Raw genomic sequence first — 111,028 nt, forward strand, 5'->3', positions numbered from 1 at the left:
CATGGCGGCCTCATCATCGCACTGGCTTCACACGCTCCATACAGCAGGTCCGCAAGGTCCCAAATCTCCCGTACACCGCCGAACCCCGTATGCGCGTCCGCCGTATGGGCGTCATCACGTCAACTGCGCGATTGCGCGGGGCCGGTGGTGGCAATACGTATCGGTATGTCGAGTCGTTGCCGGGAGGCGGGGGCATGAGCATCTGGTGGTCCTTCCAACTACGGCGCAATGCCGCGAGCGTGCCGCTCGCCCGGCGCCTCCTCATGGGCACCATGGAGACCGCGGGCGTCGACCCCGACATCTCCTACGACCTGTCGGTCGCGCTCAGCGAGGCGTGTGCGAACGCCGTGGAGCACGGCGGCGCGGCGACGAGCGAGGCGACGGACGCGTTTCGGGTCACCGCGTACCTGGACGGCGAGATGTGCCGCATCGAAGTGGCCGACACCGGACCCGGCTTCACCGCCACGGGTGGCCGCGCGGCGGTGTCCGTCCGCCCGGCGCCCGACTACGCGGAGCACGGCCGCGGCCTGTGTCTGATCCAGGAACTCGCCGACCATGTGCACTTCGTGAACAGACCCGGCAAGGGCGGCGCCGTGGTCAGCTTCGACAAGATCCTCAAGTGGCGGGAGGACGCACCGCTGATGGCGGTGTGAACGCGAAAAGGCGGCGCTTACGTAGCGAAAAGGCCGCGCCTACGTAGGCGCGGCCTTTCCTTCATGTGAGGTGTCAGCCCTTCAGGCGGGCCATCCACGCCTCGACCTCGTCGGCCTTGCGAGGCAGACCGGCCGACAGGTTCTTGTTGCCGTCCTCGGTGACGAGGATGTCGTCCTCGATACGGACGCCGATGCCGCGGTACTCCTCCGGCACGGTCAGGTCGTCGGCCTGGAAGTACAGACCGGGCTCGACCGTGAGCACCATGCCGGGCTCCAGCGTGCCGTTCACGTACGACTCGGTGCGCGCGACCGCGCAGTCGTGGACGTCCATGCCGAGCATGTGACCGGTGCCGTGCAGGGTCCAGCGGCGCTGCAGGCCCAGCTCCAGGACGCGCTCGACCGGGCCCTCGACCAGGCCCCACTCGACGAGCTTCGCGGCGAGCACACGCTGCGCGGCGTCGTGGAAGTCCCGGAACTTGCCGCCCGGCTTGACGGCCGCGATACCGGCCTCCTGGGCCTCGTACACGGCGTCGTAGATCTTGCGCTGGAGCTCGTTGTACGTGCCGTTGATCGGCAGCGTGCGCGTGACGTCGGCGGTGTAGTACGTGTGCGTCTCCACGCCCGCGTCGAGCAGCAGCAGGTCGCCGGAGCGGACCGCGCCGTCGTTGCGGACCCAGTGCAGCGTGCAGGCGTGCGGGCCCGCGGCGCAGATGGAGCCGTAGCCGATGTCGTTGCCCTCCACGCGTGCGCGGAGGAAGAACGTGCCCTCGATGTAGCGCTCGGAGGTGGCCTCGGCCTTGTCGAGCACCTTCACGACGTCCTCGAAGCCGCGCACGGTCGAGTCGACCGCCTTCTGCAGCTCGCCGATCTCGAACGCGTCCTTCACGACGCGCGCCTCGGAGAGGAAGACCTTCAGCTCGTCGTCGCGCTCGGCGGTGACCTTGTCGGTCAGGGCGGCCTCGACGCCGGCGTCGTAGCCGCGCACGACGCGCACCGGGCCGGTGGCCTCGGCCAGCTTGTCGGTCAGCTCGCGCACGTCGGAGGCGGGGATGCCGTAGTGCTTCTCGGCCTCGGTCAGGGAGTGCCGGCGGCCCACCCACAGCTCGCCCTGGCCGTCGAGCCAGAACTCGCCGTTCTCGCGGTCGGAGCGCGGCAGCAGGTAGAGCGTGGCGTCGTACCCACCGGCCTTCGGCTCCATGACGAGGACGCCGTCCTCCGTCTGGTTGCCGGTCAGGTAGGCGTACTCGACCGAGGCGCGAAAGGCGTACTCCGTGTCGTTCGAGCGGGTCTTGAGGTTGCCCGCGGGCACCACGAGGCGCTCGCCCGGGAAGCGGGCGGACAGGGCGGCACGGCGGGCGGCGGTCTCGGCGGCCTGCGCGATCGGCCGCAGGTCGTGCAGCTCGGTGTCGGCCCAGCCGGACTTCATGTTCTCGGCGAGCTCGTCGGACACGCCCGGGTAGAGGCCGTTCTTGCGCTGCTTGATGGGCTCTTCGGCCTCCGGGGCCTCCGGGTTGAGCTCCTCCGACACAGTTCCTCCTCGACACGGCGGCCCGGTGAAATGCCCTGGATACGGCAGTGGACCCCCTCCATCGTACGAGCGTGAGGAAGGGGGTCCAGGGCCGGAGGGCCTGTTACACACAGCGTCTCGGAGGTCACTCGAAGCGCGCCGCGAGCAGCACCACGTCCTCCTCGCTCTCCGCTGTGTCGAGGCCGTCCGGGAGCACCGAGCGCAGCACGTGGTCGGCGATCGCCCCGGGGTCGTCACGGATCGCCTTGGGCACCCCGGCGGCGGCCGCGTGCAGCCGGGCGAACGCGCGGTCCATGGGATCGCCGGTGCGGCGCAGCAGGCCGTCCGTGTAGAGCAGCACGGTCTCGCCCGGCTCCGGCGTGATCTCCACGCTCGGCGCCTCCCAGCAGGCGAGCATCCCGAGCGGCGCGGACAGCGTCGTCTCTGCGTACTCGGTGCGCCGTTCGCCGATCACCAGGGGCGGGCTGTGCCCGGCTCCGGCGAGGACGATCTTGCGCTGCGCGGGCTCGCAGTACGCGAACAGGGCGGTCGCACTGCGCGCCGGCTCGGTCAGGCGCAACAGAAGCTCCAGATCGGACAGGACCGCCACCGGGTCCTCCCCCTCCATGACCGCGTACGCCCGCAGAGAGGCGCGCAGCCGACCCATCGCGGCGACCGCGCTCGCGCCGGAGCCGCTGACCGAGCCGACCGCGAGCCCGAGCGCCCCCTCGGGCAGCGGCAGCGCGTCGTACCAGTCGCCGCCGCCGCGCGGCCCTGTGCGGTGCCGCGCGGCGAGCTGCACACCGGCGACCCGGGGCAGGCGCGGTGGCAGCAGCTCGTCGGCGACGGTGCGTGACCACGCGCGCGTGCGCTCCAGTTCCAGGAGGCGGGCGAGGTGCTCGGTGGCGTAGCGCGTGTAGAGCCCGATGAGGTGGCGCTGGCGCTCGCCGGGCTCGGCCGGCTCGTCGTAGAGCCAGACGGCGGCGCCGAGCCGGCCGGCCGCCTCGGTGGCGAGCGGCATCGCGTAACTCGCGGCGTAGCCAAGGCGCGCGGCGACCTCGCGGTGGCGCGGGTCGAGCCCGTCCTCGGCGAGCAGATCGGCGCGCGCCTCGGGCTCGGCGCACAGCCCGTCGAGGATCCGTCCGTACGAGGTCGCGCCACGCGGCACCGTCTCGATGTGCCCGAGGTCGGGCCTGGACAGGCCGAGGCCGACGGTGGTGTCGGGGCCGCGTCCGTCGCCCGGTTCCAGGACGACAAGTCCGCGCCGGGCACCCACCAGGGCGGCTCCGGCGCGCAGCAGTTCGTGCAGTGCGTCCTCGAGTGCGGCCGTGCGGGCCAGGCGTTCCGTGAGTTCGTGCAGCGTCGTGAGATCGGAGACCCAGCCCGCGAGCCGGTCCTGGATCACGGCTCCGGGTGCCACGGCGGAGGGAGTGATCTGCGACACGGGGGGAGCGGGCGTGACGCCGGGGGTGGGAGGGGGAACCTGTCCAGGAGAGGAATCGATTCCGGCCACTTTCGGCAGGCGTGGGGTCGTCATGGCTTCCGGCTTTCCGGCCGGTGCATATTGCTCTTTAGCATCGCAAACCCCCATGTCATTCTGCGCCGCTAGCAATGCCTCCACATGTACACGGACTCGTAAGGGGATGTCCAGCATTGTCCCGTTGGGATTGTGGGTGTCTGCCGTGGTCAGGTGCCATCCGCACTAAAAACGATCTCGGTTCTCATATGTGATCTCCTCCCGATCCCGAGCCGATCCCGATCGTTCGAAGATGGCCAAAAACCGCCTGGGGGAAGCGCCTATTGCGGTCGACTGGCATTGTTCAGCTGTGGTCGACAGAGCGTCATAGCGGCCGCGATGGGTACGTACTCGGTGAAGACCAGGGGTAGTTGGGATCCGCCCGGAACCTGGTGACGGAACCGGGCGTCATAACCATCGGCGACCGTGTCCCATCCTCCGGTGGCGGAGGCGGCGAGAAATACGCGGGACGGCAAACGCCAGGCGCCGCCACCCCACGCCAGGCTTTTCAAGCACACAGCACGCGCTCGGACTATAGGGGTTCTCCCTGCCTCAGGCCGGCGGATCGGGCTGGGGTGCGGCGCTGCAACACGTACACGCAGTGACTGATCGACACATGGTGTGATGTGGCCCATAGCGTTCTCTTCGGTCTACGGAAAGGAACGAGCGCTCATGCGCGAGATCCTCGGAAGGCGACGCAGGCTCCTGTCCAGGCGTGACAACGGGAAGTCTGACCTGATCAGCGCGGCCCTCACGTTCGCGACAGCGTGGCAGTGGCCGGTCCTGCCGGGCATAGGGCTCGAAGCGGGAGGCCGTCGTGACGGCGTCCGCTGCGCCTGCCCCGACCCTGAGTGCACAGTGCCGGGCGCGCACCCCTTCGACCCGGGGCTGCTCGCCGCGACGACCGATGAGCGCATGGTCCGCTGGTGGTGGACCAACCGTCCCGACGCGCCGATCGTGCTCGCCACTGGTGCCCCGTCCGGGGCCTCCGGGGGGCACGCACCTTGTGCCGTGAGCCTCCCGGCCGACGCGGGCGCCCGCGCGCTTGCCGCGCTCGACCGCAGGGACGTCCGGCTCGGCCCGGTGATCGCGACGCCGGAGCGGCTCGCGATCCTCGTGGCGCCCTACTCGCTGGAGCAGCTCGGCGAACTCCTGTACGCGCAGGACTTCGTGCCCGGTTCGCTGCGGTTCCACGGGGAGGGCGGATATCTCGCCCTGCCGCCGTCGGTCTCGGGCGCGGGGCAGGTGTGTTGGGAGCGCGCGCCGCTGCCCGGCTCGGCGGCCCCGTGGGTGCCGGATGTGGAGGCCGTGGTCGGCACGTTGGTCGACGCCCTCACCCGTACGGGTGTGAGCGCGCCCGAGTTGTAGCGGAATCCGGCGCGCGGCGGGCCGGTGGGCGGCGTGTGCGCCGATATCTTCGGCGCATGCCTGCCGCGCCACGCCTCCCCCAGCTCCCGGACGAGATCGAGCGGGAGCGGCCGCGCGCGCGACTCCGGCTGTTCGGTCTGCTCGCCGTGGTGGTTCTCACAGCGGCGCTGCCCCTGGCGGGTGCGTCCGCGGGTCCTGTGGACGACGGGCCCACGCGACAGACGGCCACCAAGGCCAGCGCCTCCGAGGCCGACGCCACCGAGGCGGACGTTCCCGATGAAGCCGACAAGGCGAACGCCAAGCCGAATGACAAGGCGAGCGACAGCGGGGACGAAAACAGGGGCGAAAACGGGGACGCCAAACCGGCTGAGCGGAACACCGGAAAGCCCTCCCTGCTGACCGGTCTCGGCCTGACCACCGAGGCCCACTGCGGTCCCCAACTGTCCGCCCCCGACGGCATCGAGGCGCAGACCTGCGTGCTCGTCCAGGGGCACGAGACCTGGGCGCGTACCTATTACCGCAACGCGACGGGCTCGGGTCTGGCCGCCGTACTGACCCTGATGGCACCCGGCGGACGCACGGTGCAGCTGCACTGTGCCGTGGGTGTGGAGGACGAGCCGGGGATGTGCGAGACGCCGCGGGGACGTACGCGGGGAGAGCCCGGCCAGTACACGGCGGTGGCGGAGTACGCGAAGGGTGCGGAAGGCCCGCTGCTGTTGCGCTCCGGAAGCAACTCGGCGCCGCCGTACGGGGGTTGAGACCCGGTGGGCGCTGGGCGCACATGGAAGCGCCCGGTTGCTGGCGACGGGGGATGCACCAGCAACCGGGCTACTTGAACGGTAACAAGAGATCGCCGGTTAGCAAATTCGATCTCTTCTATTCGGACATGGATTTACCTGCAACTACCGGGAGTTGTGACCCGGCTCACCTCGCGGTTCGGAGAGGTGTTCACGTCCCGGTGGGCTGACTGGTCGGTCAGCCCCCGAAGCTGTGAATCAGCTGAGCGTCACCTGTCGGTTGGTGAGTCCTCCGCGGGCCCGGCGCTCGTCCGGGGTCAGCGGTGCGTCCGAGGCCAGCGCGGCGGCCAGCCGCTCGGCGAACTCGGTGGCCGGCTTCTCGATGTCCTCCGCCTGCATCGCGCTGGGCAGGTCCCAGACCGGAACGGTCAGGCCGTGCGCCCTGAAGGAGCCCACCAGACGGGTGCCATCGCCGAGCGACGACGTGCCCGCCGCGTGCAGCCGCGCCAGCGCGTCGAGCAGCTTCTCCTCCGCGTGCGGCATGACCCACCGGAGGTGGTTCTTCTCCGGCGTCTCGCACCAGTAGGCGCTGTCCACGCCGGAGAGCTTCACCGTGGGGATCGCCGCGGCGTTGGCCCGCTCCAGGGAGGCGGCGACCTCGCCCGAAGCGTTCTCCGAGTCCGGAACCCAGAATTCGAAACCGGTGTGGACGATGGGCTCGAAAGTGCCCTCTGGGGCGAGCACGTCCTGAAGGCGCGGCCCGTCGGCCGGCGCGCGGCGGGTCTGCACCGGGTTGCCCGGCTCCGCGGCCAGCGCGCGCAGCAGCGTGTCGGCCAGGTCCCGGCTGATGTCCCCGGAAGGCGTCTCGTTCTGCAGGCCGAGCAGGACCGAGCCGTCGTCGCGGCGCAGCGCCGGCCAGGCCATGGGCAGCACGGTGGCGAGCGTGACCGAGGGGACGCCCTCCGGGAGGCCGTCCTTCAGCGTCAGCTCGGCCGTCGCGGCCGGTACCAGCTCGCGCAGCGCGACCCAGTCGCCCTCGCCCGGCAGGCCCTCGAAGGGGCGCTGCACGAGCTCGGTCACGGCGTGCGCGGCGGCCCGGCCGTGGCACGCCTTGTAGCGGCGACCGCTGCCACAGGGGCAGGGTTCGCGGGCACCGACGACCGGGAAGTTCCCGTCAGCGCCTCCGGCGCGGGCACCAGCGGTGACGTGCGGCTTGCCCTTGGTCTGCGGGCGCTTCTTGGCCATCTTGGGTGTCTCCCGGATACGGCGCTCATACGTACGGCGCGAGCCTAGCCGCTCGTACCGACAAGAGGGGGATGCGCCCAACTGGCCGCGCCCGGGCGGCTTTCAGCCCAGCTCGTCGAAAGCGTCCGGGAAGCCCAGGTCGGCCAGGTCCGCGACGGGTGGCGCGGCCACCCGCGAGGCGAAGTCGTCCCGGCGGCCTGCCATGGCCTCCGCGTGGACGTCCTTGTGGACGATCACCCAGACGGTGACCTCGCCGCGCATGCCGTCACGTACGCCCCAGTCGTCGGCGAGCGCCGTGATGATGTTGAGCCCGCGGCCGCCGTGTGCCGTGATCGAGGGTGTGGCCGGAATCGGGCGGGTGGGCCCGCCGCCGTCCGTCACCTCGACCGCGAGGCAGCCACGGTCGTCTACGCGCCATGCGGCGCGTACGTCACCGTCGCCGGCCAGATCGTCGCCGAGCGGCCGGCCGTGCCGGCACGCATTGCTGAGCAGTTCCGAAAGGATGAGAACCGCATCGTCGATGACCGTTTCCGGTACGCCACTCATGCGCAGCTGTTCACGCATACGACGCCTTGCCGCGCCCACGCCCGCAGGGCCATGGGGTACGGCCATGCTCGACGACGCGGGCACCTCCTGTGCCACCACCAACGCCACCCCCGAGACCTCCTTTGCCCCACGCCACGGTGTGAATGCCCCAATGGACTGGACCGGAAACCGGCCATCCCGCTTCCGGTGACGCACTCGTGACGATCGAATACGGTCCGAACGCGCCGGGGCACACCCTGTGACGGCGTGGGGGAAAGGTGGCCGGATTCAATCCCTGCCGCGGCTCGTGCCGACGCCTCTGCTCAGGCCCTGCCGAGTCGGCGCAGCACCGCCGCCGGGCGATTGGTGATGATCGCGTCGACGCCCAGGCTCGCGCAGAGGTCGACGTCCTCGGGTTCGTCCACCGTCCAGACATGAACCTGGTGACCCGCGCGCGCGAGCTTCTCGACGTACCCGGGGTGGCCCCGCACGATCCGGATGCCGGGGGCCGCGATGTGCACGCCCCTGGGGAGGCGCCCTTCGCGGTGGAGGGGTGAGACGAACTGCATCAGGTAGACCGTCGGCAGCGTCGGAGAGGCCTCCTGGACACGCGACAAGGAGCGCGCGGAAAAGCTCATCACGCGCACGCGCGAGGGCTCGTCGGGCGCCGGGGCGTCCAGACCGAACCGCTTGAGCAGGAGCAGCAGGCGCTCCTCCACCTGCCCCGCCCACCGCGTGGGGTGCTTGGTCTCGATCGCCAGCTCCACCCGGCGCCCCGCGTCGGTCACCAGCTCCAGCAGGCGCTCCAGGGTCAGGACGGAGGTGTCGGCCGCGCTGCCCGCCCAGTCGGGGCGCTCCTCGCGGTCCTTCCAGGAGCCGAAGTCGAGGGCGGCGAGGTCCGAGAGCTCCAGCGCGGAGACGGCTCCACGGCCGTTCGACGTACGGTTGATGCGGCGGTCGTGCACGCATACGAGATGACCGTCCGCCGTCAGCCGCACATCGCATTCGAGGCCGTCCGCACCGTCCTCGATCGCCTTCTTGTAGGCGGCCAATGTGTGCTCGGGGGCGTCCTGAGAGGCACCGCGGTGGGCAACGACCTGAATGCGCTGCTGTTGTGCGAGGGTCACCGCGTCATGGTGCCACCGCGCGGCGGTCGACCAGGAAAAGTTCGGCCCAGCGGATGCGTCCGTTTTGCCGGACGTAAAGGATGTCAGGGGACGCACAGGCTCGTCTTACGGTGGCCTGACGTCCCGTGGGAAAGGCTGACGACGTACAACAGCACAAGTGGACCGTGACAGGACCATGCCGGGACGGCGGCGCATGCGACAGCCGGCGTCCCTGAGCATCCAGACAGGACGGACCGGCGACGACAGCCGTGGATCGAGGAGAGAAAGCTGTGAGCACCGAGAACGAGGGCACTGAGGTTCCACCGGCCCCGTCCGCACCTCCTGTGCCGGTGGACGCTCCCGCTGCTCCCGCGCCGGCTCCCCAGGGGGCCGGACCTGACCCTGCGGGCCAGGAGCCGAGGCCCGCCGAGCACCACGGAGCGCCCGCCGCGTCGGCGGCGTCCTCCATGGGCACCGCGCCGGGTGCGGCAGGACCGGCCCACGGCGGCGACTGGCCGCCCCCGCCGCCCGCCGTGCCGGCCTACGCGTCGGACGGTGGCGGCGGAGGCTGGGGCGCCTCGTACCAGCAGCAGCCGGCGCCCAAGCCGGGCGGCCGGCGCGGCGGCCTGGTCGCCGGGATCATCGCGGCGGCACTGGTCGCGGGCGCGGTCGGCGGCGGCGTGGGCTACTGGGCGGCCGAGCGGGGCGACGGGTCGAGCACCGGCTCGACCACCGTCTCCGCCTCCAACCCGGCCGACCTCAAGCGCGACAAGGGCACCGTCGCGGGCATCGCCGCCAAGGCGCTGCCCAGCACGGTCACCATCGAGGCCGAGGGCAACAGCGGCGAGGGCGGCACCGGCACCGGCTTCGTGTACGACACGCAGGGCCACATCCTCACCAACAACCACGTGGTGGCGGAGGCCGCCGACGGCGGCAAGCTGTCGGCGACGTTCTCGAACGGCAAGAAGTACGACGCCGAGGTGATCGGCAAGGCGCAGGGCTACGACGTGGCGGTCATCAAGCTCAAGAACGCGCCGGACGGCCTGAAGCCGCTCACCCTCGGCAATTCCGACCAGGTCGCGGTCGGTGACTCGACCATCGCGATCGGCGCGCCCTTCGGCCTGTCGAACACGGTGACCACGGGCATCGTCTCCGCGAAGGACCGCCCGGTGGCCTCCAGCGACGGCTCCGGCACCAGCAAGGCCTCCTACATGAGCGCCCTGCAGACCGACGCCTCGATCAACCCGGGCAACTCCGGCGGCCCGCTGCTCGACGGCAACGGGAACGTGATCGGCATCAACTCCGCCATCCAGTCCGCCTCCAGCGGCGGCATGGGCGGCGGTTCGGGCCAGTCCGGCTCGATCGGTCTCGGCTTCGCCATCCCGATCAACCAGGCGAAGATGGTCGCCCAGCAGCTCATCAAGACCGGGCAGCCGGTCTACCCGGTGATCGGTGCCTCCGTCTCCCTGGAAGAGGGCACCGGCGGCGCGAAGATCACCGAGCAGGGCGCGGGCGGCTCCGCGGCCGTCACGGCGAACGGTCCTGCGGACAAGGCGGGCCTCAAGCCCGGCGACGTCATCACGAAGCTCGACGACCAGCCCATCGACTCGGGACCGACCCTGATCGGCCAGATCTGGACGCACAAGCCGGGCGACTCCGTGAAGCTCACCTACACGCGCGACGGCAAGGAGCACACGGTCGACGTGACCCTGGGCGAGCGCAAGGGCGACAGCTGATCGGGTCCGCGACCCGACCCGCTACCCTGGTCCCGCGCCTCGACGGTTTTCAAGACCGCTGCGGCGCGGGGTGGGTTGCCCGAGCGGCCTAAGGGAACGGTCTTGAAAACCGTCGTGGCGAGAGTCACCGTGGGTTCAAATCCCACACCCACCGCGTAGTTGAGCGAGCCCCCGACCCGGGATCAGGGTCGGGGGCTCGCTCGCGTTCGGGGCTGCCGCGGTTCGGCCCGATCGGCCTCGCTACGGACCCGCCGTCAGGCGCTCCGCGGAGGCGATCGTGGAGCGGGCCTCGCGCTCCGTCAGACCGGTGCGCACCGCAGCGTCCGTCAGGGCGTCCGAGAGGGTCTCACCGACGCCGTTCTCGTACGCGCGGCAGGCCGCCCAGAAGAGGCGCGTGTTGCGCTGGCCCTCGTGGGCGCTGAGGACGAACTGGACGAGGCCCAGACCGTGTTGACCGGGGCGGCCGGTCATGGGGTGGTGCGCGCGCGGCGGGGGCGTGAGCAGGCGGAGAAGCGCCGGTGGGCAGGGTGCGGGCGGCAGATGCCCGGTGCCCGGCACCGTGCCGTAGACGCCGTGTTCGGTGCGCGAGCCGGGCCCCACGAGGTAGCCGCCGGCGCCCCGGATGTCGATGCTGGGCGCGAGGCGGCCCGCGGAATTGGGCACCACGGCGTCCGGCGGCCCGGAGAGCCACAGGTGCCGGCCGCCGCTCGGTGTGGCCACGACCACCGTGTCGGGGATCGTGAAGAGATGCCGTAAGGCCAGCTCACGCAGGGAAGCGGAGGCATCCGTACCGGATTTGGTGTCCAGATCGACGCCGATCAGGTGGTGCGGGGCCAGGCCGCACGCGATGCCGTAGCCGGTCGCCCGGGGCGCGGCCGCGAAGAGCGCGCGGATGCGGCGCGGATCGGTCGAGGCGTCGTACACGCCGTGCCCCGGAAGGCCGCATTCGCCGTGGCAGCGCGGGGCCGATGGCGGGTCGCTGCGGTGCGGCGAGGGCAGCGCGGGGAGCTTGGTCCTGGCCAGGGGGATGACGGCGAGCCCGCGTTCGGCGGCGGACAGGGCGTGCGCGAGGGCCAGGGTCGCGAGAGACGGGTGGGGTGGGCAGTGGGGCGGGTGCCGGTCCATGGTGGCCATGCCCCTATTTTCGTACGCATGTTCGAAGAAGGGAAGTGGGGCCGGTCATCCGAGGGAAGCATTTACCAAAAATGTGCTGAAACGCTTCGTCGTTTGTGGCGCTTGGGGCGAGCTGGTCCCGAGGTGGCCCACTCCGACCTGAGCTGGGGTTTTGTGGGCGTGAAGAGGGTTTATCGACATGTCCTCACGCTTGCGAGCGAATAGCGGCTTCCGGGGTGGTTCGCCGGGGATTCGGTGGGCAATTCTGATCTCGCGACGTCGTGAACATCGCCGAGGCGGTCGGCCAACTGCCTTGGTACATCCCGTACTTAACGGGTGGCCGGACCCCGTCCGAGCGCCCGGAGCGTACTTCCTGTTCCTGGAGGAATAGACATGGCTTCCATCCGTACCGCCCGCGCCATCGCCGCCGTCGCCGCTCTGCCCCTCGCGGCAGCACTCTTCTCCGGAGTGGCCATGGCCGACAACGGCTCCTTCGCGGACAGCGGATCGAACGCGGGGGTGGCGACGGTCAGCGGCAGTGGTGTCGGCGACGACAACTTCGGCAACTCGTCCACCACGCAGCAGCAGGCGGTCGGCAACGGCGCCTCCAACCAGAACAACGAGGCTCAGGTGAACGGCTCCGGCTTCACGGCGATCGACCAGTCGAACGTGAACGTGAACTTCACCGAGCTCTGGTAATCCGCCGGCTCCTGCGCGGCGGGGGTCTTCCGTGGGGTGCGTGACAGTCTGCGCGGCGGTGCTTCGGCGCCGCCGCGCAGGCGTGTGTGGCGGGCGGCGGTGGTGTGTGGCAGGCGGTGGTGTGTGGGCCAGGGCGGTGGCGTGCCGATCTCTTGACAGCCGTCGGTATCTGACGGACAGTCAGAAACCCTTGTCGGTACGAGGCCAGTCCTGGAGGGCAGCCGCCGTGCACCTCGCCCCCACCGAGCGCCAGCGCGAGCTGCGCGTTCAACTGCGTGAGAGATTCCGTACGTTGATGCCCGGCGGGCCGCCGGCGGCCGACGATCCGAGCGGTCAGCGCCGGCTGCTGCGCCGCATCGGTGACGAGGGCCTCCTGGGCCTCGGCTGGCCCGTCGAGTACGGCGGTCAGGGGCGCGGCGCGGACGAGCAGTTCGTGTTCTTCGACGAGGCGTACCGGGCAGGCGCACCGGTCTCCATGGTCACGCTCAACACGGTCGGCCCCACGCTCATGAAGTACGGGACCGAGGAGCAGAAGGCCTACTTCCTGCCCCGGATCCTCAAGGGCGACCTGGTCTTCGCGATCGGCTACAGCGAGCCGTCGGCGGGCACGGACCTCGCGTCCCTGCGCACGCGCGCGGTGCGCGACGAAGCGAGCGGCGACTGGGTGATCGACGGGCAGAAGGTGTTCACGTCGAACGCGCAGAACGCCGACTGGATCTGGCTCGCCTGCCGGACCGACCCCGAGGCGCCCAAGCACAAGGGCATCTCGATCATCCTCGTGCCGACCGACGCACCCGGTTTCTCGTGGACCCCGATCGACACCGTCGGCGGCCTGACCACGACGGCCACGTACTACGACGGGATCCGGGTCCCCGGTTCGAACCTCGTCGGCGAGGAGAACGCGGGCTGGGGCCTGATCACCAACCAGCTCAATCACGAGCGGGTCGCCCTCGCCGCGATCGGGATGCAGGCCGAGGACTTCTACGAGCGGGTGGCCGACGCCGCCCGTACCCCCGATCCAGTGACCGGTGAGCGCCGCGTTGACACGCCTTGGGTCCGATCTCAACTGGCCGAAGCGCATGCCCGGCTGGCGGCAACGCGCCTGCTCAACTGGCGTTTGGTGGGGGATGTCGGAGCGGGTCGACTGGCCCCCGGAGACGCCAGCGGCGTGAAGTTCGCGGGAACGGAATCCGCGGTCGAGACGTATCGAATATGTCAGCAGATCGCGGGCGACGCCGGGTGGGTGAGGGCCGGTTCACCCGGCGCGTTCGGCGATACGGGGGGCGGTGCGGCGGGTGTGGGTGAGGGCGAGTTGGAGCGGATGAACCGCGCGGCGCAGATCAACACCTTCGGCGGCGGGGTGAGTGAGGTGCAGCGCGAGATCGTGGCGACGATGCGGCTCGGGATGCGGAGGGGGAAGCGGTGAGCGCGGGTGTTGCGGGTCAGGAGTTCATGGGGCACGAGCCCTTGGCGTACGAGAAGTTGAAGACCTTCGAGGGGCGGGTCGCGGCCACCGAGGCCGAGGGTCTCGACCCGGTGAACGCGCCGATGATCCGGCACTGGTGCGAGGCCATGGGCGATACGAACCCCGCCTACGAGGGGCCGGACGCGATCGCGCCGCCGACCATGCTGCAGGCCTGGACGATGGCGGGTCTGACCAGTTACGAGGGGCGCTCGCCGGCCCACGACGAGCTGTTCGCGCTGCTCGAAGGCGCGGGGTACACCTCGGTGGTCGCCACCGACTGCGAGCAGGAGTATCTGCGGCCGCTGCGGCCCGGTGACGTGATCACCTACGACTCGGTGATCGAGTCGGTCTCGCCGCTGAAGACGACGAAGCTGGGCACGGGGCACTTCATCACGACGCGGATGAACGTCCGGGTGGGCGGGGAGATCGCCGGGACGCATCTGTTCAGGATCTTGAAGTACACGCCCGCCAGGCGGAGTTCAGGCGGCCCGGCAGCGAAGAAGGACAAGCCACAGCGGCCGCGCCCCGTCATCAACCGGGACAACGCCGGCTTCTGGGAGGGCGTCGCCGAGCACCGGCTGCTCATCCAGCGCTGCCGCGCGTGCGAGACGCTGCGCTTCCCCTGGCTTCCGGGGTGCAACACGTGCGGCGGGCAGGAGTGGGACACCGTCGAGGCGAGCGGCGAGGGCACCGTCTACAGCTATGTGGTCATGCACCACCCGCCCTTCCCGGCCTTCACTGTGTCTGATCATGGTGCTGACGCACCGGGGCCCTACGCGGTGGTGCTCATCGAGCTGGCCGAGGGCGTGCGCATGGTGAGCAACGTCGTGGGGGTGTCGAGCGACAAGGTACGGATCGGGATGCCCGTACGTCTCGAATACCTCGCTGTGGACGACGAGTTGGAGCTGCCCGTCTTCCGTGTGGTCGACGAGGCCGAGGGTGGTGAGGTCTGACATGGACTTCACCCCTACCCCCGAGCAGGAGGCGGCGCGGGAGCTCGCCGCGCGGATCTTCGGGGATCTGTCCACGCCGGAGCGGCTCGCGGGCCTCGGCGGCGGCACGGACGGCGAGCTCTGGAAGGAGCTGGGCGCGGCGGGCCTCGTGGGCGCGGTGGAGGAGACCGGGCTGCTCGGGCTCGTCCTGATGCTGGAGGAACAGGGCAGGACGACGGCGCAGGTGCCGTTCGCCGCGAGCTGTGTGTACGGCCTGCTTGCGGTGGCGGCGCACGGCACGGACGAGCAGCGGGAGCGGCTGCTGCCGGGGCTCCGGGACGGTTCGGCCGTGGCGGCGGGGGCGTTTCCCGCGCGTGGTGGGATCGTGGTGGACACCCTGCCGGACGGGCGGGCGCGGCTGAGCGGGGCCGTGCCGTGGGTGCCGTGGCTGCGGGACGCGACGCACGTACTGGTGGCGGTGCGGGGCGAAACCGAAAAAGATGTCCACAGCCTGTGGATGGCGCGGGCGCGGGACGCCGGGTGCGAGCCGGTCGAGCTGACCGCACCCTGGTCCGCGGGGCGGCTCGTGCTCGACGGAGTGGAGGCCGAGCGGATCGGCGGCCCCGAGGCGTACGGGGACGTGCTCGCGGCCGCCCGGACCGCCTTCGCCGGGCTGCAGGCCGGGGTCTGCGCGGGATCGCTGGACCGGGCCGTGGAGTACACGAACGAGCGGGAGCAGTTCGGCAGGCCGCTCGCCGCCAAGCAGGGCGTCCAACTCCGCGCCGCGGAGGCGTACATGGACATCGAGGCGATCCGGGTGACCGCGTACGAGGCGGCCTGGCGGCGTGACGCCGGGCTCGACCACGAGAGCCATGCGTTGACCGCGGCCTGGTGGGCCTCGGAGGCGGGCAAGCGGGTCGTGCACACGGGCCAGCATCTGCACGGCGGCATGGGCGCCGACCTGGACCACCCGGTGCACCGGCACTTCCTGTGGGGTCGGCAGCTGGACGGATATCTGGGGTGCGGCGCCGAACTCCTGGAGGAGCTGGGCGAAGTGATCGCGTCGGGAGCGGGCGCGGCCGACGGAGGGGAGGCCGCATGAAGGCCGGAGCACGGTTCGGGACGAAGGCCGGAGCGCGGTTCGAGATGAAGGCGGGGGACGAGCTCGAACCCCTGACGATCCCGATCACCCGGACGCTGATCGTCTCCGGGGCGATCGCGTCCCGCGACTACCAAGATGTGCACCACGACGCGGAGTTGGCGCACCAGAAGGGCTCCCCCGACATCTTCATGAACATCCTCACGACGAACGGCCTGGTGGGGCGCTACATCACCGACCACTTCGGGCCCGACGCCGTCCTTCGTAAGGTCGCGATACGGCTCGGGGCGCCCAACTATCCGGGCGACACCATGGTGTTGAGCGGCACGATCGCCGAGGTGGAAGGCGACACGGCGCAGGTGAAGGTCGTCGGCAGGAACGGCATCGGCAGCCACGTCACCGGCACGGTCACGGTCACCGTCTCCGAGGGGAGCGCGGCATGAGCGTGCGCGGCAAGGACCAACTCGGCGGGAAGGCCGCGATCGTCGGCATCGGCGCCACGGAATTCTCCAAGGACTCCGGACGCAGCGAGCTGAAGCTCGCGGTGGAGGCGGTGCACACGGCGCTCGACGACGCGGGCCTGTCCCCGTCCGATGTCGACGGCCTGGTCACCTTCACCATGGACACCAACCCGGAGATCACCGTGGCGCAGGCCGCGGGCATGGGGGAGCTCTCCTTCTTCTCGCGGGTGCACTACGGAGGCGGCGCGGCCTGCGGCACCGTGCAGCAGGCCGCTCTCGCGGTGGCGAGCGGCGTGGCCGACGTGGTGGTCTGCTACCGGGCCTTCAACGAGCGTTCGGGCCGGCGCTTCGGCTCGGGCGTGCAGCACAGGGAGCCGTCGGCGGAGGGCGCGGCGCTCGGCTGGAACCTGCCGTTCGGGCTGCTCACCCCGGCGTCCTGGGTGGCGATGGCGGCGCAGCGCTATCTGCACACGTACGGGCTGACCCCCGAGGCCTTCGGCCATGTCGCGGTCACCGACCGCAAGTACGCGGCGACGAACCCGGCGGCGTACTTCTACGAGAAGCCGATCACGCTCGCCGACCACGCGGAGTCCCGCTGGATCGTCGACCCGCTGCGGCTGCTCGACTGCTGCCAGGAGACGGACGGCGGGCAGGCGATCGTCGTCACCAGCGTGGAGCGGGCGCGCGATCTGCCGAACCCGCCCGCGGTGATCCGGGCTGCGGCGCAGGGCGCGGGCCGCGCGCAGGAGCAGATGACGAGCTTCTACCGGGACGAGCTGACGGGCCTCCCCGAGATGAGCGTCGTGGCGCGGCAGTTGTGGCGCACGGCCGGGCTCGGCCCCGACGGGATCGACGTGGGGATCCTCTACGACCACTTCACGCCGTTCGTGCTGATGCAGCTGGAGGAATTCGGTTTCTGCGCGCCGGGCGAGGCGACCGGTTTCGTGGCGGAGGAGAGGCTGCCGCTCAACACCCATGGCGGGCAGCTGGGCGAGGCGTATCTGCACGGTATGAACGGGATAGCGGAGGGCGTGCGCCAGGTGCGCGGCACGGCCGTGAACCAGATATCCGGCGCGGCCACCGCGCTGGTCACGGCGGGCACCGGGGTTCCCACGTCGGGTCTTATCCTGGGGGCGGACGGCTGAACGGGGTGCGTGCACCGGCTTCCGCCCGCGAGAACCGGGCCCGTCCGCGCGAAGGGGAGTCAGGGCCGTCCCCCAGGGGACCCCGCCCCCGACTCCACCTTCAGGAGGTGGGGCCAGCACCCCTCGTACAACCTGAGGCGGACGCAGCTTCGGGACCTCCGGCCGATCCCCGGAAGTAGGGGGCGCTCATAGCGTGTAGCCATGACCGCAACTCTGGCGCCTGTCCGCACCAGCGCAGCCGAGGCCGCGCCGCGCACCCACTCCGTGACGCGTCCGGCACCCGCGTCCGTGAAGCGCACCCACTCCGTGACGCGTCCGGCACCCGCGATGTACCCGTCGTTCGCGTCGTACGTCCGGGCGCGTCAGCCGGTGCTCCTGCGCACCGCCCGGTCGTTGACGTCGAACCCGTGCGACGCCGAGGACCTGCTGCAGACCGCGCTCGCGAAGACATACGTCGCATGGGACCGGATCGAGGACCACCGGGCGCTCGACGGCTATGTGCGCAGGGCCCTGTTGAACACCCGGACCTCGCAGTGGCGCAAGCGCAAGGTCGACGAGTTCGTCTGCGACGAGCTGCCGGAGCACCGGGAGACCCCGGCCGGGGACCCCGCCGAACAGCAGGCGCTGCACGACGCGATGTGGCGGGCCATCACCAAACTGCCCGCGCGGCAGCGGGCGATGGTCGTCCTGCGCTATTACGAGGACCTGAGCGAGGCCCAGACGGCCCAGGTGCTCGGCGTCTCCATCGGCACCGTGAAGAGCGCGGTGTCGCGGGCGCTCGGCAAGCTCCGGGAGGACCCGGAACTGCGGCACACGGCGTGACCAGCGGTGAGTCCTGGGTGATTCGGTGATCGATCATCCCGGGAAGTAGTGACATACCGCCTGGTATGCAGTGAGAATCAGCGGACCCTTACTGCTCCGTAGCGCCCACCGGGAGGACGCCGTGCTGAGCACGATGCAGGACGTACCGCTGACCGTGACCCGCATTCTTCAACACGGCGCGCGGGTGCACGGTTCGTCCCAGATCACCACGTGGACCGGCGAGGCGGAGCCGCACCGCCGCAGCTTCCGCGAGGCCGCCGAGCGCGCGAACCAGCTCGCGAACGCGCTGCGCGACGAGCTCGGCGTGCGCGAGGACGACCGGGTCGCCACGCTGATGTGGAACAACGCGGAGCACGTCGAGGCGTACTTCGCCGTGCCGTGCATGGGCGCGATCCTGCACACGCTCAACCTGCGGCTGCCCGCCGAGCAGTTGGCGTGGATCGTGAACCACGCCGCCGACAAGGTCGTCCTCGTCAACGGCTCGCTGCTCCCGATGATCGCCCCGCTGCTCTCGAAGCTGCCGACGGTCGAGCACATCGTGGTGTCCGGGCCCGGCGACCGCTCCGTACTCGACGGTGCCTCCGCGCAGGTGCACGAGTACGAGGAGCTGATCGCGGACCGGCCGACCACGTACGACTGGCCCGAGCTGGACGAACGCCGGGCCGCGGCCATGTGCTACACCTCCGGCACCACGGGCGACCCGAAGGGCGTCGTCTACTCCCACCGCTCCATCTACCTGCACTCCATGCAGGTCAACATGACGCAGTCGATGGGCCTCACGGACGCCGACACCTCGCTCGTCGTCGTCCCCCAGTTCCACGTCAACGCCTGGGGACTGCCGCACGCCACGTTCATGACCGGCGTGAACATGCTGATGCCGGACCGCTTCCTGCAGCCCGCGCCGCTCGCCGAGATGATCGAGTCCGAGCGCCCCACGCACGCCGCGGCCGTCCCCACCATCTGGCAGGGCCTGCTCGCCGAACTCACCGCCAAGCCGCGCGACGTCTCCACGCTCACGCAGGTCACCATCGGCGGAGCGGCTTGTCCGCCCTCGCTGATGAAGGCGTTCGACGACCTGGGCATGCGGGTCTGCCACGCCTGGGGCATGACGGAGACGTCCCCGCTCGGCACGGTCGCCCGTCCCCCGGCGAGCGCCGAGCCGGGCAGCGAGGAGGAGTTCGCGTACCGGCTCACGCAGGGCCGCTTCCCGGCCGGCGTCGAGGGTCGGCTCACCGGCCCCGGCGGCGAGCAGCTGCCCTGGGACGGCGAGTCCGCGGGCGAGCTGGAGGTGCGCGGCCCCTGGATCGCGGGCTCCTACTACGGCGGCTACGGCAATGAACTGCTGCGCCCCGAGGACAAGTTCAGCGAGGACGGCTGGCTGAAGACCGGCGACGTCGGCACCATCAGCCCCGACGGCTTCCTCACGCTCACCGACCGCGCCAAGGACGTCATCAAGTCCGGCGGTGAGTGGATCTCCAGCGTCGACCTGGAGAACGCGCTGATGTCCCACCCGGACGTCGCCGAGGCCGCGGTCGTCGCCGTGCCCGACGACAAGTGGGGCGAACGACCGCTCGCCACGGTGGTGTTGAAGGAGGGAGCGAGCGCCGACTTCGAGACGCTGCGTTCGTTCCTCGCCGAGAAGGTCGCCAAGTGGCAGCTGCCGGAGCGCTGGACGATCGTCCCCGCGGTCCCGAAGACCAGCGTCGGCAAGTTCGACAAGAAGGTGCTGCGCAAGCAGTACGCGGAGGGGGACCTGGACGTCACCAGGCTGTGACGGCCTGTTTCACGTGAAACGGGGGCGGCCCGAAAGGGCCGCCCCCGTACGTGTGTTGAGACTCAGTTCGTACCGATCTTCGCCAGTACGTCCACGATCCGGCCCTGCACCTCGGTGCTCGTCGACCGCTCCGCCAGGAACAGCACCGACTCCCCCGCCGCGAGCCGCGGCAGGTCGGCGGGTTCCACGGCGGCCGTGTAGACGACCAGCGGAGTGCGGTTCAACTGCCCGTTCGCGCGCAGCCAGTCGATGATGCCGGCCTGCCGACGACGTACCTGCAGCAGATCCATGACCACGAGGTTCGGCCGCAGCTCGGACGCGATGGCCACCGCGTCCGCGTCGTTCGCGGCCCGCTCGACCTGCATCCCGCGCCGCTCCAGGGTCGCGGTCAGGGCGAGCGCGATCTCCTCGTGCTCCTCGATCAGCAGCACCCGCGGCGGGTGCTGCTCGCTGTCCCGAGGGGCGAGCGCCTTGAGCAGCACGGCGGGGTCGGCGCCGTACGCGGCCTCGCGCGTCGCCTGTCCGAGGCCCGCGGTCACCAGGACCGGCACCTCGGCCGCGACGGCCGCCTGGCGCAGCGACTGCAGCGCGGTCCGTGTGATCGGCCCGGTCAGCGGGTCCACGAACAGCGCGGCGGGGAACGCCGCGATCTGCGCGTCGACCTCCTCACGGGAGTGCACGGTCACCGGGCGGTAGCCGCGGTCGCTCAGCGCCTGCTGCGTCGCCACGTCCGGCGCGGGCCAGACGAGGAGCCGGCGCGGGTTGTCGAGCGGCTCGGGCGGCAACTCGTCGTCCATCGGCATCGGCTGCGGCCGGTTCGCGACCTCCACGGCACCGCCGGGGCCGTCCAGCGGCTCCGGGCCCTCGACGCCGTCCTGGTCGGGCGCGCCGATCGCGTACGCGCGGCCACCGCCCTCGGAGTCGTTCGGCGAGAGGAGCGGGGGCTGCGGGTGCGGCCTGGCCTGCGTGCCCTGTGGGGGCGTGCCTTGAGCGGTGCCCTGGGCAGGGGTGTTCGGCGGAGTGTTCTGCGCCGGGGGCTGCGTGGTGCTGCCGGTGTCCGGCTGCTCCTTGCGGGCGTCCTGGCGGTTCTCCTGGCGGTTGGACAGCTTGCGCCGTCGTCCGGAACCGCCGAGTGTGCCGGAACCGCCGAGCGTCCCCGAACCGGCCTGCGTCTGGCCCTGCGTCTGCCCCTGCGCAGGGCTCTGCTGCGGCGCGGTGCTCGGTCGCGGCGGGGCCTGCGGCGGAAGCGGCTGGGGAGCCGGCGGCTGCGGACGACGCTGCTGCGAGGCGACCTGGCGCCCGAACGGCACGCCCTGCCCGAGCGTGCGCACGCTGAAGGCGCGCCCCTGCGTCGAGTTCGTGTCACCGGACGGGGCCTGGTCCTGAGCCTGGGGCTTCGGGGCCTCGGCGGGCAGCGGCTGGGCTCCGGCGGGGGCCGGGGCGCTCTCGGCCGGGGCCGTCGGGGCGCTCTCCGGTTCGTCGGCCGGGGCACTCTGCGGCTCCGGCTGCGGCTGCGGCTCCGGCTGGGCCCCCGGCTGTGTCGCCGATTCGGGCTTCGGCTGGGGGGCCGGTTGGGGTTCCGGCTGCGTGGCCGGCTGGGGGGTTGCCTGGTTCGAGGCTTGGCCCTGGGCTTGGGCCTGGCCCTGCGCTTGGGCCTGAGCCCGTCCCTGTCCCCGGCTCTGCCCTTGCTCCTGATCCGCCGCCAGTTCCTCCGGCTGGCTGCTCGGCTGGCTGCTCGGCTTGTTCTCCGGCGGCAGCGCGCCGCCCGTGCCACCCGCCGTGGGCGTGCCCAGGGCAGGAGTGGGCTGCGCCGGGTGCGGCTGCGGCGGCGTGTGGTCCTGGGCGGGGTGCGCCTCGGCGGTGTCGTGCTGGTGCGCCTCGTCCGGCAACGGAAGGGGCTGCGGCTGCGCGCCACTCTCCTGCGGGGCGTCCGGCGCGTCCTGCGGTACGTCACCGGGGGCGGCCTGCACATCGGCCTGCGCACCGGCCTGCATCTCGGGCTGCGCCTCAGCCCGCACTTCGGCATTGGCCTCGGCATTGGCCTCGGCATTGGCCTCGGCCTCAACCCGGGCCTCCGGCGTGCGGTCTGCCGCGGCGGGCGGCAGCGCGAACACCTCGCGCGGACCCGTCTGCTGTGTCCTCGCCTGCTGCCCACGCGCGGGAGCGCCCTGTGCGTTCTGCGGAGCCTGCGCGTTCTGCGCGGCCTGCGCGTCCTGTGCGTTCTGATCGGGCTGCGCGCTGCCGAGCGCACGCCGCCCCCGCCGACCGGACGGCTGCCCGGCGCCGGCCCCGGCCAACTCCAGCTCGCCCTGAGCCGGTTCGGCCCTCTGCTCACCATCGGGCGTGGAACCGGACGGCAGCGCAGGCAGGGCGGCCTGCTCCTGACGTCCGGCGCGTCGGGCCCTGCGCCCGGTCGGCGCGGGCACGCCCTGCGGCGGCACCGTCTCGCCCAACGCCGGGGAAGCCGCCTCGTGTTCGGTCGAGGTCACCACGGAGCCCTGGGCGGCCGCTTCCTCCGGTGCGGGTCGTCCGCGCCTGCGGCCCGTACCGCTGGAGGGGGTCGCTGCCGGCTGCCCGCCGCCCGACACGCTGCTCTCAAGGAACGCGTCCGTCGAGGGACCGGCGGCCCGCCGCGCCCTGCGGCGCCTGCTGCCTCCACCGGTGGCCTGCGCGGGAAGGTTCGCGTTCGCCTCGGAGGAGGTCTCCTGGGTCTCAGTGGCCTCGGAGCCCTCGACGGAGACATTGGCGGGCACGCCGTCGGGAGCCGCGGCGGGCCCCGCGTCCTGGTCGGGAACACCGCCGGCACCGGGAACGTCGGGGACGACTCCGGCCTCGGGAACGGCCCCGCCCGCCGGAACAACCCCGGCCCCCGTGCCGATCGGCACTTCGAGGACGTACGCGCTGCCGCTCATCCCCGGCATCTCGTGCGTCTGCAGCACACCGCCGTGCGCCCGCACGATGCCGTGCACGATCGGCCCGTGCACCGGGTCACCGCCCGAGTAGGGGCCGCGTACCTCGATACGTACATTCGCGCCCCGCTGCGCGGCGGCCACGACGACGGTCGAGTCGACGTATCCGGGGGCGGCGGGAGTCCGGGCGTTGCCGGTCGCGTCGATTCCGGCGACGTCGGCGATCAGGTGCGCGAGCGCGGTCGCGAGCCGTCCCGCGTCCACCTCGGCCTCGATCGGCGGCGCGTGCACGGCGAACTGCACCCGGCCGGGCCCGATCAGCTCGACGGCCCCGTCGACACCGGCGGCCACGACGGCGTCGAACATGACGTTCGTACGGGAGAGCAGGGAACCGCCCTCGTCCAAGGTCTGATAGGCCAGCACGTTGTCGACGAGCGTCGTCATCCGCGAGTACCCGGCGGCCAGATGGTGCAGCACCTGGTTGGCCTCGGGCCACAGCTGTCCCGCGTCGTCGGCGGCGAGCTGGCTCAGCTCGTGCCGCAGCTCGTCCAACGGCCCGCGCAACGACTGCCCGAGCACGGCGAGCAGCTGCGTGTGCCGTGCCGCCAGGGCCTCGTAACGGTCCTTCTCGCGCTCCGCGAGCGCGGCGCCCCGCTCCTTCTCGGCGGACAGCTCCTCGGCGTGCTGCTCGCGGACTGCGGCGAGTTCGCCGGTCAGCTCCTCGCGTACGGAGGTGAGCTCCGAGCCCAGCTCCTCGCGCACCTGCGCCAACTCGGCGGTGCTCTCCTCAGTGACCCGCTGCAGCTCGGCAGCGCTCTCTTCAGTAACCCGCTGCAGCTCGGCGGCGCGCTCCTCGCGCTCCCGCTCGGCGGCCTCGTCGCGCCGGGCGATCTCCTCGGCGTGCTCGACGGACAGCTTCTCGACGGAGCGGCGGTCGGCGAAGGTCAGGACGGCGCCGACCAGTTGGTCCCCGTCGCGCACCGGCGCCGTCGTCATGTCGACGGGCACCTTGGAGCCGTTCTTCGCCCACAGCACCTGGCCGCGCACCCGATGCTTGCGCCCGGAGCGCAGCGTGTCGGCGAGCGGGGACTCCTCGTACGGGAACGGTTCGCCGTCCGGACGCGAGTGCAGGATGAGCGGGTGCAGCTCCTGCCCGCCCAGATCGCTGGCCCGGAAGCCGAGGATCTGCGCGGCGGCGGGATTGACGAGCACGATGCGTCCATCGGTGTCGGTCCCGACGACACCCTCGGAAGCGGCACGCAGAATCATCTCGGTCTGCCGCTGCGAACGGGCCAGTTCGGCCTCGGTGTCGACGGCGCCCGACAGGTCCCGCACGACGAGCATGAGCAGCTCGGAGCCGCTGTAGTTCTGGCCGCCGCTGGAGCCGTACGGATCCACCGCGTCCCGTGCGCCGTCCGCGAGATTCGCGGAGGTCACCTCGACGGGGAACTCGACAGCGTCGGTGCGCCGCGCGGTCATCCGCGTCGGCTTGGTGCGCCCGCGTTCGTCGGTCACGGTGTCGGGCCGGCGCATGGAGCCGGGGATCAGCCGTGAGTCGAACTCGGGCAGCAGGTCGAGCAGGCCGCGCCCCACAAGTGCCGTGCCCGGAGCCTCGAAGGACTCCAGGGCGATGGAGTTGGCGTTGACCACGGTTCCGTTGGTGTTGACGAGCAACAGCCCGTCCGGAAGCGCGTCAAGTATGGCTGCGAGGCGAGCAGCGCCTCGGGATGGCCTGCTGCTCACGACGACGGTTCCTCCCTGATTACTGCGACTTGCCGACCGCGCGGACCATCCTGCCTCGTGGTCCGCGGCGTATCACGGGAGGGAGTCTACGGGCAGAGGTTGGACTGGAGGCGCCGGATGCGACGGAGCCCACGTAGAGGATGTGGGGATCCCGAGCGGGCAGAGTCACGACCCTGTGACCATTGGACCGAGGGTCACGGCCCGGTCGCAGGCAGCACGGGCTCGATCTGCTGCCACCGAGAGATCTCGCACCCGTTGCTCAATGTGTAGGAGGAGTCGACGACGCGGCCGTGCCAGGTCCCCGTGACGCGGGCGGTGGCCGGGCCCCCGTACTGCATGGTGCAGCGCGCGTCGCCTGCGACGGGAGCGAACGGGTCCACGCCCTGCGCCTCCAGCTCGTCGAGCCGCCCGCAGGCCGCGCCGGGATCCGAGTGCGTCCCGCCCGCGGGCGAACACTCCAGCTCGTACGTCCCGTCGCTGCCGTTGTCCGAGTCGGCGACGGTGATGGTCAGGTGGTCGAGCCCGGGCCCGACGCCCGCGTGCGCGGCGACGGGGGTGGCGGCGAGGAGGGCGAGCGGACCGACGACGGTCGCGACGGAGCCGATGAGCCGATGAGAAACGCGCATGAACATGCCGTGTTCAACGCCCGTACCCACCCCGACGTTGCGGCCCGACACCCCAGGCTTTGCCCTGTGGCCTGCCCTCCTAGTACCGTGGGGGGCGATTGGTGAGGCGGCGTTCAGCTGTGTCATCATCTGCACGCACCCACTCGCGCATCCGCGAGAGGGAGCTGCGCTGGAGGCGTCGCCTAGTCCGGTCTATGGCGCCGCACTGCTAATGCGGTTTGGGGTTTACCCCCCATCGAGGGTTCAAATCCCTCCGCCTCCGCACCCATGGCCAGGGAGCTCGTGTCTGATGACGCGGGCTCCCTGAGTCGTTTCCGAAGCGAATTCCGAGTCCGGACGGCACGGAGCTGGCACAGTCGTCGCCATGACGTTGGATGACCTGCCGGGTTGGCTGGTCGGTGGGCGAGACGTCGTGGTGAAGGCGCGGGAGGACGACGGCCGGGCCGCTTCGTGTCTCGCCGCACAGACCTGGCTGGCGGACCGGGGATTTCCGTGCGCCCGGCCGCTCACGCCCGCGGTCGACGTCGGTGCGCTGGCTGTGCACGCCGAGGAGTCCCGGTCGGGCGGTGAACTGCTGGGCGGAGACTCGCCGGACGTCGCCGTGCGGTACGCGGCGGTGTTCGCCCGGCTGATGGCCGAACTTGCCGACGTGACCGTGGCGCCGCCGCTGCCGAATCCGCGCTGGGTGCGTTGGGACCACACGGATTCAGGGACGTGGCCGGCCATCGACTTCCTCGACGAGCAGGACCAGAGCGCTGTGCCCGCGCACGTCGCCGAGACGGCCGAGCGGGCCCGGACCCGGATGCTGGCCACCGACCTGCCGTGCGTGCTGGGCCACGCCGACTTCGAAGCGCAGAATCTCCGCTGGCAAGACAGTGAGGTGTGGGCCGTGCACGACTGGGACAGCCTGGCGTGGCAGCCGGAGGCGGCACTGGTGGGTGCGGCGTGCGGGGCGTTCGCCAGCGTCTCGCCGCCGACCTTGGCTCCGGTCGAGAGTTCTTCCGCGTTCCTGGCCGCTTATCAGGAAGCCCGGGGCCGCCGCTTCACAGTGGAGGAGCAGGAGATCGCGTGGGCCGCCAGTCTGTGGCCGGCGGCGCACAATGCCCGCTGGGAGGCACTGCACGGCGACTCCCCGAAGTCCGGTGACGCCGTCCGCGCACAGGCGGCCGAGCGTCTCCGCCGAGCGAACGCGTAGTGCTCCTCAGGAGAGAACGCCGGGTCGGTCGGACAGCGACGCAGACCTACTTCGTCACTGCTCTGCGGCACCCGTACGGTCGCAACGTTCACGGCCCGTCGGCTACCAGTTCATGTGGCTGGGCATGCCGCACTTCCCGGCGGCATCTGTCGTGGGGCAGTCGCCCGCGCCGACCCAGGCGAGCCCCGCGGCCAGCACGAGCGCGACGAGCATGACCACGAGACCGGTACGGGTGGGAAGGAACCGGCTGAGACGGGTGCCGGAGCTGCCGAGCTGCTTGTCGCGGGGCACCGTGGCCCGGCGCAGGTTCCAGGCCCCGAAGACGGCGACGGTGACGGCACCGAAGGCCGCCGACACCCAGCCGTCGTGGAACAGGTCCTGGGCGACGTAGGCGACCATACCGCCGAAGATCAGCGCGTACATGATCCGGACGAGCACCTTATTGATCATCGCCGCCGTCCTCGTCTTCGTACTCGGGCTGGGCGGTGCGGCCGTTCCACCACTGGTACAGCAGGGTGCCCCCACCGGCGCCGACCCCTCCGCCGATCGCACTGTCCCAGTCGCCGGTGATGAGCCCATAGCCGCCGAAGACGACGGCAAACACGATGACGTCCGCCACGGCCTGCCGGAGGGTGAGCTTCTTCGGCGGCTCCGCGGTGCGCCACCGTTCCCAACGCGACTTCATCGGCGCTTCACCTCGTCGCGCAGGAGGCGGTCTAGGCGCGTCAGCAGGGCCTGGCGCCGGGCGAGGCGCTTGCAGCGCTTCTCGTGGAGCTTCCAGGACAGGCTGCCGATGAGGAAGACGCCGACGGCCAGCCGCCACACGCGGCTCCAGGCCGAGTAGCTCGGATCCGTCACCGCGGTGACGGTGACGACGAGCGCCGAGCCCCAAGCAAGGGCGTCCACCCACTTGCCCAAGCGTGGCATCACTTGGGCCACCTCCCGCGGCGGTAGTCGCGCAGGGTCATGGCGATACCGGCGACGCCGCACGTCACACTGATGATGGCCACCGTGAGCTTCCAGGCCGGAAACTCGCGGTCCGTCAGGAGGTTCCCGATACTCAGGGCCATGCTCAGGGATACCGAGGCCACGAACACCGTGATCCGTGTACGCGGCTTCACTTGCGCCTCCGGAACATGTGGATGACGACGCCGACCGCGATGGCGGTCCCCATGATCAGGACCACGAGCCCTTGGTCGTGCGTTAGGTCGGGCGGGATGTACCCGCTCGGGATGGACCCGCTCACTTGCGCCGCTCCCAGAAGTGGAGAAACGCGGCTGGACCGAAACAGATCCCTATGAACGTCAGATCGATCCACAAGGGGACGCCGTCGAGGTGCCCCCGCGCCAGGGGGATCACTTGCCCTGCCAGTAGCGGTAGCCGAGGTAGGCGGCGAACACGACGATGATCGTGAGCAGCACCCAGCCGGGCAGCGGGTCACCGCCGTAGGAGTGGCCTCGGGCCAAGATCCGGGGGGTCACTGTCTTGCTCCGCTCGATTAGCCCCCCGGCTGTCGGTGTGCCCGGGGGACGCTAGGCGGCGGGCCGAGCGCGATGGAAATCGATCATGGGGTTCGTTGCGGGTCTCACACGCCGGGCCAACGTGCCTCCTGATGGCACGGAGATGGCACCAACTGGCACAGCCGCCCTTGGCCGCGAGCCGTCGAGGGTCTTGATCCCTCCGCCTCCGCAGCAAGGTCCGAAGCCCCGGTCCACCAGGGCCGGGCTTCGGTGCTTCCCGGGTGTGGCCGGCGACTGCCCCGCAGGGTGTTTTCGCAGGTCACGCGGGGTGGGGCAATCGGATTTCACATGGCGGCGGCAGTCATGTAATGTTCTTCTTGTCGCCGGGACGGGCCGAAAGGCCGGGAACGGAGACAACAAAAAAAGAAAAAACAAGCACTCGTAGCTTAACGGATAGAGCATCTGACTACGGATCAGAAGGTTGCAGGTTCGAATCCTGCCGAGTGCACACAGCTCAAAGGCCCCCTGGAGATTCTCCAGGGGGCCTTTGACATCAGCGGGTGACATCAACGCGGCCGGAAAGCCGCTCCTAGTCGCCCTTCTCCTCCCCCTCCGGCTCCTCCTCGGGGTCGTCGAGATTGAGCGCGTCGTCCATGCGCTCCGCTGCGGCCCGCAGCGTCGTGTCCATCACGTGCGCGTAGGTGTCGAGCGTCATCGTGATCGTGCTGTGCCCGAGCGTCTCCATGATCGTGCGGGCATCGACCCCCTGCGCGAGCAGGAGCGAGGCGCAGGTGTGGCGCAGGTCGTGCACGCGCACGCGCCGCAGCTTCGCGTCCCGGCACAGGATGGTGAGCATGCGGTTCATGCTCCGCGGGTCGGTCACACGTCCCGTGACCGTGGTGAAGATCAGGCCGTCCGGCTGACCCGGCGCAGGCTGCCACTTCTTCCCTGCGACCTTGCGTTCCCGATCCTGTTGGTCGCGGTGCTGGGTGAGCGCCCGCACGAGATGCCGGGGCATCGGCACCGTACGGATGGACCGAGTGGTCTTGGGCGTCCCGAAGAGCAGTTCCCGCCGGATGCGCTGCACGTTGCGCCGCACCCGGAGTTGGCCGTTCGCGAGGTCGACGTCCGACCAGGTGAGCGCGAGAGCCTCGCCGCGGCGCAGGCCCGTGGAGACGAGCAGGAGCCACAGGGCGTACAGACGGTGGGGCCGCGCGGTCTTGAGCAGAAGCCGTACTTCGGCGGGGTCCAACGGACGTACCTCCTTGGGCGTGACGGTGGGCGTTTCGACGATGCGGGCGACGTTGCGCGCGATCAGCTCCTCGCGCATTGCCTGTTGCAGTGCGGACCGCAGGACCGCGTGGATGTACTGCACGGTTCGCGCGGAGGGAAGACGCTTGCAGCAGCGACCAACGGCGCAGCACGCGCGCTTCTCCTTGGGGCGCTCGCGGTCCGCGCCGCGCAGGCAGCACAGGCAGGAGTTCTTGAACGTCGCGAGGAAGCGGCGGATGTCCGCTGGCGACAGCCGGTTCAGCCGCTTCTTGTCGAGTGCCGGCCGGATGTAGAGGCGGGTCAACCCCTCGTAGCTGTTCAGAGTCGAGGGCTTGAGCCGCTCCGGAGCGATGGTGGCGAGCCAGTACGTCAGGTAGTCGCCAAAGGCCATCGTCGACGACGCAGCAGGGATGCCCTGACGGGTCTTCTCCTGCAACTCCGTGAGCTTGTCGGCCACATCCTCGCGAGTCTTGCCGTAGACGAACTTCCGTGTCCGCGTCCCGTCGGGTCGGTAGACGTAGGCGGCGGCTTGGAAGCGTCCGTCCTTGCGTTTCGTGATGGTTCCTTCGCCGTTGGCGCGTCGCTTGGCCATCAGGCAACTTCCTCCAATCGGCCGCGCATGTACGCGCGGACGCTGTCGACCGGGATGCGGCGGGACCGCCCGATCGTGATGCTGGGGAGTTCGTTCGAGCGGATGAGGTCGTAGACCTTGAAGCGGCTGAGGCGCAGGGCCTTCATGACCTCAGGGACGGTCAAGGCCTCGGGAGTTGTGTCTTCGACGATGAGCACGTGGCTGCCTCCAGGAGTGGCAGAGCCTGCGAGTGAGGGTGGTTCGCGGAGCTAGAGCCCGTGTGTGTCCGAGGTGGGGATTTCTGCGTCATCGCGTCACCTGCGTCACTGTCGGGTTCTGACCTGCGGTTTTGGGGTGACGCAGACGTTTGGGGGCGCGTCATCGGTGACGCAAGAGCTTCTGTCGCCGGTGATGCGGGGTGACGCGGGTGACGAACGGTGACGCAGGATTTGCGGTCTGCGTCACCGCTGTTGTGGCAGGTCAGGGGTCGTTTTCCGTCCCGTGGTGACGCAGGTGACGCAGCGTCTCTCTACTTAGGAAAAGAGAGGGAGGGGTGTCTGTTGGTAGTGCGCGGCTCTCGCGCGCGAAAGCGAAGGGCGAAGAAGGAGCCGCTTCGCGGCACGACCTTTGGGCGGCGGCGAGCCGCCGAACTGCAAGAAGAGCACTACCGGCGCGGCGTGCTCTTCTTGCTCGTGAGGGCCGGCCGCTGCTGCCGCAAGTCAGAACACCTGCTCCTGCTCGGGCATGAGTGATGCCGGCGGGCGGCTCAGCTCGATGTAGCGGGCGGTCTTGGTGCGGCCCCAGTCGATGAACACGCCGCGGGCGGCGAGGGTGGGCTGAAGCCGCTTGAGACGGTCGGAGAGCACCTTGCCCGTGGTCGGCCAGCCCTTGGGCAGGGGACGGCAGTCCTCCCCGACGTAGAGACGGGTGAGGCCGTACAGCCACTCGGCCGAGGTCATGCGTTCCTCGGTGCCCGGCGCGATGCCGGCGGCGTGCTGAAGGACGGTCTGCGCCAGCAGGTCGCCCTCAATCACATCGTCGTTCAGTTCGTCGAGGCTGGCCCGGTACGCGCGGAGCGTTCCGAACCCGGTGGCCGCATCGAGCTGCGCGCACAGGTGCGCGAAGTCCGCCATGCGCAGGTCGGTGGGGATCTCCGCATCGGCCGCGCGGACCTTCACGGTGAGGTCGAGGAGCGAGCCGAGGACGACGGGCAGGATCTCCTCGTACTCCGCCCACAGTTCCGCCTCGGTCCTGCGCACCTTGGGCCGCTCCAGACGGAGCGGCAGGAGCCGTTCGGCGAGGTCGGGGCGGATGACGCCCACGTCGATGCCGGTCATGAGCAGGGGGCGCCGGTAGCCGGTGCGGAAGACGTCCCCGTCGGTGAACAGGGCACGCTTGACGTCCTCGGCGCCGGTGACGATGCAGCACATCGCATCCGCCAGGTCCGGCGTCAGGTGGGAAAGGTTGTCCAGGGCGGTGACCCACCCCGCGGCCACGGCCGCGATCAGATTCGCCTCGTCCTTGGGGGCGCGGCGCAGGTCGCCGCTCATGCCCTCGATGATCCGCACGAGCATGCGCCCGCCGGTGGACTTTCCCGCGCCCTGTGGCCCGGTGAGGAACGGTGCGGGCACGGGAACGGACGGTCCGAGGCAGCCGATGAGCCAGGCGAGGGCCAGGCATTCGGTCTCTGCGCCGGCGAAGTTGCACAGGCGCATCAGCAGGTCGATGCCCTTGCCGGCGGTGTCCTTGGCGGGCATCGGGAGTTCGCCGGTGAGTTGGGTGCGTCGCCAGCAGACCTCGCGGGGGTCGGGCACGGTGATGTCCCAGCCGGTGGCGTGGATGCGGACCGACTGCCCGTCGTCGCGTCCCAGGTCCAACCAGGTCGCGCCGTCGAATCCGGGGGCGACCCGGATGTGCACAGCCTGCGTGTCCTCGGTCAGTGCGAGGGCTTCGATCAGGTCCAACGCCTCTTTGAGCGCGGTGCCGTTGAAGACGCCGCATCCGTCTCGGAACAGTCCGACCATGAGTTCTTGGCGGTGGCTTCCCGTGGTGCCCTGGGAGCGGATCGGGCGGGCGACGGGGTGGCCCTTCTTCTGGGCGTAGACGGTGCCGTCGGGGGTGCGGAAGTAGCGGAAGTGGTCTTGGGCGTAGTCGGCGATGATCTCGCGGGCCGGGGTCTTGTCGTCGTCGGACATGGTCACAGTCCCAACCTGGTACGGGCGTTGGTCCACGCCTCCGTGCAGTGCCGTGCCGTTTCGCCCTTGGCCTGCGCAACCGTGAACAGCCGCGTGACATGGGTGTCGGTGAGGCAGCCGCACCGGCCGTGCGTGGACAGCACGGCGAGGAACGTGGCGTAGACGGTCGCGTGCACGCCGCTGATGGCGTCGCTGATCTGCTGCTCAGCCATGGCGATACCGCGCTCCAGGAACGCCGGTGTGCGGTGCCGGCACTGCCCGATCCCGGCCGCGGAGGGCACGGTGACGGCCTGAGGTGCGGGTCGGATCGTGGCGGGTCCCTTCACGACCAGCTCCCGTACGGCATCGGGCAGGGGCGTCATGATGCCAGTGCCGAAGCCGAGCCAACGGGCGTAGGACATCGTGGACTTGATGTCCACGCCGGGCCGTACAGCGTTGGCGGACTGCATGCGCCCGAGGTAGAGCCAGTGCTCCCCGCGGGTGGTCGGCACGGTGCAGGTGGCCGGCAGGTTCTCGCGAGCCCACGTCACCGCGTCGGCGTCGTCGAGGTCGACGACGGTCAGCCCCGCCCCTCCGGGGTGGTAGGCGACCGCGCTCGCGCGACGCCATACATGGCGCCATGCAAGGGACTTGATGACGTCCGGGTCGGTGGTCGCGGCGGCCCATGCGTGGCAGGGGCCGGGGCAGACGCACGGACCGGGGTTCTTCATGTTCGGCCGGCCGCCGCACACGTTGCCCGCGCAGCGGCGGCAGTTGCCGAACGGCACCTTCCCAGCCCGCAACGGCAGGACCGGAACGCCGGATGCGGCGAGGTCCAAGGCAGTGCGCCGGTGCTCGTTCAGGCCGTCACCGCGGGCAGGCTCTCGCCGGATGTCGGCAGGTTGCGTCATGCTGGATTCCTCCAGTTCGTTAACGGCGTGCTGGATCACAAGGGCGGCCCCGCGACTTTGGCGAGACGTAGGGGGCCGCCCTTGGCGTAGCTAGCCGCAGGTGCAGTCGGGGCGTTCGCTGGAGCCGTCGGCGCCGCATCCGCAGCAGTGCGGGTAGACCTCGCCGCTGTCCTGCTCCGCCTCGCAGGTGGGGCAGTCGTCGGCCTCCTCGTACGGTTCGTCGTCGAGGCCGTAGCCCTGCGCGCCGATGGGGCTCAGCGCGCCGTGGGCCTGTTCGAGGGCGGCATACAGCGCGTCCGCGGCGATGACCGCGGCGTCCGTGGCGCTGCGCAGCATGGCGATGCGGGTTTCCAGGGAGTCGGTGCCCTGGTCGCTGTACAGGGCGCCCTGCTCGTGCTGTCGGTCGATGAATCCCGTGATCTGGCGCAGCGCCTGAGGAAGCCGCATCGCCAGCATGGAGAGGTTGCCGACGGTGCTGTACGCGTCACCGGGGAAGGCCAGTCCGCTGGCCCACGGGAGGGTGGCGTAGTTGAGGTCGCGGACCGTTTCAGCGGCCCGGTCCGCCAGCTCGACCGGGGTCGGGTGCGTGGTCATGAAGGTCCCTTCTCAGCTGTGGAAGTGGTTGCGCTTGATGACGGCCTTGCGGATGTTGACGACCGTGCCGCTGCCTCCACCGCGGGATGGGCCGAAGACCATGGCGGCGATGGAGCCGCCGAAGATGACCGCGGCCAGAATCATCAGTTGGTGGATGAGGGCGGCGAGCGCGGCGATGAAGGTGGCGGCGAGCGCGAGCCCGCCGCACACGCCGGCGAACCCGACGCCGGTGAGCGCTATGTTCACCGCCGTACGCGACACCGGCCGCGCCGTCGGCGCCGCGGGCGCCGGGGCGGGGGCGAGGCTGTAGCCGGTGATGACGCGGCCGTCGGGCAGGACGACCGACTGCACGGCGGACGCCGCCGGCTGTACGGCCGGCGCGGGGGCCGGGTGTGTGGGCGCGAGGGGGATCGGGTGGTGGATTTCGAGGGCGGCGGTGGGCCGCTCGGGGTGCTCCATGCGGGCTCCCGGTTCCGGGCGCGCGGGCCCGCACCCACGAGGGTGTGAGCGTGCGCGCGTGTGGGTGTCAGGCAGGCGTCAGGCGCTGTCAGCGGGTGGCGTCACGCGTTACTGACAGCGCCTGTGCCTAGGGGTTTTGGTGTCAGACCGCCGTGACGGTGTCAGGCGGTGTCAGGTGTCAGGCGGCCGCCAGGGTCGGCTCGGGGTGAGGCACGATCCGCCACCGGCCGGTGGTGTTCGTCGCCTCCAACCGGCCTTCCATGGCAGCCTCCTTCAGGCGAGCGGAGACCCACGGACGAGACAGCCGGTTGCGATCGCACCAGTCCATGAAGTCGACCGGACCCACGATCATCTGCCCCTGGCCCTCGAACTCCGCGAGCGCCGCGGCGAACAGCCGGCGGGCCTCCTCCGGCCCGGGCTTGCGCCCGGTCTCGGCGCCGAACATGGGCTGCTCGTCGCCCGGTTCGGCGTCGGCCAGTTCGGCCTCGGGGTCGATGTCGGCGTCCTCGGGGTCGACGAGCAGCTCGTAGGCCTCCATGTCGTCCTCCTCCACCTCGTACGGGGCCGCGTGGCGACCCTGCCCGCCCGCGGGTGCCGTGGTGTCCTCATCGGCGTCCGGGCGGCCGGTGTAGTGCACGCCGGCCACCGCGGTGGCGGCTTTGGCCGTGTGCGCATCGGCGCTCGCGCCGTTGGCCTGCGCCCACGTGGCGAGCTGTTCCATGAGAGGGACGGCGCGCACGGTGAACTGTTGGGTGCGGCCCGGCGAGGGGTAGCGGCCCTCGTCGATGCCCGGCGAGACGACGTAGCAGTAGCCGGGGCGGCGGTTGCCCCAGGCGCCGGGGTGGGCGCCCTGGTCGATGACCGCATCCGGCAGCGAGAACCCCTCGTCGCGCGGGTCGCAGCCCAGCGCGACGACCGAGGGCAGCGAAGCCCGCGTGCTCGTCGACATCTGGTCGTACGAGGGACGCTGCAGCGAGACCACCAGCGAGATACCTGCGGAACGGGCCTCCTGCGCGATCCCGGTGAACGCGTCATCGCCCAGCGCGCGCAGCGTGTTGGCGGCCTCTTCCATCCATGTGACGAGGAACGGCATGCCGGGGCAGCCGCACGCCCGACCATCGTCGCGGCAGCTGTGGGCGGGGTCGTTCTGCACGTCGGCGGCGGCCTGTGACCACTGTCGATAGCCGTGCTGGCCCAGCCACTTGGTGCGCATCGGGATCGCGGTTTCCACGGCCTTGACCATGATTTCGGTGCCGGTGCCGCCCTCGACAGACCAGTCGAGGGCGGGCCGCAGCGCGCCGAAGTCCTGGAACATCTTCGGGTCCGACATCCACACGACGACGTCCCGCCGCGAGACGATCTCGGTCAGCAGGTTCAGCGCAGCATCGCCCTTGCCGGAACCGGACTGCCCGGCCACGAGCACGTGTGTGCTGTTGCGCCCCGCCTCCGGGTCGCCCGGCAGCCACACCATGAGCGGGGCGCCGTCGTCGTAGCGGCCGATGACCAGCGGGTCGGCAATCGAGCCGCCCAACGACGACGGGCCGACCCACTGGACGGTCTCGGCGAGCATGTCCTCGGGGACGATGACCAGCTCCCCGCGGCGCGCGGAGTCCGGACTGGGGACGTAGCGCGTCGCGCTGGTGGGCAGGTCGAGCGCGGAGGCGAGGCGACCGAGCGCCTTGGTGACGTCCTCGTTGGTCTGCTCACCAGGGGACAGTGCGAGCGGGGCGGAGACCCGGTTGGCCTCCACCTTCGCCGCACCGATCTTCGCCCGGGCGAGTCCGATCTTCTCCAGCAGTCCGGCGTCCGAGCCGTCGCCGTTGCCGTCGGGGTTGTGGCGCATGAACTGGCGCACGTTCCACGATACGGCGACCGCCGGACCGCCCATCAGATACAGGTCGTCCAACGGCCCGGCGGACGGTCCGGCGAGGCAGGCGGCGGTCAGCCATCCGGCGCCGAGCGCGGTCGTGATGGCGGAGTGGATGCGCCGCTGCTTGCTGGTCGTCTTCCCGATCACGTACGCGCCGGCCGTGACCGCCACCGACGTCAGGGTGAGGCCGGTGGCGGCGGGCACGCTGTCGGCCCACTTGAGGTGACCGAGCAGCCCGGCCAGACCGATCCCGCCCATGCCCAGCCACGGCGGAAGGTGGGGCTTGGCCCGGTGGAGTAGGTACTTGCCGACCCCGCCGGTGTCGGAGCCGCCTTGCAGGCGGGCTTCCAGCAGCTCGGCGAGTTGCTGCTGCGCGTCGCGCTCGACCATGGTGTCTTGCCTCCTCTACTGCTGGGCCCAGTCCATGCGCGGCCCCTGCGGGCGGCGGGCACGGTGGCGCACTCGGTTGATCTCTTCCTCGTACTGCTGCTGGAACAGGGCGTAGGTGGCGGCGGCGTTCTTCGCCGCATCGCGGGCGGCGTCCGCGGAGCGCTTGAGCTTGCGCGAGACCCGCATCGCGCGGATGCGCGAGCCGCCCATCCGGCCCTCGGGGTCGGGCACGGTGGAGAGCACGCCCTTGAGGATCTCGGCGCCCATGGCGACCTCGATGGACAGCGACACGCACACCGCCCGCAGGTGGTTGCAGTAGTTGCGTACCTGCGCCGGGGAGGTGAACTCCGGGGAGGGCAGCAGCGCCTGCGAGTGCGGACGACCGCCACCCTGCCCGCGACTCCCGCCGGCGTTGTTGGTGGTCTTGCTGACGTTGATGTTGATGGGCGGGGCGAACGAACCGCCCATCGCACCGACGAAACCGCCCGCGGCGGCCCCGGCATTGGCGAACTTGTTGGACTTGGCCGACCCGTTGGCGGCGGCCGGACGACGCGGCGACGTACGCGGAGGGGTGCTCATGACGATTGCTCCTCAGGTCAGCGGTTGTGGCGGACGATCAGCCACGTGGTCTGCGCGGCGGCCGTGATGAGCAGCCACAGCAACGACAGCGGCCCCGCCAACGGCCCAAACGCGGCGGCGAGCGACGCCCACGCGACCGCGGTCGTGCCGAGCAGGGCGAACCCGATCCGCCAGCCGAGCACCGCGCGTGCGGAGGCCGGGCGGCGGCGCTGCATGACGAGCAGCCACACCAGCGGGGCCGCCGCGGCGGGGGCGAGCAGCAGCCCGGACCACCAGGCCAGCGCGTGCAGGATCGCGGTGAACGGGAACGCGGCCAGCGCGAGCACGGTGGGGGCGAGTGCGCGGCGGTGGTCCCACAGCGCCAGGAAGAGCCACTCGGTCAACCTGCGGGTGAGCGAGGGGTGTTCGGGCACGACCACGACGAACGGCTGAGCGCGGCGGCCGGAACGGCGTTGGCGCGGCATCTTGATGACGGTGGCCCCGGCGGGCACCTTCGCGGCGCGCGCACGGGAGGAGGTACGGGAAGTCACAGCGAAACTCCCAGCTCAGGTAGGGGATTTCAGGCGACGCGCTGTTCTTCGGGGGTGTCGTGGCACAGCAGGCACATGCCGAGCGAGGTCGGCAGGCAGTAGCTGTAGGTCACGGAGCAGACGGGGCAGGTGCGGCGGGCGAGCATCGCCAACGCGAGCGCGCCCCACTTCCGCGAGGTCATCGGCCGCACCGGCTTCGCCCGGTCCTCGCGGTAGAGGTAGGCGACCATCGCGCCGGACTTCCGGCCGCGGTGCCGCATCATCAACTGCGCGCACACCTCCTGGCCGCCCGGCCGCAGCCCCTTCGCACGGAGCTGTCGGCGGGTGGCCAGTCCGGCCGGCGCGTACTTCCACGGGTAGGTCGGTATCCCGTACCGGCGCCCGGTGGGGTCGTAGCACTTGCTGTAGGCGGTCGGCATCAGCCGCTCGCAATCGCCAGCTGGCCGGCGTCGGGCCCGCGGTGTTCGCCGTAGCGGTGGGAAACCCACCCCACCGACCAGCCGCACAGCTCCGCGGCTTGGCGCACGGACAGCCCGCTCTCGCACGCGGTGGCCACGATCCGGCGCGCCTCGTCCTCGGGCAGCTTGCCCGCGGCCGGGCCACGATCCAGCAGTGCGGAGCGTTCACGGGCCGCCTGCTCGTCGCGTTCACGGCGTTCACGCTCAACCGCCGCACGGCGCTCGCGCTGCTCCGCTTCGGCCCGCTCGCGAGCCTGGCGTTCACGCGTCAGCCGCTCGTGTTCACGCTGTTCACGCTCGCGTTCACGGCGTTCACGAACCTCGCGCTCGGCAGCCTCGGCCCGCTCGCGGGCTTCGCGCTCCTCGCGCCGCCGACGCTCCTCCCGCTCGGCCTGTTCACGCACCAAGCTCGCTTCGTGCTCGCGCTGTTCACGCGCCAGCGTGGCGGCGTGCTCGCGCTCCTCGCGGGCCTCGGCACGGGCCCGCTCGGCACGCTCGCGGGCCGCCTCCTCGCGCTCTTCCCGCTCGGCTTTCCGCTGAGCGTCCAGTGCGGCGACGGCCTTGGCGATGGCGCGCCGGTAGGCCAGTCCGGTCTCCGCCGTGACGATGAGCAGCAGCGGGGAGACGGAGTGGACAGCCATGCCGACCAGGTCGTTCTTCAGCGCTGAGTCGGCGGTGTTGAGCGCCAGCGTCATCAGCCCGGTCATCCAGCGCAGCACGATGGGCCAGCGTCCGCCGTGCCCTCCGAGGCGGGCCAGCACGTCATCGAGCTTGACCACGATGACGACCGCGGCGTCGACGACGAGCGGCAGAATCGGCGCGGTCCACGCCCACTCGGGAGCGGTGTGCTTGGCCATCAGCGGCGTGACCGTGAGCACGGAGTAGAGCATCGCCCCGGACACGATCAGCCACGTTCCGACGGACAGTGCTTTCTCTGCTGAACGGAGATGAACAGCGTTCATGCCGCCTCCCCGAGTGACCGCGGAACGGGTACGAACTCACCGCGGAACGCGTTCGATCCGGCGTCGTACGTGAACGGCGACAGCCGCCACTCGGACTCGGAGGGAAGTTGTTCACCAGCACGCACCCACACCCGGTTCGCGGGCACGCCGTGGGTGGCGGTGTCGGCGTAGGCGTCCTCCTGCGAGCTGTAGATCATCCAGGGGTCGCCGTAGTGCCGCAGCAGGTACAGGTAGCGGCCCGGTTCGCGCGCTTCGGCAAGTTCCTCGCCAAGGCGCCGCAGCTCGATGCGCTGCAACAGCAGCTCTTCCTGCGCGGCGCTCAGTTCGGCCACGGCGCCGGCGAACATCTCGCCGACCGCTTCCTTACTCTCTTCGGCGCGCTCCGCGCGGCCGTTGGCGGCGGCCAGCACCTCCATGTGCCGGGTGGCCGCCGTGTTCGCGGCCTCCGTCGCCTGCCGGGCCCGCTCGAACGCGGCGTGAGTGTCGGCTTCGAGCCGGGCGAGCCGCTTGGCGGTGACGATGCGGATCATGCGGCGTCACGCTCCCCATCGGCGGTGCCGTGGTTGGCGACCTCGACGTGCGCGGCCAGCACCTTGCGGCGGGCGCGGCGCAGCCGGCGCGAGTCCACCTCGTTGACGGGGCGGTCCAGCAGCTCGATCTGTACGTCCAACAGTTCCAGCTCCGCGTCGATCAGCGGGGCCTCACGCTCGATGGCGTCCAGCTCCGCGTCCGTGGGCTCCAGATCCGAAGCGAACGCGGTAACAACGTCCTGAACAGTGACGATGTGTTCCATGGGTCGTGGTCTCCCTAGCAGGTCACAACGGCCCGAACAGAGCCCCCGGAGTTGCTGCTCCGGGGGCTCGCGCCGTTGAAGTCGGTAGTTCCGACTCCCCGCACCGCCGCTCGTACGAGACGAGCGGCGGAGGCAGTCGGCCGCCGCATCGGAACGCGGCGGAGGTTGAGCAGTGCGCGATATGGATCTGTGCCTCAGTCCCGCTCCTCCGAGGAATCGCGTCTCGGTCTCTTCGCGCGGCGTAAGTGCCCTTCGGGCAGATCCGTTCTTTTGAGTCGGCACGTGTCCCTGACGGGAGATGACCGACTGGTCTCCACTCGCCTCAGCCGGTGCGGTCACGGCCGTCCTGTCTGCGGTGGATCACGCTCTTGAGTTGGAGGTCATGCGGTGGTGCATACGCCAGCACCTGCACTCATGTACTCCTGTGCAGGAGTGACAAGTAAGAGAGTGCCCAACTCCTGTACATGAGTCAACCCACCGCGCGAATTTGCTGCGGTGGGTTGGTGGTCAGGAGGTAGGTGCTTCAGTCGCCCGCAGGGATGCGGTACTCCAAAACGAACTGGTCAGCGGCCATGAACGTGTCGCAGACCTCGATGACTCGGCCTGCCTCAGATTCTGCGTTTCGGGTCAGATGGATGATGGGCGAACCGGGGCTCAGGCTCAGCGCGCCGATCTCCTGCTTGGTCGCGAGGCGGACGCGGACTGTCTCTGACAGCTCCTTCAGCATGTGCCCGTGCTCCTCAAGGCGGGCGTAGATCCCGCCGCCGCCGGGGTTCTCCTCGAACAGCTCGGGGATGTCCTTGGCGATGTCCCACGGGAGGTAGGAAGTGGCTTCCTCGGTGGGGATGCCGTCGCTGAAGTACAGGCGCCGCCGCGCCAGCACCTTCTCGCCGGCCGGTACAGACAACCGTCCCGCGATCTCGTCCGGGGCCTCGGTCGGCCCGACGTAGAGAACGCTCACGCTGGGCTTGCTGCCCGCCTGCTCTGCCTCTGCCAGGTAGGCCGCCTTGCCCGCTGTGCGGTGCGACCTGCGGAAGCGGTCCGAGGACTTTCGCCGCACAGGAGGGCGCCGCTTTACGTACGAACCCTTGCCGTGGAAGGTCTCGACCAGCCCAGAGGCACGCAGCTCGGCCGCCGCTCGGCGAGCCGTTCCCTGAGCCGCGCCGTACTTCTCCATGAGGTCGGATTCACTCGGGACCTTTTGGCCCGGCGCGATGATGCCCGCCTCGATCTGCTGTACCAGGTCGTCCGCGATCTGCAGGTACCTGGGCTTTCCTGAGTCTCTGGAAGACGTGGGCATGTCCTACTGTTCCTCCTAGGCTCCTGTACATAAGCAACGCTACCCGGAGGGCGCGTCAATGCCGCTTCACTCGGTCTCGGTCGCTGGCGTAGTAGTGCGCGACGATGGCCGCGTCCTGGTCATCCGGCGCGCGGACAACGGCACCTGGGAACCGCCCGGCGGTGTCCTCGAACTGGACGAGCGCCCCGAGGACGGCGCGGTGCGTGAGGTGCTTGAAGAGACGGGCATCCAGGTCTCTGTCGAGAGGCTGACCGGGGTCTACAAGAACATGAGCCGTGGTGTCGTCGCTCTCGTCTTCCTGTGCCGTCCAGTCGCCGGCGCTGAGCGAACGTCGAGCGAGTCGACCGCTGTGCGATGGCTCACCCCGGAGGAAGTCGAGGAGGCGATGGGGGAGGTCTACGCGGTCCGCGTGCTCGATGCCTTGGACGCTGCAACCGCTCCTCACGTCCGCTCACACGATGGCCGCCGCCTGCTCGAATCCGCCTGAGCTGACATCAATCCCTGACATCAACACAGGCGTACAACGACGCACAGCAGCAGACTCGGGGGTTGGTCCCGCCGATCGGTTCGCGCAGCCCACTCATCGCTCTTGAGTGATCCGTAGGGACGCCGCACCCGCCTACGGATCAGAAGGTTGCAGGTTCGAATCCTGCCGAGTGCACACAGGTAAGAGGCCCCGGAGCAATCCGGGGCCTCTTGCGTTTTGCGGGTGTTGTCAGTGCCGTGCGTCATCCTGGCTCGTATGACGTGGTGGTGCACCGGGATGCGGTGGCGTGGGGGCGGGCCGGTCTTCGGGTGGGTGGGGGACGGCGGGGGCGAGCGCGAGAGTGGGGTGCGGTTCGGGGAGGGCGTCGCGTTCCGGGTCGGTGGGGAGCGGCGGTGTCTCGGGGTGTGGCGGGGAGGACGGTGGACCGTCTGTTCGGGGCGGGATGCCGTGCCGGTGCGGGGGACGCGGGCGCAGTGCGCGGAGTGTGCCGCGATCGACCGGGCGCGGTCCGTGGCCGCGGACACCATCGCCGATGACCCGCGGCCGTACCACGTGTATTTGGCGTGGTTCGGGGACGGGCTCGTGAAGGTGGGGATCACGGGTGTGGCGCGGGGCGGTGCGCGGCTGTTGGAGCAGGGGGCCGTCGCCTTTACGTGGCTGGGGCAGGGGCCCTTGATGGCGGCGCGGCGGGCCGAGGAGCTGCTGCGGGTGGCGCTCGGGGTGCCGGACCGGATTCCGTACGAGAGGAAGCGGGCCGTGCGGGGCGGGCTGCCGGGGGTCGGTGAGCGGGGCGCCGAGTTGGTGCGGGCGCATGGCGTCGCGGCGGGGCTCGATGGGTGGCCCGAGTCGCTGGAGCGGCTGCCGTGCCAGGTGGTGGATCACGGGGAGGCTTTTGGGCTGGCGGGGATCGACCGGGTTGATGGTGTTGTGAGTGGGCTCGGTGTGGGGGATGTCGTCGCGGGGCGGGTGGTGGCTGCTGCTGGGCCTGATCTGCATCTCGTGGAGGCTGGCGGTGAGCGGCGGCTTGTTGTTGATATGAGGGTGCTTGCCGGGTGGCCGTTGGAGAGGGTGCCGGAGGGGGCGAGTGGGGCGAGGCTCGCGGTGCGCGAGGTGCCGGGGGTGCAGGGTGGGCTCTTCTAGTCGGGCTCCGGTCGAGTACCGGCCGATCGGCCGATTCCCTTTCCCCGCGCCCGGGAACGGGGGATCGTATGGACATGAGTGATCACGTCGATGCGGCTGACGGGCCGGCGGTCCGGCCGGTGCCCGCCTTCGAACCGCCCTATTACGTCGTGGTGTTCAGCTCCGTGCGGACCCCGGGGGACCGTGGCTACGGGGAGGCATCGGACCGGATGGACGAGCTGGTCAAGGAGATACCGGGGTACCTGGGGCACGAGTCCGCGCGCAATCCCGGTGGACTCGGGATCACCGTCTCGTACTTCCGCGACTCCGACGCCATCGAGCAGTGGCAGTCCGCCGGCGAGCACCGCGCCGTACAGAAGCAGGGCCGCGCCGAGTGGTACGAGCGGTACACCGTGCACGTCGCCAAGGTCGAGCGCAGTCAGGAGTTCCAGCGTGACTGAGCCCGACATCGGGGCCGAGGCCCAGCAGGTCGCCGCGTTCCTCGACCGGTACCGGCTGCCCGGCCTCGTCGACGTGCACACCCACTTCATGCCCGAGCGTGTGCTGCGCAAGGTGTGGGCGTACTTCGACTCCGCAGGGCCGCTCGTCGGGACCGAGTGGCCGATCACGTACCGCGAGGAAGAGGGGCAACGACTCGCCAGGCTAAGGGAGTTCAAGGTCGAGGCCTTCACCTCGATGCTGTATCCGCACAAGGCGGGGATGGCGCCGTGGCTGAACGAGTGGGCCGCCGACTTCGCCGCCCGTACGCCCGACTGTCTGCACACCGCCACCTTCTTCCCCGAGCCGGGCGTCGAGGCGTATGTGCGTCAGGCCCTGGAGGCGGGGGCGCGGGTGTTCAAGGCGCATGTGCAGGTGGGGGCCTACGAGCCGAACGATCCGCTGCTCGACCCCGTGTGGGGGCTGCTCGCCGAGGCCGGGGTCCCGATCGTGACGCACTGCGGGTCCGGGCCCGCGCCCGGCAAGCACACCGGGCCCGAGCCGATCGCGCGGTTGCTCGCCCGGCATCCGCGGCTGCCGCTGGTGGTCGCGCACATGGGGATGCCCGAGTACACCGACTTCCTGGCGCTCACCGAGCGGTATGCGCAGGTGCGGCTCGATACGACCATGGCGTTCACCGACTTCGTCGAGCGGCACACCCCGTTCCCCAGGGACGAGCTGGGGCGGCTCGCCGATCTCGGGGACCGGGTGCTGCTCGGCAGCGACTTCCCGAACATCCCGTATCCGTACATTCACCAGCTGGAGGCCATCGAGCGGCTCGGTCTCGGGGACGACTGGGTGCGGGCCGTCTGCCGGGAGAACGCGGTCGCGCTGTTCGGGCTCGGCTGAGCAGCCGTTCGGGCTCGGCTGAGCAGCCGTTCGGACTCGGCTGACCCCCGCACGCGCGTGACCCCCGCCCACGCGGAGGCGTGTTTCCTGAGTGCCGCCTGTGGCTTTCTCAGGGTTTTCACAGGTTCGGGAAAGGGAGCTCTCAGAGGCGCGTCGCATGGTTGCACCATGACCGCGACCTCGCCCCAGGGGCGTACCGAACTGCTGAGGCCGGACGGGAGTCCCGTCCGGGTTCTTGTCGTGGACGACGAGCAGTCCATCACCGAGCTGTTGTCCATGGCCCTGCGCTACGAGGGCTGGCAGATCCGCACCGCGAGCGACGGCGCAGGAGCCGTGCAGACCGCGCGTGAGTTCCGGCCCGACGCCGTCGTGCTCGACATGATGCTGCCGGACATGGACGGGCTCAGCGTGCTCGGGCGGATGCGCCGCGAGCTGCCGGAAGTGCCCGTGCTCTTCCTGACCGCCAAGGACGCCGTGGAGGACCGGATCGCCGGCCTGACGGCGGGCGGCGACGACTATGTGACCAAGCCGTTCAGCTTGGAGGAAGTCGTCGCGCGGCTGCGTGGGCTGATCCGCAGGACCGGCGCCGCCGACCGGCGCAGCGAGTCCGTGCTCGTCGTCGGCGACCTGATGCTCGACGAGGACAGCCACGAGGTGTCGCGGGGCGGGGACAACATCCACCTCACCGCCACCGAGTTCGAGCTGCTCCGCTTCCTCATGCGCAATCCGCGCCGCGTGCTCAGCAAGGCGCAGATTCTCGACCGTGTCTGGTCCTACGACTTCGGCGGGCAGGCCAACGTCGTCGAGCTCTACATCTCGTACCTGCGGCGGAAGATCGACGCCGGGCGTGAGCCGATGATCCACACCCGGCGCGGCGCCGGCTACCTGATCAAGCCGGCCATGGCCGCCTCCACCTCGTCGTGAAGCGCAGGGGACGGGCCGCCCCACGCGCCCCGCGGCCCCAGAAGCTACGTACCCGGCTCGTCGTCACGGCCGTCGCGCTGATGGCCGTGGTGGCGTCCGTGATCGGTGTCGTGTCGACCGTCTCGCTGCACTCGTACCTGTACAGCCAGCTCGACGAGCAGGTGACGGGCATAGCGATGCGGGCGTCCGGCGGCCCGGGTGACCAGCCGCATCCCGGTGGCAGCGGCCCCGCCGCAGCGGTGGGCGACCTGGCCTTCGTCACCCTGGGCTCCCCCGCCGGCACCATCGGCGCGGAGGTCTCGGCGGACGGCCGGATCACGTCGGGCAAGATCAGCGTCGACGAGCAGACCACCGACGGCCGCACGCAGACCCGGGCCAAGACCCTGTCCGCCGAGGCCCTCGAGGTCCTGAACTCCGTCTCGAAGGACGGCGACACCACGGCCGGCGGCGACGACAAGGACATCGACGCGTACACGGTCGACCTGCCCGGCTACGGTTCCTACCGGGTCGAGTACGTCACCGGCGCCAAGGGCGACTTCTACGTGGGCCGCCCCACCGCCGAGGTCGACTCCACCGTCAACAAGCTCATCGTCACCGAGCTGCTCGTCGCCGCCGCGGCCCTCGTCGCGGCGGGCGCGGCCGGAGCGATCATGGTCGGCGTGAATCTGCGGCCGCTGCGCCGCGTCGCCGCGACCGCGTCCCGTGTCTCCGAACTCCCGCTGCACAGCGGCGAGGTGATGCTCCACGAGCGCGTCCCCGAGTCCGAGGCCGACCCCAGAACCGAGGTCGGGCAGGTCGGCGCCGCGCTCAACCGCATGCTCGACCATGTGCACGGCGCCCTCGAATCGCGCCAGCAGAGCGAGATGCGGGTGCGCCAGTTCGTCGCGGACGCCAGCCATGAGCTGCGTACGCCGCTGGCCTCCATCCGCGGCTACGCCGAGCTGACCAGGCGCGGCCGCGAGGAGACAGGCCCCGACACCCGGCACGCGCTCGGCCGCATCGAGTCCGAGGCGGACCGGATGACCGGGCTCGTCGAGGACCTGCTGCTGCTCGCCCGGCTCGACGCGGGTCGGCCGCTCTCGTACGAGCCGACCGACCTGTCCCCCCTGGTCGTCGACGCGCTCAGCGATGCCCGCGCCGCCGACCAGGACCACGCGTGGCGCCTGGAACTCCCCGACGAACCGGCCACCGTGCTCGCCGACTCCCCGCGCCTGCACCAGGTCCTCGTCAACCTGCTCGCCAACGCCCGTACGCACACACCACCAGGCACCACCGTCACCGCCCGCGTGCACCGGTACGGCCACTGGGTCTGCCTCGACGTCCAGGACGACGGCCCCGGCATCCCGCCCGAGCTGCTTCCGCACGTCTTCGAACGGTTCGCGCGCGGCGACTCCTCGCGGTCCAGGAAGGCGGGCTCGACCGGCCTCGGCCTCGCCATCGTGCAGGCCGTCGCGGCCGCGCACGGTGGGTCGGTGACGGTCGAGAGCGTGGCCGGCCGCACCGTCTTTACCGTGCATCTGCCGGCCTACGCGGCCGTGGCGCCACCCGTGCCGACGTCGCGGGGCTCTGCCCCGGCCCCCGCGCCTCAATCGCCGGCGGGGCTTGATGCGGCCGCCCCGCACTCACAGGTAGGGCAAAGCTTCACCACACAGCCCTAACAGGGCAGTTGGCGAATGTCGGTGTCATGCGAACCGACTCTTCTCCGGGCATCGACCCCACCTCTGTCTCCGCGAGGTTCGGGGCGCTGCCGGCGCGGGAGCACCTCCCGGTCGGCAGCGGCGATGTGCCGGTCCTGGACGTTGTCATCCCCGTCTACAACGAGGAGAAGGACCTCGGTGAGTGCGTGCGCAACCTGCACGCCCACCTGGTCCGCACCTTCCCCTACCGCTTCCGCATCACCGTTGCGGACAACGCCTCAACCGACAGCACGCCCCAGGTGGCGTACGACCTGACGAACGAGTTCCGCGAGGTCGAGCACTTCCGGCTCGAGCAGAAGGGGCGCGGACGCGCCCTGAACGCCGTGTGGTCGGCATCCGACGCACCGGTCCTCGCGTACATGGACGTGGACCTGTCCACCGACCTGAACGCGCTTCTTCCGCTGGTGGCGCCCCTGATCTCCGGGCACTCCGACCTCGCGATCGGCTCGCGGCTCGCCCGCAGCTCGCGGGTGGTGCGCGGCTCGAAGCGCGAGTTCATCTCGCGCACGTACAACCTGATCCTGCGCGGCTCCCTGCAGGCCCGCTTCTCCGACGCCCAGTGCGGGTTCAAGGCGATCCGGCGCGATGTCGCGCAGGTGCTGCTCCCGCTGGTCGAGGACACCGGCTGGTTCTTCGACACGGAGATGCTGGTGCTCGCTGAGCGGGCCGGGCTCCGGATCCACGAAGTGCCCGTCGACTGGGTCGACGACCCGAACTCGACCGTCCACATCGTCAAGACGGCGACCGAGGACCTCAAGGGCGTCTGGCGCGTGGGCAAGGCGCTCGCGACCGGCTCGCTCTCCCTCGACCGGCTCGCGCGCCCCTTCGGCGACGACCCGCGAGACCGTCAACTCACCGACGTACCCAAGGGCCTGGCCCGCCAGCTGCTCGGCTTCTGCGTCGTCGGCGCCATGTCGACGCTGCTGTATCTCCTGCTGTACTCCGGGTTCCGTACGTTCTCGGGGGCGCAGATCGCCAACGCGGCCGCCCTGTTCCTCTCGGCGCTCGTCAACACGGCCGTCAACCGGCGCCTCACCTTCGGGGTGCGCGGCCGGGACAACGCCGTGCGCCACCAGGCCCAGGGCATCGTCGTCTTCGGCATCGGGTGGGCCCTGACCAGTGGCTCGCTCGCCGCCCTCAACACGGCCTCCGGCAACCCGGCACACTCCACCGAGCTGATCGTCCTGATCGCGGCCAACCTCGCGGCGACGATCCTGCGCTTCCTGCTCTTCAGGGCGTGGGTCTTCAACGACCGAAGCGACCGAAGCGACCGAAGCGACCGAATCGACCGGGGCACCCCTGGCCCGGACTCCATCCCGACCCCCGTAACGAATCCTCAGGTTCCGCAGGCCTGGGGCGACGCGACCGTGCGGATGCACGCCGTCGGCGCGCACCACCACGACGACACCGACCCCAGGATCCAGCGATGACCACAGACATCCGACCGTACGACGCCGCCTCGGCGGCGCCCGACGAGTCACCTCCCAGTACCGCGGGACACGGCCGCCCCAAGGCCTCGTTCCTCACCCGCGTGTGGCGCGGCAGGCCCGAGGACCCGCGCTGGGCCCGCCCGGCCTTCCTCGGCATGCTGCTCGTGATCGCGGCCGCCTACTTCTGGAACCTGTCCGCGTCCGGCTACGCCAACTCCTTCTACTCGGCGGCCGCCCAGGCGGGCAGCGAGAGCTGGAAGGCGTTCTTCTTCGGCTCGTCCGACGCGGCGAACGCCATCACCGTCGACAAGCCGCCGGCCGCGCTGTGGCCGATGGGCCTGTCGGTGCGGCTCTTCGGCCTCAACTCGTGGGCGATCCTCGCCCCGCAGGTCCTGATGGCCCTGGCCACGGCGGGTGTGCTGTACGGGGCGGTACGCCGCCGGTTCAGCGCCGCCGCGGGCCTGATCGCCATGGTGGTCCTCGCGACGACGCCGGTCGCCGCGCTGATGTTCCGCTTCAACAACCCGGACGCGCTGCTCGCGCTCCTGATGACCGTCACGGTCTACTGCGTCGTGCGCGCCATGGAGCACGGCCGGACCAAGTGGCTGATCTGGGCGGGCGTCGCCGTCGGCCTCGCCTTCCTCACCAAGACGCTCCAGGCCTTCCTGATCCTGCCGCCGCTCGCGATCCTCTACGCGGTGTTCGCGCCGGTGCGGGTGCGCAAGCGGTTCGGTCAACTGGCCCTGTCCGCCGTCGCGATGATCGTCGCGGGCGGCTGGTGGGTGGCCGTCGTCGAACTGTGGCCCGCGTCCTCGCGCCCGTACATCGGCGGCTCCCAGAACAACTCGTTCCTTGAACTGACCTTCGGCTACAACGGACTCGGCCGCATCAACGGCGAGGAGGCCGGCTCGGTCGGCGGCGGCGGGGGAGCCGGCGGCACCGGGCAGTGGGGCGAGACCGGCCTCACGCGGATGTTCAACTCCGAGATCGGCAGCCAGATCTCGTGGCTGATCCCGGCGGCGCTGATCCTCTTCATCGCGGGCGTCGTCCTGACCTGGAAGGCCAAGCGCACCGACACGGCGCGCGCCGCGTTCCTCGCGTGGGGCGGCTCCCTGCTGATGACCGGCCTGGTCTTCAGCTTCATGGCGGGCATCTTCCACCAGTACTACACGGTGGCCCTGGCCCCGTACATCGCGGCCGTCATCGGCATGGGCGCCACCGTCCTGTGGGAGGAGCGGTCCCGGATCACGGCGTCGGCGACGCTGGGCGTGTCCGTGGCCGCGACGGCGGTGTGGGGGTACGTGCTGCTCGGCCGGACCTCGGACTACCTGCCGTGGCTGCGGTGGGCCGTGCTCATCGGCGGACTCGTGGCGGGCCTCGGCCTCGCCTTCGCGGGCCGGATCAACCGTCGACTGGCGCTCGGTGCGGCCGGGTTGGGCCTCGTGGCCTCGCTGGCGGCGCCGACCGCGTACACCATCTCGACGCTGAACACCGGGCACACCGGGTCGATCGTGACGGCGGGTCCTTCCGGGGCCAGCATGATGGGCGGCCCCGGTGGCGGCGGCAAGGGCGGAGGTCCGGGCGGTGGCAAGGGCGGCTTCCCGGGCGGCGGCATGCCGGGCCAGAACGGCAAGACCGGCGCCCAGAACGGCCGGATGGGCCAGCCCCCGACCGGTGGCGGCATGCCCGGCCAGAACCAGGGCACCGGCAAGAGCACGCAGGGCACCGGCAACCAGGGCACCGGCAAGAACAGCAAGCAGGGCGGCATGCCCGGCGGCACGCGCGGTGGCAAGGCCGGCGGCGGAGGCGGCGGCATGGGCGGCCTCCTCAACGGCGCCCAGGTCAGCACCAAGGCCAAGAAGCTGCTCCAGAAGAACGCCGATGACTACACCTGGGCCGCGGCCACGATCGGCTCGCAGAACCAGTCGAGCTACCAGTTGGCCACCGGCGACCCGGTGATGGCGATCGGCGGCTTCAACGGCACCGACCCGTCCCCGACGCTCGCCCAGTTCAAGCAGTACGTCGAGGACGGCAAGATCCACTACTTCATCGGCAGCGGTTCGACCGGCGGCATGGGCAGCTCCAGCTCCGGCTCGGCGTCGAAGATCACGAAGTGGGTGGAGGCCAACTTCAAGAAGGTGACGGTCGGCAGCAGCACGTTCTACGACCTGACGCAGTCCAAGTAGGTCCGACCCAGCCGACCCACCCCCGAGTGAACAAACCACTTGTACGGCGTACAACACACCCTCTACGGTGTACGGGAAGCATCAGTCCCGTACACCGTAGAGGAGTGTCCATGGCCCCCACGGCCGACCCGGCCACCCAGGCACCCCCGGTCACCGCAGGTCACCCCCAGCGCTGGCTGATCCTCGGCGTCATCTGCCTCGCCCAGCTGACCGTGCTGCTCGACAACACCGTCCTGAACGTCGCGATCCCCTCCCTCACCCGCGAGCTGGACGCCTCGACGTCCGACATCCAGTGGATGATCAGCGCCTACTCGCTCGTCCAGTCCGGCCTGCTGCTCACCGCGGGCAGCGCATCCGACCGCTACGGCCGCAAGAAGATGCTCGCTTCGGGTCTCGCGATCTTCGGCGTCGGCTCGCTGACCGCCGCGTTCGCGGGCTCCACCGGGCAGTTGATCGCCGCCCGCGCCGGCATGGGCGTCGGCGGCGCGCTCATGATGACCTCGACGCTCGCGGTGGTCGTGCAGATCTTCAGCGAGACCGAGCGCGTCAAGGCGATCGCCCTGTGGTCCACCGTCAGCACGCTCGGCTTCGCCGTCGGCCCGCTGGTCGGCGGCGTGCTGCTCGACCACTTCTGGTGGGGCTCGATCTTCCTCATCAACATCCCCGTCGCGCTCATCGGCCTTGTCGCCGTGATCGTCCTGGTCCCCGAGTCGAAGAACCCGCAGGGCGACCGCCCCGACCTGCTCGGCGCGCTGCTCTCCACGATCGGCATGACCGGCATCGTCTACGCGATCATCTCCGGCCCCGACGACGGCTGGACGTCCACGACCACGCTCACCTCGGCCGCGATCGGCGTCCTCGTCCTGGCCGCCTTCGTGACGTGGGAGCTGCGGATCCCGTACCCGATGCTCGACATGCACTTCTTCCGCAACCAGAAGTTCACGGGCGCGGTGGCGGGAGCGATCCTCGTCGCCTTCGGCATGGGCGGCTCGCTGTTCCTGCTCACCCAGCACCTCCAATTCCTGCTCGGATACGGCCCGTTGGAGGCGGGCCTGCGCACCGCGCCGATGGCCCTCACCGTCGTCGCGCTCAACCTCACCGGCGTCGGCGCCCGGCTGCTGCCCAAGATGGGCACGCCGCTGACCATCGCGTCCGGCATGACGTGCATGGCGGCGGGGCTCGCCGCGATCGCGCTGCTCGGCGGGGACGGGTACGGGGGCATGCTGCTCGGCCTGATGGTCATGGGCGCGGGCATCGCCCTCGCCATGCCGGCCATGGCCAACGCCATCATGAGCGCCATCCCGCGGGAGAAGGCGGGCGTGGGCGCCGGGGTCAACGGCACCCTCGCGGAGTTCGGCAACGGTCTGGGCGTCGCCGTCCTCGGCGCGGTCCTGAACGCCCGTTTCGCCGCCCTCGTGACGGTCTCCGCGACCTCGTTCCCGGCGGCGCTCGCGGCGGCGGACTCGGCCGGGGAGAAGGCCCGTATCAGCGAAGCCTTCTCCTCCGGTCTCGAGACCAGTCAACTGGTCGGCGCGGTCGCCGTGCTGGCGGGCGGCCTGCTCGCGGCGGTGTTGCTGCGCAGGGCCGAACGGACAGAATCCGCAGCGGTGACTTCCGCTTAGCATCGGAGCGGGCGGGGAGCGGTCCTGTGCGCAGGCCCGACCCGCCCGCGTACGAGGAACCCCTGGGAAGGAACGCCATGGCGAAGGCAGCGCGGATGAGCGTCTGGCTCGACGACACGGATGGCGCCGCGGAGCCCAAGGTCAGAGCGTCGCGCGGCCGGCGGGCCGAGCAGCCCAGCGGACTCGACCGGGAGCGGATCACCGAGGCGACGGTGCGGCTGCTGGACGCGGAGGGCCTCGCGAAGTTCTCCATGCGGCGCCTCGCGGGTGAGCTCGGGGTCACCGCGATGTCCGTCTACTGGTACGTCGACACCAAGGACGACCTCCTCGAACTCGCCCTGGACCAGGTCTACGGGGCGCTGGAGATCCCGGACACGGAGGCCACGGAAGGTACGGACTGGCAGACGCAGTTGCGTGAACTGGCAGCCATGTACCGGGAGTTGCTCGTACGTCACCCGTGGATCTCGCCGCTGGTCGGCAACTACCTCAACGTCGGCCCGAACTCGCTGCTGTTCTCGCGCGCGGTGCAGCAGGTCATCGCCCGCACCGGCCTCTCGCTGCCCCGCCAGCGCGGCGCCGTCCAGTCCGTCTTCCAGTTCGTGTACGGATACGGCACCGTCGAGGGCCACTTCCGGCAGCGCTGCGCCGAGGTGGGCCTCACCCAGGACGAGTACTTCCACAAGGCGATGGCGGCGTTCTCCGTCCCGGAGCAGATGGCGGAGGACTTCTCGCACGCCGAGCGGATGGTGGAGGCGGTGGAGGAGGGCGGCACGGTGGATGCGATGCGCGACATGGACTTCCAGGTGGCGCTGGATCTCCAGATCGCGGGCATCGAATCCTTGGTGGCCCAATCAAGCCCCGCCGGCGATTGAGGCGCGGGGTCCGGGGCAGAGCCCCGCGGCCGCAACGCCGTTACGGGTTCACGCCAAACGCGCCGGGAACCCACCCGTGGCCACGGGACCCCACTTTTCCGGTGTGACGCGGATGATCGACTTGCCCTGCTTGACCATCGCCTCGCGATACTCGTCCCAGTCCGGGTGCTCACCCGAAATGCACCGGAAGTACTCGACGAGCGCCTCGACGGAGTCGGGCGAGTCGATGACCTCCGCCGACCCGTCGACCTGCACCCACGGCCCGTTCCACTCGTCGCTGAGCACGACGAGGCTGACCCGCGGATCCCGCTTCGCGTTCCGCGTCTTGGCCCGCTCCGGGTACGTGGAAACAACAATCCGCCCGTCGCCGTCGACCCCGCAGGTCAGAGGTGAGGCCTGCGGGGTGCCGTCGGCGCGGGCGGTGATGAGGAGGGCGCGGTGCCGGGGTCGTACGAAGTCGAGCAACTCGTCCAGTGAGACACGGGTGTTGGTCGCGATGTTCGGAGCCATGCCCCGCACCCTAACCCCGGCCCCCGACACCTCGCGGTGTCACATCTGCGGCAGCGCGTCGCCCTGTACGGCCTGGATGTCGAGCTCGACCTTCAGCGTCGCGCCGATCGCGGCGATGCCGGCCTGCACGACCTGGTTGTAGTTCATCGCGAAGTCCTCGCGCTTCAGTTCGGCCGTCGCCTTGAACGCGGCACGGGTGCCGCCCCACGGGTCGGCGCCGGTGCCGAGGTAGCTGAGGTCGAGGTCGACCTCGCGTGCCACGCCGTGCAGGCTCAGCTGGCCGTGCACGGTCCAGCGGTCGGTGCCCGCGGGCTCGATGCCGGTCGACTGGTAGGTGATCTCCGGGTACGTCTCGACGTCCAGGAAGTCCGGGGACTTCAGGTGGCCGTCGCGCATGCCGTTGCCGGTGTCGATGGACGCCGACCTGATGACGGCCTCGACCCGCGACTTCTCGACGTCCTGCGCTATGTCGATGCGCGCCGTGAAATCGGTGAACCGCCCGTGCACGGACGTGATCCCGAGGTGCTGCGCCGTCGCGGCGACCGAGGAGTGCGCCGGGTCGACCATCCACGGCCCGGGCGGCGGCAGCTCGGCCCCGCCCTGCCGGTGCAGCACGATGCTGCCCACGTCGGCCCGACCGCTCGCCGTCACCATCGCGGTGGAGGCGGCGGGGGCGTAGCCGACGGCGGTCACGATCACCGTGTAGGGACCGGGCGCGAGCGCGGCCGGGTCGTGCACGCCGCCCTCGTCATCGGCCTCGGCCCGCAGCACCTGCGATCCCGTCATGTCGGTCACCGTGACGACGGCGTGCGGCAGGGCCCACCCGTCCCGCGTGCGGATCCGCGCGCTCAGTCCCATGCTTTTGCTCTCCTAGCTCAAGTTCTTACGTACGCAGGGGGTTGGTCGTGCTCCCCCTGCGTGGACGGGCCCCGGTCGGCGTGCGTCACGGCCGTCCCCTGCCGTTGGCGACGCCACCGGGTCCGGGGCCCATTCTCACAACCGGGCCTGTGTGGTCCGCGTCCGCTCAAAGCGCGAACCACACATTCAGGTGGCCCGGGGTCACATACCCGCCGGTATGGGCGAGTTCGATCACTCGCCGGTATGGGCGGGTTCGATCACTCGCCGGGGTGGGCGAGCTCGATGTCGTGGCCGTCGATGCCGCTGCCGTTCACGCTGAGGCCCGTGGCCACCGGCGGGTAGCCGGTCGCGATCACGGTGTACTCGCCGCCGTCCAGGTCGGTGAAGGCGTACGCGCCGTCCTCACCGGTGGTGGCGGTGGCGACCACGTTGCCCGCGGCGTCCACCAGCGTGACCCGCGCGTCGTTCAGCGCGCGGCCCGCGGCCCGGACGGTGCCCTGGACCTGGGAGCCGGAGTGCAGGTCGATCTCGATGCGGGTGACACCGGAGCCGGTGACCTCGACCGGGAGCGCGGTGGGCCGGTGGCCCGGTGCGTTCACGGCCACGGTGACCGGGCCCGGGATCAGCTCGGCGAAGGTGAACTCGCCGGCCGGGCCGGACTGACCGGTGGCGAGCACATCGCCGCGGACGTCGGTGACGATGACCATCGCCCCGGCGACCGGCGCCTTGGTCTCGCTGGCCCGCACCACACCGGTGAGGCCGCTGGTGCCGCTGAGCAGGATGTCGTACGTGACCGACTCCTCGCCCACCAGCACGGTGGAGGCCTGCGGCTGGTAGCCGTCGGCCGAGGCGATCAGGACGTAACTGCCGGCGCCGGGGGCGTCGACGCTGTACGAGCCGTCGCCCTGGGCCACGGCGCGGCCCAGCTGGCGGCCGCCGAGGGAGATCAGGGTGACCGCGGCGCGGGGCACCGGGGCGGACTCGGCGCCGCGGACGAAGCCGCGGACCGGGGTGCCGCCGACGGTCTGCGCCGGAGCGGAACCGTTGGAGGCGGATGCGACGGCCGCGAGGCGCTGGGTCTGGGTGTCGGCGGCGGGCTGACCCGCGCCGACCAGGCTCGGCACCCGCTCCTGCGCCGGGGCGGGAGCGGCAGCGGCGGCCGGGGTCTGGTTGGTGGGCGCCGCGCTCTGAGCGGCCTGCTCGTTGGCACCGGACGTACGCAGGGGAACCTCCTTGATGAAGATGGTGACGAGGAACGCCAGGAAGGCGATCGGGGCGACGTACAGGAAGATGTCGGCGATGCCGTGCCCGTACGCGCTCTCCAGCCAATTGCGGACCGGGGCGGGCAGCGCGCTCATGACCGGCAGGTCGCTGCCGCCCATCGACTTCGCGGCCGCGGCCTGCGACTGCGGATCGAGGTTACCGATCGTGTCCTTGGCGTAGTGGCTGATACGGGTGGTCATCACGGAGCCGAGCGCCGAGACACCGACCGCGCCGCCGAGGGACCGGAAGAAGGTCACCATCGAGGAGGCGGAGCCGAGGTCCGAGGGGGCGACCTGGTTCTGCGTGCTGAGCACCAGGTTCTGCATCATCATGCCGATGCCGAGGCCCATCAGCGCCATGAAGATCGCCAGGCGCCAGTACGGGGTGTCGTAGCGCATCGTGCCGAGCAGACCCAGACCGGCGGTCAGGAACACGCCGCCGGCGACCAGCCAGGCCTTCCACTTGCCGGTCCGGGTGATGACCTGGCCGGAGACGGTGGAGGAGACGAACAGACCACCGATCATCGGGATCGTCATGACACCCGACATCGTGGGCGTCTTGCCGCGCGCCAGCTGGAAGTACTGCGAGAAGTACACGGTGCCCGCGAACATCGCGACACCGACGAACAGCGAGGCGAGCGAGGCCAGCGTGATGGTGCGGTTCTTGAAGAGGCGCAGCGGGATGATCGGCTCGCTCGCCTTGGACTCGACGAGCACGAAGATCAGGGCGAGCACGATCGCGCCGCCGACCATCGTGTACGTCTGCCACGACATCCACTCGTACTTGTCGTCGGCGAAGGTGACCCACAGGAGCAGCAGGCAGACCGCGGCGGTGATGAAGAAGGCGCCGGCCCAGTCGACCTTCGCCTTCCGCTTGACCACGGGCAGGTGCAGGGTCTTCTGCAGGACGACGAGCGCGATGAGCGCGAAGGGCACACCGACGAACAGGCAGTAGCGCCAGCCGAGCCAGTCGGTGTCGGTGATGACACCGCCGACCAGCGGGCCGCCGACGGTCGCGACGGCGAACGTCGCGCCCAGGTAGCCGGAGTAACGGCCCCGCTCACGCGGGGCGATCATCGCGGCCATGATGATCTGCGCCAGGGCGGAGAGACCACCGGCACCGATGCCCTGGACGGCACGGGCGGTGATCAGCATCCCGGGGTTCTGCGCGAAGCCGGCCAGCGCCGAGCCGATTATGTAGACGACCAGGGCTATCTGGACCAGGGCCTTCTTGCTGAACAGGTCCGCCATCTTGCCCCACAGGGGCGTGGTCGCCGTCATGGCGAGCAGGGCTGCCGTGACCACCCAGGTGTACGCCGACTGACCGCCGCCCAGGTCGCCGATGATCTTCGGCAGGGCGTTGGAGACGATCGTCGACGAGATGATGGCGGCGAACATGCCGAGCAGCAGACCGGACAGCGCCTCCATGACCTGCCGGTGCGACATGGGGGCACCCGCTTCGGGGGCGGCCCCTGAATGCTTGGGATGGCTGCCCCGCACACCGGGCGGTGTGGTTGTTGCCATGGGAATCCTCTTCTTACGTGTTACGCGGGTGTACGGGTGATGGTCTGAGCGGTCGGCTCAGTGGCGGCCTGCGGAACCGTCGCGCGGGACCCCGTGGTTCGGCAGTCGCCGAAGCTCTCGCGCAGTCGCGTCATGAGGGCGATCAACTGATCGACCTCGTCGTCGGACCAGTCGCTCAGCCGGTCGGCGAGCAGTTGGGTGCTCCGTTCATTGAGCACGTCCATCTGCTTCGAGCCTTTTTCCGTGAGGCTGAGGATGCGCGAGCGTTTGTCAGCGGGGTCGGGATGGCGCTCGATCCAACCGCGGTCCGCGACGTGTGCCACGTGCCGGCTGGCCACGGACACGTCCACGGCGAGCAGCTCGGCCATGCGGCTCATCCGCATGTCGCCGTAGCGCTTGAGCAGCGTGAGAACCGCGGCCGAACCGGTCGGGCAGTCGTGCGGAAGGATCCGCGCCATGTCCCTCTTGACGGCTCCGAAGGCGCTCATCTGTCGCGCCAGCTCGTCGTAGTGACGTTGTGCGGCCACGGCACCTCCTGACCAAAAGATCTTTATTTGTTGCTTAGGGCAACCATAGAAGCAGTTGGTTGCCACAGGCAAACGAAAGTGGGGGCTCGCGGATAAAATCGCGGCAAAGATCAAGTGCAAATCAGTAAAGTCGCAGATCAGATGGTGCGTGCTCGGACTGTGGCGCCCTTCGCGGCAATTCGCTAGGGTCCTGCCCCATGGCTAACAACCCCCAAGGCCCCGGCCCCCAGGGCAATCCCGACCCCGCGGGCAACACCCAGATGTTCCGCGCCTTCGTCGACGAGCAGCCTCCCGCCCGTCAGCAGGCGGCCGCCGCGAAGTCCGGCCCCAGTGCCGGTCTGATCATCGGCATCGTGCTGGCGATCGTCGTGGTGGCGGGCGTGGCTTGGCTGGCGCTCAGCTAAGGCCGCATCCGCCAAGGCTTCATCCGCCGGCCAGGTCCGTATCCGCGGAGCTCACTTCCAGTCGACGTCGACGTCCTTCGTCTCCAGGCGCATCCCGAGCGGGACGCGCCATTCGTCGACGCACACGGTCCACGTCTTCCGCTTCTTCTCCCCGGCCCCGATGGGCACGGGGAGCTTCTTCTTGACGTTGACGGTCGCCCAGTCGATGCCGAGCGCGCCGATGACGTGCGTCTCGAAGGTCGCGGTGCCCGAACGCACCGCGCTGCCACCGGAGTTGTGCAGCGTCAGCGTCACGTCCTGACACCAGCGCTTGTCCGCCTTCTTGAGCTCCGGGTCGCCTGCGACCTTGAGCTCGGCGGGGCCCGATGGGGCCGAAGAGGAGGGGGCCGCGTCGCTGTCGGGGGCGGTGTTCCCGGAGGGCTTGTCGGCGGCGGACGGAGTGCCGCTCTCGCCGGGGGTCCCGCCGGCCGGTGGGGCGCCGCCCGCGTCGGGGACGTCCGCCCCGGGTTCCTGCCCGCCGGCCGTGTCTCCGCCGGCGTTGTCGCCACCGGCGCTGTCTGCACCTGCTCTGCCCGCCGCGTCCTTCTCCGACGGGCCCGGGGCGCCAGGGGTCTTTGCCGCCGGTGAGTCCAGCGGTACGAGTTCCACCTTGCCGGTGGGGGCGACCCGGTCGCCCGGGCTCGTGGGCGCCGCTCCTGCCGCACCCACGGCCACGTATCCATCGCGCCCGTCGCCACCGTCGAGTGCGACGACGGCGCCTGCGCTCACGCACACCACGGCGACCGAAGCGGCCCCCACGGCGGCCTTCCTGTGACCGAGCAACCAAGTCCGCAGCATCGCGCCAGTGTGTCTGACGCTCCGTCAATTCGGAAGCCCCCCTGGCTCTTTGGGAACAGGGGGCACTTCACTCCCGGTCGAACGGCGACCGGATCAGTCGGCGATGAGGCCCTCGCGCAGCTGCGACAGCGTCCGCGTGAGCAGCCGGGACACGTGCATCTGCGAGATGCCGACCTCCTCGCCGATCTGCGACTGCGTCATGTTCGCGAAGAACCGGAGCATGATGATCTGGCGCTCCCGCGGCGGCAGCTTGGCGAGCAGGGGCTTGAGCGACTCGCGGTACTCGACGCCCTCCAGGGCCGTGTCCTCGTAGCCGAGGCGGTCCGCGAGGGAGCCCTCGCCGCCGTCGTCCTCGGGCGCGGGTGAGTCGAGGGAGGACGCGGTGTACGCGTTGCCCACAGCCAGCCCGTCGACCACATCCTCCTCGGAGACGCCGAGCACCACGGCGAGCTCCGGGACGGTCGGCGAGCGGTCCAGCTTCTGCGCGAGCTCGTCGCTGGCCTTGGTCAGCGCGAGCCGCAGCTCCTGGAGGCGGCGCGGCACGCGCACCGACCACGAGGTGTCGCGGAAGAAGCGCTTGATCTCACCGACGACCGTGGGCATCGCGAACGTCGGGAATTCCACGCCGCGTTCGCAGTCGAAACGGTCGATCGCCTTGATCAGACCGATCGTTCCGACCTGGACGATGTCCTCCATCGGCTCGTTGCGACTGCGGAACCGGGCGGCCGCGTAGCGCACCAGCGGCAGGTTCAGCTCGATCAGGGTGTCGCGGACGTACGGCCGCTCCGGGCTGTGCTCGTCGAGCGTGGCAAGACGCAGGAACAGGGAACGGGACAGAGTGCGGGTGTCGATGGCCCCGCTCGGCGGAGGTGTCACGGACACCTCGGGGCTCTCGGCGGCCTGGGCCGGAACCGAAGCGGGAACAGGAGCGTCGATCAGCGCGGCAGGCGTCTGCTCGCTCATGTCATCGGTCGCGGCGGGCGCGCCGGGCGTGAGCGTGAGCACCTTCGAGCTGCCCTGGTCTGCGGACATGCCACCCCCTTGAGGTCGCGGACGGTCGCGGCGGACGCTCCCGTCAGGTAAGAGCGCAGCCTCCACCTGAATACCGGACGAGGGACTGCGCCAAACGCCGTTCCAGCAGAATGTCACATGTCGGCAACACGCTGTAGTGACATGTCGACATGTATGGGATGGAACGGTGCAGGAAGCAAGGGGTGTGACGGGAGTTGGCGCGGATTCCGGCGGGAAAAGCGCCGCGCGCCTTGTCTACCCGTTCGAGCTAGGCGTCGATCCTGTTTGCGGACCGAAGTCGAGCGAAGCTGCGGGCGAGGAGTCTTGACACGTGCATCTGTGAGACACCCAGTTCCGCGCTGATCTGAGATTGCGTCAGATTGCTGTAGTAGCGGAGCAAAAGGATTCGTTGCTCCCGCTCGGGCAGCTGTACGAGGAGGTGCCGTACGAGATCGCGGTGCTCGACGCCGTCCAGCTCCGGGTCCTCGTAGCCGAGCCGGTCGAGCAGGCCCGGCATCCCGTCGCCCTCCTGCGCCGCCTCCAGGGAGGTCGCGTGGTACGAGCGGCCCGCCTCGATGCAGGCGAGCACCTCGTCCTCGCCGATCCGCAGCCGCTCGGCGATCTCGGAGGTGGTCGGGGAGCGCCCGAAGGCGGTCGTCAGGTCCTCGGTGGCGCCGTTGACCTGCACCCACAGCTCGTGGAGGCGGCGCGGCACGTGCACGGTGCGGACGTTGTCCCGGAAGTACCGCTTGATCTCGCCGACGACCGTGGGCATCGCGAAGGTCGGGAACTGGACGCCGCGGTCCGGGTCGAAGCGGTCGATGGCGTTGATCAGGCCGATGGTGCCGACCTGGACGACGTCCTCCATCGGCTCGTTGCGGCTGCGGAAGCGGGCCGCGGCGTAGCGCACGAGCGGCAGGTTCGCCTCGATCAGGGCGCCGCGTACCCGGGAGTGCTCGGGGCTGCCCGGCGGGAGCTCCTTGATCTGCGCGAAGAGGACCTGGGTCAGCGCGCGGGCGTCGGCGCCGCGGCTCTTCGCGGGCGCGGGCGGCGCCTCGGGCGGTACCTCGGGCGGTGCTTCTTGAGGCGCAGTACTGGCCGGCACGGTCAACTCCACCTCTGTTTCCGTCAACTCATCGGTCAAAAGCGGTCATAGCATCACAAGACATGTGCACTGTGTGCAAGCACCGCATAACTCCGTGTTGAAGCCCGAGTTGGGGCACGGCGAGGGGTTCAGGACGCACGAAAGCCCCTCACCGTTCAGGTGAGAGGCTTCTCGAACGTGTGACGGTCCCGAGAGTGTGCTCAGAACTCGTAGTCCGCGATCACCCACGTGGCGAACTCGCGCCACATCGCGACGCCCTCCTGGTGCGCGGGGTGCTCGATGTACCGCTTCAGGGCGTCGGTGTCCTCGACGGCCGAGTTGATCGCGAAGTCATAGGCGATCGGGCGGTCGGTGATGTTCCAGTCGCACTCCCAGAACGTCAGCTCGGGGATCTTCGCGCCCAGCGCGCGGAAGGCCTCGACGCCCTCGGCCACGCGCGGTTCGTCACGGCTCACGCCGTCGTTGAGCTTGAAAAGGACCAGATGGCGGATCACGGGGTGCTCCCTGCGGTGCTGACGGCCGGCTTGCCGCTACTTCCCGCCGTTGACGACCCAGGTCATGAAGTCGCCTATGGACTGGGCGGCGGACGATACGCCTTCGAACCCTATCTGGACGTAATCGGCGGCCTTGGAGGGGTCGGTGATGATCACGTAGAGCACGAAGACCACCCCGACGAAGAGCGCGACTTTCTTCGACTGCACCACGTTGCCTCCCCGTACCCGTGTCCTGGCCCCGTCCGACCCCTGTCGAACGGCGGCGAGTCTAACGCGGACGATCACCGACGCGACCTTTAAGGACCAACGGCCTCCGGTTATGGGTCCTTTGCCGACCTCCCGCATCGCCACAAAGGGGCAGTATTGGTGATGAGCCCGGAGGGTCTGGCAGGAATCCGATGGGCAGGGACGTGACCCCGACTGCGGGGTCCGCGCCGCACTTCCCCCCGAAGCGGCGCGGACTACGGGAGTCCGTCCTCATCGGGGGGAGTGGTTTGTCCCCCCGATACCACTCCCCCCGACCCGAACGGGACGTGAAGGCCCCGACACCTCTGGGCAGGTGTCGGGGCTTTTCCGTGTCCATGGCTTCACGCGACGCTTCCCGGGAGCACCATGGGTTCGCCCACAGGACGCGTACAAGGAGGGACTTCCCATGGCCAACCAGACCCAGACCCTCGGAAGGGGAAGCACCACGGGCGCGGAGAGCTTCTGGTACATCCTCGGGTGCATCTCGTTCGGGGCCGCCTACTTCGCAAAGGTCCCCACGAAGAAGGCCCTCAGTGAGTACGGGCTCTGCGAGATGACCAGCGCCGAGAAGTTCTGGTACGTGGTGCAGAACATCTGCTTTGGATCCGGCTACCTGGCCAAGGTCCCCGTGAAGAAGGCGCTGTCCGAGGTCCGGTTCGGGGCCGAACAGCCCCCGCAGGCCCAGCAGCCCTGGCCGCCCGCGGCGGGTCCGCAGGCCGGCTGAGCGCGGCCGGGCAAAAGCGAAAGGGCGGATCCTGTCGGATCCGCCCTTTCGGCCGGCGGTAGCGGAGGGATTTGAACCCTCGGAGAGTTTCCCCTCACTCGCTTTCGAGGCGAGCTCCTTCGGCCGCTCGGACACGCTACCGAGAGGAACTCTAGCCCATGGTGGGCCGTGGTCCGAAATCCGTTTCTCTGAAGAAACGGGTGAGCTGTGTCGCACACTCCTCGGCGAGTACGCCGGAGATCACTTCGGGCCTGTGGTTGAGCCGCCGGTCGCGGATCACGTCCCACAGCGAACCGGCCGCCCCCGCCTTTTCGTCGCGGGCCCCGTAGACGACCCGGTCGACGCGGGACTGCACGAGCGCGCCCGCGCACATGGTGCACGGCTCCAGGGTGACGACGAGCGTGCACCCCGTGAGCCGCCACTCTCCTACTTCTTGCGCCGCCCTGCGCAGCGCCAGCACCTCGGCGTGCGCGGTCGGGTCCCCGGTCAGCTCACGCTCGTTGTGCGCCCGCGCGAGCACGGTGGTCCCGTCCGGCGCCAGCACGACGGCGCCGACGGGAACGTCACCGCCCGCCGCGGCGAGCCCGGCCTCGGCCAGGGCCTGCCGCATCGGCGGCTTCCAGGGGTCTCGTACGGGATCGGGGTCGGAAACGGTGTCGGAGGGTGTCACGGCGAGGAATCTATCCCCGCCGCGGTCAGCGCACCGTCTCGAGGACCTCCGATGCGCCCAGGGCGTCGGCGATCTCGCCCAGCGCGTCCGTCCCGTCGAGAGTGAGCAGATCCTTCTCGGCGACGCCCAGGTCGGCCAGGACCCCGCTGTCGCCGAGCGGGCCCGGCGGCACCACCTCGGCTCCGGCGTCCTCGTCGTCGTCGGACGCGCTCTCGCCGTCCGGCTCGCCGTCCTCCGTGCCGTCCAGGTCCAGGGCGTCCAGATCGTCGACGACGTCCGAACCGTCCGGAGCCTTGCCGAGCAGTTCGTCGGTGAGCAGGATCTCGCCGTAGCTGCTGCGGGCAGCCGCGGCCGCGTCGGAGACGTAGATGCGAGGGTCCTCCTCGCCGTCGATGCGGACGACGCCGAACCAGGCGTCCTCTTGTTCGATGAAGACGAGGATCGTGTCGTCCTCGGCGCCGGCCTCGGCCGCCGCCTCGCGGGCCAGGTCGGACAGATCCGACAGGGTCTCCACGTCGTCGAGCTCTGTATCGCTCGCTTCCCACCCGTCTTCGGTGCGCGCGAGCAGTGCGGCGAAGTACACCGTGACTCTCCCACTGGTCTTAAGGGTGCCGGTCGGGAATCCCCCCGGCGGGGCCTGGGAGGCGGGGATTGCAGTTCAAGCCCCGCCCACTCGGAATCGTGGCAGAAAGTCCGGCTCCAAGAGAGGTCTTCCGCGCGCTGTGTTCGTGGCGCGTCCTCCGCGAAGTCCCGCGGGACGGGGATCCGGGGCGGACCGGCCGGGCCCGTCACCAGCGAAACGTGCGCATGCGCATCTGCTGTCGCATCCGTGCCGCCCGGGCGCGGCGTGGCTGGACCCTGGCGCGCAGCTCCCGCGCCTCGGTCAGTTCCCGCAGGAACAGGGCCCGCCTGCGCCTGCGCTCGGCGTCCGTCTCCGTCTCCGTGTCCGGCTCGGGCCCGGCTCCGGTCCCCGTACCGGCACCGCCCGACTCCCGCTCGGGCCGCTCCCGACGTTTCTCGTCCGCCATCGGCCACACCACCCCAGTCCGCCCAGTCGGCGCCAGTCGGAGCCAGTCGGCGAGTCCCTTCCACCTTCCCTCCGTACCGGCCGTTGATGCCACCGCGCGGGGGAGCCGCGGCCCTGTGGCCCGGTTACTGTTGGGGACATGCGGATCCACGTCGTCGACCACCCTTTGGTGGCGCACAAGCTCACCACGCTGCGCGACCAGCGCACCGACTCCCCGACCTTCCGGCGCCTGGCCGACGAGCTGGTCACCCTGCTCGCCTATGAGGCGACCCGGGACGTGCGCACCGAGCAGGTCGACATCGACACCCCCGTCTCGCGGACGACCGGCGTCAAGCTGTCGTACCCGCGCCCCCTGGTGGTGCCGATCCTGCGCGCGGGCCTCGGCATGCTCGACGGCATGGTGCGCCTCCTGCCGACCGCCGAGGTGGGCTTCCTCGGCATGGTGCGCAACGAGGAGACGCTGCAGCCCGCGACGTACGCGACGCGGATGCCGGACGACCTCTCCGGGCGCCAGGTGTACGTCCTCGACCCGATGCTGGCCACGGGCGGCACGCTCGTCGCGGCGATCCAGGAACTGATCAAGCGCGGCGCCGACGACGTCACGGCCGTGGTGCTGCTCGCCGCCCCCGAGGGCGTCGAGATCATGGAGCGCGAGCTGGCAGGCACGCCGGTCACCGTCGTGACGGCCTCCGTCGACGAGCGGCTCAACGAGCACGGGTACATCGTTCCGGGCCTCGGCGACGCCGGGGACCGTATGTACGGGGTCGCCGAGTAACCGACGCCGTACGGGAACGGGAACGGAAAAGCCGCGGACGAACCGTCCGCGGCTTTTCGCTGTACGGGTCCCGTCAGCAGCCCGCGCCGGACGCCGAGGGCTGCGGCTTCGGGTGGCTCAGCGCCGTCAGCGCCTTGTCCGCGGCCGGCTTCTTGGCGAGCTTCTTGAAGTCGGAGCCGATGATCAGGTCGACCTCGGTCGGCTTCGAGCGCTTGTCCGCCTTCAGCTCGGCGCCGGTCAGCTGCGTACCGAGGACCGGGAGCGCCGCGTCGGTGGCCGCGGAGGCGCCGAGCAGTATGCCGGGGCCCTTGACCTTCTTGTCGTACGCCTTCGTGGCGTTGCCCACGTCGCCGATCTTGAAGCCGCGCTTCTTCAGCTCGTCCGCGGTGTCCTTGGCCAGGCCGCCGCGGGCCGTGGCGTTCAGGACGTTCACCGTGATCTGGGAGGGCTTCGGCAGCTTCTGGGCCGCCGCCTTGCCCGGGGAGGCCGACGCGCTCGGCTTCCGCTCGCAGGCGCCGGACTTCGCCCCCGCGGCGCTGGCCTTGTCACCGCCCGAGAAGACGTCGACCAGCTGGAACGATCCCCAGCCGATCAGCCCGATCGCGGCGACGGACGCGACGACCGCGAGCACGATCCTGCTGTGCGGACGCCCGCGCCGCATGCGGGGGTACTTGTCCCCTGTGATGCGGTACTTGCCGCCCATGCCGGGTGGAGTGAGCATGCTCATGAGCGCAGCGTAATCCTGTGCGGCGACGATGCCTATTAAATGATCACGGTCAGTCGCTCAGTCCAACCCAAAAGGGCCAATGCGGACTTGAGGCGGCGTCAGTGGGACGGGTGTGCGAGCCGTGTCAGCCGAGCTCGAGCACGCGCGCGTGCAGCACCTGGCGCTGCTGGAGCGCGGCGCGCACGGCGCGGTGCAGGCCGTCCTCCAGGTAGAGATCGCCCTGCCACTTCACGACATGCGCGAAGAGGTCGCCGTAGAACGTCGAGTCCTCGGCGAGCAGGGTCTCCAGATCGAGCTGGCCCTTGGTCGTCACCAGCTGATCGAGGCGGACCGGGCGCGGCGCGACGTCCGCCCACTGCCGGGTGCTTTCCCGGCCGTGGTCGGGGTACGGCCGGCCGTTTCCGATGCGCTTGAAGATCACACGGAAAGCCTACCGGGCAAGGCTCTCCGGGCGCAGCCATGGGGACGCGGTACACAGCCGGTAAATACCGTCCTTAACCGGCTCCAACCGGGTCCAGTCGAGCGACGCACAGGGGCCTGAAATGAGTGGCGCCGTGGGTGAGTTGGTGGAGAGCAGGCGTGTTCGTGGCTCTTCCGGGGTAGTGGCGCGCGCTTCGTTGACGGGTGGTTCCCCGCGTCCCGTGCGGGGGCGCGGGGAACCGTCTTCAGCGGTCGTTCTTCTTGCCCGGCGTCCGCCGGTCGCGCGAGCTGGGCGGGGTCGTCTTCTGCGTAGCGGAGCGTTCGCCGCGTGCGGCCTCCGCGCGCATCAGGGCGCGCAGGAGCGCGTAGGGGTCCTTGGGCATGAGGGTGCTGCCGTCCTTTTCGAAGTCGTGCGTGCGTGCTGACGGGTCCGGGGGACGGGTCCCGTCAGCAGCGCAGGACGACGGTGCGCAGGGCGCGGTGGGGCGGCGGCGCGGGCTGCGCCGTGGTGTCGGGGCGCGCGGCGACGAGGGGGCGTGGCGGGGCGCACGGGGGCGGGGTCGTGAGAAGCCGGACGGGATGGCCCGTCGACAGCCGGAGGGCCTCTTCGGAGGCGTCCCGGGTCCCCTCGCCCGGCTCGCAGGAGGAGGCGGCGGCGGGCGGCGGCGCGGAGGCCCCGGCGGGGGCGGCGGCGAGCGGCGCGAACAGCAGGGCGAGCAGCACCACGACCACACGCACCAGGCCCGGGACACGGTGGCCCGGGCAGGCGGCGGACGCGGCGGCGCTCATGCCCCGTCATCTGCCCACCACCGACCGCGACGTGATCCATGCAGCGGCAGATCCGCCCTCACGGGTGACCGACCCGGCACCCGGCTGACAGCAACCAAGCCCTGCCGGCGATTGAGGCAAATAGAGCCCCGCCGGCGATTGAGGCGCGGGGTCCGGGGCAGAGCCCCGAGACGTCCACCACGGCTCCGCCGAGGCACGCCCACCCTGCCCGCTACTTGGCGGCCTTCGCCGCCTTCGCGGCGGCCTTCATCTCCTGCTTGTGCGCCCGCACCTTCGTGAGGGACTCCGGGCCGGTGATGTCGGCGACCGAGCGGTACGCCTTCGGTTCGCCGTACGCGCCCGCCGCCTCGCGCCAGCCCGTGGGCCGCACGCCGAGCTGCTTGCCGAGCAGGGCCAGGAAGATCTGGGCCTTCTGCTTGCCGAAGCCGGGCAGCTCGTTGAGGCGCCGCAGCACCTCCTTGCCGGTGTCGACGCCCTCCCACACGGCGGCCGCGTCCCCCTCGTAGTGGTCGACGAGGTACTGGCACAGCTGCTGCACCCGCTTGGCCATGGAGCCGGGATAGCGGTGCACGGCCGGCTTCTCGGAGAGCAGCGCGGCGAAGGCCTCGGGGTCCTGGGCGGCGATCTCGTACGCGTCGAGGTCGTCGACGTTCAGGCGCGTGGCGATGGTGCGCGGGCCCGCGAACGCCCACTCCATGGGCACCTGCTGGTCGAGCAGCATCCCGACGAGCGCGGCGAGCGGACTGCGGCCGAGGAGTTCGTCGGCGGCGGGCTCCTGGGCGAGGTGGAGGGTGACGTCCATACGGCTCATACGTCGATGATCGCGCCGGGCCGCCGGCGTCGCCACGTCGGGGTCGCCACGCCGGGGTGCCGCCGGCGGCGTGGCCCCGCGCGGCCACGATAGGGGGCCACCGCGTCGCATAGGCGCGCCGTCCGCGGTAACCCTGACGTCATGACTTCCACGACGCCCGCCCCGTACGATCTCGTGGCCCTCGCCGACGATCATCTGGCCGCGGCCCGCAAGGCCGAGCACGGCCGCAGCGCGGAACTCCTCATCAAAGAGGACCCCCTGCTGCGGCAGAGCGTCATCGCGCTGACCGAGGGCAGCAACCTGGAGGAGCACAACGCCCCGCCCGCGGCCACCCTCCAGGTGCTGCGCGGCCGCGTCCGTCTCACCGCGGTCTCCGGCGACGTCACCCTCACGCAGGGCCAGCTGCACCCGATCCCGCAGGAACGGCACGGACTCGTCGCGCTGACGGATGCGGCGGTGCTGTTGACGGCGGTCACCGCCTGACCTGATCGTGTTCCCGTCGCTACGGGATCCATCGGGCCCGCAGGTCGGGTTCTGCGCAAAGGAGTGCGGGCATGCCGTCGTACGAGGAAGTCTTCCGAGCGAGCACCGAGGACCCGGAGGCCTTCTGGCTCACGGCGGCCCGCGCGATCGACTGGGACGTGCCCCCGACCCGGGCCCTGGACTCCTCGCGGGCCCCCTTCCACCGCTGGTTCCCCGACGGAGAGCTGAACGTCTGCCACAACGCGCTCGACCGTCATGTCGCGGCGGGCCGCGGTGCTCAGCCGGCACTCGTGTACGACTCCCCGGTGACGGACACCAAACGCACGTACACCTACGAGGAGTTGACCGACCAGGTCGCCACCTTCGCGGGCGTGCTGACCGGTCTCGGAGTGACCCGCGGCGACCGGGTCGTCCTCTATATGCCGATGGTCCCGGAGGCCGTCGTCGCGATGCTCGCCTGCGCGCGGATCGGGGCGGTGCACTCGGTCGTCTTCGGCGGTTTCGCGGCGAACGAGCTGGCGGTGCGGATCGACGACGCGGCACCGAAGGTCGTCGTGTCGGCGTCCTGCGGGATCGAGGGGGCGCGGGTCGTCCCGTACAAGCCGCTTCTCGACCAAGCCGTAGACCTGTCGCAGCACAAGCCGGACGCCTGCGTGATCCTCCAACGCCCCGAGGGGCCGGGTGAGTTGACGCCGGGCCGGGACGTGGACTGGGCGGAGGCGATGCGCGACGCGCGCCCCGCGGCCTGCGTCCCGATGGCGGCGACGGACCCCCTGTACATCCTCTACACCTCCGGAACGACCGGAAAGCCCAAGGGAGTTGTCCGCGACTGCGGCGGCTACGCGGTCGCGCTGCGCTGGTCCATGGAGGCCGTGTACGACGTGGGGCCCGGCGAGGTGATGTTCACCGCGTCCGACGTGGGCTGGGTCGTCGGCCACTCGTACATCGTGTACGCCCCGCTGCTGGCCGGCGCCACGACCGTCCTCTACGAGGGGAAGCCGGTCGGCACCCCGGACGCGGGCCAGTTCTGGCGGGTGGCGGCGGAGTACGGGGTGAAGACGCTGTTCACGGCGCCGACGGCGTTCCGGGCGATCAAGAAGGTCGACCCGGAGGGCGAGTTGACGCGTGGATACGACCTGAGTGCGCTGAAGTATCTGTTCCTCGCCGGGGAGCGGCTCGACCCGGAGACGTACCACTGGGCGAGCGAGCTGCTCGGCATCCCGGTGATCGACCACTGGTGGCAGACCGAGACGGGCTGGCCGATCGTCGCGAACCCGGTGGGCATCGAGGCCGCGCCGGTCAAGGCGGGCTCCCCCACGTTCCCGCTGCCGGGCTGGGACGTACGGGTCGTGGACGGGGACGGCAAACCGGTACCGCCCGGCGAGGACGGCGCCATCGTCGTACGCCTCCCGATGCCGCCCGGCTCCCTGCCCACCCTCTGGAACGACGACGAGCGCTTCGTCTCCTCGTACCTCTCGGCGTTCGACGGCTACTACCTGACCGGCGACGGCGGGCACGTGGACGAGGACGGCTATGTGTTCGTGATGGGGCGGACGGACGACGTCATCAACGTCGCGGGGCACCGCCTGTCCACGGGCGGGATGGAGGAGGTGCTCGCCTCCCACCCGGATGTCGCCGAATGCGCCGTGATCGGTGTCGCGGACTCGCTCAAGGGCCAAGTGCCGCGCGGACTGGTCGTGTTGAAGGCGGGCGTCGCGTCGGACCCCGCGGTGGTCGAGGCGGAACTCGTCCAGCTCGTACGGGACCGGATCGGCGCCGTCGCGTCCCTGAAGGAGGTCGCCGTGGTGGCGGCCCTGCCCAAGACCCGCTCCGGGAAGATCCTGCGCAGGACGATGCGCGGAATCGCCGACGGCCTGGACGAGCCAGTGCCGTCGACGGTCGATGATGTATCGGTCCTGGACGCGCTGCGGCCGGTCCTCACGCGGGGGTCAGCGGGTGGCGCCCAGCAGTGAGCGGATCGCGACGCGGTCGAGGTTCGTCAGGCCGCGCACCAGCTGCGGCGTCAGGAACACAAGCACGAACCCGATGGCCGAGACCGCGGCGATCTGCGCGGGCGACTCCACGTAGTACGCGTGGTGCGCGCCGGCGTCGGTCGTGAAGTCGTAGAGCCGGTAGCCGGGCCAGTCCAGGTAGCGGTGGAAGACCCAGGAGTAGGTGGGGAAGAGGGCGACGACCCACCCGGTGACCAGGAACGTCACGGACAGGGCGAAGGTCAGCACCCGCCACGGGAACATCACCGTGTGGAAGAGCAGCGCCTTCCACCCCGCGGCGTCGGTGACCCGGCCGCGCAGTCCGGGACCGGCAGGCGCGGGCGCCGCCACGTCCAGACCGAGCAGGGAGCGCGCCCGGCCCCGCTCCGCCGCGCCGAGACCGCGCGCGCCGCCCAGCGCCGCCGCGAGCACCGGCAGCCCGATCCACACGACGAGCGTGCTCACACCCAGGGCGAACATCGTCACGGCGAAGACGAACCCGGCGATCGCGACGGGGAGCGACGTGAGCGTGTGGCCGATCTCGCGGTAGGTGGCACCGGCGAACGGAGCGCGCCAGAACCCGGGCCGCGTGTGCAAGTGGCCCGAGGCCCGGGGTGTGGTCGAGGTGGTGCTCGCGTACGGCAGCGTGGTCGAGGTCATGCCACCAGCCTCGCGAATCGGCGGCGCGGGGAACATGGGGCTGCGGGGTGTCTTGGAGGTGGGGTTTTCCCCAGGACGCCGGCCGGGGGCGCCCCCGGGATCACTTCCCGGTGGTCCGCTCGATCCAGTCCCGGTGGGCGGTCAGGTCGGTGTAGATGCCAGGCCCTGTGGCGCACTTCGGGTCGGCGTCGCCGTCGCGGCTGGTCGCGCCGATCAGTTCCCAGCGCCCTGGACGGCCCTTGATCTGCGGGCCGCCGGAGTCGAGGATGCACGCCTGCGCGTTCTTGGTGGGACTGTCGGTGCACAGCTCGTTGGCCGCGTCGTAGTTCTCGCTGCACCGTTCGTCGGCGACGAGCTCGGTGTCCAACTCCTGCAAGGTGACCGGCGGGTGCGGGCACTCGCTGCCGTCCTCGCAGGTCATCCCCCAGCCGAGGATCCGGGTGTCGGTACCTGCCGGACCGGCGTCGGCGGCCACCTCGACGGGCTTCGCGTCCACGGGGTGGTCCAGCTTCATGACGGCCACGTCGTCGCGGAACGGCTCGTAGGAGAAGCCCGGGTGCGCGACGACCTTGGTGACCTTCGCCGCGGCCCCCTTCGTGCGGTCGTGATCGCCGACCCGGACGGAGAGCTGCTCCGGCTCGACGTTCACCGTGCAGTGCCCGGCGGTCACGATCCAGTCCCGCTTGATCAGGGAGCCGCCGCAGTAGTGCTTGCCGTCCTTCTGCACGCTCACCATGAACGGGTACGGGGAGGTGGCGTCGTGTCCCCCGATGATCGCCGATGCCGACGGTGCCACCGACATGGAGAGCGCGATCGCCCCCACCGCTGCCGCGCCCGCGCACAGTGCCGCCCTGCCGCGCTTGATCATCTGTCCTCCTGCGTCTCGTCCGGACCTGACGCCGTCGATGCTGTCGCGGTCGGCACCCGTGCCACATCGCCCTGACCTCCTGGACGGAGTTGCCCGAAAGTCTTACGGCGCGACGGCCGGATCATGCTGCGGGACCACCGCGAGGGGACGGCCGGCGGCGGCTACCGTGAGCGGGCGATGGCTCCCGTACGCGGATGAGGTGGTGGCGTGAGTGACCGTCAAGGTCGTCCTGCTCGATGACGAGGAACTGGTGCGCCGGGGCATCCGGATGATCCTGAACGCCCAGCCGGACATCGAGGTGGTCGCCGAGGGCGGCGACGGCTCGGTGGCCCTGGCCCTGGTGGCCGAGCACCGCCCGGACGTGGTGCTCACCGACATTCAGATGCCGCGCGTCGACGGCCTGGAGGTCGCCCGGCGGCTCGCCGCGCTGCCCGCCCCGCCCGCCGTCGCGGTGCTCACCACCTTCGACGTCGACGAATACGTGCACGCCGCACTCCAGCACGGCGCGACGGGCTTCCTGCTCAAGGACACCTCTCCACGCGAACTGGCCGACGCCGTACGGGTTCTCGCGCACGGCGACGCGATGCTCTCGCCGAGCATCACCACCAAGCTGCTGGCCGCCTTCGCCACGGGCTCGGCGGCCCCGCGGGCGCAAGCGCGGTCACGGCTGGCCGAGTTGACCGCCCGTGAGCGCGAGGTCGCCGTGGCGGTGGCCCGGGGCCGCAGCAACGCCGAGATCGCCGCCGACCTGTCCGTGAGCCGGTCCACGGTCAAGGTCCACCTCAGCCGGATCATGGCCAAGCTCGGCGCCGCCAACCGCACCCAGGTCGCGCTCGTCACCCACGACGCCGGGCTCAGCTGATCCCTAGGTCCTGTGTGGGCAGCGCCGCGTCGATCCGGAAGCCGCCGTCGCCGGTGGGCCCGGACTCGAAGGTGCCGCCGGCCAGGCGGACCCGCTCCGTCAGACCGATCAGCCCGTGTCCGCCGCTGGGCAGCAGGGGGTCCCCGTCGGCGGTCGGCCCGGCGGGCCCGTCGGCCGGACCGTTGACGACCCGTACGCGCACGGTCCTCGGGTCGAACGTGAGGTGAACCCGCGTCGTGGCGCCGGGAGCGTGCTTGTGCACGTTGGTCAGGGCCTCCTGCACGACGCGGTGCGCGGCCCGCTCGACCGGCTCCGCCAGCGGCTGAGGAGCGCCCTCGACGTGCACGGTGACGGGCAGCCCCGCGGCCCGGGAGCCGTCGGCCGGCTCGGTGATCCTGTCGACGGCCGCGCCCGGGACGGGGCGTTGCCCGGCAGGGTCGTGCGCAGGGTTCGCGGCCCCGGTGTCCGCCCGGTCGGCCGGACCGTTCCTCAGCACCCCCAACATCTCGCGGAGTTCGGTGAGCGCGCGCCGACCCGCCGTCTGGATGATCTGCGCGGTCTCGCCCGTCACCTCCGGATCGTGGGTGACGGCGCTGAGCGCGTTGGCGTGCACGACGATCAGGCTCACCTGGTGGGAGACCACGTCGTGCATCTCACCGGCGATGCGCCGCCGCTCCTGCTCCCGCGCGGCCTCGGCGACGAGCCGCTGCTCCCGCTCGGCCCGCTCCGCCCGTTCGACGAGACCGGCGACGACGGCCCGCCGCTGACCCACGTAGAGCCCCAGCAGCAGCGGCACCAGGCAGGAGAAGACGAAGTTGACCGAGAACCAGAGCGCCACCGTCCGCACGCTGGACCAGCCCGCCGCTTCCCAGGGCGCGACAACCACGAGGCCGAGGACGGCCGAGGCCCAGACGGCCCGGCGGCTGTGCGGGCCGCGATAGGCGCCTACCGCGTAGTAGGCGACGGGCGTCGCGTAGGCGGAGACCTGGAGGACCTTGGCGAGCAGGGCGACCGCGAGCACCAGTTCGGGGGCCCGGCGCCGTACGAGCAGGGGCAGCGCGCTCGCGGCGGCGATCAGCAGATTCGCCCAGGGAGCGGCCGGACCCATGTAGGGGTTCTGGTAGCTGTTCAGCACCGCGAGCCCCAGCGCGACGACCGTCAGCACCACGTCCGAGGCGCGCGCGGGCAGACGGGGCGGGCGGGGAACGGGCGGCGCCGCGAGGCCCGGCCCCGCGTCCCCGTCGCCGGAGGGCAGGAGAGCCCAGCTGCGCAGCGTGTTTCCGAGCGTGCGGGTGCGACTGGCGGTACTCACCCGCCGAGGATAGAAGGCGCCGCGAAACGACGAAGGGCCCCACCGCCGAAACGGTGGGGCCCTTCATCTGCCCTGATGGGCGGGTGCGGAGGATACGAGATTCGAACTCGTGAGGGGTTGCCCCCAACACGCTTTCCAACTGTGCGTATGGCGGTCCGGGGGCGTCCGTAGCCGTTCACGCGACTGGTCAGACAGGGGGTGCGTACGGCTGTGGACAACGACGGTCGAAGGTGAACTGGACAATGACCAGGACAACGGGACGCCCTCTGAGGAGGGGTTTTGACTCGGACCTACAGCACAGCGTTCACGGGGCACCGTGGGAGTCTTGGCAGTGAGCTACGGAGCGATGTGAGAGGAGCCGAAGTGTCGGAGGCCAGTCCGCGCGGAACCTATCTGGTCATCTCGGAGGCGCTGCGGAAGGGGATCGAGGAGGGGGAGACCGCCGACACGTTGCCGTCGGAGGCCGATCTCATGCGCTCGCACGGCGTCTCCCGAAACACCATCCGTCGCGCTCTGAAGGTTCTTGAGGGGGAAGGTGTCCTGGAGTCTGCGCCAGGAGTCGGGTGGCGTGTGGCCCGGGGCGGTGACCGCAGAACCCTTGTAGAGCAGATGACGGATGTGATCACGGAAGACTCGCTAGCTGTCGGCGACTCGTACCCGTCGGAGGCGAAGCTCTGTGAGCGCTTCGGTTTCTCCCGCACGGCCGTGCGTCGTGCGCTTGCCCAGATGGAGGGAACCGGCTTGCTCGCCACTGTTCATGGCAAGGGGCGCACAGTGCGCGCTCTCCCGTCACCCGCTGCTCGGTCGTAACCTTGGCAGCCATGGGACTGACTGAGTGGGCGTACTCGCTCTCCGAATCACTGCTCTCCGATCCGCTTCCGCGTCGGTGGGAGCACTCTCTTGGGGTCGCCAAGCGCGCCCGCTCGTTGCGCCCGATCCTGGGTGATGACGCGGAGCTGCTGGAAGCGGCCGCAGTGCTGCACGACATCGGGTACTCGCCGGCCATCGCTACTACCGGCTTCCACCCGCTCGATGGCGCGCGATTTCTGCGAGCCCAGGAAGGTGCGGACGAACGGGTCGTTCGCCTCGTGGCCCATCACTCCTGTGCGCTGCTGGAAGCCAAGGAGCGCGGGCTAGAGGCGGAGCTTGGGAGTGAGTTCGACCTGGAGCGCGCGGACCTGGTTGACGCCTTGCTCTACTGCGACATGACGACGACGCCCGACGGGACGCAGACGACGCCGGCCGAACGGCTGGATGAAATCGTGCAGCGATACGGGCCAGACACGATCGTCGGTCGGTTCATCCAGCGCGCCGCCCCCGAGATCCATGCGGCTTCGGGACGCATCGAGGGCCGGTTGGCGAAAGTCTCCGGCAGCGATCAACCGATGTAGGGCTCTCGTCGCGAGTCATCGAGACCGTGCCGGATGCGCAGCATCATCGACGGGTGGATATCCAGTCCGTCAAGGTCCGCTGGGTCAACCCAGCGGACCTCTTTCGACTCGCTACTCGTACGCAGAGAGCCGCCGACGGGGTGGGCTCGGAAGCAGATAGAGAACTGCTGCCTGACCTCCCCATCGTCGTACGCAAGCACGTGCTCAGGGTCTGTGTAGAGCCCGACGATGCTGTCTACTTCAACGTCAATGCCGGTCTCTTCCAAGACCTCACGAACGGCTGTGTCGGCGACGCGTTCGCCGATGTCGTGGCCGCCTCCAGGCAGTGCCCACAGGTCGTTGTCGGTCTTGTGGATGAGGAGCAACAGCCCCGCGTCGTCGCGGACGATCGCGGTTACCGAGGGAACCACAGAGTTGGCCTTGGGGGCGTTCGGGTCGCGGAAGTAGTCGATACGGCTCATCAGCGTGTGCCTTCCCAGTCAGCGGGTGAAGCGATCGGACGGGCCGACTCCCACACCCTCTCCACGCTCTCAGCGTAGGCATCAAAGAGTTCCCCGCCGGGCACGCGCTGCAGGTGCAACACGGGAGCCATGTAGGCGCCGACACCGTAGAGGTGCCCGTTCGCCAGCATCTCGTTATCGGCTCGGTAGATCGAGTTGTAGAGGGTCGTGCTGTGGAGCCGGAACTCCACTCCTGGGAGGCCGAAGAGCGGTCCGTAGTTGATGAGGGCGTTCCGGATCTTGCCCGCCATCGTGTCGCCGATCCCCTCGTCCTCGCCGCGCACCGCCACGGCTGGCGACGTGGGATCTCCCAGCATGAACCGGATGGGCACCCCATCGGCCGACTTCTCTTTCACGATCCGGTGGAACGTCGCATCTTCCGTGAGCCAGAACCCGGAGTACACCAGCACGTCGAACTGACGGGTCGCTGTGGAGTAGAGGTTCGTCCAAAGGGTCTGCATCACTACGGAGCGGTGCGGATAGAGCCTGACCAACTCCGCGTTGCCTGATGCCGTGACCTCGGACGATGTGCGCTCATCCGGCCACAGGTAAGACACCTCGCACTTTAGAAGCGAAGCCGTCGCGTACTGGAAGCGACGGTATGGCTTGCGCGCGGGTTCGTTGATCCAGCGCTCAACGGTCTTGGGCGCGATCCCGAGCCTCTCGGCGACCTCATCGAGCGTCAGCCCCAAGTCGACGATCGCGCCGCGCAGTCGTTCGTTGGCCACGTTCAACCTCCCTTCGTCTGGGACGACTTGGTACGACTTCACCGTAGCCAAGAACGACCCGAGTCGTACATGTGCGGAGTCGATCGTCGTGGGTGCCGAGGCCAGGCTGTAGGTACATCGAGCACGAGGGGCTCGCGGAACTCAAAAAGTCGAAGGACTTGACGGAGCGAACTCCCCTCTGCATGATGAGGAACACGTAATACATGTTCCTCTCGTTCGGTTCGCTTTGCGGAACGAACGAGCGCACGACAAAGGGGCCCGGGGCAGATCGGGCCGAGGGTCCCGGATCCCTGGTCAACCGGAGGGCTTAGGCCGAAAGGCCACTCCATACGCCTGCAACGGGAGCTCGTGTTCCCGAAGGAGACAACGCACCACCCCAACCCTTTCCGCAGCTCATCGGCTGCGGCGGTTGCCTCCGCTGCTCGTCTCGTACGAGCGGCGCAGAGGGGAGCCGGATCTACCGACTTCAACGGCGCGCGGCCCCGGTGCTCGAACACCGGGGCCGCTGTTCGGGCCGTTGCTACCTGCTAGGGAGACCACGACCCATGGAACACATCGTCACTGTTCAGGACGCTGTTACCGCATTCGCTCCGTTCATGGAGCCCACGGACGCTGAGCTGGACGCCATCGAAGCCGAGATGCCCGCCATCCGCGCAGAGATGGAGCTGCTCGACGCGCAGATCGTCACTATCGACCGCACGCCGACCGAGGTCGACGAGCGGCGCATCCGTCGGGCTCGCCGGCGCGTGCTCGCCGCGCACCGCGACCAGCTCAACCGCATCACCGAGCAGGCGGGCGGTGCCGCATGAGCGCCGTCGTACGGGACCTGTCCGCCGCCCACGCTGAGGTGAAGGCGGAGATCACGCGGACCGACAGCAAGGCCAGTCTCCTACTCGCCTTCATCGGTGCTGCGCTGGCCGGCGTATGGAGCGCGAGCAAGGATCTGACGCTCACCGTCTACACGCTCGCCCCCGGCCTGGCCGGTGTCGCGGTGCTGCTGGGCGCCGCCGCGCTGCTGCTGTCCTCGGTGCGACCGAACCTGTCCGGTCGGCACGGCTTTCCGCTGTGGGCCACGCTCACGCCGGAGCAGATCCGGGACGCGGTGGCCACCGACATCGCCACCGACATCGCGGGACTGTCGCGCATCGCCGTCACCAAGTTCACCGCGCTGCGGCGCGCGATCGACCTGACCCGTATCGGCGGGGCGCTGCTCATCGTCGCCACCGTCGTGACGCTCGGGGGTGCGGCATGACGACCGCCACCGTCCCCGCGCCCGCGGCGTTCTTCGACCACACCGGCACTATGAAGCCGGTCTTCGACATGCCGCTCGACCTTGAGCAGACCCGCTTGGGGATCGCCTTTCACGAGGCCGGACACGCGGTCCTCGCGATGGCCTACGGCATGACCGTGCACACCAGCGAGGTCATCGCCTGGACGCGCGAGAACGGCACTCAGGCAGTCACCGGCAACACCGCCTCGAAGGGGAACAACACCCCGCCGTGGCGCTTCGCCGCGATGGCCGCCGCCGGAGAGGTCGCGCACGTCAACTACCTGATGACCTACGGCCTGTGGACCCCGGAACGCGCCTACGCGTGCAACTCCGACCACGACCGCGAACAGACCATCGACATCCTCGCCCAGTACGGCTACCGGATCGGCCGCGACCACGCCCCCGAGGGCGGCAAGTCGTGGTCGATGGTGCGCGGGATGGCCCGCCGCAAGGTCGCCTACCTGTGGCGCGAGATCCGCACCGTGGCCCACGCCATGAACGAGCGCACGGTCCTGACCGGCGACGAGATCGCCGCTCTGACCGGCCTGGTCAACCCCGTGCCCACCGAGGAGGTGACGGCATGAGCACTGCGGCCCGCAAGGAACTGAGCAAGGCTCAAAAGGTCGTACTCACCGCGGCGTTCGTGCCGATGCTCGCCACCGGGGTGTTCGGCGGGATCGGTACCTACTCCAACATCAGCGGCGCCTACGGCACCGGTACCGCGCTCGGGGCCGTGGCTGCGGGCGAGGGCGCCACCGCCGTGCTCGCCCTGGTCCTGCTCGGGCTGACGATGCTGGGGCAGTCCTCGCCGCGCATCGTGCGCCTCGGGCTGTGGGCGCTGCCGGCCGCCGCGTCGGCGATGGCCGCGATGGCGGCCGACGATCCGGGCACCACGGTCATCTACGCCATCACCCCGATGGGCATGTGCGTCTCTGCGGAGGGCATGGCGTTCCTCGCCCGTCGGATCGCGGTGCACACCGAGGGGCGCGACGCGGAGGGTGAGCGGCATGCGGTCGAGACCGTGCAGCGGCTCGCCTACCACCGGGCCCGCGCCGCCAACCACCCCGACAAGCGCGTCCGCAACCGCTCCGATCGGGCATCGTGGCGGTTGGCGCGCAAGGTCGGGGTCGGGGATGCGGCGCTCGGATCGAGGCTGCTCGATGTGCAGCGCGAGCGCGTCACGGTCGGCGCGGACGCCGCACTCGGATCGATGTTCCGCCTCACCTCGGACGCCTTGCCGATCGAGGGTGCGAATGCGGAGGAATCCACCGAGGCCGCAACGAAACGGTCTACGGCTGACCTGCCCGAATCGACCCTCGCACCGATCACCGGCAACCCGACCGTGCTGCCCCGCGCGGTGCAGGTCGGGTTCCTGAAGTCGACACTGCCGAGTAAGCCGGTGAAGGCCATCGAGTCGACTCCGGTCGTCCCGATCGAGCGCCGCGCCGTTCCTGCCGAATCGAGCAGGCGGCGCCGCGCCACCGGCCGCGTGCCGGACGTCGCGAAGCCGACTCGGACCAAGCGCACCGCCGATCAACTGCTGAGTGAGGCGCGCGCGGTGACGGCGGATTGGCCGGACGCGAAGTTGACCGCTGAGGGCATCCGTCGCGAGCTGCACACGTCGCCCGCGAATGCCCGCACGCTGCGCGAGACGCTGCGTGCCGAGCGCGCTCAAGCCGCGTGATGGGCACCGCCTACAGCAAGTGCTACGACCCGACGGGCGCGCGTTACGGGATACCGACGTACCCGTGGCGCTACGCCCCGGACGGGTTGGCCACCCGCCGGCAGCTCCGCGCCAAGGGACTGCGGCCGGCCGGACAGCCGGTCTGTGCCCAACTGATGCTGCGTCACCGGGGCCGGAAGTCCGGCGCCCTGGTCGCCTACCTGTACCGGGTCGACCTGGCGAAGCCGGTGCGGCCGATGACCTCGCGCAAGTGGGGCGCCCTCGCGCTGGCGATGCTCGCCCGCCAAACGTGCCCCGTCTGCTCGGTGACCTACAGCTACTGCCTGCCGACCTCGCTCGGCATGTGCCTGCTCTGCCACGACGAGCAGCTCTCAAACGCCGCTTGACCAGCCTGTTCGGGGTTCGGCCGCTCACCTTCCACCGCGGCGGCCGAACCCCTCACTCCCGTGAAGGAGCACCTACAGCATGACTGAGATCGACGTGTCCGGTCCGCCTGTTGAGGCACCGGAAGACGAGACCGAGGAAGCCACGGCGCAGGTTCTGCCGTTCCTGCGCAAGGAGACCGCCCCCACTCCGTCGACCGTGGCGGAGTCGGAGGAGGAGGCGAAGCCGGGTGAGTGGGAGGCCGACCTCCCCGACACCGACGACCCGGAGGCCGAGGGCCTGACCGAGGGCGCGGAGGTCGACCCGCCCAAGGAGGCGTATCCGCCGTCGGTGGCGGAGTGGATGGAGGCCAAGGACAAGGCCCGCCTGCCCGTGCTGCCGGACTGGGTGAAGCTGCCCGACCAGCGCAAGGCCGTGCGGAAGTGGGCGGTGCGGCACTACTCGACGATGGTCGGCTACCACGCGGTGCGCCTGCCGGTTGTCTACACCCCGAAGATCGTGGCGTACTCGCCGATCGGGGCGTGGCGCTGGTCGACCGCGATCGGCCGGTGGGTGTTCGACGCCGAGGGCAAGGCCCTGCGCCTCGCCTCCGTCGTCAAGGAGGACGCCGCCGAGTACCTGCGCCTGTCCCACCAGCGCAACGACCGGGTGCGGCTGCGCGGCATCGTCGCCACGCTCGGCACGTTCGTCGCACTGTCCGCCGCCCTCACGCTCTACGTGATGGCGCCGTCGTGGCTGCTCATGCTGGCCATCGCCGCGCTGACCACGGCACTGGGAGCGGCAGGGGCGCCGGCCGATCGGCCGCTGATCGACCGCGCGAAGGTGACCTTCCGCAAGCGCAAGTTGTCCTCGGACATCGTGATCCGCGCCCATGAGGTGGCGGGGCTGACCGAGAAGGACATGTCCGTCGCCTTCCCCCGCCCGATCGGCCGCGACGGCGACGGGTGGCGCGTGGTCGTCGACCTGCCCTACGGCAAGCACTTCAAGGACGCGCTCAAGGCCCACGGCCGCCTCGCCTCCGGCATGGACATCGCACCGACGCAACTGTTCATGGACCCGGACGAGACGAGCAACCGCCGTGTCTCGTACTGGATCGCGGACCGTGACCCGCTCGCGGTCCCGTCGGGCAAGTCGCCGCTGCTCGGGGCGACACGGGTGGACTTTTGGAAGCCGTTCCCGTGGGGTGTCGACGAGCGCGGCAACCCCGTGATGGCGACCATGCTGTGGCTGTCGCTGCTGGTCGGCGCGGTGCCGAGGCAGGGCAAGACGTTCTCCGCGCGCACCATCGCACTCGCCGCCGCCCTCGATCCTCACGTGCGCCTGTACGTGTTCGACGGCAAGGCGTCGCCGGACTGGCGCAAGTTCGCGCTGGTCGCGCACCGGATCGCGTTCGGCATCGTGCCCAAGAACGGCTTCGACCCGGTGGCCCACCTGCTCGCCTCCTTGCGGGAGTTGAAGGGGGATGTGGAGGACCGCTACCACCGGCTCTCGGAACTGCCGCTGCACATCTGCCCCGAGGGCAAGCTCACCCCGGAGATCAGCCGGGACAAGAAGCTGAACATGCCGCTCACGCTGTTCGTCGTCGACGAGGTGCAGGAGTACTTGCAGCACCCCGAGCACGGCAAGGAGATCCTGGCCCTGCTCGTCTACCTCGCCCGCGTCGCCCCCGCGGTCGGCGTCTCGGTGATGACGTCGACGCAGAAGCCGGACGACAAGGCCTGCCCGTCCGAGCTGCGTGACCAGCACCAGGCCCGGTTCGCGCTGCGGGTCGGCGCCTACCAGGTCTCGGACACCATCCTCGGTGCGGGCTCGTACTCGGAAGGCCTGGACGCGTCCAAGCTGCTCAAGTCCCACAAGGGAGTTGGCCTGCTCAAGGGCATGTCGGACGATGCCGGGATCGTGCGGACGTATTTCGCCGATGGCGGGGACGCCAAGCAGATCCTGACTCGCGCCGTCGCCCTGCGCGAGGCCGAGGGCACCGTGACCGGTGACGCTGCCGGGCAGGCGCCGGCCGCCGAGAACGCCGCGACCGTGCTCGATGACGTCGCGCAGGTGCTCGGCAAGGGCGAGACCAAGGTGTGGTCCGAGACCATCGTCGACCGACTCGCCGACCTGCGCCCCGACGTCTACGGCGCGTGGGCCGGGCTGGAGCCCAAGGCCAAGGCCGAAGCGCTCACCGCGGCCCTCAAGCCGCACGGCATCGGCACCGAGCAGATCAGCCGCCGCATCAACGGCAAGGTCGTCAACAAGCGCGGCATCAAGCGCGACGACCTCGCCCACGCGATTACCCAGCGCAACGAAAAGCGGGATGCCGGATAGGTGTTCAAGGTCGCTTGCGCAAGCACCGAGCGTCGCTTGCGCAAGCGACCCCGCTAGCGACCCAAAGCGCCCCTGATCAGGCCGCTAGCAAGTAGCGGCCCACCTGCGGAAACCCTTCAAAACCGCCTGAGAGGCCCTGTCATGACTCTCTCCGCGCTCGCTGTCATCTTCCTTCTGGTCATCACGCTTGGTTATGGCGTCAAGTGCTGGCTGTCCCCGTTCGGCGACTGCCGGCACTGCGACGGCATGGGCCACGCCTTCAAGTACGACCGCAAGGGCAAGGCCAAGCGCGGCAAGGACTGCCGCCGCTGCAAGGCCACCGGCAAGCGGATACGCGTCGGCCGCCACCTCTACAACGTCAGCCGCCGCACCTACCGCGCCGGCACCCGCTGACCACCCGCGAAAGGCGCACCCATGACCGTCACCATCCCGCTCGTGCTCCTGCTCGCCGCCGCACTGCTCGCGCTCCTGCGCTTCCGCGCACTGAGCGGCGGCGCGGCCGTGGTCGCCGTGCTGTTCGGCTTCTACCTCGCCTCCACCGACGCCAACGCCACCATCAACGGCCTCGTATCGGCCATCACCAGCGCCATCCCGAACCTCGGAAGCTGAAGGGACCGGCCGTGAACGAACCCACCATCTACCGCCCGCCCACCACAGCGGACACCATCCACTACCCGACACCCGTACCGGCCGCGGCACCGCTCGCCCCGGTACAGCCGGGCATCCCCGCGGTGCAGTCGATCGTGCTGCCCGACGGACGCGTCGTCACCGGCTACGCCATCGAGCCGAACAAGCCCGAACCGGTCGCCGCGAAGCCGCCCGTCTCCCGGGCCGCGGTGAACATCGCGCTCGGAGGCGTCGGCTTCCTCGCCGTGTGCGGCGGACTGCTGATGCTCACCACCTTCATCGCCGCGCTCACGGCACTGATCACCCAACTCGTCATCCTCGCCGCCGTCGTCTTCGGCGGGTTCATCGCCGTGCAGATCTTCGGGTCGGGCCGCGGCCCTGGAACGACGGTCAACATCCGCAAGGCCACGTTCAAGCGCAACCACTTCCACGGCTGACCCAAGGAGGACTGCCCATGTTCGAGATCCGTGTCATCTGCGACGACACCGACGCCGACCGCATCCGTCGCGCACTGAACACCGCGTTCCAGACCTACGGACGCGTGAACAAGGTCCGCACGCACGACGGCAAGCGGGTCCGCCTGTACGTCGGCGCCGACCACCTGCCCACCGCGTGGCCCACGCCGGAAAAGGCGTACTCCACTGCACCGAGCATCGTCAGCGAGATCGGCTGGACCTGCGCGCGGGCCCGTACCTACGCACGCGGCACCGAGGTGGGCCGCGAGTACTGGCTCCGTAAAGCCGCCCTGCTCGACCGCATCGCGCTGACCGACGCCTACAGCGACGGCGACCCGTCCGAGGCGGCCGTGGAAGCGGCCCACCAGCTGCTCGGGATCGACGAGAACGGCGACTACCCCGGTGGCCCGCACTGGGTCGAGCTGGGGCCCGACTCCTCGGTGTCCATCGCGGACCCGCGCGGCTACGTCCGCCAGGAATACGCGATCTGGGCCGGGACCCACCGCTAGCTACGCCAAGGGCGGCCCCTCACGTCTCGCCAAAGTCGCGGGGCCGCCCTTGTCCACCTGCCACGAACTGACCTGTGGAGGTCTCCAGCATGACTCAACCCACCGACACCCGACGAGAGCGCGCCCGTGGTGACGGCCTGAGCGGGCATCTACAAACGGCCCTGAACCTCGCCGCATCCGGCGTGCCGGTCCTGCCGCTGCGGGCCGGGAAGGTGCCGTTCGGCAACTGCGCGATGTGTGCGAACAATGCGTGCGGCGGCCGACCGAACATGAAGACCGCCGGGCCCTGCCACTGCCCCCGCCCCTGCCACGCATGGGCCGCCGCCACCACAGACCCGCACATCATCGGCTCTGGTATCTGGCGCCGTGCATGGGTGCAGGCCGCTGCGGTCGCCTACCACCCAGGCGGCGCCGGGCTCACGGTCGTCGATCTCGACGACGCCGACGCCGTCACCTGGGCCCGCGAGACCCTGCCCGCGACCCGGGCTGTCCCGACGACGCGCGGGGAGCACTGGATCTACCGGGGGCCGATGCGTTCGGCCAACGCTGTACGTCCTGGCGTCGACATCAAATCCCTCATGCAGTACGCCCGTTGGCTCGGGCCCGGCACCGGCGCCATGGCCGCGCTGCCGGATGCTGTGCGCGCCCTGGTCGAGACAGAAGAGACCACCCCCGCCCCGGGGGAGGTGGTCTCTTCTTCCCCGGGGCGCGCCACGTGGGAGGTGAGCGTCGCCACCGGGTGCCGCCACACCTCGAAGTACGTGCGCACCGGTCTGGAACGAGGGGTGGCCAAGGTCCGTGCGCACGCCGAATCCGGCGCCGGATCGCAGGCATTCGGCGCTGCCCGCTTCCTCGCCCGACAGCACGAGCAGTGCTCCGGACCATGCGGCCTGGACGCCCTTGCCGACGCCATCGTGACCGCCGCCATGTCGGTCGGTGTGCCCGAACCGTACGCGCGGCGTGCAGTCGCCAACGGCCTCCACACGAGCGCAGCGAGGGCGGCATGACCACACAGCCTCATGACGCCGTACGGGCTGCGCCACGGGCCACAGTGGGCGCCCCGAAGGGAGTCGCCGAAGGCGTCCTTTCAGCTTGTCGCTTTGGCCCGCACCCGACCATCCCGCCTCGCATCCCCCTGGAAGGGAGGACGGCCTCATGACCACACACCCTGTGGACAGTCCCGACCTGTGGGTCGGACTGCCCGCCCTCGACGATCCGCCCGCCACCGTGTGGGAGGACCCCGTCCCCCTCACCGGGCCGCGCAAGCTGACCGACTTCCCCACTGCCGCTCTGCCCGGGTGGTTGGGGGAGTTCGTGGCCGCGACCGCGGAGGAGACACAGACCCCCGTCGACCTGGCCGGGTGCATCGCGTTGTCGGTGCTTGCCACCGCGGCAGGGGGCCGCGCGGTGGTGCAGGTGCGCGGGAACTGGCGCGAGCCCACCAACCTGTTCGTGGTCGTCTCGCTCCCGCCGGCCAACCGCAAGTCGGCTGTCTTCGGCCTACTCACCGACCCGCTGTACGACGCGGAGGCACAGCTCCTCACGCTGACCCAACCGGCCATCGTGGAAGCCCAGATGACCGCACGTCTCGCCAAGGAAGCCGCCGACAAGGCCGCGGGCAAGGCGGCCTCCGCGAGCGCGGACGAGCGGGACGAGATGGTCGCCACGGCCATCGCACTCGCGCAGACCGCGGAGACCGTGGCCGTGCCCGCCGAACCCCAACTGCTCGCTGACGACGCGACCGCTGAAACGGTCACCTCGCGCATGGCGGAGCAGGGCGGCCGGATCTCCGTCATGTCTGCGGAGGGCGACATCTTCGACATCATCGCGGGCCGCTACTCCGGCGCCCCCAACATGGGCGTGTTCCTCAAGGGCCACGCCGGGGACCGGCTGCGCGTGGACCGCCAGACCCGCAAGGAGTACATCGAACACCCCGCCCTGACCATGGGTCTGTGCGTTCAGCCCCAGGTGTTGGACGCCATCGGGCAACAGGGCGCGTTCAAGGGTCGCGGCTTGCTCGGACGCTTCCTGTACTCCGTCCCCGAATCCCTGGTCGGCCGCCGCAAGTCCAACCCCGACCCCATCCCTGAGACGGTCAAGGAGACCTACCGGCGCCACGTCATCGACCTGACGCTGTTCCTCGCGGACTGGACCGACCCCGCCGTTATTCAGCTCAGCCCCGAGGCCGATGCCGCTCTGCTCGCCTTCCAGGAGCGCGTGGAACCCATGCTCGCGGCACGCGGCGGCTCCCTCGGGCACATCGCCGACTGGGCAGGCAAGTTGGTCGGAGCTACCGCCCGCATCGCCGCCCTGCTCCACCTCGCACGGCACCTCACCAAGGGGCACACGATGCCCGTGGCCGAAGAGACGATGCGCGACGCCATCGCACTCGCCGAATACTTCAGCAGCCACGGCCTCGCCGCGTTCGACTCCATGGGCGCCGACCCCACCACCGAGCGCGCCCGCAGCGTCCTGGAAGCCCTGCGCGCCAATCGGTGGCACGAGGTCAGCAAGCGCGACCTCATGGTCAAGCTCTCCCGCTCCGAGTTCCCCACCGCCAACGACCTCGACCCGGTGCTGGCCCTACTCGAAGAACACGGCTACGTGCGCGCACAGCCGATCCACCGCACCGGAGGACGCGGCCGACCGCCCTCCCCGCGCTACGCCGTGCACCCCCGCCTGACCGACCCGACCCCCTGACCCCCGCCACAGAAACCACAGAATCACAGAAATCCCCCGGCAAGCGCCTGACCAGCGGGAGCGGGTCCGTACGGGCTCGTTGCGGGCCCGTCACAGAAACTGTCCGAGAAGCCACAGAAATAGCTCCGCCCGATCCCCGCCGGATCGGACGCCTATTTCTGTGGAACTCACGACGATTTCTGTGGCGGCCCCCACCGTGCGGCATCACCGCAGGTCAGGACCGCTACCCCGGGTTTCTGTGTATTACGTGGTTTCTGTGGCGCCTCTCCGAGGAGTGAGGCATGCGAGACACAGCAAACGCAGAGGCGCTCAGCACTGATGACCCCACCTTGGTTCTACTCACCGTTGAGGAGGCCGCGAGGCGTCTGAGCATCGGCCGTACGTACTGCTTTCGGCTGCTCGCCTTGGGGGAACTGGACTCCGTCACGCTCGGCCGCGCGAGGCGCGTGCCGGCAGACGCCGTAGTCGAGTTCGGCCGCAAGTTGAGGGCGAAGCAGTGCCGGGGGCCGGTAGCCATCGACCTGAAGGGCGTTGCCGCGTGAGTGAGAAGAAGAAGGGCACTCGCCGGGCGAACGGCGAATCGGCTATCTACCTGGGCAAGGACGGTCGTTGGCACGCCCGCGTGCCGATGGGCTACAAGGACAACGGTGAGCCCTACCGCAGGCACGTCACACGGAAGACTCGCTCGTTGCTGGTCGACGAAGTGCGGCGCCTGGAGAAGCAGCGCGACCAAGGTGCAGCGAAGCAGCCCGGAAAACCGTGGACGGTCGACAAGTGGCTGTTGCACTGGGTCGAGAACATCGCCAAGCCGGTTGTCAGCGAGAACACCTACGACGGGTACGAAGTGGCGGTTCGCGTGCACCTCGTACCCGGCATCGGGAAGCACCGCATCGACCGGTTGGAGCCTGAGCACCTGGAGTCCCTCTACCGCCGCATGCAACAGAGCGGGAGCAAGGCAGGGACGGCCCACCAGGCGCACCGGACCGCCCGGACCGCCCTCGGGGAGGCCGTACGCCGTGGCCACACGGCGAAGAACGCCGCTTCCCTGGCGAAGCCGCCCCGCGTCGAAGAAGACGAACACGAGGTGGAGCCGTACTCCGTGGAGGAGGTGCAGCGCCTTCTCTTCGAAGTCAGCAAGCTGCGGAACAGCGCGCGGTGGATGCTCGCGTTGGCGCTCGGCCTGCGGCAGGGAGAAACCCTCGGCCTGCGCTGGTCGGACGTCGACCTGGACAACGAGTACTTGAAGCTGCGGCGCAATCGTCTGCGCCCGAAGTACGCACACGGATGCGGGGAGAACGAACCCTGCGGACGGAAGGCCGGGTACTGCCCGGAGCGCGTGAACGTCCGGCGCGAGACCAAGAACACCAAGTCGCGGGCCGGGCGCCGGGCGGTTCCTCTGCCCGGCCCGATCGTGGTCATGCTTCGTGCACACGCCGACGAGCAGGCGCGCGAGCGCAAGGCGGCCGGCAACCTCTGGACCGAGTCGGAGTACGTGTTCACCAAGCTGTTGGGCGGGCCGCTGAGCCCGAACACGGACTACCACGACTGGAAGGACCTGTTGGAAGCCGCCGGAGTCCGCGAAGGACGGCTCCACGATGCTCGGCACACAGCCGGAACGGTGCTGATGCTGCTGGGGGTCCCGGACCGGGTCATCGACCAGATCATGGGTTGGGAACCTGGCGGCGCCGCGCGTATGCGAGCGCGGTACCTCCACGTGACCGACCCCATGCTCAAGGAGGCGGCTCGGAAGGTCGGAGAGGCGATCTGGGGCGCCGCTGAAAAGCCCGCTGTGGACAAAGACCAGGACAACGACGGCTGAGTGAACAACGAAGGGCCCCGCCGGAAACCGGCGGGGCCCTTCGTTTGCCCTGATGGGCGGTGCGGAGGATACGAGATTCGAACTCGTGAGGGGTTGCCCCCAACACGCTTTCCAAGCGTGCGCCCTAGGCCACTAGGCGAATCCTCCGCCGCAAACAATACAAGACGCTGAAGGGTGCTCGCGACCACGTTGATGATCAAGGTCGGCGACGGATCGGTCGGCCGATCGGTCGGCCGATCCGGGGGTCGGACCTCCGGGTTCTTTCCACGGTGGGGGATCGGGTACTGTTGGCGTCAGCCCCTCACGTGGCGCTATCTGACTGAACTCCCCCAGGGCCGGAAGGCAGCAAGGGTAAGTCGGCTCTGGCGGGTGCGTGGGGGGCGTTTACGTTCCCGGGCGGCTTCCCGATACCCGTGGGCGGGTCCGGTTGTCAGTGGGCGCCTATAACCTCGTATGCGTGTCGTCTCTCGCGCTCTACCGCCGTTACCGCCCGGAGTCGTTCGCCGAGGTCATCGGGCAGGAACATGTAACCGACCCGCTGCAGCAGGCGCTGCGGAACAACCGGGTCAATCACGCGTACCTGTTTTCGGGCCCGCGCGGCTGCGGCAAGACGACCAGCGCGCGCATCCTGGCCCGCTGTCTCAACTGTGCGCAGGGTCCCACCCCGAATCCGTGCGGGGAGTGCCAGTCGTGCCAGGACCTCGCGCGCAACGGGCCGGGTTCGATCGACGTCATCGAGATCGACGCCGCTTCGCACGGTGGTGTGGACGACGCCCGTGATCTGCGCGAGAAGGCCTTCTTCGGGCCCGCCTCCAGCCGCTACAAGATCTACATCATCGACGAGGCCCACATGGTCACGTCGGCGGGATTCAACGCGCTGCTGAAGGTGGTCGAGGAGCCGCCGGAGCACCTCAAGTTCATCTTCGCGACCACCGAGCCCGAGAAGGTCATCGGGACGATCCGGTCCAGGACGCACCACTACCCCTTCCGGCTCGTGCCGCCGGGGACGCTGCGCGACTACCTGGGCGAGGTGTGCGGCAAGGAGGCCATGGCGGTCGAGGAGGGTGTGCTGCCGCTCGTCGTCCGGGCCGGCGCGGGATCCGTGCGTGACTCCATGTCCGTCATGGACCAGCTGCTCGCCGGCGCGGGTGACGACGGTGTGACGTATGCCATGGCGACCGGTCTGCTCGGGTACACGGACGGTTCGCTGCTCGACTCCGTCGTCGAGGCGTTCGCCACCGGTGACGGTGCCGCGGCCTTCGAGGTCGTGGACCGGGTCATCGAGGGCGGCAACGACCCGCGGCGCTTCGTGGCCGACCTGCTCGAGCGGCTGCGGGACCTCGTGATCCTGGCCGCCGTTCCCGACGCCGGGGAGAAGGGGCTCATCGACGCCCCGGCCGATGTGGTGGAGCGGATGCAGGCGCAGGCGGGCACGTTCGGCGCCGCCGAGCTCAGCCGGGCCGCCGATCTCGTCAACGAGGGCCTGACCGAGTTGCGCGGCGCCAACGCTCCGCGGCTCCAGCTCGAGCTGATCTGCGCGCGCGTGCTGCTGCCCGCGGCGTACAACGACGAACGTTCGGTCATGGCCCGCCTCGACCGCATCGAGCGCGGCGGAGTCTTCACTCCGGGCGGGCAGGGGCCCGCGCCCTCCATGGCGTACGTTCCCGGGCCCGATGCCCATGCCGCTCCCCCCGCTCCCCCCATGCAGGCGCCTGCGCCCGTCGTCGAGCCGGGTGGCGGGCCCGCGGCGGCTCGGGCCGCGGTGCGAGGAGGCGGGCCGGGTGGCGGCCCCGGTGCGGCTCAGGCCCCGGCTCAGGCGGCGCCGATGGCTCCGCAGGCCCAGGCCCCCGCTGCTCCGGCTCCAGCTCCGACCCAGGCCCAGGCTCCGGCCCCGGCTCCCGCGCCGAGCCCCACCCCGGCTCCCGCCCCGCCCGCGGAGGCCCAGCCCGCCCCGGCCGCCACCCCCGGCTCCTGGCCCACTGCCGCCCCGGCAGGCGGCGGTGCCGGTCGCAAGCCCGGCGGGTGGCCCACGGCCGCGGCCGCGGGTTCCGGCCAGCCGCCCGCCCCGGCCGCACCGCAGGCGGCGGCCCCGGCCCCCGCGCCGACCCCCACCCCGCAGCAGTCGGCCCCCGCGCCCATGGCGGCGGCCCCGGCCGGCGGCCCTGACCCCCGTACGCTCTGGCCGAACATCCTGGAGGCGGTCAAGAACAAGCGCCGCTTCACCTGGATCCTGCTCAGTCAGAACGCGCAGGTCACGGGCTTCGACGGCACCACACTCCAGCTCGGCTTCGTGAACGCGGGCGCCCGTGACAACTTCGTGAGCAGCGGCAGCGAGGACGTGCTGAAGGCGGCACTGTCCGAGCAGTTCGGGGCGAACTGGAAGATCGACGCCGTCGTCGACACCTCGGGCGGAGGCGGCGCACCCCCGCCGCCCGGCCCCGGCGGCGGATACGGCGGCGGCGGTGGCTACGGCGGAGGCGGCTACGCGCCCGCCCCGGCACCGGCACCCGCCCCGGCCCCCGCTCCCGCCCCGGACCGGTCCCAGTCGTCCGCCGCCCAGCCCGCTCCGCCCAGCGCGGAGCCCGCCCCGGCCCCCGCTCCTCAGGAACCGCCCCGCCGCTCGGTGTCGGTGGAGGACGACATCCCGGAGGACGACGACCCGGACCTCGACGAGAAATCCCTGTCGGGCCACGACCTGATCGTCCGCGAACTGGGCGCGACGGTGGTCGAGGAGTTCACGAACGAGTAGCGCGGGGCCTCTGCCCATGGACCCCTGCCCATGGACCCGTTCGCATGGAGGAACCTGGAGGAATCCACAAACCTCCGCTTCTCCCGCCTTGGGTAGCCCGTACAAGACCACCCCGGTCGTGCGGATAGGCTGACCGGCGTGAAGGTCCTCGTCATCGGCAGCGGCGCCCGCGAACACGCCCTGTGCCGCTCAATGTCCCTCGACCCCGACGTCACCGCCCTGCACTGTGCTCCCGGCAACGCAGGTATCGCCGAGGTCGCCGAGCTGCACGCGGTCGACGCCCTCGACGGCGCGGCGGTCACCGTCCTCGCCCAGGAGCTGGAGGCCGACCTCGTTGTCGTCGGACCCGAGGCACCCCTGGTCGCCGGTGTCGCCGATGCGGTCCGCGCCGCCGGCATCCCCGTCTTCGGCCCGTCCGGCGAGGCCGCCCAGCTGGAGGGCTCCAAGGCGTTCGCCAAGGACGTCATGGCCGGCGCCGGCGTGCCCACCGCCCGCTCGTACGTGTGCACCAACGCGGCGGAGATCGACGAGGCGCTCGACGCGTTCGGCGCCCCGTACGTCGTGAAGGACGACGGTCTCGCCGCCGGCAAGGGCGTCGTCGTGACCGGGGACATCGAGGAGGCCCGCGCCCACGCGAAGGCCTGTGAGCGCGTCGTCATCGAGGAGTTCCTCGACGGCCCCGAGGTCTCCCTCTTCGCGATCACCGACGGCACCACCGTCGTCCCGCTCCAGCCCGCCCAGGACTTCAAGCGCGCGCTCGACAACGACGAAGGCCCCAACACCGGTGGCATGGGCGCCTATTCGCCGCTCCCGTGGGCCGACCCGAAGCTGGTCGGGGAAGTCCTCGACACGGTGCTGCAGCCGACGGTCGACGAGATGGCGCGGCGCGGCACCCCGTTCTCGGGCCTGCTCTACGCCGGTCTCGCGATCACCAGCCGCGGCGTCCGCGTCATCGAGTTCAACGCCCGCTTCGGCGACCCCGAGACGCAGGTCGTCCTGGCCCGCCTCAGGACCCCGCTCGCCGGTGTCCTGCTGGCGTCGGCGAACGGCACGCTGGCCGACCTCGAGCCGCTGCGCTGGAGCGATGACGCGGCCGTCACCGTCGTCGTCGCCTCGCACAACTACCCCGGCACCCCGCGCACCGGCGACCCGATCACCGGGCTCGACGAGGTGGCCGCGCAGGACGCTCCGAACGCGTACGTGCTGCACGCCGGCACCAAGCGCGACGGCGAGAGCGGCGCGGTCGTCAGCGCGGGCGGCCGCGTGCTGTCCGTCACCGCGGTCGGCGGCGATCTGACGCAGGCCCGCGAGCGCGCGTACGCCGCCGTGGACCGCATCGGCCTCGACGGCTCGCAGCACCGCAAGGACATCGCCGCGAAGGCCGCTTCCGGCCAGTGACATCGGGGCCGGTGGCCACTTCTGGGCGGTGACATCCGCTCCGAAGGCCGACTCCGGCCGCTGACACGGACCCGCCGCCGGGCAGGCCACACCCTCGCTTGCCCGGCGCCCGATGTCACCCACCTCTGCCCAAAGCCATTCCATCGAGTGACCGCTGGCCCAACCGGCTGACGAGGCCGGAACCCCCAACTAGGGTGCGGCGCACGGAGTTACGGCACCCGTGCGAGCCGCGCAGAACCAGACGGACCACCGGCATTGCGATGTCAGTGGCGGGTGCCATTGTGGGGGAGTGAGCAACGCCACCAGTGTTCTGCCGCGGGCCTCGGTCCCTGGTTGGGCAATAGGCAAGGGCAGCAGGGGGTGACATCGGTCGTGTCCGGTACGGGTGTGGAGATGGGTGCGCAGAGCGCGCGCTCCCGAGCCCTCGCCGTGCTGCGCATCCGCAGCAGGGCGACGGCCGTCGCGTTGCTTCCCGCAGCCGCCTCCGTGGTGCTGCTCGCGGGCGGCACCACCGGCCATCTGACGGGCGGGGGCTGGGACGTCGCGCGCGGCGTCGTGAGCGCGATCGCCCTCGTCGTCCTGCTCGCGGCCGCCGCTGTCGCCCTCGTCGTGGCGCGCGCCCGCCCGGCCGTCAGCCCGACGATCCCGATCGCCGAGAACACCGCCCCCGACCTGTACCGGCTGGTGCGCGACCTGGCCGACCGGCTCGACGTTCCGGCGCCCTCGGCGATAGCGCTCACCCCGGACTGCGACAGCTGGCTCGAGGACCGTACGCATCCGGCCCACGGCCCGCCCACGCGCCGCGGCCAGAACCCTGCCGACGGGCGGAGCGCCGCGGACGGGGCCGGTGATCCCAAGGCTCCCGCCGCGCCCGTCCTCGTCATCGGATCCCCGTTCCTGTGGTGGATGCGGGTGGCCGAGCTGCGCGCGGTCCTGGCCCCGGTCGTCGCCGGTACGGGCCCCTCGGCGCACCCCGACATAGCGGCGGCCCGGCGCTTCATCCGCGGCCTCGACGCGGCGGTGGCGGTCTCCTCCGACGGCGGCCGCGGGCCGGTGGCCCGCGCCGTGCTCGGCGGTGTCGGCCGGGTCGCCCGGCTGCTGCTGACCGGCTGCCGGGTGCACGCCGCCGAGATGGAGCGCGGCGTCGCCGCGGCCGCGGCGGAGCGTGCCCAGGCGGTGGACTACGGCCTGCGGATCGTCGCCCAGGAGCAGGTCGGGCTCGCGTACGCGGGCTGGGACCGGCTGCTCACGCGGGTGGCGCTGCCGGCCTGGCGGATGGGCCGCTGGCCCGCTCGGCTGGACGCGGGCGTGGTGGCGGCGCTGACCGAGCTGTCCCGGCGTGACCGCCTCGCGGCGCAGGACGGGACCTTCGCGTCGCGGCTCGGCGAGCGCCCGGCGTGCGATCTGCTCGAAGAGCCCGGGACCGTCGACGAGGCGGCGTCGCTGCTCGCCGCGCGTCTCTTCCACGGCGGGCCCGCCGAGCGTGGCCCGGACTGGGCGCCGGTGGACTGGCAGGAGTATCCGGACGAGGTCGTGGACCGGAAGTGGCGGATGGATGCGGCTCGGCTGCATCGGGTGCTGGACAGCTTGGGCGTGCGGGTTCCCTCCGGGGGTGCGGAGGGGCCTACGTTGGCGCGGGTGCTGGATCATCTCGCGGCGCCTGCGCCTCGGGACCCCGTTTCGGATCGGCCCTCCGCGCCCACGTCTCGGGGCTCCGCCCCGGACCCCGCTGCTCAATCGCCGCAGGGGCTTGATTTGGCGGCACCTGGCGCCGATGGGCTTGAAAAGGCCGACCGGCTTGATGCGCCCGCGCCCGGCACCGAAGGGCTTGATTTGGCCGATGGGCTTGAGTTGGCCGACGGGTCTGATGAGGGTGAGGCGGATGGGGGGCCGCTGGGTGCGCTCTCGGCCACTCTCGCCGCCGAGGTCGCCCGTGAGGAGAGTGCGCGGCCTGTGGCGGCCGGGCCTCCGGCGGGGCAGGGGAGTCCGGACGGGGCGCTGTGGGACGAAGGGGCGTTGCCCCTGTTCCCGTTGCAACCGCCGCGCAGCGGGCGGGAGTTGCTGGCCGACCACGTCACCGCGATGGTCTGCTGCGCCGCAGTGGACACGGCGGGCGCGGCGCCGGGCCTGGACTGGCTGGACGGCCCGTCGCTGCTGGTCGACGGGGAGCGCACGGCCGACCTGACGCCCCGCGTCCTGAGCCTCGTGGAGGACGGTGACGTGGAGCCGCTCAAGGACTGGCTGACCCGCCGTGGCGTCCGCGCGGAGAAGCCGGTGCGCCTCGTGTGAGCCGCCGCCCCGTCGGTGTCCCAACTCCCGGAAATCCGGAGGGAATCGTTCCACTCTCGTCAATTCGCGACGAACGGTGACGGAGTGCGTGCGTAATGTGATGTGCTGGGACCGGTCGCGGACATGACGACGCCGCGGGTGAGGGCTCGGGGGAGCGAGGGAGGGGAGCAGGCATGGGGCCGGACAGGGAGGAACACCCGAAAGACCTGGCGAGCAACGACATGCCCCCGCCCCGCGCGCACACGCCCCGCTGGGAATCAGGCGCGCTGGCGCACGCGGTCACGGACCCGTTCGGACAGGGACCGCTCCCCTGGCTGCGCGGAAGTGAGCACTATTTCGACGACACCGGCCATGTCGTTCCCTGGTACGTCGACCATGTGTCGCAGCCCGGCTCCCGCGACATCCCGGCCCCCCGCACCAGCGGCCCCCGCACCGCCGACGACGTGCACCGCCAGATCAAGGGCTTCGCCTCGACCGGCGCTGCGGCCCCCGGCGAGGCGATCGACTTCCACATCACGGTGGACCCGCCCCAGCAGTTCACCGTGGACATCTACCGCATCGGCCACTACGGCGGCGACGGCGCCCGCAAGATCACCACGAGCCCGCGCCTGTCCGGCATCGTCCAGCCGCCCCCGCTGACCGCGGACCGCACGGTCTCCTGCCACCACTGGTGGCTCTCCTGGCGGCTGCACATCCCGTCGTACTGGAATGTCGGCGCGTACGTCGCCGTCCTCACGACGCTCGACGGGTACCGCTCGCACATCCCCTTCACGGTCCGCGACGCAGAGCCCGCCGACCTGCTGCTCCTGCTCCCGGACATCACCTGGCAGGCGTACAACCTCTACCCGGAGGACGGGCGGACGGGCGCCAGCCTGTACCACGCGTGGGACGAGGACGGCCGGCTGCTCGGCGAGAGCGAGGCCGCGATCACGGTCTCCTTCGACCGCCCGTACGCGGGCGCCGGCCTCCCCCTGCACGTGGGGCACGCCTACGACTTCATCCGCTGGGCGGAGCGCTACGGCTACGACCTGGCGTACGCCGACGCCCGCGATCTGCACGCGGGCCGCATCGACCCGACCCGCTACCGGGGCCTGGTCTTCCCGGGGCACGACGAGTACTGGTCGGCGAACATGCGCCGCACGACCGAGCTGGCCCGGGAGAACGGGACATCGCTCGTCTTCCTCTCCGCCAACACCATGTACTGGCAGGTGGAGTTGGGCCCGTCGGCGTCCGGGGTCCCGGACCGGCTGCTCACCTGCCGCAAGCGCAGGGGCCCCGGAAAGCCGACGCTGTGGCGGGAGATCGACAAGCCGGAGCAGCAGCTGATGGGCATCCAGTACGCGGGCCGGGTCCCCGACCCGCACCCCCTGATCGTGCGGAACGCGGAGCACTGGCTGTGGGAGGCGACGGGGGCGCACGAGGGGGACGAGATAGCGGACCTGGTCGCCGGTGAGGCCGACCGCTACTTCCCTCGGACATCGTTGCCCGAGCACCAGGACCGCATCCTGCTCGCGCACTCCCCGTACCGCGACAGCGACAAGGCCCGCAGACACCAGGAGACATCCCTCTACCGCTCGCCGTCCGGAGCGCTGGTCTTCGCGTCCGGGACGTTCGCCTGGTCCCCGGCCCTGGACCGCCCCGGCCACGTCGACCCCCGGATCCAGCGGGCGACGGCGAATCTCCTCGACCGCATCTGCAAACGCGACTGACGAGACCGAGCCCACAGGGCGCCACCTCACCCCGTGGCCAAAACCCGCCCCCACGTACGGGAGAATCGGGGTACTCGCCCGCCCGTCTCCCACCACCGCCCTACTCGAGCCCTGCGGGCGCCCTTAGTCTTCAGCCACGGGGAGGAACCATGTCCGGATTCGTCGAAAAGCCCGAGCCAGTACAGGTGCCGGGCCTGGTGCATCTCCACACCGGCAAGGTGCGGGACCTGTACCGGAACGAGGCGGGCGACCTCGTCATGGTCGCCACCGACCGCATCTCGGCCTACGACTGGGTGCTGCCCAGCCCGATCCCGGACAAGGGCAAGGTGCTCACGCAGCTGTCCCTGTGGTGGTTCGACCAGCTCCAGGACCTGATCCCGAACCACGTCATCTCGCAGGAGCTCCCCGAGGGCGCCCCGGCGGACTGGGCGGGCCGCACCCTCGTCTGCAAGTCGCTGGACATGGTCCCGGTCGAGGCGGTGGCCCGCGGCTACCTCACCGGCTCGGGCCTGGTCGAGTACAACGAGTCGCGTACGGTCTGCGGCCTCGCCCTCCCCGAGGGCCTGGAGGACGGCTCCGAGCTGCCGGCCCCCGTCTTCACCCCCGCCACCAAGGCCGAGGTCGGCGAGCACGACGAGAACGTGAGCTACGAGGAGGTGGCCCGCCAGGTGGGCGCCGACACGGCCGCCCAACTGCGCCAGTCCACGCTCGCCGTCTACAGCCGCGCCCGGGACATCGCGCGCGAGCGCGGCATCATTCTGGCGGACACGAAGTTCGAGTTCGGCTTCGACAAGGACGGCTCGCTGATCCTCGCCGACGAGGTGCTGACCCCGGACTCCTCCCGCTTCTGGCCCGCCGACCAGTGGCAGCCGGGCCGCGCCCAGCCGAGTTACGACAAGCAGTTCGTGCGGGACTGGCTGACCTCGCCGGCCTCCGGTTGGGACCGCAAGAGCGAGCAGCCGCCGCCGGCGCTCCCGGACGAGGTCGTCACCGCGACCCGCGCCAAGTACATCGAGGCGTACGAGCTGCTGACCGGCCTGAGCTGGGACGCGTAACGGCATGACAAAGAGAAAGACCCCCGGTCCGAGGACCGGGGGTCTTTCTTCGATGGAGCGAACGACGAGGTTCGAACTCGCGACCTCAACCTTGGCAAGGTTGCGCTCTACCAACTGAGCTACGTTCGCAAACGCCGCTTTCGCGGTGCTGCTGCGCCGTGGCGCGACGCCAACTATACCCAACCTCGCTCGCGCGCGAGACGCACCGCCGCGTGACGGTTCTCCACGCCGAGCTTCGAGACGGCCGACGAGAGATAGTTCCGGACCGTCCCCTGGGACAGCGCGGCCCGCTCCGCGATCTCCGATACGGGTGCGCCGTCGGCCGCGAGTTCCAGGACCTCGGCCTCGCGCGCGGTCAGCGGCGTGTCCCCCGCGGAGATCGCGTCGGCCGCCAACTCCGGGTCCACATAGCGGTTTCCGGCGTGCACGGTGCGAATGATCTCGGCGAGCCGCTGCGCGCTCACCGTCTTCGGTACGAAGCCGCGCACGCCCGCGGCGAGGGCCCGCTTCAGGTGCCCCGGACGCCCGTGACTGGTCACGATCATGGTGCGGCAGTCGGGCAGTTCGTCCCGGATCGATGTGGCCACACTCACACCGTCGGCGCCCGGCATCTGCAGATCGAGCACGGCGACGTCCGGCCGGTGCGCCCGCGCCATGGCGAGCGCCTCGGGCCCGGTGGCGGCCTCGGCGACCACGAAGAGATCGTCCTCGAGCGCGAGCAGTGCGGCGAGCGCCCCTCGGATGAGGTGCTCGTCGTCGGCCAGCAGTACGCGCAGGCTCATCGGGCGGCCTCCTGTTTCCGCGGCGCCGCCTCGTCCACGAGCCCGGTCACCGGTACGGACACCCTCACGCGAAACACCCCTTTGCGGACCGCTCCCGACTCCAACGTCCCGTCCACCGCGGCGAGTCGCTCCCGCAGCCCCGCGAGTCCGGATCCGCGACCGGTCGCGACGACATCGCCCGCCCCGTCGTTCTCCACGGTCAGCACCACACCCTCGTCCCCGGTCGCCAACTCCACCCGGCAGGCCTTCGCGTCGCCGTGCCGCAATACGTTCGTGGTGGTCTCCCGCACCACCCAGGCGAGCGCCGCCTGGACGTCGGAGGGCAGACCGGCCGCCGAGCCCGTCACCGTGCAGGTGATCCCGGCGGCGTTCAACACGCCCTGCGCACCGGCGAGTTCGACCGCGAGGTCGGCCTGGCGATATCCGCGTACGACATCACGCACCTCCTTCTGCGACTCCTGCGCGATGCGCTGCACTTCGATCATCTGCTCCACGGCCGCCTCGGTCTTCCCGCGCCGCGCGAGCTGCACCGCGAGCTCGCTCTTGAGCGCGACGACGGACAGATTGCGCCCCATCACGTCGTGCAGATCGCGCCCGAACCGCAGCCGCTCCTCGGCGACGGCGAGCCGGGCCTTGGTCTCGCGGGCCCGCTCCGACTCCAACATGACGGAGAGGTTCCAGCCGCTGCACCGCGCGGTCATCATGCAGAAGGGGCCGGCCACGGCCAGCATTGCGGCGCCGCCGACGGCCTGGCCCGTCGTCGCCCCGGCGAGCGCGAATACTCCGCCCATCACCACGCTCGCGGCGACCCACCGCCGCAGTGCCGCCCGCGGCGGCACCGTCAGCATGTACGCGAACCCGAACGGCACCGGCACGAACAGCATCGGAAGCAGCAGCACCGCCGCGCCGTCCTTCACCCCGTCCAGGGCGTCCACCGCGAAGAGCGCGGTGACGAGGGCCAGGCCGAGTCCGACGAGCACGGCAGCCGCGATCTGCTCGCGGCGCGGCACGGCGCCGCGCCCCAGGTACTGGTCGAGGGCGGCCCCGACGTGCCGGGGCGCCAGCAGGCACTGCAACACGCCCACCAGGAGGAGGGCGAGCCCCAGTGCGTAGGCGACGGGGTCGTGCCGGAAGGCGAAGAGCAGCGGGGTCGCCGACCAGCCGAGAAGCAGGAACCAGTGGATGAAGCGCAGCGTGATCCGACTCTGCAGCTCGACCCGTTCGACCTTGCTGCGCTCCCGCCAGCTCCCTCGCACCCGCACGTCCGCCCCTCTCAACGCCGCGGTTCCCACCGGAACCGCTTCTGCACAGCAAACACCGCGACCAGAATCCAGGCCACCGCGATGACGATCGCCTTCACGGACTCCCCGCCGGACAGGCTCCCGCTCCAGCCGCCCCGCACCAGCGTGAGCGCCGACGTCAGCGGCAGCAGCTCGCACACGGCCGCCATCTTGTCCGGAAGGACCTCGAGCGGCACGACGGCGCCGGAGCCGGCCATCGACACGAGCAGCATGGGCATCGCGGCGACCTGGGCGCTCTCCACACTGCGGCTGAAGACCGTCGTGAGGGCGGCCAGCGCGACACACAGCGGAATGCCCAACAGCACACCGAGCAGGACCAGTTGAGGCGCGTCGGGCGCCCCCGCGTCCAGCGCGAACGCGCACACGACGGCCACCGCCGCGCACTGCACGAGCCCGATCACGACGGACGGCACCGCGGCCCCGCTGAGGATCTCCAGATCGCGCAGCTCCCCGGTGCGCAGCCGCTTGAGGACGAGCTCCTCGCGCCGCGACGCGTACACGCTCACCAGCGAGCTGTACACGGCGAACAGCAGCGAGAACGCGATCGCCGAGGAGGCCATGACGGTGCCGATGTTCAGCCCGGCGCCCTGCAGATCGCCCTTGTCCACCGTCCGGGAGACGCTGAAGGGCAGGACGAGCGGCACGAACACCGCCGTGAACAGCACGCCCTTGCTCCGCCCGAGGAGCGTGAACTCGGCCCGCGCGAGCGCCCCGAGCCGTCCCGCGGAGGTCGTCGTCCGTGCTGCCGTACCCGTACTCGTACCTGTACCCGTACTCGTAGCCGTACTCATACCGCCATCTCCTTCTCACGGTCCGGAGTCCCCGCGGAGCCCTTGGCGTCCTGCGCGATCCGCAGGAACGCCTCCTCCAGCGAGGCGCCGCGTACATCGAGGCGCCGCAGTTCGATGCCCGCGTCCCTGGCCCACACGAGCACCCCGGTGGCGGCCCGCTGCAGATCGTCGGTGCGCAGCCGGATCAGCCGGCCCTCGACCTCGTGCGCCTCGACGCCGAGCGAGCCCAGCGGCGGCAGGTCGCCCACGAAGTACCCGTCGGGCAGTTCGAAGGAGATGTGCGAGGGCTGCGACGCGACGACCTCGTCGACGCGGCCCTCGGCGGCGATCCGGCCTTCGTGCAGGATCGCGAGCCGGTCGGCGAGCTCCTCGGCCTCTTCGAGGTAGTGCGTGGTCAGCAGCACGGTGGTGCCCTCGGCGCGCAGCCGGCGCACCAACTCCCAGGTGTCGCGGCGCCCTTCGGCGTCGAGCCCGGTGGTCGGTTCGTCGAGGAAGAGCACCTCGGGCCGCCCGAGCAGCGCGAGCGCGAGGTCGAGCCGCCGCTTCTCGCCGCCGGACAGCTGCTTGACGCGCACCTTCCCCCGCTTGGCGAGCCCCACGGCCTCCAGGGCCTCGCCGATCGGCCGGGCCCCGCTCGTGCAGCCGGCCCACATCCGTACGGTCTCGGTGACGGACAGCTCGCTGGGGAAGCCGCCGTCCTGCAGCATCACCCCGATCCGGGGCCGTACCCGGTCCCGTTCGGTGTGCGGGTCGTGTCCGAGCACCCGCACCCGGCCACCGGCAGGGGCCGCGAGTCCTTCGATGAGTTCGACCGTGGAGGTCTTTCCGGCGCCGTTCGTGCCGAGGAGGGCGAAGAGCTCGCCGCGGCCCACGGAGAAGCTGACTCCGCGCACCGCCTCGAAGGAACCCTTGGTCTTGTCCCCGTACACGCGGCGCAGATCAGTGACGTCGATCACGCGCTCGTTGGTGGTCATGGGTCCAGCCTTCCGCCTGGGGCGGGAGGTCGGCAGTGCGTGCTGTCATCGGCTCGCATGACAAATGTCAGAACGCGGCCGGGAACGCCGAAGGCCCCGGTCCAAGAGGACCGGGGCCTTCGATCTCTGAGCGAACGACGAGGTTCGAACTCGCGACCTCAACCTTGGCAAGGTTGCGCTCTACCAACTGAGCTACGTTCGCACTGCTTGCATCAGCCTACCGTACCCACCGAAGTGGTCAGTACGCGATGCAGAGCGGGTGACAGGAATTGCACACTGCGCCTTCCCCCTGGAAGGGGGATGTTCTACTACTGAACTACACCCGCATGTACTCCGTGAGGTCCGGCCTGCGGCCTCGCCCCTCGGCGTGCTCCAGACTTTAGCCGACTGCCCGGGGTGCAGCGCAAGTCCGGTCACCGAGGGGCCTCATGGGGTGGGTTCCGCGGCTCAGTTGGCCGCGGCGAATGCCTCGTAGACCCGCTTCGGGATGCGGCCGCGCGGCGGTACGTCGAAGTGGTTCGAGCGGGCCCAGGCGCGGACGGCGGCCGGGTCCGGGCTCAGGTCCGTGCGCTTGTACGCCTTGCCGGTCTTCCCCGAACGCTTGCGGCCCGCCTCCAGGTAGGGGGCCAGCGCCTCGCGGAGCTGATGCGCATTGGCTCGATTGAGGTCGATCTCGTACGACGAGCCGTCGAGACCGAAGCGAATGGTTTCCGCCGCTTCCCCGCCGTCGATGTCGTCAGAGAGAGTGACCACGACACGCTGCGCCACGAATATCGGTCCCTTCGTCCAGCATCCCGCTTTGACGTGCGGTGATGCAGACTGTCCGGCTGTTGTCAGGCAATGCCCGGGCAATGCGGTGCCCCGAGTTCAGGCCGAGTGCCTGTATCTGCCAATTCCTTTTTACCCTGTCCGGCAATGCAGTGGGAAGACCAGTTAAAAGTCTCGGTGTGTCTCGCGTGGTTGTTATCCGGAGTCTTTCCCTTAATTTTCCGTGCGGATCTCATGTCGTTGCCATAACGTGATCCGCATCTCGTAGCTTCCTACTGTCTACGCGAGTAGAAAATTTGGGCAGGTACGCTGAACGGACCAGCTCAACCACACACCGGGAGTGCCAGTGGCACGCGTCGTAGTCGACGTCATGCTCAAGCCGGAGATCCTCGACCCCCAGGGCCAGGCGGTGCAGCGCGCGCTGCCGCGCCTCGGTTTCGACGGCATCTCCGACGTACGTCAGGGAAAGCGTTTCGAGCTCGAAGTGGACGGGCCGGTGGATGACGCCGCTCTTGCCCGTATCCATGAGCTGGCGGAAACCTTCCTCGCCAACACCGTGATCGAAAACTTCACCGTGAAGGTGGAAGAGCCTGCGGTGGGGGCCGAAAAGTGACCGCTCGTATTGGCGTCGTCACCTTTCCCGGTTCCCTCGATGATCGCGACACTCAGCGCGCGATCCGGCTTGCCGGTGCGGAGCCGGTCGCGCTCTGGCACAAGGACAAGGACCTGAAGCAGGTCGACGCGGTCGTCCTGCCCGGTGGTTTCTCGTACGGCGATTACCTGCGCGCGGGCGCCATTTCGCGTTTCTCGCCCGTCATGGAGACGCTGATCGAGCAGGCGAAGGCGGGCCTTCCCGTCCTCGGGATCTGCAACGGATTCCAGGTCCTCACCGAGGCCCACCTGCTCCCCGGCGCCATGCTCGGCAACGACCACCTGCACTTCATCTGCCGCGATCAGAAGCTGCGGGTGGAGAACGCCGGTACGGCCTGGACGTCCGACTACGAGGCGGGCCAGGAGATCCACATCCCGCTGAAGAACATGGACGGCCGCTACGTCGCCGACGAGCGCACGCTCGACATGTTGGAGGCGGAGGGCCGCGTCGCTTTCCGGTACGTGGACTACAACCCCAACGGTTCGCTCCGTGACATCGCCGGCATCACGAACGAGGCGGGCAACGTCGTCGGTCTGATGCCGCACCCGGAGCACGCCGTCGAGCCCCTCATCGGGTCCGGCCGCACCGACGGCCTCCCGTTCTTCACCTCGATCCTCAAGAAGCTGGTCGCCGCCTCATGAGCCTCGACACCACAGAGAACGCCGCGAAGACTCCCGACGTCGAGCTGCCCTGGGCCGAACTCGGCCTGAAGAAGGACGAGTACGAGCGGGTCGTGGAGATCCTCGGCCGCCGTCCCACCGGCGCCGAGCTCGCCATGTACTCGGTCATGTGGTCCGAGCACTGCTCGTACAAGTCCTCCAAGGTCCACCTGCGCCAGTTCGGCGAGAAGGCCCCGGAGTCCGACGCGCTGCTCGTCGGCATCGGCGAGAACGCCGGCGTCGTCGACGTGGGCAACGGCTACGCCGTCACCTTCAAGGTCGAGTCGCACAACCACCCGTCGTACGTCGAGCCCTACCAGGGCGCGGCCACCGGCGTCGGCGGCATCGTCCGCGACATCATCGCGATGGGTGCCCGCCCGGTCGCCGTGGTCGACCCGCTGCGCATGGGCGCCGCCGACCACCCCGACACGAAGCGTGTGCTGCCCGGCGTCGTCGCCGGCATCGGCGGCTACGGCAACTGCCTGGGCCTGCCGAACATCGGCGGCGAGCTCGTCTTCGACGCCTGCTACCAGGGCAACCCGCTGGTCAACGCCGGTGCCATCGGCGTCATGCGGCACGAGGACATCCACCTCGCGAAGGCGTCCGGCACGGGCAACAAGGTCATCATGTACGGCGCCCGCACGGGCGGCGACGGCATCGGTGGCGCCTCGATCCTCGCCTCCGAGACCTTCGACGACGCGAAGCCGTCGAAGCGTCCGGCCGTGCAGGTCGGCGACCCCTTCCAGGAGAAGCTCCTCATCGAGTGCACCCTGGAGGCGTTCGCCGAGAAGCTCGTCGTCGGCATCCAGGACCTGGGCGCCGCCGGTATCTCCTGCGCCACCTCCGAGCTCGCCTCCAACGGCTCCGGCGGTATGCGCGTCGAGCTGGACGACGTACCGCTGCGCGACTCCACGCTCTCTCCTGAGGAGATCCTCATGAGCGAGTCGCAGGAGCGCATGTGTGCCGTGGTCGAGCCTTCGAAGGTCGACCGCTTCCTGGAGATCTGCGAGAAGTGGGACGTCATCGCCACCGTCATCGGTGAGGTGACCGACGGCGACCGCCTGGAGATCTTCTGGCACGGCGAGAAGATCGTCGACGTCGACCCGCGCACGGTCGCGCACGACGGCCCGGTCTACGAGCGCCCGCTCGCCCGCCCCGACTGGCAGGACGCGCTGCAGGCCGACGACGCGGGCAAGCTGCCGCGGCCGTCCTCGGGTGACGAGCTGAAGGACCAGGTCCTCAAGCTCGTCTCCTCGCCGAACCAGGCGTCGAAGAAGTGGATCACCCAGCAGTACGACCACTTCGTGCAGGGCAACACAGTCCTCGCGCAGCCCGAGGACTCGGGCATGATCCGAATCGACGAGGAGACCGGGCTCGGCGTCGCCATCGCGACGGACGGCAACGGCCGCTTCGCGAAGCTCGACCCGTACACGGGTGCGCAGCTCGCGCTCGCGGAGGCGTACCGGAACGTCGCGACGACCGGTGCCAAGCCGCTCGCCGTCTCCGACTGCCTGAACTTCGGTTCGCCCGAGGACCCGGCCGTCATGTGGCAGTTCGCCGAGGCCATCCGTGGCCTCGCCGACGGCTGCCAGCAGCTCGGCACCCCGGTGACCGGTGGCAACGTCTCGCTCTACAACCAGACGGGCGAGGCGGCGATCCACCCGACGCCGGTCGTCGCGGTCCTCGGTGTCATCGACGACGTGGCGCGGCGCACGCCGGTTGCCTTCCAGGAAGAGGGCCAGCTCCTCTACCTGCTCGGTGACACCCGCGAGGAGTTCGGCGGTTCGGCCTGGTCGCAGGTCATCCACGAGCACCTCGGCGGTCTGCCGCCGGTCGTCGACCTGGAGCGCGAGCGGCTGCTCGGCGAGATCCTCATCTCGGCCTCCCGCGACGGCATGATCGACGCCGCGCACGACCTGTCCGACGGTGGTCTGATCCAGGCCGTGGTCGAGTCGGCGCTGCTCGGGGGGAAGGGCGCGCGCCTGATCGTCCCGGAGGGCCTGGACGCGTTCACGTTCCTCTTCTCGGAGTCGGCGGGCCGTGCGGTCGTGTCGATTCCGCGCAGCGAGGAGCTCCGCTTCAACGACATGTGTGGGGCGCGCGGTCTGCCCGTCACCCGCATCGGTGTCGTGGACGGTGACGTGGTGGACGTCCAGGGTGAGTTCGCGGTCTCCCTCGACGAGCTGCGTGAGGCGTTCGAGGGCACGATTCCGGCGCTGCTGGCGTAACGCGGTTCGCGTGTGGCGTGGGGCCGCCGGCCTGTACCGGTGGGTGGTCCCTACGCCTCGGGGCTCTGCCCGCCTGTTTCGGTGGGCGGGTCCTACGCCTCGGGGCTCCGCCCCGGACCCCGCGGGCTCTCGTCCAAGAGCGGGGCTGGTTTTGCCGAACCGGCGTTACGGACACGGGGCTCCGCCCCGGACCCCGCGCCTCAATCGCCGGCGGGGCTTAAAAGATCGGGGCTCTGCCCCCGCCTGAGCCTCAATCGTGTCCGGGGCTGAAAGATTCGGGGCTCTGCCCCGGACCCCGCGAGTCTCGTCCCAGAGCGGGGCTTGATTTGCCCGCCCGCAGGGCGATCGCCCGGCTCCCGCCCGTCTCCCACCCGCCCGCCCCCTCCGGGGGCGTCGGCCCGACGGGGTGTCGCCCCCGCCTTGGCCGATCCGCCGGCAGCCACGGCTCCCCGCCCATTGCGGTCGACGCCGCCCCGCCTTGGGTAACGCCAACCACGGCTCCCCACCCGCTGGGTCGACCGCACGCGCCATGGGCGATCCGACGGCGACCACGGCTCCCCACCTCAGCGGTCGACCGCACGCGCCTTAGGCGATCCGACGGCGACCACGGCTCCCCACCTCAGCGGTCGACCGCACGCGCCATGGGCGATCCGACGGCGACCACGGCTCCCCACCTCAGCGGTCGACCGCACCCGCCTTGGGCAATCTGCCGCCTTGGGCGGCAGGGTGGGCAAGGCGGCGCCCGGTGCCGCGCGCCGTCCACGGGAGGCGCCAGCCCCGGTCCCCGGTTCGGGCTGCACTTATGGAAGGCGCCAGCCCCGGTCCCCGGTGCGGGCCGCACCTATGGAAGGCGCCAGCCCCGGTACCCCGGTGCGGGCCGCATCTATGGAAGGCGCCAGCCCCGGTCCCCGGTGCGGGCCGCACCTACGAAAGGCGCCGACCCCGGTACCCCGGTGCGGGCCGCGCCTACGGAAGGCGCCAGCCCCGGCCCCCCCGGTGCAGGCCGTACCCACGGAAGGCGCCCACCCCGGCACCGCCACGCCCCACGCAGTCGTAGGCTCGGCGCATGCCACCGGCCAAGAGGAAGTCCCGCGTCTACAGCCTCGACAAGACTCGCACCGCCGTGCTCGCCCAGTTCGGCAACGTACGGAAGGCGGTCGAGGGCCTCACGCCCGAGCAGCTCGCCGGCCCGACGCGGCTCGGGGACTGGACCGTGCGGGAGCTCGCCGCGCACATCACGATGTCGACGAGTGCCATCGCCCGCGGCCTCGCCGTGCCCGGCCTGGCCAAGGCCGAACTCACGCCGCAGGACTGGCCGATGACCTCCGCCCCGCACGCGCAGGACATCGCCGCGTACGTGACGGGACTCGCGGCGGACAACGACCTCGCCGCGCTGTACGCCGACGCCACGAGCAGCCTCGAACAAGCCCTCGCGGACCACCCCGGCGACCAACTCGTCGCCAACCGCACCGGTGTCATGACCCTCGCGGACTACCTGCCCACCCGCACCGTCGAGTTGATCGTCCACACCGACGACCTGAACGACGCCGTGCCGGACCTCGACATCCCGTACGACCGCCAGGCCCTGGCCGCCTGCACCCGGATCCTCGCCGACGCCCTCGCCACCAAGGCCCCCGGCGCCTCCACCGAGGTCCGCGTCCCGCCGTTCGCCGTCGTGCAGTGCGTCGAGGGCCCCCGGCACACCCGCGGCACCCCGCCGAACGTCGTGGAGACCGACCCGCTCACCTGGATCCGCCTGGCCACGGGACGTACGACCTGGGCGACGGCGGTCGAGGCCGCGCTGGTCAGCGCCAGCGGCGAGCGGGCGAACCTCGCGGACCTGCTGCCGATCATGGCGTGATGCGCACGGGATGCCCGGCGGGCCGGAACCGGAACGCGGCCCGCCACGTCCCATTGCCATGCTCACGACGCTACGTACATCCCGTACACGTGCCCTGATCAGCACCGCCGTCCTGCCGCTCGCCGCGCTGGCGACCGTGACCGCCTGCGGCGACGAGAAGGCCCCCGGCTCGAAGGCGGCCGGGGGAGAACCGATAACCGGCGTCCACTGGAGCGTGCAGAGCGCGACGGTGGACGGGAAGACGACGAAGGCCCCGGGCAGCGCGTACCTCGAGTTCGTCTCGGACGAGCGGGTGCGCGGCAACTACGGCTGCAACCACTTCGACGCCGACGCGGAGGTCACCGGGGACAGCGTCGACCTCGGCAAGGCGAAGCGGACCATGATGCTCTGCGAGGGCAAGGACGTGGCCGCCTTCGAGAAGACCCTGGCCCGCACCCTCGCCGAGAAGAACACGGTCGAGGCCAAGGGCGGCGAACTGACCCTCACCCGGGCGAATGGCGACACCGTCTCCCTCGCAAGGCAGCGTGACGCCAAGCTCGTCGGCACCAAGTGGAACGTCACGAGCCTGAGCGCCGATGACACCACCAGCTCCGTGCCGAAGGCCGCGCAGGGCCGGGCCCGGCTCGTCTTCGACAAGGACGGCCACGTCAGCGCCCGCCTGGGCTGCAACAGCGGCCGCGCCAAGGCCACCGTCAAGGGTGACGACATCTCCTTCGGCCCGCTGAGCAGCACCCGTATGGGCTGTATCGGAGAGGCCGCGAAGCTGGAGCAGACGATGCTCGATGTCCTGAAGGGCAAGGTGCCGTACGACATCCAGGGTGACTCCCTCACCCTGAAGGCACCCGGCGGCAACGGGATCGGCCTCGCCGCCGCCGAGTGACGGGCCCTCAGGACCCAAAGCACCCCTCAGGACGGATAGGGGAGCAGCTCCGCGTCCGTCCGCTCCCACGCCGCCTTCAACTCGGCCAGCACCTTCGGCTCGTCGGCCGCCCGGTCCGCCTGCTCGCGCCGGTCGGCCGCGAGATCGAACAGCTGGTCGGTGCCGCCCTTGCCCCGGTAGTACTTCCAGTTGCCGCGCCGCACGGCCCGCTCCCCGCGCACCCGCCAGAACAGCTCGCGCTGCGTCAACTCCTCGCCGCGCAGCAGGTACCCCGCGAGGCTGGTGCCGTCGAGCGGATACGACCTGTCGGCCCTGGCCCCGCCGATCTCCAGCAGCGTCGCCGTCCAGTCGGGGGTGAACACCGGCTCGTGGCTGACCTGCCCGCCGCCGATCCGGGCGGGCCAGCGCACGATCGTCGGGACGCGGATGCCGCCCTCCTGGAGGGACGACTTGTTGCCGGACAGCGGCCAGTTGTAGGAGAAGCGCTCACCGCCGTTGTCCGAGGCGAAGAAGACGAGGGTGTCCTGCTCCTGCCCGGACTCCTTCAACGCCTTCAGCACCTGCCCGACCGACCGGTCCAGGTCCTGCACCATCTCCGTGTACTTCTCGACCGATCCGCCGTCGTCATGGAAGAGGGCCCGCTTGTCGCCCGCCTTGATCCGCCGTACGACCTCGGCGCTCGCCTCCTCGTCGCCGTCGGCGATCCACGGCCAGTGCGGGGTCGTGAAGTTGAGGTTGAGCAGCCACGGCTGATCCCCGTGGTCCCGCTTCACGTACTCGCTCGCCCGCTCGGTCAGGATCCGCGTGTAGTACCGCAGGTCCTTGTACTCGGCGTCACCCTCCTTCACCTCGCCCTCGTAGAGGTCGTACTCGCCGCCGAGGCCGAGCTTCGAGTAGTACTCCAGGGCCCCGCCGAAGTTCCCGAAGAACTCGTCCCAGCCCGACTTGGTGGGCGAGTGGTCCGGCAGGTAGCCGCAGTGCCACTTGCCGATCAGGGCCGTCGCGTAGCCGGCGCCGCGCAGCAGCGAGGCGAGCGTGGGGTGGTTCGGGGCGAGCCCGACGGACCGGTCGGCTATCGGCTCCGCGAGACCGCCCTTCGTACGGCCCGGATAGCGGCCGGTGTAGAGGCTGAAGCGGGTCGGGGAGCAGGTGGCGGAGCCGCTGTAGGCGTCGGTGAAGCGGACGCCCTGGCGGGCGAGCCGGTCCAGGTTGGGGGTCCTGATGTGCGGGGCGCCGTACGAGGACAGGTCGGCCCAGCCCAGGTCGTCGCCCAGGATGAACAGGATGTTGGGCCGCCGTGACCTGCGCCCGGTGTCGGCCCGGAAGGGCGTCTCACGGGGCGCGGCCGCCTGGGCGGTGCCGGCCGTGGCTCCTCCGACTCCGACTCCGGCAGCGGCGACGGTGGCGACGGCGGCCCCGCCGAGGGCACGACGGGACAGGTGAGAGGCATGCGAGGGCATGGGGTCTCCGGGGTTGGGGCCGCAGGGGCGGCATGCGAAGCGCGCGCCTCAGAGGGCGCGAGCTGCGTTGATGTGCGGCTCCGCCACGCGGGGCGCGAGCCACGGCGGACGGCTCGCACGCCGCGGAGAAAACAGCCCGAGCAGGTGCGAACCGGCCTGAACCGACGACGTCAGACGGACGTCATGGGCAGGGAAGGGTCACGCACAGAGACAGATCGCGCTCGCGACACGGACCAGGTCGACGTGGCGGCGCTCCACAAGGGTGACCTCACGATCACGGAGTGGCTGCATGGACCGGGACTCTGCCGACAGTGACGTACACCTGTCAACCACGCATCCGTACTCCGGACGTACTCCGGACATCCGATGAGTTCGGTCACATCTGCCCCGGTCAACCCGCGTAGCCCCGGTCCCCAATTCGGACCACTGTGGGATCACGTCTACACTCGGTTGCGTGCCACGTGGTGACGGTCGACTCAATCACGACCTGCTTCCCGGTGAGAAAGGCCCCCAGGACGCTTGTGGCGTCTTCGGTGTCTGGGCTCCGGGTGAAGAGGTCGCAAAGCTCACTTACTTCGGGCTCTACGCCCTCCAACATCGGGGTCAGGAATCCGCGGGAATCGCGGTCAGCAATGGCTCCCAGATCCTCGTCTTCAAGGACATGGGGCTCGTTTCCCAGGTCTTCGACGAGACATCCCTAGGGTCCCTCCAAGGTCATATCGCGGTCGGTCACGCCCGCTACTCGACCACCGGGGCCTCCGTATGGGAGAACGCCCAGCCGACGTTCCGCGCCACCGCGCACGGTTCGATCGCCCTCGGGCACAACGGCAACCTGGTCAACACGGCGCACCTCGCCGAGATGGTCGCCGAGCTCCCCAAGGAGAGTGGCCGCGCGACCCAGGTCGCGGCCACCAACGACACCGACCTGATCACCGCGCTGCTCGCGGGCCAGGTCGACGAGGACGGCAAGCCGCTGACCGTGGAAGAGGCGGCCGCCAAGGTGCTGCCCCAGGTCAAGGGCGCCTTCTCGCTCGTCTTCATGGACGAGAACACGCTGTACGCCGGCCGTGACCCGCAGGGCATCCGCCCGCTGGTCCTCGGCCGCCTGGAGCGCGGCTGGGTCGTCGCCTCGGAGTCCGCGGCGCTCGACATCTGCGGCGCCTCCTATGTCCGCGAGATCGAGCCGGGCGAGTTCGTCGCCATCGACGAGAACGGCCTGCGAACGTCCCGCTTCGCCGAAGCAAAGCCCAAGGGCTGCGTCTTCGAGTACGTGTACCTGGCCCGCCCGGACACGGACATCGCGGGTCGGAACGTGTATCTCTCCCGTGTGGAGATGGGCCGCAGGCTCGCGAAGGAAGCTCCGGCCGATGCGGACCTCGTCATAGCCACCCCGGAATCCGGGACTCCGGCCGCGGTCGGCTACGCCGAGGCATCCGGCATCCCGTTCGGCAACGGCCTGGTGAAGAACGCCTACGTCGGCCGAACCTTCATCCAGCCTTCACAGACGATCCGCCAGCTCGGCATCCGTCTGAAGCTGAACCCGCTCAAGGAAGTCATCAAGGGGAAGCGTCTGGTCGTCGTCGACGACTCGATCGTGCGCGGCAACACGCAGCGCGCCCTGGTCCGCATGCTCCGCGAGGCCGGTGCGGCCGAGATCCACGTGCGGATCTCCTCCCCGCCCATCAAGTGGCCCTGCTTCTTCGGCATCGACTTCGCGACCCGCGCGGAGCTGATCGCCAACGGCATGTCGGTCGAGGAGATCGGTACCTCGCTCGGGGTCGACTCGCTCTCGTACATCTCCATCGA

114 protein-coding genes, 8 tRNA genes and 1 other RNA gene (2 of these 123 cut by a window edge) are annotated in these 111,028 nt (G+C 70.4%); 60 read left to right on the forward strand and 63 right to left on the reverse strand.

What is annotated here, in order from left to right:
- Positions 1-3, reverse strand: partial view of a hypothetical protein gene (locus OHA73_RS22835; protein WP_267069842.1) — the 5' portion only. It extends 789 nt beyond the left edge of the window; the window shows 3 of its 792 coding nt (coding positions 1-3); the start codon lies at positions 1-3; its stop codon lies beyond the left edge, outside the window.
- A gap of 191 nt (positions 4-194) precedes the next feature.
- Between OHA73_RS22835 and OHA73_RS22840 the strand changes: the two genes are divergently transcribed.
- A complete protein-coding gene (locus OHA73_RS22840; RefSeq protein WP_266712137.1) occupies positions 195-653 on the forward strand; it encodes an ATP-binding protein in 459 nt (152 codons plus the stop codon).
- Positions 654-726: 73 nt separating this feature from the next.
- On the opposite strand, the gene OHA73_RS22845 is transcribed toward OHA73_RS22840, so the two are convergent.
- Together OHA73_RS22845 and OHA73_RS22850 are read right to left on the reverse strand one after the other, a co-directional pair.
- Positions 727-2,181: an aminopeptidase P family protein gene (locus OHA73_RS22845; protein ID WP_327655973.1), complete on the reverse strand. Its 1,455-nt coding sequence runs from the start codon at positions 2,179-2,181 to the stop codon at positions 727-729.
- A 124-nt stretch (positions 2,182-2,305) separates the two neighbouring features.
- Entirely contained in the window at positions 2,306-3,814 is a 1,509-nt protein-coding gene (locus OHA73_RS22850; protein ID WP_267069840.1) for a PP2C family protein-serine/threonine phosphatase, read from the reverse strand.
- Positions 3,815-4,348: 534 nt separating this feature from the next.
- Here OHA73_RS22850 and OHA73_RS22855 point away from each other — a divergent pair.
- Together OHA73_RS22855 and OHA73_RS22860 are read left to right on the forward strand one after the other, a co-directional pair.
- Positions 4,349-5,044 (forward strand): bifunctional DNA primase/polymerase, encoded by a 696-nt coding sequence (locus tag OHA73_RS22855; RefSeq protein ID WP_266712143.1) that lies wholly within the window; start codon positions 4,349-4,351, stop codon positions 5,042-5,044.
- A 56-nt stretch (positions 5,045-5,100) separates the two neighbouring features.
- Complete coding sequence (locus OHA73_RS22860) at positions 5,101-5,802, forward strand: hypothetical protein (protein WP_267069839.1); 702 nt, start codon at positions 5,101-5,103, stop codon at positions 5,800-5,802.
- Positions 5,803-6,039: 237 nt separating this feature from the next.
- On the opposite strand, the gene OHA73_RS22865 is transcribed toward OHA73_RS22860, so the two are convergent.
- The 3 genes from OHA73_RS22865 to OHA73_RS22875 form a co-directional block, all read right to left on the reverse strand.
- Entirely contained in the window at positions 6,040-7,026 is a 987-nt protein-coding gene (locus OHA73_RS22865) for a DUF5926 family protein (protein ID WP_267069838.1), read from the reverse strand.
- A gap of 102 nt (positions 7,027-7,128) precedes the next feature.
- On the reverse strand, positions 7,129-7,767 hold the full coding sequence (locus OHA73_RS22870) for an ATP-binding protein (protein WP_266712149.1): 639 nt from the start codon (positions 7,765-7,767) through the stop codon (positions 7,129-7,131).
- A gap of 107 nt (positions 7,768-7,874) precedes the next feature.
- The gene (locus OHA73_RS22875; RefSeq protein WP_266712151.1) at positions 7,875-8,678 is read right to left on the reverse strand and encodes a glycerophosphodiester phosphodiesterase; all 804 of its coding nucleotides are present in this window, start codon (positions 8,676-8,678) and stop codon (positions 7,875-7,877) included.
- Between the two features lie 269 nt (positions 8,679-8,947).
- Between OHA73_RS22875 and OHA73_RS22880 the strand changes: the two genes are divergently transcribed.
- Both OHA73_RS22880 and OHA73_RS22885 read left to right on the forward strand, forming a co-directional pair.
- Positions 8,948-10,393, forward strand: coding sequence for a S1C family serine protease (locus tag OHA73_RS22880; RefSeq protein WP_266712153.1), 1,446 nt, complete (start codon positions 8,948-8,950; stop codon positions 10,391-10,393).
- A gap of 69 nt (positions 10,394-10,462) precedes the next feature.
- Positions 10,463-10,547, forward strand: a tRNA-Ser gene (locus OHA73_RS22885).
- Positions 10,548-10,633: 86 nt separating this feature from the next.
- Here OHA73_RS22885 and OHA73_RS22890 read toward each other — a convergent pair.
- A complete protein-coding gene (locus tag OHA73_RS22890) occupies positions 10,634-11,527 on the reverse strand; it encodes a bifunctional DNA primase/polymerase (RefSeq protein WP_327655974.1) in 894 nt (297 codons plus the stop codon).
- A 372-nt stretch (positions 11,528-11,899) separates the two neighbouring features.
- On the opposite strand from OHA73_RS22890, the gene OHA73_RS22895 reads away from it, so the two are divergent.
- The 8 genes from OHA73_RS22895 (at position 11,900) to OHA73_RS22930 (ending at position 19,903) form a co-directional block, all read left to right on the forward strand.
- Positions 11,900-12,205 (forward strand): hypothetical protein, encoded by a 306-nt coding sequence (locus OHA73_RS22895; protein WP_267069836.1) that lies wholly within the window; start codon positions 11,900-11,902, stop codon positions 12,203-12,205.
- Positions 12,206-12,431: 226 nt separating this feature from the next.
- Positions 12,432-13,631 (forward strand): acyl-CoA dehydrogenase family protein, encoded by a 1,200-nt coding sequence (locus OHA73_RS22900; RefSeq protein ID WP_267069835.1) that lies wholly within the window; start codon positions 12,432-12,434, stop codon positions 13,629-13,631.
- A gap of 26 nt (positions 13,632-13,657) precedes the next feature.
- Positions 13,658-14,623 carry a bifunctional MaoC family dehydratase N-terminal/OB-fold nucleic acid binding domain-containing protein gene (locus tag OHA73_RS22905; RefSeq protein ID WP_327655975.1) on the forward strand — a complete coding sequence of 322 codons (966 nt, stop codon included), beginning with the start codon at positions 13,658-13,660 and terminating at the stop codon, positions 14,621-14,623.
- A gap of 1 nt (position 14,624) precedes the next feature.
- Positions 14,625-15,704 (forward strand): acyl-CoA dehydrogenase family protein, encoded by a 1,080-nt coding sequence (locus tag OHA73_RS22910; RefSeq protein ID WP_327655976.1) that lies wholly within the window; start codon positions 14,625-14,627, stop codon positions 15,702-15,704.
- 44 nt (positions 15,705-15,748) lie between these two features.
- On the forward strand, positions 15,749-16,144 hold the full coding sequence (locus OHA73_RS22915; RefSeq protein WP_327658507.1) for a MaoC family dehydratase: 396 nt from the start codon (positions 15,749-15,751) through the stop codon (positions 16,142-16,144).
- Positions 16,141-17,307 (forward strand): lipid-transfer protein, encoded by a 1,167-nt coding sequence (locus tag OHA73_RS22920; protein WP_327655977.1) that lies wholly within the window; start codon positions 16,141-16,143, stop codon positions 17,305-17,307. Before OHA73_RS22915 ends, OHA73_RS22920 begins: the two co-directional genes overlap by 4 nt.
- 327 nt (positions 17,308-17,634) lie before the next feature.
- Entirely contained in the window at positions 17,635-18,129 is a 495-nt protein-coding gene (locus OHA73_RS22925) for a SigE family RNA polymerase sigma factor (RefSeq protein ID WP_267072849.1), read from the forward strand.
- A 121-nt stretch (positions 18,130-18,250) separates the two neighbouring features.
- Positions 18,251-19,903: a long-chain fatty acid--CoA ligase gene (locus OHA73_RS22930; protein ID WP_327655978.1), complete on the forward strand. Its 1,653-nt coding sequence runs from the start codon at positions 18,251-18,253 to the stop codon at positions 19,901-19,903.
- Positions 19,904-19,965: 62 nt separating this feature from the next.
- Here OHA73_RS22930 and OHA73_RS22935 read toward each other — a convergent pair whose 3' ends face one another.
- The gene (locus OHA73_RS22935) at positions 19,966-24,555 is read right to left on the reverse strand and encodes a PAS domain-containing protein (RefSeq protein ID WP_327655979.1); all 4,590 of its coding nucleotides are present in this window, start codon (positions 24,553-24,555) and stop codon (positions 19,966-19,968) included.
- Positions 24,556-24,749: 194 nt separating this feature from the next.
- Positions 24,750-25,181 carry an SSI family serine proteinase inhibitor gene (locus OHA73_RS22940; RefSeq protein WP_327655980.1) on the reverse strand — a complete coding sequence of 144 codons (432 nt, stop codon included), beginning with the start codon at positions 25,179-25,181 and terminating at the stop codon, positions 24,750-24,752.
- 171 nt (positions 25,182-25,352) lie between these two features.
- On the opposite strand from OHA73_RS22940, the gene OHA73_RS22945 reads away from it, so the two are divergent.
- Both OHA73_RS22945 and OHA73_RS22950 read left to right on the forward strand, forming a co-directional pair.
- Positions 25,353-25,443, forward strand: a tRNA-Ser gene (locus OHA73_RS22945).
- Between the two features lie 102 nt (positions 25,444-25,545).
- Positions 25,546-26,376: a hypothetical protein gene (locus OHA73_RS22950; protein WP_327655981.1), complete on the forward strand. Its 831-nt coding sequence runs from the start codon at positions 25,546-25,548 to the stop codon at positions 26,374-26,376.
- 102 nt (positions 26,377-26,478) lie between these two features.
- On the opposite strand, the gene OHA73_RS22955 is transcribed toward OHA73_RS22950, so the two are convergent.
- The 6 genes from OHA73_RS22955 to OHA73_RS22980 form a co-directional block, all read right to left on the reverse strand.
- Positions 26,479-26,826 (reverse strand): hypothetical protein, encoded by a 348-nt coding sequence (locus OHA73_RS22955; protein WP_327655982.1) that lies wholly within the window; start codon positions 26,824-26,826, stop codon positions 26,479-26,481.
- Positions 26,816-27,061, reverse strand: a complete 246-nt coding sequence (locus OHA73_RS22960; protein ID WP_327655983.1) for a hypothetical protein — start codon at positions 27,059-27,061, stop codon at positions 26,816-26,818. Before OHA73_RS22960 ends, OHA73_RS22955 begins: the two co-directional genes overlap by 11 nt.
- Positions 27,058-27,303, reverse strand: a complete 246-nt coding sequence (locus OHA73_RS22965; RefSeq protein WP_267069826.1) for a hypothetical protein — start codon at positions 27,301-27,303, stop codon at positions 27,058-27,060. The genes OHA73_RS22960 and OHA73_RS22965 overlap by 4 nt, the downstream gene beginning before the upstream one ends.
- Complete coding sequence (locus tag OHA73_RS22970; protein ID WP_267069825.1) at positions 27,303-27,497, reverse strand: hypothetical protein; 195 nt, start codon at positions 27,495-27,497, stop codon at positions 27,303-27,305. The genes OHA73_RS22965 and OHA73_RS22970 overlap by 1 nt, the downstream gene beginning before the upstream one ends.
- Entirely contained in the window at positions 27,494-27,622 is a 129-nt protein-coding gene (locus tag OHA73_RS22975) for a hypothetical protein (protein ID WP_267069824.1), read from the reverse strand. Before OHA73_RS22975 ends, OHA73_RS22970 begins: the two co-directional genes overlap by 4 nt.
- A gap of 109 nt (positions 27,623-27,731) precedes the next feature.
- Entirely contained in the window at positions 27,732-27,857 is a 126-nt protein-coding gene (locus tag OHA73_RS22980) for a hypothetical protein (RefSeq protein ID WP_267069823.1), read from the reverse strand.
- Between the two features lie 414 nt (positions 27,858-28,271).
- Between OHA73_RS22980 and OHA73_RS22985 the strand changes: the two genes are divergently transcribed.
- A tRNA-Arg gene (locus OHA73_RS22985) sits at positions 28,272-28,344 on the forward strand.
- A gap of 81 nt (positions 28,345-28,425) precedes the next feature.
- On the opposite strand, the gene OHA73_RS22990 is transcribed toward OHA73_RS22985, so the two are convergent.
- The 14 genes from OHA73_RS22990 to OHA73_RS23055 all read right to left on the reverse strand — a co-directional run bounded on the left by OHA73_RS22990 (position 28,426) and on the right by OHA73_RS23055 (position 40,699).
- Complete coding sequence (locus OHA73_RS22990; RefSeq protein ID WP_327655984.1) at positions 28,426-29,700, reverse strand: tyrosine-type recombinase/integrase; 1,275 nt, start codon at positions 29,698-29,700, stop codon at positions 28,426-28,428.
- On the reverse strand, positions 29,700-29,897 hold the full coding sequence (locus OHA73_RS22995) for a helix-turn-helix domain-containing protein (protein WP_327655985.1): 198 nt from the start codon (positions 29,895-29,897) through the stop codon (positions 29,700-29,702). Before OHA73_RS22995 ends, OHA73_RS22990 begins: the two co-directional genes overlap by 1 nt.
- Positions 29,898-30,398: 501 nt before the next feature.
- A complete protein-coding gene (locus tag OHA73_RS23000; RefSeq protein WP_327655986.1) occupies positions 30,399-31,874 on the reverse strand; it encodes an ATP-binding protein in 1,476 nt (491 codons plus the stop codon).
- Positions 31,875-31,876: 2 nt separating this feature from the next.
- Positions 31,877-32,764 (reverse strand): bifunctional DNA primase/polymerase, encoded by an 888-nt coding sequence (locus OHA73_RS23005; protein WP_327655987.1) that lies wholly within the window; start codon positions 32,762-32,764, stop codon positions 31,877-31,879.
- Between the two features lie 90 nt (positions 32,765-32,854).
- Positions 32,855-33,358, reverse strand: a complete 504-nt coding sequence (locus OHA73_RS23010) for a hypothetical protein (RefSeq protein ID WP_327655988.1) — start codon at positions 33,356-33,358, stop codon at positions 32,855-32,857.
- A 12-nt stretch (positions 33,359-33,370) separates the two neighbouring features.
- Positions 33,371-33,817 carry a hypothetical protein gene (locus OHA73_RS23015; protein WP_327655989.1) on the reverse strand — a complete coding sequence of 149 codons (447 nt, stop codon included), beginning with the start codon at positions 33,815-33,817 and terminating at the stop codon, positions 33,371-33,373.
- 178 nt (positions 33,818-33,995) lie between these two features.
- On the reverse strand, positions 33,996-36,077 hold the full coding sequence (traB, locus tag OHA73_RS23020) for a plasmid transfer protein TraB (RefSeq protein WP_327655990.1): 2,082 nt from the start codon (positions 36,075-36,077) through the stop codon (positions 33,996-33,998).
- A gap of 15 nt (positions 36,078-36,092) precedes the next feature.
- Complete coding sequence (gene traA / locus OHA73_RS23025; protein WP_327655991.1) at positions 36,093-36,656, reverse strand: plasmid transfer protein TraA; 564 nt, start codon at positions 36,654-36,656, stop codon at positions 36,093-36,095.
- 17 nt (positions 36,657-36,673) lie between these two features.
- Positions 36,674-37,186, reverse strand: coding sequence for a hypothetical protein (locus OHA73_RS23030; protein ID WP_327655992.1), 513 nt, complete (start codon positions 37,184-37,186; stop codon positions 36,674-36,676).
- Positions 37,187-37,215: 29 nt separating this feature from the next.
- A complete protein-coding gene (locus OHA73_RS23035; protein WP_327655993.1) occupies positions 37,216-37,605 on the reverse strand; it encodes an RRQRL motif-containing zinc-binding protein in 390 nt (129 codons plus the stop codon).
- Complete coding sequence (locus OHA73_RS23040) at positions 37,605-38,606, reverse strand: DUF2637 domain-containing protein (RefSeq protein ID WP_327655994.1); 1,002 nt, start codon at positions 38,604-38,606, stop codon at positions 37,605-37,607. The genes OHA73_RS23035 and OHA73_RS23040 overlap by 1 nt, the downstream gene beginning before the upstream one ends.
- Positions 38,603-39,136 carry a hypothetical protein gene (locus OHA73_RS23045; protein WP_327655995.1) on the reverse strand — a complete coding sequence of 178 codons (534 nt, stop codon included), beginning with the start codon at positions 39,134-39,136 and terminating at the stop codon, positions 38,603-38,605. Before OHA73_RS23045 ends, OHA73_RS23040 begins: the two co-directional genes overlap by 4 nt.
- A complete protein-coding gene (locus tag OHA73_RS23050) occupies positions 39,133-39,399 on the reverse strand; it encodes a DUF6284 family protein (protein ID WP_327655996.1) in 267 nt (88 codons plus the stop codon). The genes OHA73_RS23045 and OHA73_RS23050 overlap by 4 nt, the downstream gene beginning before the upstream one ends.
- 523 nt (positions 39,400-39,922) lie before the next feature.
- Positions 39,923-40,699 carry a GntR family transcriptional regulator gene (locus OHA73_RS23055; protein WP_327655997.1) on the reverse strand — a complete coding sequence of 259 codons (777 nt, stop codon included), beginning with the start codon at positions 40,697-40,699 and terminating at the stop codon, positions 39,923-39,925.
- A gap of 58 nt (positions 40,700-40,757) precedes the next feature.
- On the opposite strand from OHA73_RS23055, the gene OHA73_RS23060 reads away from it, so the two are divergent.
- The 10 genes from OHA73_RS23060 to OHA73_RS23105 all read left to right on the forward strand — a co-directional run bounded on the left by OHA73_RS23060 (position 40,758) and on the right by OHA73_RS23105 (position 52,383).
- Positions 40,758-41,186, forward strand: coding sequence for an NUDIX hydrolase (locus OHA73_RS23060; protein ID WP_327655998.1), 429 nt, complete (start codon positions 40,758-40,760; stop codon positions 41,184-41,186).
- 276 nt (positions 41,187-41,462) lie between these two features.
- Positions 41,463-42,326 (forward strand): DUF2797 domain-containing protein, encoded by an 864-nt coding sequence (locus OHA73_RS23065; protein ID WP_443063224.1) that lies wholly within the window; start codon positions 41,463-41,465, stop codon positions 42,324-42,326.
- A gap of 74 nt (positions 42,327-42,400) precedes the next feature.
- A complete protein-coding gene (locus OHA73_RS23070) occupies positions 42,401-42,766 on the forward strand; it encodes an antibiotic biosynthesis monooxygenase family protein (RefSeq protein WP_327656000.1) in 366 nt (121 codons plus the stop codon).
- A complete protein-coding gene (locus OHA73_RS23075) occupies positions 42,759-43,652 on the forward strand; it encodes an amidohydrolase family protein (protein ID WP_443063114.1) in 894 nt (297 codons plus the stop codon). The genes OHA73_RS23070 and OHA73_RS23075 overlap by 8 nt, the downstream gene beginning before the upstream one ends.
- Before the next feature lie 168 nt (positions 43,653-43,820).
- Complete coding sequence (locus tag OHA73_RS23080) at positions 43,821-44,576, forward strand: response regulator transcription factor (protein ID WP_323179550.1); 756 nt, start codon at positions 43,821-43,823, stop codon at positions 44,574-44,576.
- Between the two features lie 80 nt (positions 44,577-44,656).
- A complete protein-coding gene (locus OHA73_RS23085) occupies positions 44,657-46,234 on the forward strand; it encodes a HAMP domain-containing sensor histidine kinase (protein WP_266718737.1) in 1,578 nt (525 codons plus the stop codon).
- A gap of 26 nt (positions 46,235-46,260) precedes the next feature.
- Positions 46,261-47,703: a bifunctional glycosyltransferase family 2/GtrA family protein gene (locus OHA73_RS23090; protein WP_327656001.1), complete on the forward strand. Its 1,443-nt coding sequence runs from the start codon at positions 46,261-46,263 to the stop codon at positions 47,701-47,703.
- Entirely contained in the window at positions 47,700-49,889 is a 2,190-nt protein-coding gene (locus OHA73_RS23095; protein WP_327656002.1) for a glycosyltransferase family 39 protein, read from the forward strand. Before OHA73_RS23090 ends, OHA73_RS23095 begins: the two co-directional genes overlap by 4 nt.
- 110 nt (positions 49,890-49,999) lie before the next feature.
- Positions 50,000-51,511, forward strand: a complete 1,512-nt coding sequence (locus tag OHA73_RS23100; protein WP_327656003.1) for an MFS transporter — start codon at positions 50,000-50,002, stop codon at positions 51,509-51,511.
- Positions 51,512-51,588: 77 nt separating this feature from the next.
- On the forward strand, positions 51,589-52,383 hold the full coding sequence (locus OHA73_RS23105; RefSeq protein ID WP_327656004.1) for a TetR/AcrR family transcriptional regulator: 795 nt from the start codon (positions 51,589-51,591) through the stop codon (positions 52,381-52,383).
- A gap of 48 nt (positions 52,384-52,431) precedes the next feature.
- Here OHA73_RS23105 and OHA73_RS23110 read toward each other — a convergent pair whose 3' ends face one another.
- The 4 genes from OHA73_RS23110 to OHA73_RS23125 form a co-directional block, all read right to left on the reverse strand.
- Positions 52,432-52,893 carry a PPOX class F420-dependent oxidoreductase gene (locus OHA73_RS23110; protein WP_266712197.1) on the reverse strand — a complete coding sequence of 154 codons (462 nt, stop codon included), beginning with the start codon at positions 52,891-52,893 and terminating at the stop codon, positions 52,432-52,434.
- Between the two features lie 39 nt (positions 52,894-52,932).
- The gene (locus tag OHA73_RS23115) at positions 52,933-53,751 is read right to left on the reverse strand and encodes a YceI family protein (RefSeq protein WP_266712199.1); all 819 of its coding nucleotides are present in this window, start codon (positions 53,749-53,751) and stop codon (positions 52,933-52,935) included.
- 257 nt (positions 53,752-54,008) lie between these two features.
- Entirely contained in the window at positions 54,009-56,537 is a 2,529-nt protein-coding gene (locus tag OHA73_RS23120) for an MFS transporter (RefSeq protein ID WP_327656005.1), read from the reverse strand.
- Positions 56,538-56,557: 20 nt separating this feature from the next.
- Positions 56,558-57,064 (reverse strand): MarR family winged helix-turn-helix transcriptional regulator, encoded by a 507-nt coding sequence (locus OHA73_RS23125; RefSeq protein ID WP_266712203.1) that lies wholly within the window; start codon positions 57,062-57,064, stop codon positions 56,558-56,560.
- Between the two features lie 197 nt (positions 57,065-57,261).
- Between OHA73_RS23125 and OHA73_RS23130 the strand changes: the two genes are divergently transcribed.
- Entirely contained in the window at positions 57,262-57,468 is a 207-nt protein-coding gene (locus OHA73_RS23130) for a hypothetical protein (protein ID WP_267069816.1), read from the forward strand.
- Positions 57,469-57,519: 51 nt separating this feature from the next.
- Here OHA73_RS23130 and OHA73_RS23135 read toward each other — a convergent pair whose 3' ends face one another.
- From OHA73_RS23135 to OHA73_RS23155, 5 genes are all read right to left on the reverse strand, one after another.
- Positions 57,520-58,266, reverse strand: coding sequence for a hypothetical protein (locus OHA73_RS23135; RefSeq protein WP_327656006.1), 747 nt, complete (start codon positions 58,264-58,266; stop codon positions 57,520-57,522).
- Between the two features lie 132 nt (positions 58,267-58,398).
- Positions 58,399-59,337 (reverse strand): RNA polymerase sigma factor SigF, encoded by a 939-nt coding sequence (locus OHA73_RS23140; protein WP_266712209.1) that lies wholly within the window; start codon positions 59,335-59,337, stop codon positions 58,399-58,401.
- A 247-nt stretch (positions 59,338-59,584) separates the two neighbouring features.
- Entirely contained in the window at positions 59,585-60,433 is an 849-nt protein-coding gene (locus OHA73_RS23145) for an RNA polymerase sigma factor SigF (RefSeq protein ID WP_266712211.1), read from the reverse strand.
- Between the two features lie 188 nt (positions 60,434-60,621).
- Complete coding sequence (locus tag OHA73_RS23150; RefSeq protein WP_266712213.1) at positions 60,622-60,915, reverse strand: Dabb family protein; 294 nt, start codon at positions 60,913-60,915, stop codon at positions 60,622-60,624.
- A gap of 36 nt (positions 60,916-60,951) precedes the next feature.
- The gene (locus OHA73_RS23155) at positions 60,952-61,122 is read right to left on the reverse strand and encodes a hypothetical protein (protein WP_266719216.1); all 171 of its coding nucleotides are present in this window, start codon (positions 61,120-61,122) and stop codon (positions 60,952-60,954) included.
- Positions 61,123-61,567: 445 nt separating this feature from the next.
- Here OHA73_RS23155 and OHA73_RS23160 point away from each other — a divergent pair, with 445 nt between their 5' ends.
- Complete coding sequence (locus tag OHA73_RS23160; protein ID WP_327656007.1) at positions 61,568-61,885, forward strand: hypothetical protein; 318 nt, start codon at positions 61,568-61,570, stop codon at positions 61,883-61,885.
- 56 nt (positions 61,886-61,941) lie between these two features.
- On the opposite strand, the gene OHA73_RS23165 is transcribed toward OHA73_RS23160, so the two are convergent.
- The 4 genes from OHA73_RS23165 to OHA73_RS23180 all read right to left on the reverse strand — a co-directional run bounded on the left by OHA73_RS23165 (position 61,942) and on the right by OHA73_RS23180 (position 63,583).
- A tRNA-Ser gene (locus OHA73_RS23165) sits at positions 61,942-62,026 on the reverse strand.
- Positions 62,027-62,036: 10 nt separating this feature from the next.
- The gene (gene tadA, locus OHA73_RS23170) at positions 62,037-62,495 is read right to left on the reverse strand and encodes a tRNA adenosine(34) deaminase TadA (protein WP_266718738.1); all 459 of its coding nucleotides are present in this window, start codon (positions 62,493-62,495) and stop codon (positions 62,037-62,039) included.
- 85 nt (positions 62,496-62,580) lie between these two features.
- Entirely contained in the window at positions 62,581-63,138 is a 558-nt protein-coding gene (locus OHA73_RS23175) for a tRNA adenosine deaminase-associated protein (protein WP_266712215.1), read from the reverse strand.
- 205 nt (positions 63,139-63,343) lie between these two features.
- Positions 63,344-63,583: a hypothetical protein gene (locus OHA73_RS23180; RefSeq protein WP_327656008.1), complete on the reverse strand. Its 240-nt coding sequence runs from the start codon at positions 63,581-63,583 to the stop codon at positions 63,344-63,346.
- A gap of 138 nt (positions 63,584-63,721) precedes the next feature.
- Between OHA73_RS23180 and upp the strand changes: the two genes are divergently transcribed.
- A complete protein-coding gene (upp, locus tag OHA73_RS23185; protein ID WP_266712219.1) occupies positions 63,722-64,357 on the forward strand; it encodes a uracil phosphoribosyltransferase in 636 nt (211 codons plus the stop codon).
- A 73-nt stretch (positions 64,358-64,430) separates the two neighbouring features.
- Here the strand turns inward: upp and OHA73_RS23190 are convergent, their stop codons facing one another.
- The 5 genes from OHA73_RS23190 to OHA73_RS23210 all read right to left on the reverse strand — a co-directional run bounded on the left by OHA73_RS23190 (position 64,431) and on the right by OHA73_RS23210 (position 67,095).
- The gene (locus OHA73_RS23190; protein WP_267069814.1) at positions 64,431-65,084 is read right to left on the reverse strand and encodes a LytR C-terminal domain-containing protein; all 654 of its coding nucleotides are present in this window, start codon (positions 65,082-65,084) and stop codon (positions 64,431-64,433) included.
- A gap of 124 nt (positions 65,085-65,208) precedes the next feature.
- A complete protein-coding gene (locus tag OHA73_RS23195; protein WP_003955420.1) occupies positions 65,209-65,505 on the reverse strand; it encodes a type II toxin-antitoxin system VapB family antitoxin in 297 nt (98 codons plus the stop codon).
- A gap of 244 nt (positions 65,506-65,749) precedes the next feature.
- Positions 65,750-65,887, reverse strand: coding sequence for a hypothetical protein (locus OHA73_RS23200; RefSeq protein ID WP_327656009.1), 138 nt, complete (start codon positions 65,885-65,887; stop codon positions 65,750-65,752).
- A 64-nt stretch (positions 65,888-65,951) separates the two neighbouring features.
- On the reverse strand, positions 65,952-66,293 hold the full coding sequence (locus OHA73_RS23205; protein WP_327656010.1) for a hypothetical protein: 342 nt from the start codon (positions 66,291-66,293) through the stop codon (positions 65,952-65,954).
- 211 nt (positions 66,294-66,504) lie between these two features.
- Complete coding sequence (locus tag OHA73_RS23210) at positions 66,505-67,095, reverse strand: HhH-GPD-type base excision DNA repair protein (RefSeq protein ID WP_266718739.1); 591 nt, start codon at positions 67,093-67,095, stop codon at positions 66,505-66,507.
- A gap of 150 nt (positions 67,096-67,245) precedes the next feature.
- Here OHA73_RS23210 and OHA73_RS23215 point away from each other — a divergent pair, with 150 nt between their 5' ends.
- Positions 67,246-67,587, forward strand: a complete 342-nt coding sequence (locus OHA73_RS23215; RefSeq protein ID WP_267069811.1) for a cupin — start codon at positions 67,246-67,248, stop codon at positions 67,585-67,587.
- A 26-nt stretch (positions 67,588-67,613) separates the two neighbouring features.
- Positions 67,614-69,560, forward strand: coding sequence for a propionyl-CoA synthetase (locus OHA73_RS23220; RefSeq protein ID WP_327658509.1), 1,947 nt, complete (start codon positions 67,614-67,616; stop codon positions 69,558-69,560).
- On the opposite strand, the gene OHA73_RS23225 is transcribed toward OHA73_RS23220, so the two are convergent.
- Entirely contained in the window at positions 69,537-70,238 is a 702-nt protein-coding gene (locus OHA73_RS23225; RefSeq protein WP_327656011.1) for a sensor domain-containing protein, read from the reverse strand. The genes OHA73_RS23220 and OHA73_RS23225 overlap by 24 nt on opposite strands.
- A 100-nt stretch (positions 70,239-70,338) precedes the next feature.
- Positions 70,339-71,106, reverse strand: coding sequence for a S1 family peptidase (locus tag OHA73_RS23230; RefSeq protein ID WP_327656012.1), 768 nt, complete (start codon positions 71,104-71,106; stop codon positions 70,339-70,341).
- A 211-nt stretch (positions 71,107-71,317) separates the two neighbouring features.
- Between OHA73_RS23230 and OHA73_RS23235 the strand changes: the two genes are divergently transcribed.
- Positions 71,318-71,968 (forward strand): response regulator transcription factor, encoded by a 651-nt coding sequence (locus tag OHA73_RS23235; RefSeq protein ID WP_327656013.1) that lies wholly within the window; start codon positions 71,318-71,320, stop codon positions 71,966-71,968.
- On the opposite strand, the gene OHA73_RS23240 is transcribed toward OHA73_RS23235, so the two are convergent.
- Entirely contained in the window at positions 71,961-73,280 is a 1,320-nt protein-coding gene (locus tag OHA73_RS23240; protein WP_327656014.1) for a sensor histidine kinase, read from the reverse strand. The two genes, OHA73_RS23235 and OHA73_RS23240, sit on opposite strands and share 8 nt — an antisense overlap.
- Before the next feature lie 363 nt (positions 73,281-73,643).
- On the opposite strand from OHA73_RS23240, the gene OHA73_RS23245 reads away from it, so the two are divergent.
- The gene (locus OHA73_RS23245) at positions 73,644-74,090 is read left to right on the forward strand and encodes a winged helix-turn-helix domain-containing protein (protein WP_327656015.1); all 447 of its coding nucleotides are present in this window, start codon (positions 73,644-73,646) and stop codon (positions 74,088-74,090) included.
- 11 nt (positions 74,091-74,101) lie between these two features.
- Positions 74,102-74,671 carry an HD domain-containing protein gene (locus tag OHA73_RS23250; protein WP_327656016.1) on the forward strand — a complete coding sequence of 190 codons (570 nt, stop codon included), beginning with the start codon at positions 74,102-74,104 and terminating at the stop codon, positions 74,669-74,671.
- Here the strand turns inward: OHA73_RS23250 and OHA73_RS23255 are convergent.
- On the reverse strand, positions 74,659-75,132 hold the full coding sequence (locus tag OHA73_RS23255) for an NUDIX domain-containing protein (RefSeq protein WP_327656017.1): 474 nt from the start codon (positions 75,130-75,132) through the stop codon (positions 74,659-74,661). The two genes, OHA73_RS23250 and OHA73_RS23255, sit on opposite strands and share 13 nt — an antisense overlap.
- The gene (locus tag OHA73_RS23260; protein WP_327656018.1) at positions 75,132-75,899 is read right to left on the reverse strand and encodes a helix-turn-helix domain-containing protein; all 768 of its coding nucleotides are present in this window, start codon (positions 75,897-75,899) and stop codon (positions 75,132-75,134) included. The genes OHA73_RS23255 and OHA73_RS23260 overlap by 1 nt, the downstream gene beginning before the upstream one ends.
- Positions 75,900-76,444: 545 nt before the next feature.
- On the opposite strand from OHA73_RS23260, the gene OHA73_RS23265 reads away from it, so the two are divergent.
- From OHA73_RS23265 to OHA73_RS23330, 14 genes are all read left to right on the forward strand, one after another.
- Complete coding sequence (locus OHA73_RS23265) at positions 76,445-76,708, forward strand: DUF6284 family protein (RefSeq protein ID WP_327656019.1); 264 nt, start codon at positions 76,445-76,447, stop codon at positions 76,706-76,708.
- The gene (locus tag OHA73_RS23270; protein WP_327656020.1) at positions 76,705-77,151 is read left to right on the forward strand and encodes a Pycsar system effector family protein; all 447 of its coding nucleotides are present in this window, start codon (positions 76,705-76,707) and stop codon (positions 77,149-77,151) included. Before OHA73_RS23265 ends, OHA73_RS23270 begins: the two co-directional genes overlap by 4 nt.
- Positions 77,148-77,753, forward strand: coding sequence for a hypothetical protein (locus tag OHA73_RS23275; RefSeq protein WP_327656021.1), 606 nt, complete (start codon positions 77,148-77,150; stop codon positions 77,751-77,753). Before OHA73_RS23270 ends, OHA73_RS23275 begins: the two co-directional genes overlap by 4 nt.
- Complete coding sequence (locus tag OHA73_RS23280) at positions 77,750-78,853, forward strand: conjugal transfer protein (RefSeq protein ID WP_327656022.1); 1,104 nt, start codon at positions 77,750-77,752, stop codon at positions 78,851-78,853. The genes OHA73_RS23275 and OHA73_RS23280 overlap by 4 nt, the downstream gene beginning before the upstream one ends.
- Entirely contained in the window at positions 78,853-79,239 is a 387-nt protein-coding gene (locus tag OHA73_RS23285) for an RRQRL motif-containing zinc-binding protein (protein WP_327656023.1), read from the forward strand. The genes OHA73_RS23280 and OHA73_RS23285 overlap by 1 nt, the downstream gene beginning before the upstream one ends.
- Positions 79,240-79,318: 79 nt before the next feature.
- Complete coding sequence (locus OHA73_RS23290) at positions 79,319-81,556, forward strand: cell division protein FtsK (RefSeq protein ID WP_327656024.1); 2,238 nt, start codon at positions 79,319-79,321, stop codon at positions 81,554-81,556.
- 141 nt (positions 81,557-81,697) lie between these two features.
- On the forward strand, positions 81,698-81,949 hold the full coding sequence (locus OHA73_RS23295; RefSeq protein WP_327656025.1) for a hypothetical protein: 252 nt from the start codon (positions 81,698-81,700) through the stop codon (positions 81,947-81,949).
- Between the two features lie 21 nt (positions 81,950-81,970).
- A complete protein-coding gene (locus OHA73_RS23300; RefSeq protein WP_327656026.1) occupies positions 81,971-82,165 on the forward strand; it encodes a hypothetical protein in 195 nt (64 codons plus the stop codon).
- An 11-nt stretch (positions 82,166-82,176) separates the two neighbouring features.
- Positions 82,177-82,620: a hypothetical protein gene (locus OHA73_RS23305; protein ID WP_327656027.1), complete on the forward strand. Its 444-nt coding sequence runs from the start codon at positions 82,177-82,179 to the stop codon at positions 82,618-82,620.
- 17 nt (positions 82,621-82,637) lie between these two features.
- Positions 82,638-83,147, forward strand: a complete 510-nt coding sequence (locus tag OHA73_RS23310; protein ID WP_327656028.1) for a hypothetical protein — start codon at positions 82,638-82,640, stop codon at positions 83,145-83,147.
- 89 nt (positions 83,148-83,236) lie between these two features.
- Positions 83,237-84,154, forward strand: a complete 918-nt coding sequence (locus tag OHA73_RS23315) for a bifunctional DNA primase/polymerase (protein WP_327656029.1) — start codon at positions 83,237-83,239, stop codon at positions 84,152-84,154.
- A 148-nt stretch (positions 84,155-84,302) separates the two neighbouring features.
- Positions 84,303-85,847 carry a YfjI family protein gene (locus tag OHA73_RS23320; RefSeq protein WP_327656030.1) on the forward strand — a complete coding sequence of 515 codons (1,545 nt, stop codon included), beginning with the start codon at positions 84,303-84,305 and terminating at the stop codon, positions 85,845-85,847.
- A 281-nt stretch (positions 85,848-86,128) separates the two neighbouring features.
- Complete coding sequence (locus OHA73_RS23325) at positions 86,129-86,389, forward strand: excisionase family DNA-binding protein (protein ID WP_327656031.1); 261 nt, start codon at positions 86,129-86,131, stop codon at positions 86,387-86,389.
- Positions 86,386-87,666, forward strand: coding sequence for a tyrosine-type recombinase/integrase (locus tag OHA73_RS23330; RefSeq protein WP_327656032.1), 1,281 nt, complete (start codon positions 86,386-86,388; stop codon positions 87,664-87,666). The genes OHA73_RS23325 and OHA73_RS23330 overlap by 4 nt, the downstream gene beginning before the upstream one ends.
- 62 nt (positions 87,667-87,728) lie before the next feature.
- Here OHA73_RS23330 and OHA73_RS23335 read toward each other — a convergent pair.
- A tRNA-Ser gene (locus tag OHA73_RS23335) sits at positions 87,729-87,813 on the reverse strand.
- Positions 87,814-87,959: 146 nt separating this feature from the next.
- On the opposite strand from OHA73_RS23335, the gene ffs reads away from it, so the two are divergent.
- The 6 genes from ffs (at position 87,960) to OHA73_RS23365 (ending at position 96,866) form a co-directional block, all read left to right on the forward strand.
- Positions 87,960-88,054, forward strand: an RNA gene (gene ffs / locus OHA73_RS23340) — signal recognition particle sRNA small type.
- 69 nt (positions 88,055-88,123) lie between these two features.
- Entirely contained in the window at positions 88,124-90,415 is a 2,292-nt protein-coding gene (locus tag OHA73_RS23345; RefSeq protein ID WP_327656033.1) for a DNA polymerase III subunit gamma and tau, read from the forward strand.
- A gap of 138 nt (positions 90,416-90,553) precedes the next feature.
- Positions 90,554-91,813: a phosphoribosylamine--glycine ligase gene (purD, locus tag OHA73_RS23350; RefSeq protein WP_267069792.1), complete on the forward strand. Its 1,260-nt coding sequence runs from the start codon at positions 90,554-90,556 to the stop codon at positions 91,811-91,813.
- Between the two features lie 372 nt (positions 91,814-92,185).
- The gene (locus OHA73_RS23355; RefSeq protein ID WP_327656034.1) at positions 92,186-94,102 is read left to right on the forward strand and encodes a hypothetical protein; all 1,917 of its coding nucleotides are present in this window, start codon (positions 92,186-92,188) and stop codon (positions 94,100-94,102) included.
- 221 nt (positions 94,103-94,323) lie between these two features.
- On the forward strand, positions 94,324-95,811 hold the full coding sequence (locus OHA73_RS23360; RefSeq protein ID WP_266718742.1) for a N,N-dimethylformamidase beta subunit family domain-containing protein: 1,488 nt from the start codon (positions 94,324-94,326) through the stop codon (positions 95,809-95,811).
- A 149-nt stretch (positions 95,812-95,960) separates the two neighbouring features.
- Positions 95,961-96,866 (forward strand): phosphoribosylaminoimidazolesuccinocarboxamide synthase, encoded by a 906-nt coding sequence (locus tag OHA73_RS23365; protein WP_266712276.1) that lies wholly within the window; start codon positions 95,961-95,963, stop codon positions 96,864-96,866.
- A gap of 53 nt (positions 96,867-96,919) precedes the next feature.
- Here the strand turns inward: OHA73_RS23365 and OHA73_RS23370 are convergent.
- The 8 genes from OHA73_RS23370 to OHA73_RS23405 form a co-directional block, all read right to left on the reverse strand.
- Positions 96,920-96,995 (reverse strand) — tRNA-Gly (locus OHA73_RS23370).
- Positions 96,996-97,039: 44 nt separating this feature from the next.
- Positions 97,040-97,648, reverse strand: coding sequence for a response regulator transcription factor (locus OHA73_RS23375; protein ID WP_327656035.1), 609 nt, complete (start codon positions 97,646-97,648; stop codon positions 97,040-97,042).
- Complete coding sequence (locus OHA73_RS23380; protein ID WP_327656036.1) at positions 97,645-98,910, reverse strand: sensor histidine kinase; 1,266 nt, start codon at positions 98,908-98,910, stop codon at positions 97,645-97,647. Before OHA73_RS23380 ends, OHA73_RS23375 begins: the two co-directional genes overlap by 4 nt.
- An 11-nt stretch (positions 98,911-98,921) precedes the next feature.
- On the reverse strand, positions 98,922-99,740 hold the full coding sequence (locus tag OHA73_RS23385) for an ABC transporter permease (protein ID WP_327656037.1): 819 nt from the start codon (positions 99,738-99,740) through the stop codon (positions 98,922-98,924).
- Complete coding sequence (locus OHA73_RS23390; RefSeq protein ID WP_327656038.1) at positions 99,737-100,714, reverse strand: ABC transporter ATP-binding protein; 978 nt, start codon at positions 100,712-100,714, stop codon at positions 99,737-99,739. Before OHA73_RS23390 ends, OHA73_RS23385 begins: the two co-directional genes overlap by 4 nt.
- 129 nt (positions 100,715-100,843) lie before the next feature.
- Positions 100,844-100,916: transfer RNA gene (locus tag OHA73_RS23395), tRNA-Gly, on the reverse strand.
- Positions 100,917-100,968: 52 nt separating this feature from the next.
- Positions 100,969-101,040, reverse strand: a tRNA-Gly gene (locus OHA73_RS23400).
- Positions 101,041-101,161: 121 nt separating this feature from the next.
- Complete coding sequence (locus OHA73_RS23405; protein WP_266712286.1) at positions 101,162-101,482, reverse strand: histone-like nucleoid-structuring protein Lsr2; 321 nt, start codon at positions 101,480-101,482, stop codon at positions 101,162-101,164.
- A 340-nt stretch (positions 101,483-101,822) separates the two neighbouring features.
- Between OHA73_RS23405 and purS the strand changes: the two genes are divergently transcribed.
- The 5 genes from purS to OHA73_RS23430 all read left to right on the forward strand — a co-directional run bounded on the left by purS (position 101,823) and on the right by OHA73_RS23430 (position 107,762).
- On the forward strand, positions 101,823-102,095 hold the full coding sequence (purS, locus tag OHA73_RS23410) for a phosphoribosylformylglycinamidine synthase subunit PurS (RefSeq protein WP_266712288.1): 273 nt from the start codon (positions 101,823-101,825) through the stop codon (positions 102,093-102,095).
- A complete protein-coding gene (gene purQ, locus OHA73_RS23415) occupies positions 102,092-102,775 on the forward strand; it encodes a phosphoribosylformylglycinamidine synthase subunit PurQ (RefSeq protein WP_266712290.1) in 684 nt (227 codons plus the stop codon). The genes purS and purQ overlap by 4 nt, the downstream gene beginning before the upstream one ends.
- Complete coding sequence (gene purL, locus OHA73_RS23420) at positions 102,772-105,021, forward strand: phosphoribosylformylglycinamidine synthase subunit PurL (RefSeq protein ID WP_327656039.1); 2,250 nt, start codon at positions 102,772-102,774, stop codon at positions 105,019-105,021. Before purQ ends, purL begins: the two co-directional genes overlap by 4 nt.
- A 1,066-nt stretch (positions 105,022-106,087) precedes the next feature.
- Positions 106,088-106,882 (forward strand): maleylpyruvate isomerase family mycothiol-dependent enzyme, encoded by a 795-nt coding sequence (locus OHA73_RS23425; RefSeq protein ID WP_327656040.1) that lies wholly within the window; start codon positions 106,088-106,090, stop codon positions 106,880-106,882.
- Positions 106,883-106,940: 58 nt separating this feature from the next.
- Positions 106,941-107,762, forward strand: a complete 822-nt coding sequence (locus OHA73_RS23430) for an META domain-containing protein (protein WP_327656041.1) — start codon at positions 106,941-106,943, stop codon at positions 107,760-107,762.
- Between the two features lie 26 nt (positions 107,763-107,788).
- Here the strand turns inward: OHA73_RS23430 and OHA73_RS23435 are convergent, their stop codons facing one another.
- Together OHA73_RS23435 and OHA73_RS45775 are read right to left on the reverse strand one after the other, a co-directional pair.
- The gene (locus OHA73_RS23435) at positions 107,789-109,222 is read right to left on the reverse strand and encodes a sulfatase family protein (protein WP_327656042.1); all 1,434 of its coding nucleotides are present in this window, start codon (positions 109,220-109,222) and stop codon (positions 107,789-107,791) included.
- 198 nt (positions 109,223-109,420) lie between these two features.
- On the reverse strand, positions 109,421-109,585 hold the full coding sequence (locus OHA73_RS45775) for a putative leader peptide (protein ID WP_353962427.1): 165 nt from the start codon (positions 109,583-109,585) through the stop codon (positions 109,421-109,423).
- A gap of 91 nt (positions 109,586-109,676) precedes the next feature.
- Between OHA73_RS45775 and purF the strand changes: the two genes are divergently transcribed.
- Positions 109,677-111,028, forward strand: partial view of an amidophosphoribosyltransferase gene (gene purF, locus OHA73_RS23440; RefSeq protein WP_266712300.1) — the 5' portion only. It continues 175 nt past the right edge of the window; only the first 1,352 of its 1,527 coding nucleotides appear in the window; it begins with the start codon at positions 109,677-109,679; its stop codon lies beyond the right edge, outside the window.

Origin of the sequence: Streptomyces sp. NBC_00483, from assembly GCF_036013745.1 — a bacterium.
Taxonomy (GTDB): Bacteria; Actinomycetota; Actinomycetes; order Streptomycetales; family Streptomycetaceae; genus Streptomyces.

Excerpts from the sequence above, each read along its gene's own strand:
- OHA73_RS23105 (WP_327656004.1), top strand. The coding sequence starts at position 51,589 with ATGGCGAAGGCAGCGCGGATGAGCGTCTGGCTCGACGACACGGATGGC.
- OHA73_RS22890 (WP_327655974.1), bottom strand. The coding sequence starts at position 11,527 with ATGGCCACCATGGACCGGCACCCGCCCCACTGCCCACCCCACCCGTCT.
- OHA73_RS45775 (WP_353962427.1), bottom strand. The coding sequence starts at position 109,585 with ATGTCCGGAGTACGTCCGGAGTACGGATGCGTGGTTGACAGGTGTACG.
- OHA73_RS23385 (WP_327656037.1), bottom strand. The coding sequence starts at position 99,740 with ATGAGTACGGCTACGAGTACGGGTACAGGTACGAGTACGGGTACGGCA.
- OHA73_RS23375 (WP_327656035.1), bottom strand. The coding sequence starts at position 97,648 with ATGAGCCTGCGCGTACTGCTGGCCGACGACGAGCACCTCATCCGAGGG.
- OHA73_RS23000 (WP_327655986.1), bottom strand. The coding sequence starts at position 31,874 with ATGTCCGACGACGACAAGACCCCGGCCCGCGAGATCATCGCCGACTAC.
- OHA73_RS23275 (WP_327656021.1), top strand. The coding sequence starts at position 77,148 with ATGACGACCGCCACCGTCCCCGCGCCCGCGGCGTTCTTCGACCACACC.
- OHA73_RS23225 (WP_327656011.1), bottom strand. The coding sequence starts at position 70,238 with ATGACCTCGACCACGCTGCCGTACGCGAGCACCACCTCGACCACACCC.
- OHA73_RS23270 (WP_327656020.1), top strand. The coding sequence starts at position 76,705 with ATGAGCGCCGTCGTACGGGACCTGTCCGCCGCCCACGCTGAGGTGAAG.
- OHA73_RS23120 (WP_327656005.1), bottom strand. The coding sequence starts at position 56,537 with ATGGCAACAACCACACCGCCCGGTGTGCGGGGCAGCCATCCCAAGCAT.
- OHA73_RS22860 (WP_267069839.1), top strand. The coding sequence starts at position 5,101 with ATGCCTGCCGCGCCACGCCTCCCCCAGCTCCCGGACGAGATCGAGCGG.
- OHA73_RS23045 (WP_327655995.1), bottom strand. The coding sequence starts at position 39,136 with ATGATCCGCATCGTCACCGCCAAGCGGCTCGCCCGGCTCGAAGCCGAC.
- OHA73_RS23115 (WP_266712199.1), bottom strand. The coding sequence starts at position 53,751 with ATGGGACTGAGCGCGCGGATCCGCACGCGGGACGGGTGGGCCCTGCCG.
- OHA73_RS23180 (WP_327656008.1), bottom strand. The coding sequence starts at position 63,583 with ATGGCGGACGAGAAACGTCGGGAGCGGCCCGAGCGGGAGTCGGGCGGT.
- OHA73_RS23015 (WP_327655989.1), bottom strand. The coding sequence starts at position 33,817 with ATGGAGCACCCCGAGCGGCCCACCGCCGCCCTCGAAATCCACCACCCG.
- OHA73_RS23040 (WP_327655994.1), bottom strand. The coding sequence starts at position 38,606 with ATGAACGCTGTTCATCTCCGTTCAGCAGAGAAAGCACTGTCCGTCGGA.
- OHA73_RS23290 (WP_327656024.1), top strand. The coding sequence starts at position 79,319 with ATGACTGAGATCGACGTGTCCGGTCCGCCTGTTGAGGCACCGGAAGAC.
- OHA73_RS23055 (WP_327655997.1), bottom strand. The coding sequence starts at position 40,699 with ATGCCCACGTCTTCCAGAGACTCAGGAAAGCCCAGGTACCTGCAGATC.
- OHA73_RS23325 (WP_327656031.1), top strand. The coding sequence starts at position 86,129 with ATGCGAGACACAGCAAACGCAGAGGCGCTCAGCACTGATGACCCCACC.
- OHA73_RS23285 (WP_327656023.1), top strand. The coding sequence starts at position 78,853 with ATGGGCACCGCCTACAGCAAGTGCTACGACCCGACGGGCGCGCGTTAC.
- OHA73_RS23295 (WP_327656025.1), top strand. The coding sequence starts at position 81,698 with ATGACTCTCTCCGCGCTCGCTGTCATCTTCCTTCTGGTCATCACGCTT.
- OHA73_RS23360 (WP_266718742.1), top strand. The coding sequence starts at position 94,324 with ATGCCCCCGCCCCGCGCGCACACGCCCCGCTGGGAATCAGGCGCGCTG.
- OHA73_RS22960 (WP_327655983.1), bottom strand. The coding sequence starts at position 27,061 with ATGAAGTCGCGTTGGGAACGGTGGCGCACCGCGGAGCCGCCGAAGAAG.
- OHA73_RS23050 (WP_327655996.1), bottom strand. The coding sequence starts at position 39,399 with ATGGAACACATCGTCACTGTTCAGGACGTTGTTACCGCGTTCGCTTCG.
- OHA73_RS23080 (WP_323179550.1), top strand. The coding sequence starts at position 43,821 with ATGACCGCGACCTCGCCCCAGGGGCGTACCGAACTGCTGAGGCCGGAC.
- OHA73_RS23365 (WP_266712276.1), top strand. The coding sequence starts at position 95,961 with ATGTCCGGATTCGTCGAAAAGCCCGAGCCAGTACAGGTGCCGGGCCTG.
- OHA73_RS22925 (WP_267072849.1), top strand. The coding sequence starts at position 17,635 with ATGTACCCGTCGTTCGCGTCGTACGTCCGGGCGCGTCAGCCGGTGCTC.
- OHA73_RS23095 (WP_327656002.1), top strand. The coding sequence starts at position 47,700 with ATGACCACAGACATCCGACCGTACGACGCCGCCTCGGCGGCGCCCGAC.
- OHA73_RS23230 (WP_327656012.1), bottom strand. The coding sequence starts at position 71,106 with ATGATCAAGCGCGGCAGGGCGGCACTGTGCGCGGGCGCGGCAGCGGTG.
- OHA73_RS23250 (WP_327656016.1), top strand. The coding sequence starts at position 74,102 with ATGGGACTGACTGAGTGGGCGTACTCGCTCTCCGAATCACTGCTCTCC.
- OHA73_RS23425 (WP_327656040.1), top strand. The coding sequence starts at position 106,088 with ATGCCACCGGCCAAGAGGAAGTCCCGCGTCTACAGCCTCGACAAGACT.
- traB (WP_327655990.1), bottom strand. The coding sequence starts at position 36,077 with ATGGTCGAGCGCGACGCGCAGCAGCAACTCGCCGAGCTGCTGGAAGCC.
- OHA73_RS23065 (WP_443063224.1), top strand. The coding sequence starts at position 41,463 with ATGCGGTGGCGTGGGGGCGGGCCGGTCTTCGGGTGGGTGGGGGACGGC.
- OHA73_RS23205 (WP_327656010.1), bottom strand. The coding sequence starts at position 66,293 with ATGAGCGCCGCCGCGTCCGCCGCCTGCCCGGGCCACCGTGTCCCGGGC.
- upp (WP_266712219.1), top strand. The coding sequence starts at position 63,722 with ATGCGGATCCACGTCGTCGACCACCCTTTGGTGGCGCACAAGCTCACC.
- OHA73_RS23100 (WP_327656003.1), top strand. The coding sequence starts at position 50,000 with ATGGCCCCCACGGCCGACCCGGCCACCCAGGCACCCCCGGTCACCGCA.
- OHA73_RS23320 (WP_327656030.1), top strand. The coding sequence starts at position 84,303 with ATGACCACACACCCTGTGGACAGTCCCGACCTGTGGGTCGGACTGCCC.
- OHA73_RS23280 (WP_327656022.1), top strand. The coding sequence starts at position 77,750 with ATGAGCACTGCGGCCCGCAAGGAACTGAGCAAGGCTCAAAAGGTCGTA.
- OHA73_RS23060 (WP_327655998.1), top strand. The coding sequence starts at position 40,758 with ATGCCGCTTCACTCGGTCTCGGTCGCTGGCGTAGTAGTGCGCGACGAT.
- OHA73_RS22965 (WP_267069826.1), bottom strand. The coding sequence starts at position 27,303 with ATGCCACGCTTGGGCAAGTGGGTGGACGCCCTTGCTTGGGGCTCGGCG.
- OHA73_RS23265 (WP_327656019.1), top strand. The coding sequence starts at position 76,445 with ATGGAACACATCGTCACTGTTCAGGACGCTGTTACCGCATTCGCTCCG.
- OHA73_RS23070 (WP_327656000.1), top strand. The coding sequence starts at position 42,401 with ATGAGTGATCACGTCGATGCGGCTGACGGGCCGGCGGTCCGGCCGGTG.
- OHA73_RS23140 (WP_266712209.1), bottom strand. The coding sequence starts at position 59,337 with ATGTCCGCAGACCAGGGCAGCTCGAAGGTGCTCACGCTCACGCCCGGC.
- OHA73_RS23035 (WP_327655993.1), bottom strand. The coding sequence starts at position 37,605 with ATGCCGACCGCCTACAGCAAGTGCTACGACCCCACCGGGCGCCGGTAC.
- OHA73_RS23085 (WP_266718737.1), top strand. The coding sequence starts at position 44,657 with ATGGCCGTGGTGGCGTCCGTGATCGGTGTCGTGTCGACCGTCTCGCTG.
- OHA73_RS23310 (WP_327656028.1), top strand. The coding sequence starts at position 82,638 with ATGTTCGAGATCCGTGTCATCTGCGACGACACCGACGCCGACCGCATC.
- OHA73_RS23435 (WP_327656042.1), bottom strand. The coding sequence starts at position 109,222 with ATGCCCTCGCATGCCTCTCACCTGTCCCGTCGTGCCCTCGGCGGGGCC.
- tadA (WP_266718738.1), bottom strand. The coding sequence starts at position 62,495 with ATGCGGCAGGCCCTGGCCGAGGCCGGGCTCGCCGCGGCGGGCGGTGAC.
- OHA73_RS23300 (WP_327656026.1), top strand. The coding sequence starts at position 81,971 with ATGACCGTCACCATCCCGCTCGTGCTCCTGCTCGCCGCCGCACTGCTC.
- purL (WP_327656039.1), top strand. The coding sequence starts at position 102,772 with ATGAGCCTCGACACCACAGAGAACGCCGCGAAGACTCCCGACGTCGAG.
- OHA73_RS23190 (WP_267069814.1), bottom strand. The coding sequence starts at position 65,084 with ATGAGCATGCTCACTCCACCCGGCATGGGCGGCAAGTACCGCATCACA.
- OHA73_RS22955 (WP_327655982.1), bottom strand. The coding sequence starts at position 26,826 with ATGATCAATAAGGTGCTCGTCCGGATCATGTACGCGCTGATCTTCGGC.
- OHA73_RS22915 (WP_327658507.1), top strand. The coding sequence starts at position 15,749 with ATGAAGGCGGGGGACGAGCTCGAACCCCTGACGATCCCGATCACCCGG.
- OHA73_RS23110 (WP_266712197.1), bottom strand. The coding sequence starts at position 52,893 with ATGGCTCCGAACATCGCGACCAACACCCGTGTCTCACTGGACGAGTTG.
- OHA73_RS23090 (WP_327656001.1), top strand. The coding sequence starts at position 46,261 with ATGCGAACCGACTCTTCTCCGGGCATCGACCCCACCTCTGTCTCCGCG.
- OHA73_RS23315 (WP_327656029.1), top strand. The coding sequence starts at position 83,237 with ATGACTCAACCCACCGACACCCGACGAGAGCGCGCCCGTGGTGACGGC.
- OHA73_RS23390 (WP_327656038.1), bottom strand. The coding sequence starts at position 100,714 with ATGACCACCAACGAGCGCGTGATCGACGTCACTGATCTGCGCCGCGTG.
- OHA73_RS23160 (WP_327656007.1), top strand. The coding sequence starts at position 61,568 with ATGGCCAACCAGACCCAGACCCTCGGAAGGGGAAGCACCACGGGCGCG.
- OHA73_RS22865 (WP_267069838.1), bottom strand. The coding sequence starts at position 7,026 with ATGGCCAAGAAGCGCCCGCAGACCAAGGGCAAGCCGCACGTCACCGCT.
- OHA73_RS22920 (WP_327655977.1), top strand. The coding sequence starts at position 16,141 with ATGAGCGTGCGCGGCAAGGACCAACTCGGCGGGAAGGCCGCGATCGTC.
- OHA73_RS22940 (WP_327655980.1), bottom strand. The coding sequence starts at position 25,181 with ATGCGCGTTTCTCATCGGCTCATCGGCTCCGTCGCGACCGTCGTCGGT.
- traA (WP_327655991.1), bottom strand. The coding sequence starts at position 36,656 with ATGAGCACCCCTCCGCGTACGTCGCCGCGTCGTCCGGCCGCCGCCAAC.
- OHA73_RS22840 (WP_266712137.1), top strand. The coding sequence starts at position 195 with ATGAGCATCTGGTGGTCCTTCCAACTACGGCGCAATGCCGCGAGCGTG.
- OHA73_RS22910 (WP_327655976.1), top strand. The coding sequence starts at position 14,625 with ATGGACTTCACCCCTACCCCCGAGCAGGAGGCGGCGCGGGAGCTCGCC.
- OHA73_RS22850 (WP_267069840.1), bottom strand. The coding sequence starts at position 3,814 with ATGCTGGACATCCCCTTACGAGTCCGTGTACATGTGGAGGCATTGCTA.
- OHA73_RS23130 (WP_267069816.1), top strand. The coding sequence starts at position 57,262 with ATGGCTAACAACCCCCAAGGCCCCGGCCCCCAGGGCAATCCCGACCCC.
- OHA73_RS22990 (WP_327655984.1), bottom strand. The coding sequence starts at position 29,700 with ATGGCCAAGCGACGCGCCAACGGCGAAGGAACCATCACGAAACGCAAG.
- OHA73_RS22855 (WP_266712143.1), top strand. The coding sequence starts at position 4,349 with ATGCGCGAGATCCTCGGAAGGCGACGCAGGCTCCTGTCCAGGCGTGAC.
- OHA73_RS23215 (WP_267069811.1), top strand. The coding sequence starts at position 67,246 with ATGACTTCCACGACGCCCGCCCCGTACGATCTCGTGGCCCTCGCCGAC.
- OHA73_RS23010 (WP_327655988.1), bottom strand. The coding sequence starts at position 33,358 with ATGACCACGCACCCGACCCCGGTCGAGCTGGCGGACCGGGCCGCTGAA.
- OHA73_RS23200 (WP_327656009.1), bottom strand. The coding sequence starts at position 65,887 with ATGCCCAAGGACCCCTACGCGCTCCTGCGCGCCCTGATGCGCGCGGAG.
- OHA73_RS23255 (WP_327656017.1), bottom strand. The coding sequence starts at position 75,132 with ATGAGCCGTATCGACTACTTCCGCGACCCGAACGCCCCCAAGGCCAAC.
- OHA73_RS23430 (WP_327656041.1), top strand. The coding sequence starts at position 106,941 with ATGCTCACGACGCTACGTACATCCCGTACACGTGCCCTGATCAGCACC.
- OHA73_RS22895 (WP_267069836.1), top strand. The coding sequence starts at position 11,900 with ATGGCTTCCATCCGTACCGCCCGCGCCATCGCCGCCGTCGCCGCTCTG.
- OHA73_RS22905 (WP_327655975.1), top strand. The coding sequence starts at position 13,658 with ATGGGGCACGAGCCCTTGGCGTACGAGAAGTTGAAGACCTTCGAGGGG.
- OHA73_RS23005 (WP_327655987.1), bottom strand. The coding sequence starts at position 32,764 with ATGACGCAACCTGCCGACATCCGGCGAGAGCCTGCCCGCGGTGACGGC.
- OHA73_RS23210 (WP_266718739.1), bottom strand. The coding sequence starts at position 67,095 with ATGGACGTCACCCTCCACCTCGCCCAGGAGCCCGCCGCCGACGAACTC.
- OHA73_RS22950 (WP_327655981.1), top strand. The coding sequence starts at position 25,546 with ATGACGTTGGATGACCTGCCGGGTTGGCTGGTCGGTGGGCGAGACGTC.